104 protein-coding genes, 1 pseudogene and 1 riboswitch are annotated in these 111,626 nt (G+C 73.0%); of the genes and pseudogenes, 53 read left to right on the top strand and 52 right to left on the bottom strand.

Going from position 1 to position 111,626, the window contains the following annotated elements; genetic code table 11:
* Nucleotides 1–164: 164 nt before the first annotated feature.
* Nucleotides 165–806 (bottom strand): response regulator transcription factor, encoded by a 642-nt coding sequence (locus ACIBCJ_RS17885; protein WP_362103708.1) that lies wholly within the window; start codon nucleotides 804–806, stop codon nucleotides 165–167.
* Nucleotides 799–1,977 (bottom strand): GAF domain-containing sensor histidine kinase, encoded by a 1,179-nt coding sequence (locus tag ACIBCJ_RS17880; RefSeq protein ID WP_362103707.1) that lies wholly within the window; start codon nucleotides 1,975–1,977, stop codon nucleotides 799–801. The genes ACIBCJ_RS17885 and ACIBCJ_RS17880 overlap by 8 nt, the downstream gene beginning before the upstream one ends.
* A 217-nt stretch (nucleotides 1,978–2,194) precedes the next feature.
* On the opposite strand from ACIBCJ_RS17880, the gene ACIBCJ_RS17875 reads away from it, so the two are divergent.
* The 3 genes from ACIBCJ_RS17875 (at nucleotide 2,195) to ACIBCJ_RS17865 (ending at nucleotide 5,050) form a co-directional block, all read left to right on the top strand.
* Nucleotides 2,195–2,890, top strand: coding sequence for an SDR family oxidoreductase (locus tag ACIBCJ_RS17875; protein WP_365980301.1), 696 nt, complete (start codon nucleotides 2,195–2,197; stop codon nucleotides 2,888–2,890).
* On the top strand, nucleotides 2,890–3,981 hold the full coding sequence (locus ACIBCJ_RS17870; protein WP_362510494.1) for an S-adenosylmethionine:tRNA ribosyltransferase-isomerase: 1,092 nt from the start codon (nucleotides 2,890–2,892) through the stop codon (nucleotides 3,979–3,981). The genes ACIBCJ_RS17875 and ACIBCJ_RS17870 overlap by 1 nt, the downstream gene beginning before the upstream one ends.
* Before the next feature lie 352 nt (nucleotides 3,982–4,333).
* Entirely contained in the window at nucleotides 4,334–5,050 is a 717-nt protein-coding gene (locus ACIBCJ_RS17865; protein WP_362103704.1) for a transglycosylase SLT domain-containing protein, read from the top strand.
* Between the two features lie 125 nt (nucleotides 5,051–5,175).
* Here ACIBCJ_RS17865 and ACIBCJ_RS17860 read toward each other — a convergent pair whose 3' ends face one another.
* Nucleotides 5,176–7,785 (bottom strand): FHA domain-containing protein, encoded by a 2,610-nt coding sequence (locus ACIBCJ_RS17860; protein WP_362103703.1) that lies wholly within the window; start codon nucleotides 7,783–7,785, stop codon nucleotides 5,176–5,178.
* A 283-nt stretch (nucleotides 7,786–8,068) separates the two neighbouring features.
* On the opposite strand from ACIBCJ_RS17860, the gene serB reads away from it, so the two are divergent.
* Nucleotides 8,069–9,313 carry a phosphoserine phosphatase SerB gene (serB, locus tag ACIBCJ_RS17855; protein ID WP_362510488.1) on the top strand — a complete coding sequence of 415 codons (1,245 nt, stop codon included), beginning with the start codon at nucleotides 8,069–8,071 and terminating at the stop codon, nucleotides 9,311–9,313.
* A gap of 89 nt (nucleotides 9,314–9,402) precedes the next feature.
* Here the strand turns inward: serB and ACIBCJ_RS17850 are convergent, their stop codons facing one another.
* From ACIBCJ_RS17850 to ACIBCJ_RS17835, 4 genes are all read right to left on the bottom strand, one after another.
* Nucleotides 9,403–9,921: a histidine phosphatase family protein gene (locus ACIBCJ_RS17850; RefSeq protein WP_362103701.1), complete on the bottom strand. Its 519-nt coding sequence runs from the start codon at nucleotides 9,919–9,921 to the stop codon at nucleotides 9,403–9,405.
* Between the two features lie 101 nt (nucleotides 9,922–10,022).
* Complete coding sequence (locus ACIBCJ_RS17845; RefSeq protein WP_365980300.1) at nucleotides 10,023–10,229, bottom strand: hypothetical protein; 207 nt, start codon at nucleotides 10,227–10,229, stop codon at nucleotides 10,023–10,025.
* A 196-nt stretch (nucleotides 10,230–10,425) separates the two neighbouring features.
* Complete coding sequence (locus ACIBCJ_RS17840) at nucleotides 10,426–10,542, bottom strand: SGM_5486 family transporter-associated protein (RefSeq protein ID WP_037836969.1); 117 nt, start codon at nucleotides 10,540–10,542, stop codon at nucleotides 10,426–10,428.
* 115 nt (nucleotides 10,543–10,657) lie between these two features.
* On the bottom strand, nucleotides 10,658–12,040 hold the full coding sequence (locus ACIBCJ_RS17835; protein ID WP_365980299.1) for a CynX/NimT family MFS transporter: 1,383 nt from the start codon (nucleotides 12,038–12,040) through the stop codon (nucleotides 10,658–10,660).
* Nucleotides 12,041–12,086: 46 nt separating this feature from the next.
* Between ACIBCJ_RS17835 and ACIBCJ_RS17830 the strand changes: the two genes are divergently transcribed.
* A complete protein-coding gene (locus ACIBCJ_RS17830; RefSeq protein WP_365980298.1) occupies nucleotides 12,087–12,779 on the top strand; it encodes an FCD domain-containing protein in 693 nt (230 codons plus the stop codon).
* A 110-nt stretch (nucleotides 12,780–12,889) separates the two neighbouring features.
* Here the strand turns inward: ACIBCJ_RS17830 and fabI are convergent, their stop codons facing one another.
* Both fabI and fabG read right to left on the bottom strand, forming a co-directional pair.
* On the bottom strand, nucleotides 12,890–13,657 hold the full coding sequence (gene fabI, locus ACIBCJ_RS17825; RefSeq protein WP_133890402.1) for an enoyl-ACP reductase FabI: 768 nt from the start codon (nucleotides 13,655–13,657) through the stop codon (nucleotides 12,890–12,892).
* Nucleotides 13,658–13,662: 5 nt separating this feature from the next.
* Complete coding sequence (gene fabG, locus ACIBCJ_RS17820; RefSeq protein ID WP_133890403.1) at nucleotides 13,663–14,367, bottom strand: 3-oxoacyl-[acyl-carrier-protein] reductase; 705 nt, start codon at nucleotides 14,365–14,367, stop codon at nucleotides 13,663–13,665.
* Between the two features lie 292 nt (nucleotides 14,368–14,659).
* On the opposite strand from fabG, the gene ACIBCJ_RS17815 reads away from it, so the two are divergent.
* From ACIBCJ_RS17815 to tyrS, 3 genes are all read left to right on the top strand, one after another.
* A complete protein-coding gene (locus ACIBCJ_RS17815) occupies nucleotides 14,660–16,183 on the top strand; it encodes a TldD/PmbA family protein (protein ID WP_362103697.1) in 1,524 nt (507 codons plus the stop codon).
* Nucleotides 16,184–16,351: 168 nt separating this feature from the next.
* Nucleotides 16,352–17,749 carry a metallopeptidase TldD-related protein gene (locus ACIBCJ_RS17810; RefSeq protein WP_362103696.1) on the top strand — a complete coding sequence of 466 codons (1,398 nt, stop codon included), beginning with the start codon at nucleotides 16,352–16,354 and terminating at the stop codon, nucleotides 17,747–17,749.
* 69 nt (nucleotides 17,750–17,818) lie between these two features.
* Complete coding sequence (tyrS, locus tag ACIBCJ_RS17805) at nucleotides 17,819–19,087, top strand: tyrosine--tRNA ligase (protein ID WP_362103715.1); 1,269 nt, start codon at nucleotides 17,819–17,821, stop codon at nucleotides 19,085–19,087.
* 87 nt (nucleotides 19,088–19,174) lie between these two features.
* Here tyrS and ACIBCJ_RS17800 read toward each other — a convergent pair whose 3' ends face one another.
* On the bottom strand, nucleotides 19,175–19,456 hold the full coding sequence (locus tag ACIBCJ_RS17800) for a GlsB/YeaQ/YmgE family stress response membrane protein (RefSeq protein ID WP_362103695.1): 282 nt from the start codon (nucleotides 19,454–19,456) through the stop codon (nucleotides 19,175–19,177).
* 264 nt (nucleotides 19,457–19,720) lie between these two features.
* On the opposite strand from ACIBCJ_RS17800, the gene ACIBCJ_RS17795 reads away from it, so the two are divergent.
* On the top strand, nucleotides 19,721–20,119 hold the full coding sequence (locus tag ACIBCJ_RS17795; protein ID WP_362103694.1) for a DUF3099 domain-containing protein: 399 nt from the start codon (nucleotides 19,721–19,723) through the stop codon (nucleotides 20,117–20,119).
* A gap of 208 nt (nucleotides 20,120–20,327) precedes the next feature.
* Nucleotides 20,328–20,576, top strand: coding sequence for a hypothetical protein (locus tag ACIBCJ_RS17790; RefSeq protein ID WP_362103693.1), 249 nt, complete (start codon nucleotides 20,328–20,330; stop codon nucleotides 20,574–20,576).
* Here ACIBCJ_RS17790 and moaA read toward each other — a convergent pair.
* The 3 genes from moaA to ACIBCJ_RS17775 all read right to left on the bottom strand — a co-directional run bounded on the left by moaA (nucleotide 20,573) and on the right by ACIBCJ_RS17775 (nucleotide 23,733).
* Nucleotides 20,573–21,562 (bottom strand): GTP 3',8-cyclase MoaA, encoded by a 990-nt coding sequence (gene moaA / locus ACIBCJ_RS17785; RefSeq protein ID WP_362510470.1) that lies wholly within the window; start codon nucleotides 21,560–21,562, stop codon nucleotides 20,573–20,575. The genes ACIBCJ_RS17790 and moaA overlap by 4 nt on opposite strands.
* Before the next feature lie 165 nt (nucleotides 21,563–21,727).
* Nucleotides 21,728–23,362, bottom strand: a complete 1,635-nt coding sequence (locus tag ACIBCJ_RS17780; protein WP_362103691.1) for a cation acetate symporter — start codon at nucleotides 23,360–23,362, stop codon at nucleotides 21,728–21,730.
* Nucleotides 23,359–23,733: a DUF485 domain-containing protein gene (locus tag ACIBCJ_RS17775; protein ID WP_031047659.1), complete on the bottom strand. Its 375-nt coding sequence runs from the start codon at nucleotides 23,731–23,733 to the stop codon at nucleotides 23,359–23,361. The genes ACIBCJ_RS17780 and ACIBCJ_RS17775 overlap by 4 nt, the downstream gene beginning before the upstream one ends.
* 411 nt (nucleotides 23,734–24,144) lie before the next feature.
* On the opposite strand from ACIBCJ_RS17775, the gene ACIBCJ_RS17770 reads away from it, so the two are divergent.
* The 7 genes from ACIBCJ_RS17770 (at nucleotide 24,145) to ACIBCJ_RS17740 (ending at nucleotide 31,840) form a co-directional block, all read left to right on the top strand.
* On the top strand, nucleotides 24,145–25,677 hold the full coding sequence (locus tag ACIBCJ_RS17770; RefSeq protein WP_362103690.1) for a S8 family serine peptidase: 1,533 nt from the start codon (nucleotides 24,145–24,147) through the stop codon (nucleotides 25,675–25,677).
* Nucleotides 25,678–25,855: 178 nt separating this feature from the next.
* A complete protein-coding gene (locus ACIBCJ_RS17765) occupies nucleotides 25,856–26,875 on the top strand; it encodes a CopD family protein (RefSeq protein ID WP_365980296.1) in 1,020 nt (339 codons plus the stop codon).
* Nucleotides 26,876–27,037: 162 nt separating this feature from the next.
* Nucleotides 27,038–28,030, top strand: a complete 993-nt coding sequence (locus ACIBCJ_RS17760; RefSeq protein ID WP_365980295.1) for a DEDDh family exonuclease — start codon at nucleotides 27,038–27,040, stop codon at nucleotides 28,028–28,030.
* Nucleotides 28,031–28,126: 96 nt separating this feature from the next.
* Nucleotides 28,127–28,360, top strand: a complete 234-nt coding sequence (locus ACIBCJ_RS17755) for a hypothetical protein (RefSeq protein WP_003976994.1) — start codon at nucleotides 28,127–28,129, stop codon at nucleotides 28,358–28,360.
* Between the two features lie 68 nt (nucleotides 28,361–28,428).
* A complete protein-coding gene (locus tag ACIBCJ_RS17750; protein ID WP_362103687.1) occupies nucleotides 28,429–29,229 on the top strand; it encodes an SURF1 family protein in 801 nt (266 codons plus the stop codon).
* A 63-nt stretch (nucleotides 29,230–29,292) separates the two neighbouring features.
* Nucleotides 29,293–31,080, top strand: a complete 1,788-nt coding sequence (locus ACIBCJ_RS17745; protein WP_362103686.1) for a glycoside hydrolase family 15 protein — start codon at nucleotides 29,293–29,295, stop codon at nucleotides 31,078–31,080.
* A gap of 4 nt (nucleotides 31,081–31,084) precedes the next feature.
* Nucleotides 31,085–31,840 carry an SDR family oxidoreductase gene (locus ACIBCJ_RS17740; protein ID WP_362103685.1) on the top strand — a complete coding sequence of 252 codons (756 nt, stop codon included), beginning with the start codon at nucleotides 31,085–31,087 and terminating at the stop codon, nucleotides 31,838–31,840.
* A 38-nt stretch (nucleotides 31,841–31,878) separates the two neighbouring features.
* On the opposite strand, the gene amaP is transcribed toward ACIBCJ_RS17740, so the two are convergent.
* The 5 genes from amaP to ACIBCJ_RS17715 are packed head-to-tail and all read right to left on the bottom strand — an operon-like array spanning nucleotide 31,879 to nucleotide 34,241.
* Complete coding sequence (gene amaP / locus ACIBCJ_RS17735; RefSeq protein ID WP_362103684.1) at nucleotides 31,879–32,466, bottom strand: alkaline shock response membrane anchor protein AmaP; 588 nt, start codon at nucleotides 32,464–32,466, stop codon at nucleotides 31,879–31,881.
* On the bottom strand, nucleotides 32,463–33,131 hold the full coding sequence (locus tag ACIBCJ_RS17730; protein ID WP_362103683.1) for a DUF6286 domain-containing protein: 669 nt from the start codon (nucleotides 33,129–33,131) through the stop codon (nucleotides 32,463–32,465). The genes amaP and ACIBCJ_RS17730 overlap by 4 nt, the downstream gene beginning before the upstream one ends.
* The gene (locus tag ACIBCJ_RS17725) at nucleotides 33,128–33,520 is read right to left on the bottom strand and encodes a hypothetical protein (RefSeq protein ID WP_399282707.1); all 393 of its coding nucleotides are present in this window, start codon (nucleotides 33,518–33,520) and stop codon (nucleotides 33,128–33,130) included. The genes ACIBCJ_RS17730 and ACIBCJ_RS17725 overlap by 4 nt, the downstream gene beginning before the upstream one ends.
* Before the next feature lie 5 nt (nucleotides 33,521–33,525).
* Nucleotides 33,526–33,711, bottom strand: coding sequence for a hypothetical protein (locus tag ACIBCJ_RS17720; protein ID WP_061445473.1), 186 nt, complete (start codon nucleotides 33,709–33,711; stop codon nucleotides 33,526–33,528).
* A 47-nt stretch (nucleotides 33,712–33,758) separates the two neighbouring features.
* Nucleotides 33,759–34,241, bottom strand: a complete 483-nt coding sequence (locus ACIBCJ_RS17715; protein WP_133890420.1) for an Asp23/Gls24 family envelope stress response protein — start codon at nucleotides 34,239–34,241, stop codon at nucleotides 33,759–33,761.
* Nucleotides 34,242–34,328: 87 nt separating this feature from the next.
* On the opposite strand from ACIBCJ_RS17715, the gene ACIBCJ_RS17710 reads away from it, so the two are divergent.
* A complete protein-coding gene (locus ACIBCJ_RS17710) occupies nucleotides 34,329–35,132 on the top strand; it encodes a nucleopolyhedrovirus P10 family protein (protein WP_365980293.1) in 804 nt (267 codons plus the stop codon).
* Nucleotides 35,133–35,210: 78 nt separating this feature from the next.
* On the opposite strand, the gene ACIBCJ_RS17705 is transcribed toward ACIBCJ_RS17710, so the two are convergent.
* The 3 genes from ACIBCJ_RS17705 to ACIBCJ_RS17695 all read right to left on the bottom strand — a co-directional run bounded on the left by ACIBCJ_RS17705 (nucleotide 35,211) and on the right by ACIBCJ_RS17695 (nucleotide 38,371).
* On the bottom strand, nucleotides 35,211–36,014 hold the full coding sequence (locus ACIBCJ_RS17705; RefSeq protein ID WP_362103680.1) for an enoyl-CoA hydratase/isomerase family protein: 804 nt from the start codon (nucleotides 36,012–36,014) through the stop codon (nucleotides 35,211–35,213).
* Between the two features lie 169 nt (nucleotides 36,015–36,183).
* Nucleotides 36,184–36,405, bottom strand: a complete 222-nt coding sequence (locus tag ACIBCJ_RS17700) for a helix-turn-helix domain-containing protein (RefSeq protein ID WP_003976983.1) — start codon at nucleotides 36,403–36,405, stop codon at nucleotides 36,184–36,186.
* 367 nt (nucleotides 36,406–36,772) lie between these two features.
* A complete protein-coding gene (locus tag ACIBCJ_RS17695; RefSeq protein WP_362103679.1) occupies nucleotides 36,773–38,371 on the bottom strand; it encodes an ABC-F family ATP-binding cassette domain-containing protein in 1,599 nt (532 codons plus the stop codon).
* A gap of 265 nt (nucleotides 38,372–38,636) precedes the next feature.
* Here ACIBCJ_RS17695 and ACIBCJ_RS17690 point away from each other — a divergent pair, with 265 nt between their 5' ends.
* Nucleotides 38,637–39,050 (top strand): VOC family protein, encoded by a 414-nt coding sequence (locus ACIBCJ_RS17690; protein WP_365980292.1) that lies wholly within the window; start codon nucleotides 38,637–38,639, stop codon nucleotides 39,048–39,050.
* A 34-nt stretch (nucleotides 39,051–39,084) separates the two neighbouring features.
* Here the strand turns inward: ACIBCJ_RS17690 and ACIBCJ_RS17685 are convergent, their stop codons facing one another.
* The 3 genes from ACIBCJ_RS17685 to ACIBCJ_RS17675 all read right to left on the bottom strand — a co-directional run bounded on the left by ACIBCJ_RS17685 (nucleotide 39,085) and on the right by ACIBCJ_RS17675 (nucleotide 42,650).
* Nucleotides 39,085–40,503 carry a hypothetical protein gene (locus tag ACIBCJ_RS17685; protein WP_393530248.1) on the bottom strand — a complete coding sequence of 473 codons (1,419 nt, stop codon included), beginning with the start codon at nucleotides 40,501–40,503 and terminating at the stop codon, nucleotides 39,085–39,087.
* A gap of 180 nt (nucleotides 40,504–40,683) precedes the next feature.
* A complete protein-coding gene (locus ACIBCJ_RS17680) occupies nucleotides 40,684–41,811 on the bottom strand; it encodes an alpha/beta fold hydrolase (RefSeq protein ID WP_365980291.1) in 1,128 nt (375 codons plus the stop codon).
* A gap of 116 nt (nucleotides 41,812–41,927) precedes the next feature.
* The gene (locus ACIBCJ_RS17675; RefSeq protein WP_362103675.1) at nucleotides 41,928–42,650 is read right to left on the bottom strand and encodes a class II aldolase/adducin family protein; all 723 of its coding nucleotides are present in this window, start codon (nucleotides 42,648–42,650) and stop codon (nucleotides 41,928–41,930) included.
* Between the two features lie 224 nt (nucleotides 42,651–42,874).
* On the opposite strand from ACIBCJ_RS17675, the gene pitH reads away from it, so the two are divergent.
* From pitH to ACIBCJ_RS17635, 8 genes are all read left to right on the top strand, one after another.
* On the top strand, nucleotides 42,875–44,143 hold the full coding sequence (gene pitH / locus ACIBCJ_RS17670) for a low-affinity phosphate transporter PitH (protein WP_362103674.1): 1,269 nt from the start codon (nucleotides 42,875–42,877) through the stop codon (nucleotides 44,141–44,143).
* Between the two features lie 34 nt (nucleotides 44,144–44,177).
* The gene (locus ACIBCJ_RS17665; RefSeq protein WP_133890429.1) at nucleotides 44,178–44,399 is read left to right on the top strand and encodes a hypothetical protein; all 222 of its coding nucleotides are present in this window, start codon (nucleotides 44,178–44,180) and stop codon (nucleotides 44,397–44,399) included.
* Between the two features lie 231 nt (nucleotides 44,400–44,630).
* Nucleotides 44,631–44,706, top strand: a riboswitch (cobalamin riboswitch).
* Nucleotides 44,707–44,832: 126 nt separating this feature from the next.
* Nucleotides 44,833–45,855: a cobalamin biosynthesis protein gene (locus ACIBCJ_RS17660; RefSeq protein ID WP_365980290.1), complete on the top strand. Its 1,023-nt coding sequence runs from the start codon at nucleotides 44,833–44,835 to the stop codon at nucleotides 45,853–45,855.
* Nucleotides 45,852–47,360 (top strand): cobyric acid synthase, encoded by a 1,509-nt coding sequence (locus ACIBCJ_RS17655; protein WP_365980289.1) that lies wholly within the window; start codon nucleotides 45,852–45,854, stop codon nucleotides 47,358–47,360. The genes ACIBCJ_RS17660 and ACIBCJ_RS17655 overlap by 4 nt, the downstream gene beginning before the upstream one ends.
* Nucleotides 47,357–47,821 carry a cobaltochelatase subunit CobN gene (locus ACIBCJ_RS17650; protein WP_365980288.1) on the top strand — a complete coding sequence of 155 codons (465 nt, stop codon included), beginning with the start codon at nucleotides 47,357–47,359 and terminating at the stop codon, nucleotides 47,819–47,821. The genes ACIBCJ_RS17655 and ACIBCJ_RS17650 overlap by 4 nt, the downstream gene beginning before the upstream one ends.
* Nucleotides 47,818–49,911, top strand: a complete 2,094-nt coding sequence (locus tag ACIBCJ_RS17645; RefSeq protein WP_365980287.1) for a putative cobaltochelatase — start codon at nucleotides 47,818–47,820, stop codon at nucleotides 49,909–49,911. Before ACIBCJ_RS17650 ends, ACIBCJ_RS17645 begins: the two co-directional genes overlap by 4 nt.
* Entirely contained in the window at nucleotides 49,911–50,510 is a 600-nt protein-coding gene (gene cobO, locus ACIBCJ_RS17640; RefSeq protein ID WP_362509588.1) for a cob(I)yrinic acid a,c-diamide adenosyltransferase, read from the top strand. Before ACIBCJ_RS17645 ends, cobO begins: the two co-directional genes overlap by 1 nt.
* Nucleotides 50,504–51,865: a cobyrinate a,c-diamide synthase gene (locus ACIBCJ_RS17635; protein WP_362103668.1), complete on the top strand. Its 1,362-nt coding sequence runs from the start codon at nucleotides 50,504–50,506 to the stop codon at nucleotides 51,863–51,865. The genes cobO and ACIBCJ_RS17635 overlap by 7 nt, the downstream gene beginning before the upstream one ends.
* A 98-nt stretch (nucleotides 51,866–51,963) precedes the next feature.
* Here the strand turns inward: ACIBCJ_RS17635 and ACIBCJ_RS17630 are convergent, their stop codons facing one another.
* Nucleotides 51,964–52,692, bottom strand: coding sequence for a ZIP family metal transporter (locus tag ACIBCJ_RS17630; protein ID WP_362103667.1), 729 nt, complete (start codon nucleotides 52,690–52,692; stop codon nucleotides 51,964–51,966).
* Between the two features lie 95 nt (nucleotides 52,693–52,787).
* Here ACIBCJ_RS17630 and ACIBCJ_RS17625 point away from each other — a divergent pair.
* Together ACIBCJ_RS17625 and cobC are read left to right on the top strand one after the other, a co-directional pair.
* Nucleotides 52,788–53,258 (top strand): annotated as a pseudogene (locus tag ACIBCJ_RS17625) (cobalamin biosynthesis protein); the annotation flags it as partial.
* 339 nt (nucleotides 53,259–53,597) lie between these two features.
* A complete protein-coding gene (cobC, locus tag ACIBCJ_RS17620; RefSeq protein ID WP_365980286.1) occupies nucleotides 53,598–54,698 on the top strand; it encodes an Rv2231c family pyridoxal phosphate-dependent protein CobC in 1,101 nt (366 codons plus the stop codon).
* A 315-nt stretch (nucleotides 54,699–55,013) separates the two neighbouring features.
* Here cobC and ACIBCJ_RS17615 read toward each other — a convergent pair whose 3' ends face one another.
* The gene (locus ACIBCJ_RS17615; protein ID WP_362509578.1) at nucleotides 55,014–55,958 is read right to left on the bottom strand and encodes an SCO1860 family LAETG-anchored protein; all 945 of its coding nucleotides are present in this window, start codon (nucleotides 55,956–55,958) and stop codon (nucleotides 55,014–55,016) included.
* Between the two features lie 186 nt (nucleotides 55,959–56,144).
* Entirely contained in the window at nucleotides 56,145–57,236 is a 1,092-nt protein-coding gene (locus ACIBCJ_RS17610; RefSeq protein WP_362103664.1) for an amidohydrolase family protein, read from the bottom strand.
* A 427-nt stretch (nucleotides 57,237–57,663) separates the two neighbouring features.
* Here ACIBCJ_RS17610 and ACIBCJ_RS17605 point away from each other — a divergent pair, with 427 nt between their 5' ends.
* From ACIBCJ_RS17605 to thpD, 5 genes are all read left to right on the top strand, one after another.
* Nucleotides 57,664–58,803 (top strand): aminotransferase class V-fold PLP-dependent enzyme, encoded by a 1,140-nt coding sequence (locus ACIBCJ_RS17605; protein WP_365980285.1) that lies wholly within the window; start codon nucleotides 57,664–57,666, stop codon nucleotides 58,801–58,803.
* A gap of 327 nt (nucleotides 58,804–59,130) precedes the next feature.
* On the top strand, nucleotides 59,131–59,649 hold the full coding sequence (ectA, locus tag ACIBCJ_RS17600) for a diaminobutyrate acetyltransferase (protein WP_362103662.1): 519 nt from the start codon (nucleotides 59,131–59,133) through the stop codon (nucleotides 59,647–59,649).
* 111 nt (nucleotides 59,650–59,760) lie between these two features.
* The gene (gene ectB / locus ACIBCJ_RS17595; RefSeq protein WP_133890443.1) at nucleotides 59,761–61,032 is read left to right on the top strand and encodes a diaminobutyrate--2-oxoglutarate transaminase; all 1,272 of its coding nucleotides are present in this window, start codon (nucleotides 59,761–59,763) and stop codon (nucleotides 61,030–61,032) included.
* 99 nt (nucleotides 61,033–61,131) lie between these two features.
* Nucleotides 61,132–61,530 carry an ectoine synthase gene (locus tag ACIBCJ_RS17590; protein WP_133890444.1) on the top strand — a complete coding sequence of 133 codons (399 nt, stop codon included), beginning with the start codon at nucleotides 61,132–61,134 and terminating at the stop codon, nucleotides 61,528–61,530.
* 6 nt (nucleotides 61,531–61,536) lie between these two features.
* Nucleotides 61,537–62,436: an ectoine hydroxylase gene (gene thpD, locus ACIBCJ_RS17585; protein WP_362103661.1), complete on the top strand. Its 900-nt coding sequence runs from the start codon at nucleotides 61,537–61,539 to the stop codon at nucleotides 62,434–62,436.
* 118 nt (nucleotides 62,437–62,554) lie between these two features.
* Here the strand turns inward: thpD and ACIBCJ_RS17580 are convergent, their stop codons facing one another.
* The 4 genes from ACIBCJ_RS17580 to ACIBCJ_RS17565 form a co-directional block, all read right to left on the bottom strand.
* On the bottom strand, nucleotides 62,555–63,649 hold the full coding sequence (locus tag ACIBCJ_RS17580) for an aminotransferase class V-fold PLP-dependent enzyme (protein ID WP_365980284.1): 1,095 nt from the start codon (nucleotides 63,647–63,649) through the stop codon (nucleotides 62,555–62,557).
* 71 nt (nucleotides 63,650–63,720) lie between these two features.
* Nucleotides 63,721–64,437, bottom strand: coding sequence for a DsbA family oxidoreductase (locus ACIBCJ_RS17575; RefSeq protein ID WP_362509568.1), 717 nt, complete (start codon nucleotides 64,435–64,437; stop codon nucleotides 63,721–63,723).
* A gap of 105 nt (nucleotides 64,438–64,542) precedes the next feature.
* Complete coding sequence (locus ACIBCJ_RS17570; protein WP_365980283.1) at nucleotides 64,543–65,151, bottom strand: DUF1349 domain-containing protein; 609 nt, start codon at nucleotides 65,149–65,151, stop codon at nucleotides 64,543–64,545.
* A gap of 119 nt (nucleotides 65,152–65,270) precedes the next feature.
* The gene (locus tag ACIBCJ_RS17565) at nucleotides 65,271–66,800 is read right to left on the bottom strand and encodes an aldehyde dehydrogenase (NADP(+)) (protein WP_362509562.1); all 1,530 of its coding nucleotides are present in this window, start codon (nucleotides 66,798–66,800) and stop codon (nucleotides 65,271–65,273) included.
* A gap of 115 nt (nucleotides 66,801–66,915) precedes the next feature.
* Here ACIBCJ_RS17565 and ACIBCJ_RS17560 point away from each other — a divergent pair, with 115 nt between their 5' ends.
* The 5 genes from ACIBCJ_RS17560 to ACIBCJ_RS17540 all read left to right on the top strand — a co-directional run bounded on the left by ACIBCJ_RS17560 (nucleotide 66,916) and on the right by ACIBCJ_RS17540 (nucleotide 71,045).
* Complete coding sequence (locus tag ACIBCJ_RS17560; protein WP_362103656.1) at nucleotides 66,916–67,689, top strand: IclR family transcriptional regulator; 774 nt, start codon at nucleotides 66,916–66,918, stop codon at nucleotides 67,687–67,689.
* A gap of 3 nt (nucleotides 67,690–67,692) precedes the next feature.
* A complete protein-coding gene (locus ACIBCJ_RS17555) occupies nucleotides 67,693–68,163 on the top strand; it encodes a GNAT family N-acetyltransferase (RefSeq protein WP_362103655.1) in 471 nt (156 codons plus the stop codon).
* A gap of 92 nt (nucleotides 68,164–68,255) precedes the next feature.
* Nucleotides 68,256–69,710, top strand: coding sequence for a penicillin-binding protein 2 (locus ACIBCJ_RS17550; protein WP_365980282.1), 1,455 nt, complete (start codon nucleotides 68,256–68,258; stop codon nucleotides 69,708–69,710).
* Between the two features lie 76 nt (nucleotides 69,711–69,786).
* Nucleotides 69,787–70,362, top strand: coding sequence for a SigE family RNA polymerase sigma factor (locus ACIBCJ_RS17545; protein WP_362103653.1), 576 nt, complete (start codon nucleotides 69,787–69,789; stop codon nucleotides 70,360–70,362).
* On the top strand, nucleotides 70,359–71,045 hold the full coding sequence (locus tag ACIBCJ_RS17540; protein ID WP_365980281.1) for a hypothetical protein: 687 nt from the start codon (nucleotides 70,359–70,361) through the stop codon (nucleotides 71,043–71,045). Before ACIBCJ_RS17545 ends, ACIBCJ_RS17540 begins: the two co-directional genes overlap by 4 nt.
* A gap of 13 nt (nucleotides 71,046–71,058) precedes the next feature.
* Here the strand turns inward: ACIBCJ_RS17540 and ACIBCJ_RS17535 are convergent, their stop codons facing one another.
* The 14 genes from ACIBCJ_RS17535 to ACIBCJ_RS17470 form a co-directional block, all read right to left on the bottom strand.
* Nucleotides 71,059–71,856 carry an HAD family acid phosphatase gene (locus tag ACIBCJ_RS17535; protein WP_365980280.1) on the bottom strand — a complete coding sequence of 266 codons (798 nt, stop codon included), beginning with the start codon at nucleotides 71,854–71,856 and terminating at the stop codon, nucleotides 71,059–71,061.
* Nucleotides 71,857–71,973: 117 nt separating this feature from the next.
* Nucleotides 71,974–73,122, bottom strand: a complete 1,149-nt coding sequence (locus tag ACIBCJ_RS17530; protein WP_365980279.1) for a pectinesterase family protein — start codon at nucleotides 73,120–73,122, stop codon at nucleotides 71,974–71,976.
* An 84-nt stretch (nucleotides 73,123–73,206) separates the two neighbouring features.
* The gene (locus ACIBCJ_RS17525; protein WP_365980306.1) at nucleotides 73,207–74,538 is read right to left on the bottom strand and encodes a pectate lyase; all 1,332 of its coding nucleotides are present in this window, start codon (nucleotides 74,536–74,538) and stop codon (nucleotides 73,207–73,209) included.
* Between the two features lie 63 nt (nucleotides 74,539–74,601).
* Nucleotides 74,602–75,405 (bottom strand): rhamnogalacturonan acetylesterase, encoded by an 804-nt coding sequence (locus tag ACIBCJ_RS17520; protein WP_365980278.1) that lies wholly within the window; start codon nucleotides 75,403–75,405, stop codon nucleotides 74,602–74,604.
* Nucleotides 75,406–75,624: 219 nt separating this feature from the next.
* Nucleotides 75,625–76,995 carry a sugar ABC transporter substrate-binding protein gene (locus tag ACIBCJ_RS17515; RefSeq protein WP_365980277.1) on the bottom strand — a complete coding sequence of 457 codons (1,371 nt, stop codon included), beginning with the start codon at nucleotides 76,993–76,995 and terminating at the stop codon, nucleotides 75,625–75,627.
* Nucleotides 76,996–77,063: 68 nt separating this feature from the next.
* Nucleotides 77,064–78,632: a family 43 glycosylhydrolase gene (locus tag ACIBCJ_RS17510; RefSeq protein ID WP_365980276.1), complete on the bottom strand. Its 1,569-nt coding sequence runs from the start codon at nucleotides 78,630–78,632 to the stop codon at nucleotides 77,064–77,066.
* Nucleotides 78,629–79,474 carry a PmoA family protein gene (locus tag ACIBCJ_RS17505; protein ID WP_365980275.1) on the bottom strand — a complete coding sequence of 282 codons (846 nt, stop codon included), beginning with the start codon at nucleotides 79,472–79,474 and terminating at the stop codon, nucleotides 78,629–78,631. The genes ACIBCJ_RS17510 and ACIBCJ_RS17505 overlap by 4 nt, the downstream gene beginning before the upstream one ends.
* The gene (locus tag ACIBCJ_RS17500; RefSeq protein WP_365980274.1) at nucleotides 79,471–80,628 is read right to left on the bottom strand and encodes a Gfo/Idh/MocA family oxidoreductase; all 1,158 of its coding nucleotides are present in this window, start codon (nucleotides 80,626–80,628) and stop codon (nucleotides 79,471–79,473) included. The genes ACIBCJ_RS17505 and ACIBCJ_RS17500 overlap by 4 nt, the downstream gene beginning before the upstream one ends.
* Nucleotides 80,625–81,527 (bottom strand): carbohydrate ABC transporter permease, encoded by a 903-nt coding sequence (locus ACIBCJ_RS17495; RefSeq protein ID WP_362103643.1) that lies wholly within the window; start codon nucleotides 81,525–81,527, stop codon nucleotides 80,625–80,627. Before ACIBCJ_RS17495 ends, ACIBCJ_RS17500 begins: the two co-directional genes overlap by 4 nt.
* Nucleotides 81,524–82,459, bottom strand: coding sequence for a sugar ABC transporter permease (locus tag ACIBCJ_RS17490; RefSeq protein WP_362103642.1), 936 nt, complete (start codon nucleotides 82,457–82,459; stop codon nucleotides 81,524–81,526). The genes ACIBCJ_RS17495 and ACIBCJ_RS17490 overlap by 4 nt, the downstream gene beginning before the upstream one ends.
* A gap of 112 nt (nucleotides 82,460–82,571) precedes the next feature.
* Nucleotides 82,572–84,320, bottom strand: a complete 1,749-nt coding sequence (gene araD, locus ACIBCJ_RS17485) for an L-arabinonate dehydratase (protein ID WP_362509529.1) — start codon at nucleotides 84,318–84,320, stop codon at nucleotides 82,572–82,574.
* A complete protein-coding gene (locus tag ACIBCJ_RS17480; RefSeq protein ID WP_362103640.1) occupies nucleotides 84,317–85,225 on the bottom strand; it encodes a dihydrodipicolinate synthase family protein in 909 nt (302 codons plus the stop codon). The genes araD and ACIBCJ_RS17480 overlap by 4 nt, the downstream gene beginning before the upstream one ends.
* Nucleotides 85,222–85,890 carry a GntR family transcriptional regulator gene (locus tag ACIBCJ_RS17475; protein ID WP_127893774.1) on the bottom strand — a complete coding sequence of 223 codons (669 nt, stop codon included), beginning with the start codon at nucleotides 85,888–85,890 and terminating at the stop codon, nucleotides 85,222–85,224. Before ACIBCJ_RS17475 ends, ACIBCJ_RS17480 begins: the two co-directional genes overlap by 4 nt.
* Before the next feature lie 221 nt (nucleotides 85,891–86,111).
* Nucleotides 86,112–86,723 (bottom strand): TIGR03086 family metal-binding protein, encoded by a 612-nt coding sequence (locus ACIBCJ_RS17470; protein ID WP_365980273.1) that lies wholly within the window; start codon nucleotides 86,721–86,723, stop codon nucleotides 86,112–86,114.
* A 137-nt stretch (nucleotides 86,724–86,860) separates the two neighbouring features.
* Between ACIBCJ_RS17470 and ACIBCJ_RS17465 the strand changes: the two genes are divergently transcribed.
* The 5 genes from ACIBCJ_RS17465 to ACIBCJ_RS17445 all read left to right on the top strand — a co-directional run bounded on the left by ACIBCJ_RS17465 (nucleotide 86,861) and on the right by ACIBCJ_RS17445 (nucleotide 92,378).
* Nucleotides 86,861–88,072, top strand: a complete 1,212-nt coding sequence (locus ACIBCJ_RS17465) for an MFS transporter (protein WP_365980272.1) — start codon at nucleotides 86,861–86,863, stop codon at nucleotides 88,070–88,072.
* 6 nt (nucleotides 88,073–88,078) lie between these two features.
* Nucleotides 88,079–88,444, top strand: a complete 366-nt coding sequence (locus ACIBCJ_RS17460) for an SDR family oxidoreductase (protein WP_365980271.1) — start codon at nucleotides 88,079–88,081, stop codon at nucleotides 88,442–88,444.
* Between the two features lie 243 nt (nucleotides 88,445–88,687).
* Nucleotides 88,688–89,119 carry a hypothetical protein gene (locus ACIBCJ_RS17455; RefSeq protein ID WP_365980269.1) on the top strand — a complete coding sequence of 144 codons (432 nt, stop codon included), beginning with the start codon at nucleotides 88,688–88,690 and terminating at the stop codon, nucleotides 89,117–89,119.
* 2 nt (nucleotides 89,120–89,121) lie between these two features.
* Nucleotides 89,122–91,047: a tetratricopeptide repeat protein gene (locus ACIBCJ_RS17450; RefSeq protein ID WP_365980268.1), complete on the top strand. Its 1,926-nt coding sequence runs from the start codon at nucleotides 89,122–89,124 to the stop codon at nucleotides 91,045–91,047.
* A complete protein-coding gene (locus tag ACIBCJ_RS17445) occupies nucleotides 91,044–92,378 on the top strand; it encodes a serine/threonine-protein kinase (RefSeq protein WP_365980267.1) in 1,335 nt (444 codons plus the stop codon). The genes ACIBCJ_RS17450 and ACIBCJ_RS17445 overlap by 4 nt, the downstream gene beginning before the upstream one ends.
* Nucleotides 92,379–92,415: 37 nt before the next feature.
* Here the strand turns inward: ACIBCJ_RS17445 and ACIBCJ_RS17440 are convergent, their stop codons facing one another.
* Both ACIBCJ_RS17440 and ACIBCJ_RS17435 read right to left on the bottom strand, forming a co-directional pair.
* Nucleotides 92,416–93,585: a hypothetical protein gene (locus ACIBCJ_RS17440; protein ID WP_365980266.1), complete on the bottom strand. Its 1,170-nt coding sequence runs from the start codon at nucleotides 93,583–93,585 to the stop codon at nucleotides 92,416–92,418.
* Nucleotides 93,582–94,544, bottom strand: a complete 963-nt coding sequence (locus ACIBCJ_RS17435) for a 5-dehydro-4-deoxyglucarate dehydratase (protein WP_362103636.1) — start codon at nucleotides 94,542–94,544, stop codon at nucleotides 93,582–93,584. The genes ACIBCJ_RS17440 and ACIBCJ_RS17435 overlap by 4 nt, the downstream gene beginning before the upstream one ends.
* A 241-nt stretch (nucleotides 94,545–94,785) precedes the next feature.
* Here ACIBCJ_RS17435 and ACIBCJ_RS17430 point away from each other — a divergent pair, with 241 nt between their 5' ends.
* The 8 genes from ACIBCJ_RS17430 to ACIBCJ_RS17395 all read left to right on the top strand — a co-directional run bounded on the left by ACIBCJ_RS17430 (nucleotide 94,786) and on the right by ACIBCJ_RS17395 (nucleotide 102,617).
* Nucleotides 94,786–95,595: an NAD(P)-dependent oxidoreductase gene (locus tag ACIBCJ_RS17430; RefSeq protein WP_365980265.1), complete on the top strand. Its 810-nt coding sequence runs from the start codon at nucleotides 94,786–94,788 to the stop codon at nucleotides 95,593–95,595.
* A 271-nt stretch (nucleotides 95,596–95,866) separates the two neighbouring features.
* A complete protein-coding gene (locus ACIBCJ_RS17425) occupies nucleotides 95,867–96,637 on the top strand; it encodes a DeoR/GlpR family DNA-binding transcription regulator (protein ID WP_362103634.1) in 771 nt (256 codons plus the stop codon).
* A gap of 91 nt (nucleotides 96,638–96,728) precedes the next feature.
* Complete coding sequence (locus ACIBCJ_RS17420; RefSeq protein WP_365980263.1) at nucleotides 96,729–98,099, top strand: sugar ABC transporter substrate-binding protein; 1,371 nt, start codon at nucleotides 96,729–96,731, stop codon at nucleotides 98,097–98,099.
* Entirely contained in the window at nucleotides 98,096–99,040 is a 945-nt protein-coding gene (locus tag ACIBCJ_RS17415) for a sugar ABC transporter permease (RefSeq protein WP_365980262.1), read from the top strand. The genes ACIBCJ_RS17420 and ACIBCJ_RS17415 overlap by 4 nt, the downstream gene beginning before the upstream one ends.
* The gene (locus tag ACIBCJ_RS17410; RefSeq protein WP_365980261.1) at nucleotides 99,037–99,912 is read left to right on the top strand and encodes a carbohydrate ABC transporter permease; all 876 of its coding nucleotides are present in this window, start codon (nucleotides 99,037–99,039) and stop codon (nucleotides 99,910–99,912) included. The genes ACIBCJ_RS17415 and ACIBCJ_RS17410 overlap by 4 nt, the downstream gene beginning before the upstream one ends.
* Nucleotides 99,909–100,898, top strand: a complete 990-nt coding sequence (locus ACIBCJ_RS17405; RefSeq protein WP_365980260.1) for a zinc-dependent alcohol dehydrogenase family protein — start codon at nucleotides 99,909–99,911, stop codon at nucleotides 100,896–100,898. Before ACIBCJ_RS17410 ends, ACIBCJ_RS17405 begins: the two co-directional genes overlap by 4 nt.
* 200 nt (nucleotides 100,899–101,098) lie before the next feature.
* Nucleotides 101,099–101,320 (top strand): hypothetical protein, encoded by a 222-nt coding sequence (locus ACIBCJ_RS17400; protein ID WP_365980259.1) that lies wholly within the window; start codon nucleotides 101,099–101,101, stop codon nucleotides 101,318–101,320.
* An 85-nt stretch (nucleotides 101,321–101,405) separates the two neighbouring features.
* Nucleotides 101,406–102,617 (top strand): TerD family protein, encoded by a 1,212-nt coding sequence (locus ACIBCJ_RS17395; RefSeq protein ID WP_362509603.1) that lies wholly within the window; start codon nucleotides 101,406–101,408, stop codon nucleotides 102,615–102,617.
* A gap of 50 nt (nucleotides 102,618–102,667) precedes the next feature.
* Here the strand turns inward: ACIBCJ_RS17395 and ACIBCJ_RS17390 are convergent, their stop codons facing one another.
* The 4 genes from ACIBCJ_RS17390 to ACIBCJ_RS17375 form a co-directional block, all read right to left on the bottom strand.
* The gene (locus tag ACIBCJ_RS17390; RefSeq protein ID WP_365980258.1) at nucleotides 102,668–103,228 is read right to left on the bottom strand and encodes a helix-turn-helix domain-containing protein; all 561 of its coding nucleotides are present in this window, start codon (nucleotides 103,226–103,228) and stop codon (nucleotides 102,668–102,670) included.
* A 37-nt stretch (nucleotides 103,229–103,265) separates the two neighbouring features.
* Complete coding sequence (locus ACIBCJ_RS17385) at nucleotides 103,266–104,867, bottom strand: TROVE domain-containing protein (protein ID WP_365980257.1); 1,602 nt, start codon at nucleotides 104,865–104,867, stop codon at nucleotides 103,266–103,268.
* Between the two features lie 489 nt (nucleotides 104,868–105,356).
* The gene (locus ACIBCJ_RS17380) at nucleotides 105,357–106,835 is read right to left on the bottom strand and encodes a PhoX family protein (RefSeq protein WP_365980255.1); all 1,479 of its coding nucleotides are present in this window, start codon (nucleotides 106,833–106,835) and stop codon (nucleotides 105,357–105,359) included.
* Between the two features lie 314 nt (nucleotides 106,836–107,149).
* Complete coding sequence (locus ACIBCJ_RS17375; protein WP_362103625.1) at nucleotides 107,150–108,574, bottom strand: hypothetical protein; 1,425 nt, start codon at nucleotides 108,572–108,574, stop codon at nucleotides 107,150–107,152.
* Between the two features lie 276 nt (nucleotides 108,575–108,850).
* Here ACIBCJ_RS17375 and ACIBCJ_RS17370 point away from each other — a divergent pair, with 276 nt between their 5' ends.
* The gene (locus tag ACIBCJ_RS17370; RefSeq protein ID WP_365980253.1) at nucleotides 108,851–110,692 is read left to right on the top strand and encodes an endonuclease/exonuclease/phosphatase family protein; all 1,842 of its coding nucleotides are present in this window, start codon (nucleotides 108,851–108,853) and stop codon (nucleotides 110,690–110,692) included.
* 22 nt (nucleotides 110,693–110,714) lie between these two features.
* On the opposite strand, the gene ACIBCJ_RS17365 is transcribed toward ACIBCJ_RS17370, so the two are convergent.
* Nucleotides 110,715–111,422, bottom strand: a complete 708-nt coding sequence (locus ACIBCJ_RS17365) for an antibiotic biosynthesis monooxygenase (RefSeq protein ID WP_365980252.1) — start codon at nucleotides 111,420–111,422, stop codon at nucleotides 110,715–110,717.
* Nucleotides 111,423–111,626 lie beyond the last annotated feature (204 nt).

Here is a 111,626-nt window from a genome sequence, read left to right as displayed (position 1 = left end):
GTGCCCTCCTTGCGAACGCCGCGGCAGTCGCCGCGGCACGCACTGGAGAACGGCCGGGCCCGTCGAAGGATGCGCCATTCGGGGGACATTCCCACGACGGTATGAATCTCCGACCGGAGGGGAACCCTCCGCCTCGGCCCCGCGTACAGGGCGGCCGGTCGCGGTCAGCCGCTCACTCCGTGGCGCACGGCCCACAGGGCGGCCTGGGTGCGGTCGGCAAGGTCGAGTTTCATCAGGATGTTCGAGACGTGGGTCTTCACGGTCTTCTCGGACAGCACCAGCGCGCGGGCGATCTCCCGGTTGGAGCGGCCGTCCGCGATCAGGCCCAGCACCTCGCGCTCCCGCTCCGTGAGGGACCCTGCCCTGCCCGGCCCCGTGCTGCTCGTCTCCTGGCTCAGGAGGGCGCCCGCGACCTCGGGCTGGAGCAGGATGTGGCCGGCGTGGACGGAGCGGATGGCGCCGGCCAGCGCGTCGGGGTCGACGTCCTTGTAGACGTAGCCGGCGGCGCCCGCCCGCAGGGCCGGGACGACGGTGCGCTGCTCGGTGAAGCTGGTGACGACCAGCACGCGCGCGTGGTTGTCCAGCTCGCGGAGTCTGCGCAACGCGTCGACGCCGTCCATGCCCGGCATCTTGACGTCCATGAGGATCACGTCGGGTTCCAGCTCCTGGGCGCGGTCGACGCCCTCGGCGCCGTCCGCGGCCTCGCCGACCACCTCGATGTCGTCCTGCACCTCCAGGAAGGTGCGCAGACCCCGACGGACCACTTGGTGGTCGTCGACGAGGAGCACCTTGATCGCTTCAGCCACCGGGAACCTCCATCTCGATCGTGGTGCCCTCGCCGGGCGCGGACCGCACGGTCAGCCGGCCGCCGGTGCCGCCGGCCCGGTCGCGCATGGAGACCAGGCCCAGATGTCGGCCGGCGCGGCGGACCGTGCGCGGGTCGAAGCCGCTGCCGTCGTCGCTGACCCGCAGGACGGCGCCGGTGCCCCGCCGGCGCAGGGTGACCTCGACGTGTTCCGCCCCGGAGTGGCGCAGGGCGTTGTGCAGTGCCTCCTGGGCCACGCGCAGCATCGCCTCCTCCTGGGCGGCCGGCAGCGCCTTGACGCCGTGGCCCGCGAAGGTCACGCGCGCGGCGTGGGCGCGGTCCAGGACCTGGATCTGGGTGCGCAGGGTGGCGACCAGGCCGTCCTCCTCCAGGGCGGCGGGGCGCAGCTCGACGACGGCGGCGCGCAGTTCGTCGGCGGCCTCCGCGGCGAGCACGGCGACCTGGTGCAGCTCGTCCTTGGCCCGCGCGGGATCCCGGTCGACCAGGGCGGCGGCGGCCTGGGCGGTCAGGCGCAGCGAGAACAGCTTCTGGCTCACCGCGTCGTGCAGCTCGTGGGCGAGGCGGGAGCGCTCCTCGGCGATGGTCAGCTCGCGGCTGCGCTCGTACAGGCGCGCGTTGGTGAGGGCGATCGCGGCGTGCTGGGCGAGGATGCCGAGCAGTTCCTCGTCGTCCCGCGTGAAGCCGCAGCCGCCCTCGGGCTTCGCGCACGAGGTGCTTGCGGGGTGTCCCTGCGCGGGGCGCAGCTTGTTGGCCAGGAAGAGGGCGCCGAGCACCTCGTCACCGTCGCGGATCGGCAGGCCGAGGAAGTCGGCCAGGTCGGGGTGGGCGGAGGGCCAGCCCCCGAAGCGGGGGTCCTTGCGGACGTCGCCGAGACGCTCGGGGGTGGCCTCGTGGAGCATCGCGGCGAGGATGCCGTGCTGGCGCGGCAGGGGACCGATGGCCTTCCACTGCTCGTCGCTGACGCCGTCGACCACGAACTGGGCGAAGCCGCCGTGGTCGTCGGGGACGCCGAGGGCGGCGTACTGGGCGTCGAGCAGCTCACGGGCCGAGGCGACGATCGTCTTGAGGACGTCGCGCACCTCGAGGTGCCTGCTCATGGCCAGCAGCGCGGAGCTCACCGCGGTGAGGCCGGACCGGGGGCCGTGGCTCATGTCCTCACGGTACCCGCGGGGGGTGGGGGCGGGATCGGCCCGGTGACGGGCGTCGCCTAGGGCGGTGGGACTAGGTCCGGGGTCCCGTCCGACGGGTCTAGGGCGAAGGGCCCGGCCCGGCTCGGGCCCTCGCCGGAGGTGGCCGGCGCGGCCTGATTCCTAGGTTGGGGATCACGCCGGCCGAACGGACGGCGGGGACGACGAGGGGACGTGTGTCATGCCGGTCGCGATCATCACGGGGGCGTCCAAGGGACTGGGCCGGGCGCTCGCCGAGGCCCTGGCGGCACGGGGCTGGGACCTGGTGCTGGACGCCAGGAACCCCGGGGTGCTGAAGGAGGCGGCGGGCGCGCTGGCACCGTACGGCACGCGCGTGACGGCGCTGCCCGGCGACGTCACCGACTCCTGGCACCGGACGGCGCTGGTGACGGAGGCCGAGCGGCTGGGCGGCGTGGACCTGCTGGTCAGCAATGCGAGCGCGCTGGGCGCCGAGCCGCTGGTGCGGCTGGCGGAGCTGTCCCTGGACGGGCTGCGCCGGGCCCTGGAGGTGAACGTGGTGGCCGCTCTGGGCCTGGTCAAGGAGGCGCTGCCGCAGCTGCGCGCGGCTCCCGCGGGCGCGGTGGTGACGGTCAGCTCGGACGCGGCCGCCGAGGCGTACGGGACGTGGGGCGGCTACGGCGCGTCCAAGGCGGCCCTGGACCAGCTGGCGGCGGTGCTGGGCGTGGAGGAACCGGGGCTGCGGGTGTGGGCGGTCGATCCGGGGGACATGGCCACGGACCTGTACGCCGCGGCCGTCCCGGACGACGACGACCCGCGGCCGGATCCGGGGAGTGTCGTGCCGGCGCTGCTGCGGCTGCTGGACGAGCGGCCGGCGAGCGGGCGCTACGGGGCCCCGGCGCTGCTGGAGACGCGCTGATGGCCTCGGTGGCGGTGAGGGTCCCGCAGGAGCTGTCGGCCCGGTTGCCGGTCGAGCAGCGGGAGCCGGGCCGGGACCGGGACGGCGTACGGCTGCTGGTGTCGCGCGGGACCGAGGTGTCCCACCACACGTTCGGGGAGCTGCCGGGGCTGCTGCGGGCCGGTGATCTGCTGGTGGTCAACACCTCGCCCACGCTGGCCGCCGCCGTGGACGGCCGGATCGGGCACACGCGCGTGGTGGTGCACTTCTCCACCCGGGGGGACGACGGCCGGTGGGCGGTGGAGCTGCGGGAGCCCGACGGCAGGGGCACTACGCGCGCGCGTGCGGGAGGAGGGGGAGGCGGGGCGCCCGCTCCGGCTCCCGAGGCGGCCGGTGGTCCGGCGGGGACGAAGGTACGGCTGCCGGGCGGTGCGCGGCTGGTGCTGGAGGAGCCGCTGAGCGCGCGCGGGGAGCGGTTGTGGTGGGCGCGGGTGTCGCGGGCGGAGGTGCCGGGGCTGCTGCGGGAGTACGGGCGGCCCATTCGCTACTCCTACACGGAGCGGGACCAGCCGCTGTCCGTCTACCAGACGGTGTTCGCGCTGCCGTCCGGGGACGGGACCGGCAGTGCGGAGATGCCCAGCGCGGCGCGGCCCTTCACGGCGCGGCTGGTGGCGGAGCTGGTGAGCCGCGGGGTGCAGTTCGCGCCGGTGACACTGCACACGGGGGTGGCGTCGGCGGAGTCGCACGAGCCGCCGTATCCGGAGCGGTTCGCCGTGCCGGAGGCGTCGGCGCGGCTGATCAACGCCGCGCGAGCGGGTGGCGGTCGGGTGGTGGCGGTGGGGACGACGGCCGTGCGGGCGGTGGAGTCGGCTGCCGGTGCCGACGGGGTCGTGCGGGCGCGGACCGGGTGGACCGATCTGGTGGTGACGCCGGAGCGGGGGGTGCGGGTGGTGGAGGGGCTGCTGACGGGGCTGCACGAGCCCGAGGCCTCGCATCTGCTGATGCTGGAGGCGGTGGCGGGGCGGGCGGCGATCGACCGCGGGTACGAGGCGGCGGTGCGGGGGCGCTACCTGTGGCACGAGTTCGGGGACGTCCATCTCCTCCTGCCGTAGGAGGGCGGCGCGGACTCACTCACACTTCGCATTGCTCCAGCAACTATCGGTGAGAAGGAAGGGGGGCCGGTGTGAGCCCCCGCATAGGGTCCACGTCACGTACGAAGGGGAGTAGGAGAACGACTCGTCCGTTTTGAGCGGGGCAGATGTCCAATCTGCCCCGCTTTGCCGTTCCGTGATCCACTATCTCGGATCGTACGTCACACCTTTGCCTCTCGATTTTGCGGTCGCTAAGAATTGCTCTCGTCGCTCAGCGCCGTGGGTTCTCCCCCGCGGCGTTTGTGCCGGAAGCACCCACTGTCCCCACCGGACGAGAGCGACCTCCGCGCTACTCGAAGAGGTCTATCCCGCCATGCTGAAGAACATCCTTACCCGTGGTCGCAGTCGCACCCTGAACCGCACGCAGAAGGTCGCGATCGCCGGTGTCGGCACGCTCGGCGCCGCCGCCGTCGCGCTCACCGCCGTCCCGGCCAGCGGTCAGTCGACGACCACGAGCGAGGCCGCTCCGACGGCCAAGGTGGCGTACAGCACCAAGCAGATCCAGGACGTGCACGCCGGTGTCACCGGCCAGCTCGCCGGCGCCAGCCAGAAGGTCGCCGCCATCGAGGCCAAGAAGGAGGCGGCCGCCAAGAAGGCGACCGCCGAGAAGAAGGCAGCCGCCAAGAAGGCCGCCGCCAAGCGCTCGGCCAAGGAGAGCACCAGCCGCTCCGCCCAGCGCACCGAGGTCAAGAAGGCCGCCAAGTCCTACCCGAACAACCTGGACGGCTGGATCCGCGAGGCCCGGGCCATCCTGGCCAAGCACGACATCCCCGGTACCTACGACGGCATCCACCGCAACATCATGCGGGAGTCGTCCGGCAACCCGATGGCCATCAACGACTGGGACATCAACGCCATCAACGGCATCCCGTCGAAGGGCCTGCTCCAGGTCATCCCGCCGACGTTCAAGGCGTACCACGTGCCCGGTACCTCCTGGAACATCTACGACCCGGTCGCCAACATCGCCGCCGCGTGCAACTACGCCGCGGACAAGTACGGCACCATGGACAACGTCGACAGCGCGTACTGAGGTCGGCGCGGACCTCCTCGCGACGTCGCCGACGCCGGACCGTACGCCGAAGGGCGGCACCCTCCTGACGGGGTGCCGCCCTTCGGGGCGTTCGGGCGGGCCTTCCGGGTCCGCCGGACCGCGGTCTACTTGCGCATGACCTCGGGCTCGTGCCGGCGCAGGAAGCGGGCGACGAAGAAGCCGCAGATCACGCCGAGGACGATCAGCGCCGCCATGTCCAGGCCCCAGGCGCCCACGGTGTGCTCCCACAGCGGGTCGGCCTCGGCGCCCTTCTCGGGCGGGCTGATCTTGTTGAAGTCCAGCGTGGCACCGGCGGCGGCGACCGCCCAGCGCGAGGGCATCAGGTACGAGAACTGGTTGACGCCCACCGCGTCGTTCAGGGCGAAGAGGCAGCCGGTGAAGACGACCTGGATGATCGCGAACATCACCAGCAGCGGCATGGTCTTCTCGGCGGTCTTCACCAGCGAGGAGATGACCAGGCCGAACATCATCGCGGTGAAGCCCAGGGCCATGATCGGCAGCGACAGCTCGACCAGCGTCGCACCGCCCAGGACCAGCCCCTCGTCGGGGATCTCGCGGGTGGCGAAGCCGATCACACCGACCAGCAGGCCCTGGAACACCGTGATCAGGCCGAGCACGAAGACCTTGGACATCAGGTACGCGGACCGGGACAGGCCGGTGGCGCGTTCCCGTTCGTAGATCACACGTTCCTTGATCAGCTCACGGACCGAGTTCGCGGCGCCGGCGAAGCAGGCGCCGACCGCGAGGATCAGCAGGACCGTGGTGGCGGTGCCGTTCGGGATGATCCGGCCGGTCTGCGGGTTCGCCGGGTTGGGCAGCAGACCCTTGTCGGCGTCGATGAGCAGGCTCACCGCGCCCAGTACGGCCGGCAGGATCACCATCAGGGCCAGGAAGCCCTTGTCGGAGGCGATCACCGACACGTAGCGCCGCACGAGTGTGACGAACTGCGACATCCAGCCCTGCGGCTTCGGCGGCTTCATCGCCTGCATCGGCGGTACCTGCACGGACTGCGGTGCGACGGCGTCGAGGTCCGCGGCGTACATCTGGTAGTGCTGCGAGCCCTTCCAGCGGCCCGCCCAGTCGTAGTCGCGGTAGTTCTCGAAGGCGGAGAACACGTCGGCCCAGGTGTCGTAGCCGAAGAAGTTCAGCGCCTCCTCGGGCGGGCCGAAGTAGGCCACGGAGCCGCCCGGCGCCATCACCAGCAGTTTGTCGCAGGTCGCCAGCTCGGCCACCGAGTGGGTGACGACGAGGACGGTGCGGCCGTCGTCGGCGAGGCCGCGCAGCAGCTGCATGACGTCACGGTCCATGCCCGGGTCGAGACCGGAGGTCGGCTCGTCCAGGAAGATCAGCGACGGCTTGGTGAGCAGCTCCAGGGCGACGGACACGCGCTTGCGCTGACCGCCGGACAGGGACGTGACCTTCTTGTCCTTGTGGATGTCGAGCTTGAGCTCGCGCAGCACCTCGTCTATGCGGGCGTTGCGCTCGGCGCCGGTGGTGTCGGCCGGGAAACGCAGCTTCGCCGCGTACTTCAGGGCCTTCTTGACGGTCAGCTCCTTGTGCAGGATGTCGTCCTGCGGGACCAGACCGATGCGCTGGCGCAGCTCGGCGAACTGCTTGTACAGGTTCCGGTTGTCGTAGAGGACCTCGCCCTGGTCGGCGGGCCGGTACCCGGTGAGCGCCTTGAGCAGGGTCGACTTGCCGGATCCCGACGGTCCGATGACCGCGATCAGCGACTTCTCGGGGACGCCGAAGGACACGTCCTTGAGGATCTGCTTGCCGCCGTCGACCGTGACGGTCAGGTGCCGGGCGGAGAAGGAGACCTCACCGGTGTCGACGAACTCCTCGAGGCGGTCGCCGACGATCCGGAACGTCGAGTGGCCGACACCGACGATGTCGGCCGGGCCGAGCAGCTGGGAGCCGCCCTTGGCGATCGGCTGGCCGTTGACGTACGTGCCGTTGTGCGAGCCGAGGTCGCGGATCTCCAGGCGGCCGTCGGGCGTCGCGTGGAACTCGGCGTGGTTGCGGGAGACCTGAAGGTCCGAGACGACCAGGTCGTTCTCCAGGGCACGGCCGATACGCATCACACGGCCGAGCGAGAACTGGTGGAACGTGGTCGGGCTGCGGTCCCCGTGGACCGGTGGCGCCCCCGCCGCGCCGCCGGGTCCCTGCTGCTGGGGGAAGTGCGGCGCGGCCTGCTGGGGCTGCGGCGCCTGCTGGGGCTGCCAGCCGGCCGGCTGACCCTGGTGCGGCTGCTGCGGGTGCCCGTGCTGCGGGGTCTGCTGGGGCCGGCCCTGGTGCTGGGGCTGCGCCTGCTGCTGGAACGGCTCCTGCGCGGGCGGCGCCTGCTGCGCCCAGCCCGCGTGCGCGCCCTGCGCGGCGTACGGCTGCTGCGGCTGGGCCTGCGGCGCGCCGGCCGGGGCCTGGGCGCCGGACAGGCTCACCCGCGGTCCGTCGGTCGCGTTGCCCAGGTTCAGTACCGTGCCGGCGCCGAGTTCCACCCGCTGGATCCGCTGCCCCTGCACGAACGTGCCGTTGGTGCTGCCGTGGTCCTCGACCACCCAGCCGCGTCCGTCGAAACTGATCGTGGCATGCCGCCAGGAGACCCTGGCGTCGTCAAAAACAAGCTCCCCCTGTGGATCGCGTCCCAGCGCGTATGACCGGGACGGGTCGAGCGTCCAGGTCCGTCCATTGGATTCCAGTACGAGTTCCGGCACTCCAGCCCCACTGAGTTGTCCCCCGATGTGCTCCCGTCGCGGGGAGTCTAGGGATGTCGAACATCGGGGGGAACTATTTCAGGCTCGGGGCCCTGACCGAAAGTCGGGCCTTGTGAAGAGTGCGTAGGCGACCGTCCGCCGTTCCCGTCGACGGGGTGCCGGAGCCTGTCCGGCCGGTGACACCCTCGTCCCGCTGGCACCGTCCCCCGGCCCTCCGTCCCCCTGTCCGCCAGGCGGACCTCGGGGGCGGACGGCACCGGGTGCCGGATACGGTGGGAACACCATGAGCGCTTCGCAGACCTCTGACGTTCCCACGCTTCTCGTCAAGATCTTCGGCAAGGACCGGCCCGGCATCACGGCCGGCCTGTTCGACACCCTCGCCGCCTACTCCGTCGACGTCGTCGACATCGAGCAGGTCGTCACCCGTGGCCGTATCGTGCTGTGCGCGCTGGTGACCGAGCCGCCCCGCGGGCTGGAGGGCGACCTGCGGGCCACCGTCCACAGCTGGGCCGAGTCGCTGAAGCTGCAGGCCGAGATCATCTCCGGCATCGGCGACAACCGTCCGCGCGGGCTCGGCCGCTCCCTGGTCACGGTGCTGGGGCACCCGCTCACCGCGGAGGCGACCGCCGCCATAGCGGCCCGGATCACCGAATCGGGCAGCAACATCGACCGTGTCTTCCGGCTGGCCAAGTACCCGGTGACCGCGGTCGAGTTCGCGGTGTCCGGTGTGGAGACCGAGCCGCTGCGCACCGCGCTGGCCACTGAGGCCGCCGCGCTCGGCGTGGACATCGCGGTCGTCGCCGCGGGGCTGCACCGCCGGGCGCAGCGCCTGGTCGTGATGGACGTGGACTCCACGCTCATCCAGGACGAGGTCATCGAGCTGTTCGCGGCGCACGCCGGCTGCGAGGACAAGGTCGCCGAGGTGACGGCGGCCGCGATGCGCGGGGAGCTGGACTTCGAGCAGTCGCTGCACGCGCGCGTCGCCCTGCTGGCGGGGCTGGACGCCTCCGTGGTGGACAAGGTGCGCGCCGAGGTGCGGCTGACGCCGGGTGCCCGCACCCTGATCCGCACGCTGAAGCGGCTCGGCTACCAGGTGGGGGTCGTCTCCGGCGGCTTCACCCAGGTCACCGACGCCTTGCAGGAACAGCTGGGGCTCGACTTCGCGCAGGCCAACACGCTGGAGATCGTCGACGGCAGGCTGACCGGGCGGGTCACCGGGGAGATCGTGGACCGCGCGGGCAAGGCCCGGCTGCTGCGCCGGTTCGCCGCCGAGGCGGGAGTCCCGCTGTCGCAGACCGTGGCGATCGGTGACGGCGCCAACGACCTGGACATGCTGAACGCGGCCGGGCTGGGCGTCGCCTTCAACGCCAAGCCGGTGGTCCGCGAGGCCGCGCACACCGCGGTGAACGTGCCCTTCCTCGACACGGTGCTGTATCTGCTGGGCATCACCCGCGAGGAGGTCGAGGCCGCGGACACGCTGGAGGAGGGGCCCGGCGAGGACCTCGGTCCGTCCGCCGACCGGCACTGACCCGGGCGGAGAAGGGGCGGCGCGGCCCCGGCACGACGAAGGCCCGGACACGAGGGTGCCGGGCCCTGTCGCGTAGCGGGCGGGGCGGGTCAGTCGGTCGGCGCCCAGTAGTCGACCAGGGTGGCCCGGCCGGGCTCCACGTCCTTCCAGGAACCCGTGAAGGTCAGGACGGCGAAGGCGGCGGTCGGGAAGCCCCGTCGCTTGATCCGCTGACGTACCTCGTCCTCGGCCGAGCCGGCCAGGATCTCGGTCAGCGCCTCCATGCCGGGGTTGTGGCCGATCACCAGCACGTTCCGCAGGTCGTCGGGGGTCTCGTTGAGCACGGCGATCAGCTCGCCGGGCGAGGCCTCGTAGATCCGCTCCTCGTAGACGGTTTTCGGCCGGTGCGGGAACTCCTGTACCGCGAGCTTCCAGGTCTCCCGGGTCCTGGCCGAGGTGGAGCACAGGGCCTGGTCGAAGGGCACACCGGTGTCCGCCAGCCGACGCCCGGCCTCCGCGGCGTCCATGCGCCCCCGGTCGGCGAGCGGCCGCTCGTGGTCGCTCACCTGTGGCCAGTCGGCTTTCGCATGCCGGAAGAGAACAATCCTGCGGAGTTCTGCGACGCTCATGTCTTCCAGCTTCGCATGAAACAGGCCACGGGGCTCTGGGAGTTGAGATGCGGCTTCACCGCGGGAGGCGCGCCCGGGCCGGTGGAGGCTCCGGCGGGCCCTCAGCGCCTGGTGAGCTGCTCCATCCGCTCCAGCAGCTGGGCGATCGCGGGCTGCTCCGCGGCGGCGTGGGCGTCGGCGGGATTCAGGAGCAGCAGGAGCAGCGCGACGAAGGCGAGCACGGGCAGGGCGAGGGCCCACCAGGGCAGCCGGATGTCGACGCCGCCCCGGGTCGCCTGGGAAGGCCGGGTGTACGTAGGGGCCGACATGAGTGCCTCCGCTGGTCTTCGGGCTTCCCTGGTCCGTGCTCCGTGCTCCGTGCTCCGCGGCCCGCGTGGTGCGGGCACATCTCGAAGTTACGGAGTCCACGGGGCCCAACCCATCCGGAGGTCCACCCACTTGACCCTGACCCTCACCCCCTAGGGGACGGGGGGTTAACCCCACCCTCCACCGGCGGGGGCGGGGTCACGGCGAGGCGATCGTCGCGATGACGCCGATGATCACGAAGATCGCGAGGAACGAGCCGAAGACGATCAGCATCTTCTTCTGGCCGTGCTGGGGGTTCGGGTCGAGGACTGGCATACGGCAAGTCTCGCATCCCCCGCGCGGGCCGCTTCCGGCGGGACCGGTGGCCGCGGCCGGTGCGTCGGCGGGTCGGCGCGTCGGCGCGTCCGCGAGGGCGGACGGGCCGCCGGGATCAGCGGGCCGCCTCGTCCTCCACGGTGCGGTCGCGTCCCGCCAGGACGCCCACCACGATCTGCGGCACCATCAGCGCGCTCATCAGCGCGATCGGCAGCCCCCAGCCGCCGCTGTGCTGGTAGAGCACGCCCACCAGCAGCGGTCCCGGGATGGAGATCAGGTAGCCGGTGCTCTGGGCGAAGGCGGACAGCTGGGCGACGCCCGCTCCCGTCCTGGCGCGCATCCCGACCATGGTCAGCGCGAGCGGGAAGGCGCAGTTGGAGACGCCGAGCAGCAGGGCCCAGGCCCAGGCGCCGCCGACCGGGGCGAAGTACAGACCGGCGTATCCGGCGAGTCCGCACAGGCCGAGCACCAGCACGATGGGGCCCTGGTGGGGCAGGCGGCTCGCCACGCGCGGGATCACGAAGGCGAGCGGCACGCCCATCACCATGATGACGGCGAGCAGCAGCCCGGCGGTGCCGGCGGACACACCCGAGTCGCGGAAGATCTGCGCCATCCATCCCATCGTGATGTAGGCGGCGGTGGCCTGGAGGCCGAAGAAGACGGCGAGCGCCCAGGCCGTACGGCTGCGGGTGATCCGCAGCGGGGGCTGCTGGGCGGGGCGCCCGCCGTCCTGTCCCCCGGCGGCCGCGGACGGCGCCGCGGCGGGCGTCGGCTCCCTGCGGTTCCGTACGAAGGGGATCCACGGCAGGACGGCAAGCGCCGGCAGCACGGCCCAGACCGCGAGACCCGGCTGCCAGTGGCCGCCCAGCGCGTCCGTCACGGGCACCGTCGCCGCGGCGGCCACGGAGGTGCCGAAGGCGAGGGCCATCGAGTACAGGCCGGTCATGGAGCCGACCCGGTCGGGAAAGTAGCGCTTGACGATGACCGGCATGAGGACGTTGCTGACCGCGATGCCCATCAGCGCCAGGGCGGTGGCGGCCAGGAAGCCGCCCGTGCCGCCGGCGTACGGGCGTATCACCAGGCCCGCGGTGATGGCGACCATGCCGGCGCAGACCACCGCGCCCGGCCCGAAGCGGCGGGCCAGCCGGGGGGCGGTGACCCCGAAGACGGCGAAGCAGAGCGGGGGCACGGAGGTGAGGAGTCCGGCGACGCTGCCGCTCATGCCGAGTCCGTCGCGGACCTCCTCGAGGAGCGCGCCCAGGCTCGTGATGGCCGGGCGCAGGTTGAGCGCGGCCAGGACGATGCCGAGGATGAGCAGCCGGGTCGTCCACGCGCGCGTGGTGGCCGTCCCGGCGGGTACCCCGCGCACACCGCCCTCCGCGCGCGCGTCACCGCCTGACTCGGCACGCACGCGCGCGTCGGTCTGCGCACGCGTCTCGGCACGCGTCTGCGCACGTGTCTCCGTCCGGGTTTCGTCACTAGCCATGAGACCCATCATAGAATCATGGGATGATTGGTCGTCCAGTCGTGTGCGAAGGTGAGCCATGCCACTGAGTCATCCCCGTCGTTCGGCACTGTCCGAACAGGTCATCGCGGCGCTGCGGCAGCAGATCGCCTCGGGCGAGTGGCCGGTCGGCTCCCGCATCCCCACGGAGCCCGAACTGGTCGAGCAGCTCGGCGTCGCCCGGAACACGGTCCGGGAGGCGGTCCGCGCGCTCGCGCACAACGGTCTGCTGGACATCCGCCAGGGATCGGGCACGTACGTCGTGGCGACCAGCGAGCTGGCGGGCGTCATGCAGCGCCGCTTCGCCGACGCCGAGCCCCGGCACATCGCCGAGCTGCGCTCCACCCTGGAGTCGGCCGCGGCGCGGCTGGCCGCCGAGCGGCGCACGGAGAAGGACCTCAAGCAGATCGACGGCCTGCTTCAGCGCCGCGAGGAGGCCTGGGAGTCGGGCGAGGCGGAGGCATTCGTGGCGGCGGACGCCACCTTCCACCTGGCGGTCGTGGCGGCCTCGCACAACGACGTGATGACCGCGATGTACGCCGACCTGAGCGAGGTGCTGCGGGACTGGCTGCGCGGCGACGTCGGTGAGGGCATGTCGGCGGCGACGCACATGGACCACGGCCGGCTGGTGGACGCGATCCGCGCGGGCGACGCGGCGACGGCGGCCGACGAGGCCGCCGCGTACCCGTTCATGTGCCGTCCGGCCCTCTTCGGTCCGCCCTCGGACGACTGAGCCGGCCCGTCAGCCCCAGCCCGCCGCCGCCGTGGCGCCGGGCCGACGACGCGAGGGCCCGCGTCCCGTACGACGGGATGCGGGCCCTCGGCCTTGAAGTGCCGTTCGGATCAGGCGCCGATGGCGTGCAGTCCGCCGTCGACGTGGACGATCTCGCCCGTGGTCTTCGGGAACCAGTCGCTCAGCAGCGCGACGACGCCGCGGCCGGCCGGCTCCGGGTCCTTCAGGTCCCACTCCAGCGGGGAGCGGGTGTCCCACACGGCGGCGAGGTCGCTGAAGCCCGGGATGGACTTGGCGGCCATGGACCCGAGCGGGCCCGCCGAGACCAGGTTGCAGCGGATGTTCTGCTTGCCCAGGTCACGGGCCATGTAGCGGCTGGTGGCCTCCAGGGCGGCCTTGGCCGGGCCCATCCAGTCGTACTGCGGCCAGGCGAACTGCGCGTCGAAGGTGAGACCGACGACCGAACCGCCGTTCTGCATCAGCGGCAGGCAGGCCATGGTCAGCGACTTCAGGGAGTACGCGGAGACGTGCATTGCGGTGGCGACCGACTCGAACGGCGTGTTCAGGAAGTTGCCGCCGAGCGCGTCCTGCGGGGCGAAGCCGATGGAGTGCACGACGCCGTCGAGGCCGCCCAGCTCCTCGCCCACGATGTCGGCCAGTCGCCCGAGGTGCTCGTCGTTGGTGACGTCCAGCTCGATGACCTTGGCGGGCTTCGGCAGCTTCTTGGCGATGCGCTCGGTCAGGGTGGGCCGCGGGAACGCGGTGAGGATGACCTCGGCGCCCTGCTCCTGGGCCAGCTTCGCGGCGTGGAAGGCGATGGAGGACTCCGTCAGCACGCCCGTGATCAGGACGCGCTTGCCCTCGAGAATTCCGCTCATGGTGTTCAGTGACCCATTCCCAGTCCGCCGTCAACGGGGATGACGGCTCCAGTGATGTACGAGGCGTCGTCCGAGGCGAGGAACCGCACCGTCGCGGCGATCTCCTCCGGCCGCGCGTACCGTCCCAGCGGCACCTGCGACACGATGCCCGCCCGCTGCTCGTCGGTGAGCACCTTGGTCATGTCGGTGTCGACGAAGCCGGGCGCGACGACGTTGAAGGTGATGTTGCGCGATCCCAGCTCACGGGCGAGGGAACGCGCGAAGCCGACCAGACCGGCCTTGGAGGCGGCGTAGTTCGCCTGCCCCGCGGAGCCGAGCAGCCCGACCACCGACGAGATGAGGACGACGCGGCCCTTCTTGGCGCGCAGCATGGCGCGGTTGGCCCGCTTGACGACGCGGAAGGTGCCGGTGAGGTTGGTCTCGACGACGGAGGTGAAGTCCTCCTCCGACATGCGCATCAGGAGCTGGTCCTTGGTGACGCCGGCGTTGGCGATCAGGACCTCGACGGGACCGTGCGTCTCCTCGATCTCCTTGTAGGCCTGCTCCACCTGCTCGGTGTCGGTGATGTCGCACTTGACGGCCAGGAAGCCCTCCGGCGGCTCACCCGAGCGGTACGTGATCGCGACCTTGTCGCCGGCGTCGGCGAAAGCGCGGGCGATGGCGAGGCCGATGCCCCGGTTTCCTCCGGTGACGAGAACCGAGCGGCTCAACGGTTCACCCTTTCCCTAGCGGTCGTCCCCCCGTCCGGTCACCCGTACGGCGGGCGGCGGGAGCAGGCGGCTTCCTCGAAAATCTATCGGTCCCCGGCCGCGCGCAGAGACTCGGGCACCCACAGTGGCTTACGGGGCTGTCTGTCGGGTCCCTACAGAACCGGTCCCGGCCACGGTGGGAAAGGTGTGGCCGCGGGAAAGGTGTGGCCGCGGGACCCCCGACGCGACATGATGCGGCGCAGCCCCCGGAGTCGCGGCAGACGACCGGTCACGTCGACAGAAAGAGACGCAGGTGCCTCACAGCATCGACCCAGCCTTCACGGCACTCCCCCTACGCGCCCTCGCCGACGCCGCTCTCGCCCGGGCGCGCGCCCTCGGGGCGGAGCACGCGGACTTCCGGCTGGAGCGGGTGCGCAACGCCTCCTGGCGGCTGCGGGACGCCAAGCCCGCCGGGTCCTCGGACACCACCGACCTCGGGTACGCGGTGCGGGTGGTGCACGGCGGTACGTGGGGCTTCGCGTCCGGTGTGGACCTGACCATGGATGCCGCCGCGAAGGTCGCCTCGCAGGCGGTGGCGATGGCGAAGCTGTCCGCGCAGGTGATCCGCGCGGCCGGGTCGGACGAGCACGTGGAGCTGGCGAGTGAGCCCGTGCACGCCGACAGGACGTGGATCTCTTCGTACGACATCGACCCCTTCACCGTGCCCGACGCGGAGAAGTCGGCGCTGCTGGCCGACTGGAGTGCGCGGCTGCTGGCGGCCGACGGGGTCGACCACGTGGACGCCTCGCTGCTCACGGTGCACGAGAACAAGTTCTACGCCGACACCGCCGGGACGGTGACCACGCAGCAGCGGGTACGGCTGCACCCGGTGCTCACCGCGGTGTCGGTGGACGACTCCAGCGGGGAGTTCGACTCCATGCGCACCCTGGCGCCGCCGGCCGGGCGAGGCTGGGAGTACCTGACGGGGACCGGCTGGGACTGGGAGAGCGAGCTGGCCGAGATCCCGGAGCTGCTCGCGGAGAAGATGCGGGCGCCGAGCGTCGAGGCGGGGCTGTACGACCTGGTCGTCGACCCGTCGAACCTGTGGCTGACCATCCACGAGTCCATCGGGCACGCCACCGAGCTGGACCGCGCGCTCGGCTACGAGGCCGCCTACGCCGGCACCTCCTTCGCCACCTTCGACCAGCTCGGCACACTGCGCTACGGCTCGGAGCTGATGAACGTCACCGGCGACCGCACCGCCGAGCACGGCCTGGCGACGATCGGGTACGACGACGAGGGCGTCGAGGGCCAGTCCTGGGACCTGGTGAAGGACGGCACGCTGGTGGGCTACCAGCTCGACCGGCGGATCGCGCGGCTCACCGGCTTCGAGCGCTCCAACGGGTGCGCGTACGCCGACTCCCCCGCGCACGTGCCCGTGCAGCGCATGGCCAACGTGTCGCTGCGGCCGGACCCGGGCGGGCTGTCGACCGAGGATCTGATCGGGGGCGTCGACCGCGGGATCTACGTCGTCGGGGACCGGTCCTGGTCCATCGACATGCAGCGCTACAACTTCCAGTTCACCGGCCAGCGCTTCTTCCGGATCGAGAACGGGCGGCTCGCCGGTCAGCTGCGGGACGTGGCGTACCAGGCGACGACGACCGACTTCTGGGGGTCCATGGCGGCCGTCGGCGGCCCGCAGACGTATGTGCTGGGCGGCGCCTTCAACTGCGGCAAGGCCCAGCCGGGGCAGGTCGCGGCCGTCTCGCACGGCTGCCCGTCCGCCCTGTTCAAGGGAGTCAACATCCTCAACACCACGCAGGAGGCCGGTCGATGAGCGTCAGCGCCGGGGTCGGCCGGGGGTCCGGGGGTTGTCCCCCGGGAAAGCACAGTCTCAACACCACGCAGGAGGCCGGTCGATGAGCGTCAGCGCCGGGGTCGGCCGGGGGTCCGGGGGTTGTCCCCCGGGAAAGCACAGTCTCAACACCACGCAGGAGGCCGGTCGATGAGCGTCCGCAGCAACAAGCCGCACGAGATCGTCGAGCGGGCGCTGGAGCTGTCCCGGGCGGACGGGTGTGTGGTCATCGCCGACGAGGAGTCCACCGCCAACCTGCGCTGGGCGGGCAACGCGCTCACCACCAACGGCGTCACGCGCGGGCGCACGCTGACGGTCGTCGCCACGGTCGACGGCCGGGAGGGCACGGCGTCCGGGGTCGTGTCGCGTTCGGCGGTGACCGTGGACGAGCTGGAGCCCCTGGTGCGCGCCGCCGAGGCCGCGGCGCGCGGCGCGGGCCCGGCCGAGGACGCGCAGCCGCTGGTCACCGGCGGAGCGGCGGCGCCGGACTTCACCGAGGCGCCCGCCGAGACCTCGTCCGCGGTGTTCGCCGACTTCGCGCCGGCCCTCGGTGAGGCGTTCGCCCGCGCGCGTGCGGGCGGCCGGGAGCTGTACGGGTTCGCGAACCACGAGATGACCTCCACGTACGTCGGCACGTCTACGGGGCTCAGGCTGCGGCACGACCAGCCGAACGGGACGCTGGAGCTGAACGCCAAGTCGCCGGACCGGGCCCGCTCGGCGTGGGCCGGGCAGGCCACGCGGGACTTCAAGGACGTCGACCCGGCGGCGCTCGACGCCGAGCTGGCCGTACGCCTGGGCTGGGCCGAGCGCCGGGTGGAGCTGCCCGCCGGGCGGTACGAGACGCTGCTGCCGCCCACCGCGGTCGCGGACCTGCTGATCTACCAGTACTGGTCGGCGTCCGGGCGGGACGCGGTCGAGGGGCGCACGGTGTTCTCCAAGCCGGGCGGTGGCACCCGGCTCGGCGAGCGGCTCGGCGCGCTGCCGCTGACCCTGCGCAGTGATCCGCACGAGCCGGGCCTGGAGTGCGCGCCCTTCGTGGTCGCGCACTCCTCGGGCGGTGACCAGTCGGTGTTCGACAACGGGCTGCCGGTGGCGGCGACCGACTGGATCCGCGGCGGTGAGCTGCACCGGCTGACGACCACCCGGCACAGCGCGGGCCTGACCGGGCTGCCGGTGGCACCCGCGAGCGGCAACCTGATCCTGGACGGCGGCGACCCCGACCGGTCCCTGGACGAGATGGTCGCGGGCACGGAGCGCGGGCTGCTGCTGACCTGCCTCTGGTACATCCGCGAGGTCGACCCGGCGACGCTGCTGCTGACCGGGCTGACCCGGGACGGCGTCTACCTCGTCGAGCACGGCGAGGTCGTCGGCGAGGTGAACAACTTCCGGTTCAACGAGTCGCCGGTGGATCTGCTCGGCCGGGCCACGGAGGCCGGGCGCACGGAGAAGACGCTGCCCAGGGAGTGGGGCGACTGGTTCACCCGGGCCGCGATGCCGGCGCTGCGGGTACCCGATTTCAATATGAGCTCTGTCAGCCAGGGCGTATAACCTCGTAGTCGGCCGTCACCCGACTGCCGACCGCCCGAAGATCATGAACATGTGGGAGACAAGAGAACCGTGACGGACATCGTCGACGAGCTGAAGTGGCGCGGGCTGTTCGCCCAGTCCACCGACGAGGACGCTTTGCGCAAGGCTCTCGCGGACGGTCCCGTCACGTTCTATTGCGGTTTCGACCCGACCGCGCCGTCCCTGCACGTGGGGCACCTGGTGCAGGTGCTCACCGTGCGCCGGCTCCAGCAGGCCGGTCACCGGCCGCTGGCGCTGGTCGGCGGGGCCACGGGCCAGATCGGCGACCCGCGCCCGACCGCGGAGCGCACCCTGAACTCGCCGGAGACCGTCGCGGGCTGGGTGCGGCGGCTGCGGGGCCAGATCGAGCCGTTCCTGTCCTTCGAGGGCGAGAACGCGGCGGTGATGGTCAACAACCTCGACTGGACCGAGGGCCTGTCGGCCATCGAGTTCCTGCGGGACATCGGCAAGCACTTCCGGGTCAACAAGATGCTGACCAAGGACTCCGTCGCCCGGCGGTTGGAGTCCTCCGAGGGCATCAGCTACACGGAGTTCAGCTACCAGCTGCTCCAGGCGATGGACTTCCTCCAGCTCTACCGGAGGTACGGCTGCACGATGCAGCAGGGCGGCAGCGACCAGTGGGGCAACCTCACGGCCGGGCTCGACCTGCTGCACCGGCTGGAGCCGGACGCGTCGGTGCACGCCTACGCGACGCCGCTGATGACCAAGGCGGACGGCACCAAGTTCGGCAAGACCGAGGGCGGCGCCGTCTGGCTCGACCCGGAGATGACGACGCCGTACGCGTTCTACCAGTTCTGGCTGAACGTGGACGACCGGGACATCTCGACGTACTCGCGCATCCTGTCCTTCCGCTCCCGTGAGGAGCTGGAGGAGCTGGAGCGGCAGACCGAGGAGCGTCCGCAGGCGCGGGCGGCGCAGCGCGCGCTGGCCGAGGAGCTGACGACGCTGGTGCACGGGGCCGGCCAGACGGCCGCCGTGATCGCGGCCTCCAAGGCCCTCTTCGGCCAGGGCGACCTGGCGGAGCTGGACGAGGCCACCCTGGCCGCGGCCCTCTCGGAGCTGCCGCACGTGCGCGTCGCGGAGCCGGCTCCGGTCGTCGACCTGCTCGCCGAGGTCGGCCTGGTGGCCAGCAAGTCCGCCGCGCGCCGCACGGTGAAGGAGGGCGGCGCCTACGTGAACAACGCCAAGGTCACCGGCGAGGACGCCGTCCCGGCCGCGGAGGACCTGCTGCACGGGCGCTGGCTGGTGCTGCGCCGCGGCAAGAAGAACCTGGCCGCGGTGGAGGTCACCGGCGTCTGAGCGGGCGCATGCGCGAGGGGCGCGCTCCGGTGCCGTACGGCTGCCGGAGTCCGCCCCTTCGCGCGTCCGGGTGGCCCCGGGGCGGGGTCAGGCCCGTTCGCGTCGCCTGTTGCCGCGCACCGACGTGTAGGCGGCGTCGCCGAGGCCGACCACGATGATCGCCGCCACCAGCTGGAACAGGTGCCGCCACCAGTCGATGCCGGACGTCGCCGCGACACCGGCCGCGCGGGCGATCGCGTTGCCGATGATCGCGCCGATCATGCCGCAGATGGTGGTCAGCCAGAGCGGCATGTGCTGTTTGCCCGGGATGATCGCCTTGGCGATCAAGCCGAGCACGAATCCCACGATGATCGCCCACAACCAGCCCATGGCTGCCTCCTCGTCCGGATCTGCGCGAGCAATTGCCACCAGTGTTCGGCCGTACCGCGAACGGCGCATGCCGCGTGCGGCCGAACGGGGTACGGGTGGCTCCGCCGTGCGGCGCACGGGGCGCGCTCCGACCAGGGGTGCCCCGGTCTCGTGGGCGGCACGGGTGCGGCGTAACGTGGTGAGTTGTCCGGGACCGGAGTCCCCGAGCGGCCACGGACGGCAACGGGGCGGGGAGAGTCCGATACGGGCGGATGGTGGAACCGAATGCGGAAGCAGAGTGCCGGCGGCAGTGCCGAGGTGTTCCGGATCACCGGGGCCCGTACGGGCCTCCAGGAGGACGTGCGCGGGCGGCAGCGCCGGTACATCATCTCGATGTCGATCCGCACCGCCTCGGTGATCCTCGCGGTCTGCCTGTGGAACGTGGAGCGGCACGTCGCGATCGTGGCCCTGGTCCTCGGCGCGGCCCTGCCGTACATCGCGGTCGTGATCGCCAACGCGGGGCGTGAGAACGCGCCATCCTTGCCGTCGACGTTCGTGACGGCGCCGACCCCGCCGATGATCATGCCGCCGCGGGCCGGGAACGGGGCGGCGGAATCCGTCCCGGAGGCCGCCACGGCCGATTCCGCGCCGGACGCGGCCGGGGAGTCCCGTGGCCGTCCGTGACCGCGCCGCCCCCTCGGGAGCGGCGTCGATTCCACGCCAGGACGAACAACTGCTCAGATGAATTCGCGTTGTTCCGGGCTCGACGACGGAGGGGCCGTGACATACTTCGTACGCGCTCCGCATCCCCCGTCGGAGCGACGGACCGACGCCGGGCAGCTCCCCCCGTGGCTGCTCGGCGTCGCCTTGTGCGGGGGCCTGTGAGAAAACCGTGAGTGACGAAACCACCCCGATCTGCTCCGCCAAGGGCTGCCGCGCCACCGCCGTGTGGGTGCTGGCCTGGAACAACCCGAAGATCCACACCCCGGAGCGCCGCAAGACGTGGATCGCGTGCGACGAGCACCGCGAGCACCTGTCCGAGTTCCTCGGCGTACGGGGCTTCCTGAAGGACGTGGTCCCGCTCGCCGAGTGGGAAGCCCCGGAGCACCCCGGAGGGAGCGGCGGCTCCGGCGGGGCCTAGCCGCCGATCGCGGACATCGGGCGGTCGGGCTGCACGAACGTCGGGTCGTCCAGGCCCGCGCCGGCCTTCTTGCCCCACATGGCCAGGCGCCAGATGCGGGCGATCTCCTCGTCGGGGGCGTCGGAGCGCAGGGCCGCGCGCAGGTCGGTCTCCTCGCGGGCGAACAGGCAGGTGCGCACCTGTCCGTCGGCGGTCAGGCGGGTGCGGTCGCAGGCCGAGCAGAACGGGCGGGTGACGGAGGCGATGACGCCGACCCGGTGCGGGCCGCCGTCCACCAGCCAGCGCTCGGCGGGGGCCGAGCCGCGCTCCTCGGAGCCCTCGGCGGTCAGCTCGAAGCGGGTGCGCAGGGAGGCCAGGATGTCACCGGCGGTGACCATGCCCTCGCGCTTCCAGCCGTGCTGGGCGTCCAGCGGCATCTGCTCGATGAAGCGCAGCTCGTAGTCGTGCTCGACGGCCCAGGCGAGCAGGTCGGGGGCCTCGTCGTCGTTGAGCCCCGGCATCAGGACGCTGTTGACCTTGACCGGGGTGAGACCGGCCTCGCGGGCCGCTTCCAGGCCCTGGAGGACGTCCTTGTGGCGGTCGCGCCGGGTGAGGGTCTTGAAGACGTCCGGGCGCAGGGTGTCCAGCGAGACGTTGACCCGGTCCAGGCCCGCCGCCTTCAGGGCGCTCGCGGTGCGCTTGAGGCCGATGCCGTTGGTGGTGAGGGACATCTGGGGGCGCGGGTCCAGGGCGGCGACGCGCTCGACGATGCCGACCAGGCCGGGCCGCAGCAGCGGCTCCCCGCCGGTGAAGCGGACCTCCTCGATGCCGAGGGAGGTGACCGCGATGTCGATGAGGCGGACGATCTCGTCGTCCGTGAGCAGATCGGGCTTGGCGAGCCACTGGAGGCCCTCTTCGGGCATGCAGTAGGTGCAGCGCAGGTTGCAGCGGTCGGTGAGCGAGACCCTCAGGTCGGTGGCCACTCGGCCGTAGGTGTCGATGAGCACGTGGGCCCCCTCCCTCGACGCGGTTCGGCGAAGCACTTCTCTTCTCCGACACCGTCGAGCCTACGTGACCGGTCCGACATCGACAGCCGCCCGAACCCACGACGTGGGACGCGGCCGCGTCGTAGGGATCTACGAGCGGCCGCGTCCGTACCGGTCGGGCGGGCGTCAGTGCGCGCCGGTGCCGGTCAGGGACCTGACCTCCAGCTCCGCGTACTTCGCCTTGTCGGGCTCCTCCTTCGACAGGACCGTGCCGAGCCAGCCCATCAGGAAGCCGAACGGGATCGAGATGATGCCCGGGTTCTTCAGCGGGAACCAGGCGAAGTCGACGTCCGGGAACATCGCCTTCGGGTCGCCGGAGACGACGGGTGAGAACAGCACCAGGCCGACGGCGACGATCAGGCCGCCGTAGATCGACCACAGGGCGCCCTGGGTGGTGAACCGCTTCCAGAAGAGGCTGTAGAGGATCGTCGGCAGGTTGGCGGAGGCGGCGACGGCGAACGCCAGGGCGACGAGTCCTGCCACGTTCAGGTCGCGGGCGAGGGCGCCGAGCGCGATGGAGACGATGCCGATGAAGACGGTCGCCCAGCGGGCCGCCCGCATCTCCTCCTTCTCGGTGGCCTGGCCCTTGCGGATGACGTTGGCGTAGATGTCGTGCGCGAAGGACGAGGACGAGGCGAGGGTGAGGCCCGCGACCACGGCGAGGATGGTCGCGAAGGCCACCGCCGAGATCGTCGCGAGCAGGATCGCGCCCCAGGCCGAGTCGACGCCGCCCACGTGCAGCGCGAGCAGGGGCGCGGCCGTGTTGCCGGACGGGTTGGACGCGACGATCTCGTCCTTGCCGATGAGCGCCGCCGCGCCGAAGCCGAGGGCGATGGTCATCAGGTAGAAGGCGCCGATGATGCCGATCGCCCAGTTCACGGACTTACGGGCGGCCTTGGCGTTGGGCACCGTGTAGAAGCGGATCAGGATGTGCGGCAGACCGGCGGTGCCCAGCACCAGGGCGATGCCCAGGGAGATGAAGTCGAGCTTGGTGGTGCCGTTGGCGCCGTACTGGAGGCCGGGCTCCAGGAAGGCGGAGCCCGCGCCGCTGTTCTCGGCGGCCTTGCCGAGCAGGTCGGAGATGTTGAAGTCGAACTTCAGCAGCACCAGGAAGGTGATCAGGATGGTGCCGCCGATCAGCAGCACGGCCTTGACCATCTGGACCCAGGTGGTGCCCTTCATGCCGCCGATGGTGACGTAGACGATCATCAGGACGCCGACCAGGGCGACGATGAGGATCTTGCCCGCGTCGGAGGTGATGCCGAGCAGCAGCGAGACGAGGACGCCCGCGCCCGCCATCTGGGCCAGCAGGTAGAAGATCGAGACGACGATCGTGGAGGTGCCGGCGGCGGTGCGCACGGGGCGCTGGCGCATGCGGTAGGCGAGGACGTCGCCCATCGTGTAGCGGCCGGAGTTCCGCAGCGGCTCGGCGACGAGGAGCAGGGCGACCAGCCAGGCGACCAGGAAGCCGATGGAGTACAGGAAGCCGTCGTAGCCGAAGAGGGCGATGGCGCCGGCGATGCCGAGGAAGGACGCGGCGGACATGTAGTCGCCGGAGACGGCCAGGCCGTTCTGGAAGGCGCTGAAGGACCGGCCGCCCGCGTAGAAGTCCGCGGCGTCCTTGGTCTGGCGGCCGGCCCAGACGGTGATGAAGAGCGTGGCGACGACGAAGACGGAGAAGAGGGTGATGATCAGCGGCCGGTGCTCGCTGGCCTCGTTGGCGGCGAGCTCGGCGGCGAAGACGGTCTGTGCGGGGCTCATGCGCCGCCCTCCATCCGGGACTTGATGGCCTCGGCCTTGGGGTCGAGCTTCGCGGCGGCGTGCCGCGAGTACCACCAGGCGATGAGGAACGTGGTGACGAACTGGGCGATGCCGAAGACGAACGCGACGTTGATGTTGCCGAAGAGCTTGGTGCCCATGAAGCCGCCCGCGTAGTTCGACAGCAGCACGTAGAGCAGGTACCAGGCCACGAAGGCGACGGTCAGCGGGAACGCGAAGGAGCGGAAGGAGCGGCGGAGTTCGGCGAACTCGGCGCTCTGCTGCACTTCGGAGAACTCCTCGGCGGAGGGGAGTCGGTGTTCCTCTTGCGAGGGGGGCTCCTCTTTCGAGGGGGGCGGTGCGTCGGTGGCCACGGAGTCTCCTCGTACGACGGACATGACGGCTTGGACCTCGGTGTTCTCGCAGGGGGCCGGTCGGGCTCGGGCTCCCTGTCCAACGACACGGCGCCCCATCGGGACCGGTTCAACTCCCGGGGCACTTTCCCAAGTCACTCGCGGCAGGTCATTGCTGGCCAGCGACTTCGGGGGATAGCTTCACTCCTGCACCACTACGTCATGTACCTGCCCGGTCCGTACCCGTCTCGGGCAGGTGCTGCTTGCCGGATGATGTGGAGACCCCATGGATCATCTGCGTTCCCCGAGTGCCCCGCTCCCCGGACGCGGGTTCGCGCTCGCGGTGCCGGTCCCGCGGACGTGTCTGCCTTTCCGCCTCGCTCCGGCAGCACGAGTTTCCCGAGTTTTCCCGACGGACTGGAGACATCACGCATGACCGCACCTCACCCGCGTCACCGCCGTGCCCTCGCGATCCCGGCCGGTCTGGCCGTGGCCGCGTCTCTGGCGTTCCTGCCGGGCACCCCGGCCGCCGCGGTCCCCGCGGCGGAGGCCGCCTCCCCGGCGGCCGACGCGACCTCGCTCAGCTACGTCGTCAACGTCTCCGCCGGGCACGGCCCTTCGGCCACCGTGCGGCGGGCGATAGCCAAGGCGGGCGGCACGATCGTGACGTCGTACGACCGGATCGGCGTGGTCGTCGTCCACTCGGCCAACCCCGACTTCGCCAAGACGCTCCGCAAGGTGCGCGGCGTGCAGTCGGCGGGCGCCACCCGCACCGCGCCGCTGCCCTCGGCCGCCACGACCGACACGGGTGCGCCGCAGGTGCTGGGCGCCGAGGAGCTGGCCGCCGCCAAGGCCGCCGCCAAGGCGGAGGGCCAGGACCCGCTGGAGTCGCTGCAGTGGGACCTGCCCGCCATCAAGGCGGACAAGGCGCACGAGAAGTCGCTGGGCAGCAAGAAGGTGACCGTCGCCGTCATCGACACCGGTGTCGACGACACCCACCCGGACATCGCCCCGAACTTCGACCGTCAGGCCTCCGTCAACTGCGTGGCGGGCAAGCCGGACACCGCCGACGGCGCCTGGCGCCCGAGCGCGGCCGAGAGCCCGCACGGCACCCACGTGGCCGGCGAGATCGCCGCCGCGAAGAACGGCGTCGGCATGACCGGTGTGGCTCCCGGGGTGAAGGTGGCCGGCATCAAGGTCTCCAACCCCGACGGCTTCTTCTACACCGAGGCCGTGGTCTGCGGCTTCATGTGGGCGGCCGAGCACGGCGTCGACGTGACCAACAACAGCTATTACACGGACCCGTGGTACTTCAACTGCAAGGACGACCCGGACCAGAAGGCCCTCGTGGAGGCGGTCTCGCGGGCCTCCCGGTACGCGGAGAAGAAGGGCGCGGTCAACGTCGCCGCGGCCGGCAACGAGAACTACGACCTCACCTCCGACGAGATCACCGACCCGTCCTCGCCGAACGACACCACGCCCGGTGACCGGACGGTCGACCCGTCGAAGTGCCTGGACATCCCGACCCAGTTGCCGGGTGTCGTGACGGTGGCGGCGACCGGCGCGAAGGGCCTCAAGTCGTCCTTCTCGAACTACGGCCGGGGCGTCATCGACATCGCGGCGCCCGGCGGCGACTCGACGGCCTACCAGACCCCCGAGCCGCCCGCCACGAGCGGACTGATCCTGGGCACGCTGCCCGGCGGCAAGTGGGGCTACATGGCCGGTACGTCGATGGCCTCGCCGCACGTCGCGGGCGTCGCCGCCCTCATCAAGTCGACGCACCCGTACGCCTCCCCGGCGATGGTCAAGGCCCTGCTGTACGCCGAGGCCGACGCCACGGCGTGCACCACGCCCTACGACATCGACGGCGACGGCAAGGTCGACGCGGTGTGCGAGGGTCCCAAGAACCGCAACGGCTTCTACGGCTGGGGCATGGCCGACGCGCTGGACGCGGTGACCTGGTAGTCGCTGCGCGTACCCGTGCGTGATGCGGGGGCGGTGGTCCGGGTGCCTGCCCGGCCCGCCGCCCCCGTCGTCGTGCGGCGGTACCTCCCGCCCGGAGCGCGCCGGGGCGCACGGCACGGGACTCGTGACGGCGGCGCCGCGACTTGCCCGGAACCGGTGAGTTCGTGAAGATCCCCGGGTGACCCCGCACCACCCCCCGTCCCCGTCCCCGTCCCGGGCCGCCGACGCCGGACGCCACGCGCGGCCCGCCGGCACCGGCCGGACCGTGGCCGTGCTCGTACTGGTGGCGCTCGGCGCGCTGATACCCGTGCTCGGCCCGACGCCCGCCCTGCACGGCACCGGGGAGGCCGAGGCTCCCGGCACCGGCGGCATCGCCCTGCTGCGCACCGTGCTCTTCGCCGCGCTGAGCGTGCCGCTCGGCGAGCTCTTCGTGAACCGCCTGGCCCGCTCCCTGCCCGGCGCTCCCCCGGTCCGGCCCCGCAGCTGGGCGCCGCACGCCGCCGCCTGCGGTCTCGTCGCCGCGCTGGGGCTGGCCTCGGTGGTGGCCACGGGCAACCTGGTGCCGGGCTCCGCCGCCGACGTCGACGTCGGCGGTCTCTACGCCACCCGCGACGGCAAGCTCGCCCTCCTGGAGGTCAACGGCTTCCTCGCCGCCTGGCTGTGCGCCACCTCGCGCCGGCCCGGACTCCAGGTGTGGCCGCTGGCCGCGGTGGCCGTCGCGGACGCGCTGCGCGCGCACCCCACGACCGAGTACAGCCCACTGCTCGGCTCCGGTCTCACCCTCGTCCATCTGACGTGCGCCGCCCTGTGGGCGGGCGGGCTGCTGTACGCACTGCGGGTGCTGGGGCGTTGGCGGGGCGCGGCGGCGGGACCGGCCCTGCTGGGGCTCTACGCGCGCGTGGCGGCCGTCCTGCTGGCCGCCCTCACCGCGACCGGGGTGTGCAGTTCACTGCGCCGGATGCCGGCGGGCACGGTCCTGGACCAGTTGACGGACACCGCGTACGGGCGGGTGCTGCTCGCCAAGGTGCTCCTGGTGGCCGCCGTCGCCGTGCTCGCGCTGTGGGCCAGGATCCGGCTGGGCCGTGCGGCCGACCCGCTGGCCGCCTGCTCCCCCGCGCGCGCGGAGGTCGCCGCGCTGGGCGTGGTGGTCGCGGTGTCGGGGCTCCTGACGGCCCTTCCGGTGCCGATCCGCTGGTGACCGCGGCGGTGCCCGCCGGCGTACCCGGCGGACCGGCACGCCGGCCCGGCGCGGGGCTGCGTGCGCGGGAAGTGCCGCAACGCTTCCCGGGCGGGCGGAACTTGACGGCGCGGGACCCCTGCGGGACCGGAGTGTCGGTCCCGGCCCGTATCCTCATTGACCATGCTCGAAGACCGCACGACCGCAGCGCCGTCCGCCACGGCGTGGCCGACCGCGTATCCGCAGGGGTACGCGGTCGTCGACGTGGAGACCACCGGCCTGGCCCGCGACGACCGCATCATCTCGGCGGCCGTCTACCGGCTCGACGCCCGCGGCGAGGTCGAGGACCACTGGTACACCCTGGTCAACCCGGAGCGCGATCCGGGACCGGTGTGGATACACGGCCTGACGAACGACGTGCTCCGGGACGCACCGCTCTTCCCGGACGTCGCCGAGGAGTTCGCGGCCCGGCTGGACGGGCGGGTCCTCGTCGCGCACAACGCGGTCTTCGACTGGCAGATGATCGCCCGGGAGTACGCGCGCGCACGGCGCGAGGCGCCGGTGCGGCAGCGGCTGTGCACCATCGCGCTGTCCAAGGCGCTGGACCTGCCGCTGCCCAACCACAAGCTGGAGTCGCTGGCCGCGCACTTCGGCGTCGTGCAGCAGCGGGCGCACCACGCGCTGGACGACGCGCGGGTGCTGGCGGAGGCGTTCCGGCCGAGCCTGCTGGCCGCGGCGGCGGGCGACGTACGGCTGCCGCTGCACGAGTGCCGGCCGCTGACCGAGTGGTCGGACCGGCCCGCGCCGCGGATCGGGCAGCAGGCGGGCTACGGGAACTACCGGGCGACCGGCTGGCGCCCCTCCCGCAAAAGGCCCGCGTGCCCCCATCCCAACCCGGGCCGGTACGAAGAGGGCAAAAGGCTCAAGCAGGGCATGCGGGTCGCGTTCTCGGGCGACACCTCCGTCGAGCGGGACCTGCTGGAGGACCGCGCCGTCGAGGCGGGGCTGCACGTCGCCACCAGCCTGTCCCGGCTGACCAGCCTGCTGGTCACCAACGACCCGGACTCGGGTACCTCCAAGGTGGTCAAGGCCCGGCAGTTCGGCACGCCGGTGGTGGACGAGGCGGCGTTCGGGCAGCTGCTCGCGGACGTCGAGCCGGCGGACGCCGGCTCCTGAGGCGGCGGTCCGCGGAGCCGTACGGACGGGTGATTCCGGGCGACTCGCCCGGTGCACGCCCGGCCGCGTCCGCGGCCACGGCCCACCCTGTGGCGCATGGCGACATGTGAAGTCTGCGGCAACAACTACGGAATGACCTTCGAGGTCCACGCCCAGGGAGCGGTGCACGTCTTCGACTGCTTCTCCTGCGCGATCCACCGGATGGCCCCCATCTGCGAGCACTGCCGGGTGCAGATCATCGGCCAGGGCGTCGAGGTCGACGGCCACTGGTTCTGCGGCGCCCACTGCGCCCGTGCGGAGGGGAGGGCGGGGATCGTCGACAAGGTCTGAGCCCGGCCGCCGGGCACGAGCCCGTACCCGCCGCGTCGCGCCCCACGACCGAGTTGTACCGTCGTGGGGTGTACCGCTTCCTGTTGTCCCGCCAGTGGGTGATCCTCACGCTGGTCGCCGTGCTGCTGATCCCCACGATGATCCGGCTGGGCTTCTGGCAGATGCACCGCTACGAGGAACGCACCGCCCGCAACGACCTGGTCGCGCGCGCGCTCGAAGCGTCCCCGGTGCCCGTGGAGTCGCTGACCGCACCCGGCCGGAAGATCACCACGCGGGAGCGGTACCGCACGGTCACCGCCGAGGGCCGCTTCGACACGGACCGCGAGGTCGTCGTGCGCCGCCGCACCGACTCCGACGACAACATCGGCTACCACGTGCTCACCCCGTTCGTGCTGGCCGACGGCAAGGTCATGCTGGTCAACCGGGGCTGGATCCCCGCGGACGGTCCGAGCCAGACCCGGTTCCCGAAGATCCCCGCACCGCCCCGCGGAGAGATCACCGTCACCGGGCGGCTGATGCCCGACGAGACGACCGAGGCGAGCGGCATCAAGGACCTGGAGGGCCTGCCGGACCGGCAGGTCATGCTCATCGACAGCGCGCAGCAGGCCGAGCGCCTGGACGCCCGGGTGCTCGGCGGTTACGTGGTCCTGAAGGAGCCGGAGCCCCAGGGCGACACCCCGGAGCCGATCGGCAAGCCCGGCAACGAGAACGCCGCGCTCAACTTCGCGTACGCGATCCAGTGGTGGCTGTTCGCCGCGGCCGTGCCGGTCGGCTGGTGGTTCCTGGTCCGCCGCGAACGGCGGGAACGCGAGGCCGCCGAGTCCGCCGGGGACACCGAGCCGGCCGAGGCGGAACCCGCGGCGGTGTGACGCCACCCGGAGCGCCGGGAGCGGACCCGATTGCTCCGGCTCCGGCCGGGAAGGGGTCAACCCGTGCACCCCCACATCGAGGACTACGCGCTCATCGGCGACCAGCAGACCGCGGCCCTGGTCTCCACGGACGGCTCCGTGGACTGGCTCTGCCTGCCCCGCTTCGACTCGGCCGCCTGCTTCGCCAAGCTGCTCGGCGACGAGGACAACGGCCACTGGCGCATCGCCCCCAAGGGCGCCGGACGCTGCACCCGGCGCGCCTACCGGCCGGACACCCTGGTCCTGGACACCGAGTGGGAGACCGAGGACGGGGCGGTCCGCGTCACCGACCTGATGCCCCAGCGCGACCGCGCCCCCGACCTGGTGCGCATCGTGGAGGGCCTGAGCGGCGAGGTGACCGTGCACAGCGCACTCCGGCTGCGCTTCGACTACGGCTCGATCGTCCCGTGGGTGCGCAGGTCCGACGGGCACCGGGTGGCCGTCGCCGGGCCGGACTCGGCGTGGCTGCGCAGCGAGCCCGAGGTCCGCAGCTGGGGCGAGGACTTCGGGACGCACGCGGAGTTCACGGTCGCCGCGGGCGAGAAGGTCGCGTTCGTGCTGACCTGGCACCCCTCGCACGAGCCCCGGCCCCCGCTGATAGACCCGTACATGTCGCTGGAGCACAGCGTCGAGGACTGGCGGGCGTGGGCGGCGCGCTGCCGCTACGACGGTCCGCACCGGGACACCGTCGTCCGCTCCCTGATCACGCTGAAGGCGCTCACCTACCAGCCCACCGGCGGCATCGTGGCCGCCCCCACCACCTCGCTGCCCGAGGAGCCGGGCGGAGTGCGCAACTGGGACTACCGCTTCTGCTGGCTGCGCGACTCCACACTCACCCTGGGCGCCCTGCTGTCGGCCGGATACCTGGAGGAGGCCGAGGCCTGGCGCGACTGGCTGCTGCGCGCGGTCGCGGGCGACCCGGCCGACCTGCAGATCATGTACGGCGTCGCGGGCGAGCGGCGACTGCCCGAGTCCGAACTGCCGTGGCTGTCCGGCTTCGCCGGCTCCACACCCGTGCGCATCGGCAACGACGCGGTGAACCAGCTCCAGCTGGACGTGTACGGCGAGGTCATGGACTCGCTGTCGCTGGCCCGGCTGGCGGGGATGCGTCCCCGGCCGCAGATGTGGGAGCTGCAGTGCGCCCTGATGGACTTCCTGGCCACGGCGTGGCGGGAGCCCGACGAGGGCCTGTGGGAGGTGCGCGGCGGCAGACGGCAGTTCGTGCACTCGAAGCTGATGACGTGGGTGGCCCTGGACCGGGCGGTGCGCACCCTGGAGGCCCACCCCGAGCTGGGCGGCGGGGACCTGGACGCCTGGCGTGCGCTGCGCGACGAGGTGCACCGCGAGGTGTGCGAGAAGGGCTACGACCCGGAGCGCAACACCTTCACCCAGTACTACGGCTCGCGGGAGCTGGACGCCTCGCTGCTGCTCGTCGCGCGCGTGGGCTTCCTCCCGCCCGACGACCCGCGCGTCGTCGGCACGGTCGACGCGATCGGCGCCGAGCTGACCCGGGACGGCCTGGTGCGCCGTTACAGCACCGAGGGCCCCCAGGTCGACGGACTGCCGGGCGGCGAGGGGACGTTCCTGGTGTGCTCGTTCTGGTACGCCGACGCGCTGCACGCGACCGGCCGGACGAAGGAGGCCCGGGAGCTGTTCGAGCGGCTGGTGGGGCTCGCCAACGACGTGGGGCTGCTGGCCGAGGAGTACGACCCGGTGGCCGGGCACCAGCTGGGCAACTTCCCGCAGGCTTTCAGCCACGTCGGCCTGGTGAACACGGCCCTCGCCCTGTTCGGGGGCGAGGAGGCAGGATAGGGCCATGGATCTTGGACTGAAGGACCGGGTGTACGTCGTCACCGGAGCCACCCGGGGACTGGGCAACGCCGCCGCGCGCGAACTGGTCGCCGACGGGGCGAAGGTGGTCGTCACCGGGCGGGACGAGGCGAGTGTCGCGGAGGCGGCCTCGGCGCTGGGCCCGGACGCGGTCGGGGTGGCCGCCGACAACGCCGACCCGGAGGCCGCCGGACGGCTGATCGCGACCGCCCGTGAGCGCTTCGGCCGCTTCGACGGCGTACTGATCAGTGTGGGCGGGCCGCCGCCCGGGTTCGTCGCCGACAACACGGACGAGCAGTGGCAGGCGGCGTTCGAGTCGGTGTTCCTGGGCGCGGTGCGGCTGGCCAGGACCGCGGCGGCCGAGCTGGCGGACGGCGGGGTGATCGGCTTCGTGCTGTCGGGCTCGGTGCACGAGCCGATCCCGGGCCTGACCATCTCCAACGGGCTGCGTCCGGGCCTCGCGGGCTTCGCCAAGTCGCTCGCCGACGAGCTGGGCCCGCGGGGCATCCGCGTCGTCGGACTGCTGCCGGGGCGCGTCGACACCGACCGGGTGCGCCAGCTGGACGGGCTGTCCGCCGACCCGCAGGCGACCAGGGCGGCCGCCGAGTCCCGCATCCCGCTGCGCCGCTACGGCGCCCCGGAGGAGTTCGGCCGCGTGTCCGCCTTCCTGCTCTCCCCCGCGGCGTCGTACGTCACCGGCGTCATGATCCCGGTGGACGGCGGCGTACGGCACGGGTTCTAGGCCACCGACCCGGGGGCGGCCACCGGACGTGGTCCCCGTCAGCTGACCCGCTCGGCCCCGTGTTTGACCCCTCGGAGCTGGACCTCCGCCGGCAGGGAGGTGAGGTTGGCCGAGTGACGGGCGTGGGTCAGGGCGCCGGTGGTGAGGTCCTGCAGGGCGGTGCCGGGGTCCACGTGCGGGGCGAGGAGCAGCCGGACGCGGCTCGCCGGGGCGTCACGGCGGCCGGTGAGCCGCACGCCGGCCCGTTCCACCCCGTCCACGCGTTCCGCCTCGCCGGCGAGGACCCCCTCCAGCGCCCTGCCGCGCAGCGTGGCACCCTCGCCGTCCCCGGTGTCGACGAGCACCTCGGTGAGCCTGCGTCGGCGTACCACCGCGACCAGCCACCACAGGGCGAGCAGCAGCAGGACGGCGAGGGCCGCGATGACCACCGGCCACCACCAGTCGGCGTCCCGCCACCGGGTCCGCTCGGCGTTGCTGAGCAGCACGTCGTGCGGCCCCTGGTGCACCCACCAGGAGGGCGCGGGGGCGTCGAAACCGATGGCCAGCACCGCGCCGCCGACAGCCAGCAGGACGAGGCCCGCCACTCCGGTCACCACCCGGTTCACGGTCCTGAGCACCGCGTTCACCCCTTCCGTCCGGGCCGCGTCACCCGCAGCGACACGGCGGGCGGCCGGGCCAGGCCGAGGCCGCGCACCGCGTCGTCGAGCGCACCGCCCAGGTCGGCCCGTACGTCGTCCAGTTCCCGGAAGTGCGACAGCGCTCGCACGCGCGCCCTGCGGCGGCGCATCCGCACCCGCGCCGACTGCACCCCGGCGACCTCCATGGCCCGGTCCCGCAGCACCGTGGCGGCGGCGTCCCGGTGCAGCCCTGCACGTACGTCCGGGTGCGTGCGCCGCATCGGCAGCACCCGGCGCAGTCCGGGCGTCAGGGCCAGCAGCAGCAGCCAGAGCCCGAGGGCGGCGGCGACGCCCGCGCCGACCAGCACCCACGTGTCGTCGACGGGCCGTTCGGCGAGTTCCCGGGCCAGGTCGCGGCGCCAGCCGAGCGCGGACCGGCCGGCGCGCACGGCGACGACGTCGTAGAGGAAGGCACCGGCGAGGAGCAGGAGCAGCAGCGCGACGATGCCGGCGGGGATGCGCCGTGCGGACCAGAAGCGGCCGGCCCGGCCGCCCTCGTAGGGGTCCGCGCCGCCGGGCTCGTGCTCGTGCGGTGCCGGCTCCGTGCCGTGCTCCACGACCGGCAGGCGCTGGGTGCTGCCCTCGCCGGTCCCGGCGCCCTGGGGCTCGGTCATCGCGTCCTCCCGTGCCTCGCGCCGTATTCCGCCGGCAGGTGCAGCCGCTCCACCTGGACGGCGACCTCGGGCACCGCCATCCCCACCAACGCGCGTACCCGCTGGACGACTTGATGACGCACCCGGCCGCAGCGGGCGCCGATGTCGCACGGGTAGTCGAGTTCGAGGTGGACCCGGACGTGGGCGTTGTCGTGATGGACGACGACGGTGGCGTACGGGCGTGCGGCGTCCGGGTGGAGCGGGCCGAGGGCCTCGCGCGCCGCCCGGGCGGCGACCTTGGCGACGACGCGGTCGGCGATCCGGGTGGCACCGCGCTCGCCCGGCGCCACCCGGGCCAGGGGTTCGAGCAGCTCCCCGACCCCCTCGCTGACGCCGGCCCCCTCGCTCACGCCGGTCACCGCCGCCGGTCGTCGCGGCTGCGGAAGAAGTCGCCGAGATCCATGTCCCCCTCCAGGAGACGCCCGGCGACGAACCCGACGGCCCCGAGGGCCGCCACCAGCAGGAAGGCACCGAACCCGCCGAAATACCCGGCGAAACCCAGCGCCATGCCGGCGATCATGCCGACCACGGCCATGCTCATGGTGCGCACTCCTCCATCACCGTTCGGTCCTCCCCGCCATCTCGGTGTCACTTGATCCGGGGCTCCGGTTCCTCGTCCTCCTCGTCGGGCAGCTTCACGTCGCTCACCGCGATGTTGACCTCGACGACCTCGAGGCCGGTCATCCGCTCCACCGCCGCCACCACGTTCTCCCGCACGTCCCGGGCCACGTCCGCGATCGACACGCCGTACTCGACGACGATCTCCAGGTCGAGGGCGGTCTGCTTCTCGCCGACCTCGGCCTTCACCCCGCGCGTCACCCCGGACTTGGTCCCGCCGGGCACCCGGTCGCGCACGGCGCCGAAGGTGCGCGACATACCGCTGCCCATGGCATGCACACCGGCGACGTCGCGTGCCGCCATTCCGGTGATCTTCTCCACGACGCCGTCGGCGATGGTGGTCCGTCCCCGGGTCCCCGGGTCTCCGCCTCCGCGCCGAACCGTCGGGGCCTTGACGGTCCCGGGGCTGTCGAACGTGTCCTGCCCGCTCCGGTGGCTCTCCATGTCGCTCATCGCCGTACGTCCCTTCCGGTCGTGGTCCTGTGTCCACGTTAGGCGGGGTTGCGTGGCCGCGCGCCGTGGATGGGGCAGGGTGGAGGAATGACGACGGCGGACCGGTGGACCCGGGTGGTGCGGGAGCGGGTGGGACTCGGCAGGCTGCTGCCGCTGGGCGGCCCGGTGGACGGCGCGTGGATCGCCGAGCGCGCGGCACGGCACGTACTGCTGGCCGCCGCCGGGGACGTGCCGGGCGTACGACCGGGGGGACTGCGGGTCGGTCCGGTGGACCCGGACGCCGGGTGGGAACCGGCCGTACCGCCTCCACCGGGGGCGCTGCCGCCCGGCGAGCTGCGGGTGACGGCCGACTTCGCGGCGTTCGCCGGGGGCGTGGCGGCGGCGCCGGAGCCGCTGCCGGCCACGGCCGCGCGGCTGCGTGCCGCGCTGACGGAGGCGGCGACCGCGCGGCTCGGTCTCGCGGTGGTGGACGTGGACCTGCGGGTGACCGACCTGCTCGCACCCGACGCCGCCACGGGTACGGCTGTCGGCCAGGAGCCGGACGCCGGGCCGGAGCAGGGGCCTGCCGACGCCCCCGACGACGGCGCGACCGGGAGCGCCGGGGACACCGACGGTGACGGCGGCGCGGACGGCGGCGGCGACGAGGGACGCGTCGCCGCGGCCGCGCTGGCGGTGCCGGGCGTGGTCCGGCTGACGGGCGTACTGGGCCGTTCGGTGCACGTGACCCGGTCGCCTCGGGACGATGCCCTGCCGCGCCGCCACGTCCGGGTGGAGCTGGCGCTGGACGCGGAGCGCCGGGCCGACGAGGTGGCCCGGCGGGTCCGTGCGGCGGTGTCCGAGGCGCTGCCGGACCGTCCGTCGGTGGCGGTGGTGGTGACCGCGGTGGGCTGAGGCGCCGTGTCCCGGAGGGACTGTGCCCCGCCAGGGACCCGCGCCCCGCGAGGCAGCCTGCCCCTGCGGAAGGGCTGGCTACTCCCCGAGTCCCGCGAGGTCGCGCAGCCGGCGTGCCTGGGCGGCCCGCTCGGCGGTGCGCTGGGCCTCGTAGTCACGCGTTCCGGCACCCTGGAGCAGCGCCTTGGTCTCGACCACCGCGTCGCGCGGTGCTGCCAGGATCGCGGACACCAGGTCGCGCACCGTGCCGTCGAGCTGGTCCGCGGGCACGGCGAGGTTGGCCAGGCCGGTGCCGACGGCCTCCTCGGCCGTGACGAAGCGCCCGGTCGCGCAGATCTCCAGCGCGCGGGCGTAGCCGACGAGCGACACCAGGGGGTGCGTGCCGGTCAGGTCCGGCACCAGGCCCAGGCTGGTCTCGCGCATGGCGAACTGCACGTCGTCCGCGACGACCCGCAGGTCACAGGCGAGGGCCAGCTGGAAGCCCGCTCCGATGGCGTGCCCCTGCACGGCCGCGACCGACACCAGGTCGCTGCGCCGCCACCAGGTGAACGCCTCCTGGTACTCGGCGATGGCCGCGTCCAGCTCGGCGTCGTCACCGCGCGCGAGGTCGATGAACGACGGCTCGCCGTCGAAGCCCTCGGGCGTGAACGCCTGCCGGTCGAGCCCGGCGGAGAAGGACTTGCCCTCGGCCCGCAGTACCACGGCCCGGACGGAGCCCGGCAGCCGCCGGCCGGCCTCGGTGAGCGCCCGCCACAGAGCGGGGCTCTGCGCGTTGCGCTTGGCCGGGTTGGTCAGCGTCACCGTGGCGATCGCGTCGTCGACGGTGAGCCGCACGCCGTCCTGGTCGAGTGCGGGACCGGGGTCGTGGGCGGGCGAAGCCATGGGGCGCCTCCGAAAGGTGCGGTCGTCGTCCCCGCCGCGCGCCGGACGGTACGCCGTACGTCGGCAGGGCTAAGTGACTGCACAGTAACCACCCGGACGGTCGGACGACCGACCGGGTGGCCACCGTCACTCTCGAAAACACCTTCGGAGTCGGGGGCCGCCCGGGACCTCAGGCCGATGTGGCCTTTTTGCCCCGGGTAGCCCCGCCACGCCCTCGGAGCGTGACGCCCGACTCACTGAGCATGCGGTGCACGAAGCCATACGAGCGGCCGGTCTCCTCGGCCAACGCCCGGATGCTCGCACCGGCGTCGTACTTCTTCTTCAGGTCTGCCGCGAGCTTGTCGCGCGCGGCGCCGGTAACCCGGCTGCCCTTCTTCAGAGTCTCGGCCACCCGTGCCTCCTCAAGGAAGTGCGCTCTGGTACTCCTCATGATCACCCCTCCAGGCGCTCATGGCCACCCATTCGGCAAGGTCGATGAGGCAAGGATGTGACGACAGGAGCGGGTCCCCACATGTGGAATCCCGAATTCCAGAGAGTCCGGTCCGCTCGGCCGAACGGGTTTTCCGGCGAAATTCCAGGTCAGAAAGGCGTCCCGGCCGGGCCCCCGGTACATGGGGACCCGGCCGCGAAATCGATGTAGGACACACCTCTTGATGAGGAGATCTCACACAGATGGTGGATCACGGATCGGCCGAATGATCCATCACCGGTGGATCATCCATTCGATCAAGCGGAGTCGACGCCGGCCGGGACGACGCTCAGGCGAGCGCGACCAGGTCCGCGTAGTCGGCGCCCCACAGGTCCTCGACACCGTCCGGGAGCAGGATGATCCGCTCCGGCTGGAGCGCCTCGACGGCGCCCTCGTCGTGGGTGACGAGAACGACGGCGCCCTTGTAGGTGCGCAGCGCGCCGAGGATCTCCTCGCGGCTGGCGGGGTCGAGGTTGTTGGTGGGCTCGTCGAGGAGCAGCACGTTCGCCGAGGAGACCACGAGGGTGGCCAGGGCGAGCCGCGTCTTCTCTCCGCCGGACAGGACTCCGGCGGGCTTGTCGACGTCGTCGCCGGAGAACAGGAACGAACCCAGCGTCTTGCGGACCTCGACCAGGTCCAGATCGGGGTTGGCCGAGCGCATGTTCTCCAGGACGGTGCGCTCGGGATCGAGGGTCTCGTGCTCCTGCGCGTAGTAGCCGAGCTTGAGTCCGTGGCCCTCGATGACCTTGCCGGTGTCGGGCTTCTCCGCCCCGCCCAGCAGGCGGAGCAGGGTCGTCTTGCCCGCGCCGTTGAGGCCGAGGATGACGACGCGGGAGCCCTTGTCGATGGCCAGGTCGACGTCGGTGAAGATCTCCAGCGAGCCGTACGACTTCGACAGTCCCTCCGCCATGAGCGGGGTCTTGCCGCACGGCGAGGGCTCGGGGAAGCGCAGCTTGGCGACCTTGTCGGACTTCCGCTCCGCCTCCAGGCCGGCCAGCAGCTTGTCCGCGCGGCGGGCCATGTTCTGCGCGGCGACGGTCTTGGTGGCCTTCGCCCGCATCTTGTCGGCCTGCGAATGCAGCGCGGACGCCTTCTTCTCGGCGTTCTGCCGCTCGCGCTTGCGGCGCTTCTCGTCGGCCTCCCGCTGCTGCTGGTAGAGCTTCCAGCCCATGTTGTAGACGTCGATCTGGGAGCGGTTGGCGTCCAGGTAGAACACCTTGTTGACGACCGTCTCGACCAGGTCGACGTCGTGGGAGATCACGATGAAGCCGCCGCGGTAGGTCTTCAGGTAGTCGCGCAGCCAGACGATCGAGTCGGCGTCGAGGTGGTTGGTCGGCTCGTCGAGCAGCAGGGTGTCCGCGTCCGAGAAGAGGATGCGGGCCAGCTCGATGCGGCGGCGCTGGCCGCCGGAGAGCGTGTGCAGGGGCTGGCCGAGCACCCGGTCGGGCAGGTTGAGCGCGGCGGCGATGGTGGCGGCCTCGGCCTCGGCGGCGTACCCGCCCTTGGTGAGGAACTCCGTCTCCTGGCGCTCGTACTGCCGCAGGGCCTTGTCGCGGGTGGCGCCCTGGCCGTTGGCGATGCGCTGCTCGTTCTCCCGCATCTTGCGGATCAGGACGTCCAGGCCGCGGGCGGAGAGGATGCGGTCGCGGGCCAGCACGTCGAGGTCGCCGGTGCGCGGGTCCTGCGGGAGGTAGCCGACCTCGCCGGAGCGGGTGACGCTGCCCGCGGCGGGCTGGCCCTCGCCGGCGAGGACCTTGGTGAGGGTGGTCTTGCCGGCGCCGTTGCGGCCGACCAGGCCGATGCGGTCGCCCTTGGCGATGCGGAAGGTGGCGTTCTCGATGAGGACACGGGCACCGGCGCGCAGCTCGATGCCGGAAGCGGAGATCACGGTCAGACTCCTGGGCGGGTGGATTGGCGGGATGGGCGGCTGTGGAGGATCCCGCCGTCTAATGCACGAGGAGAATGGCCATGGGGGCCAGTCTAACGGGGCCGTGCAACCGCTTTTCCCCGCGCGGCTCCCGAACACCGCGCGAGCGCCGACAGGGCGTTGCCGGTGGCCGGTGCGAGACTGGGGCGAACGGGTCGAAGCGGCTTCCGGGGCCGCGGGCTCGGCCCGTCAGGACGGACCACCGGCTCACAGGGAAGTGATCGGCATGGCAGGCGGCGAGGGCGGACCTCCGAGCATCTACCCGGCACTCCGGTACGCGGACGCCAGGGCCGCGATCCGGCAGCTGACCGAGGCCTTCGGCTTCACCGAGCACGCGGTGCACGAGGGCGAGGACGGCTCGGTGGCCCACGCGGAGCTGGTCCAGGGCAACGGCGCGGTCATGCTGGGCTCGAAGGGCGGGGGCGGCCGCTTCGACGAGGCCATGGGGAGCGGCGGCGTGACGGGGGTGTACGTCGTGGTGGCGGACGTCGACGCCCATCACCGGCGAGCGGTGGAGCACGGCGCGGAGATCCTGATGCCCCCGACCGACCAGGAATACGGCTCGCGCGACTACATGGCCCGCGATCTGGAGGGCAACGTCTGGAGCTTCGGGACGTACGCGCCGGAGCTGCGCGGGTAGCCTCCGGCGCGTACGACCGCCCGGGCCGGGGCGCTCAGCTGCCCCCGGTGTGGACCTGGAAGGCCGCCCGGCGCACGGCCTTGGCCAGCGCGGGATCCGGGTGCGCGGCGGCGAGGGCGACCAGGACCTGCACGGTGCGGGGGTGCCCGACGGCGCGGACCTCGTCGAGCAGGGCCGGGACGGTGGCCTGCACCGCCGACTCCAGGTGCCGCACCAGCAGCGGCGCCTCCCCGTGGTCGGCGACGGCCGCCGCGGTGTCGACCCACAGCCAGGTGGCCTCCGGGCGGGTGAGGACCTCGTGGGCGTCCTCGGGGTCGGCGCCGTCGTGCTCGGCCAGCCAGAGCAGGGCGTACGGCCTGAGCGTCGGCTCGTCGAGGACCGCGCGCACGTCCGGCTCGGCGGGGGCGCCGACGACCCGCAGCGCGTCGAAGGCGAGGCCGCGCAGCAGGGCGTCCTCACCGCGGGCGGCGCCGAGCAGCTCGGCGACGGCGCTGCCGACGGGGCGGGCGGCCAGCCAGGCGCGGTACTCGGCGCGGGCGGCGTTGGGGCGGAGCCGGCCGCAGCCGCGGAGCATGCCCTCGGCCGACTGCTCGATGTTGCCCGCGGGGCTCTGCGCGGCGACGCAGATCTGCTCCAGCTTGACCCAGACCGCCCAGTTGCCGAGCGGGGTGAGCGTGGCCTGGCCGTCGTCGCAGGTGAGGGCGCCGACGGAGGCGAGGGCGTCCAGGGCCCAGTCGAGCAGCGGGGCGAGCGGCGTGTCGGCGGCGGGGCCCGGGACGGGCTCGGTGCCCGGTGTGCCGGGCTCCAGCCGGGGGCCGTAGGGCACCTCGCAGCGTTCGGTGCGCAGTTCGGTGACGCGCTGCTCCAGCAGGTCCAGGAGCTGCGCGACGGGGACGGGCCCGGCGGACAGCTGGAGGAAGGAGAGCACCTGGGGCATCGCGGAGACGACCTCGGCCACCGCGGCGGGCTCCTGCCCGGCGGGTTCTGGGTGGGCGAGCGACCAGGCGTCGAAGAGGGCGACCCAGCCGCGCAGCACGGCGCCGTCGTCGCGGTTCCAGGCGCGCAGCCGCCAGCCGGGGCGGGCGGTGCCGCCGTGCACCTCGACCAGTCCGGCGAGGCGTGCGGTGTCCCAGTCGGCGCGGACCTCGGCCGCGGTCAGGCCGAGTGCGCGCGCCGCCTGGTCGGCGGTCGCGTCGGACAGGGTGGCCTTGCCGTCGGCGGTCGCGCTGCCGCGTCCGGGGCCGAGGGCTGAGTCGGCCCAGCGGGCGACCCGGGCCGCGTCGGCGAGACCGGAGCGCGCCATCGCGGCCAGCTCCGACCTGGCCGGTGTGCCTTCCGGGGGGCGCGGCGCGGGGCGGCGCGGACGACGCTGATTCATCGCTTGGGGGGCGGCGGCCAGGGGTCGTGGGCGGACGAGTCGAAGCCTGGAGTCGCGCGGGATACGGGACGTCACGGGTGCAGTCTTCCGGTTGACGGTCCGAAAACCCAAACGGAAGGCCCCGTCGGCCTCCTGGGAGGGCGGACGCGGAGGCCGGACACGCCGTCCGGCCACCGGACCGGGCCGGTGGTACGGCGCGGAACGGAACCGGAGCGGGTCGCGTCGCGGCGAGCGCGGGGCGGGGGTGCGGCGCGCTCAGACCAGGGGGGTCATGAAACGGCGGAAGGTCTCCTCGTAGTCCTCGGGGTCCGCGTTCCACATGGCGCCGTGCGGGGCGTCGCGGACAGTGTGGAGGGCGACGAGGCGCGAGTGGGTGTCGGCGAGACGCCGGGAGAGGCGCCAGGGGGCCACCGCGTCGCCGGGGCCGTGGTAGATCAGCGTGGGCACCGACGGGCGGTACAGCCCGGCCATGCCGGCGTCCTGGTCGCCGCGCAGCCCGGCGCGGCCCTGGGCGGCCCGGACAGCGAGCGGCAGCAGCGCGCCGGGGGTGCGGCGGGCCGCGGCCAGGGCGCGCAGGGTGGTCTCCCAGCTGAGCACCGGGGAGTCCAGGACGAGCCCCGCGATGCGCTCGCGCACGCCGGAGAGCGCGGCGGTGCGCAGGGCCATGGTGGCGCCGGTGGACCAGCCGAGCAGGACGACCTGGCGGGCGCCGTGGTCGACGGCGTAGCGGACCGCCGCGTCCACGTCGCGCCACTCGGTCTCGCCGAAGTGGTGCAGTCCGTCGGGCGAGGGCGGGGCGCCGACGTCGCCGCGGTAGGCGAGGGCGAGCACCGGCACCTCGCGGCGGTGCAGGGGGGCGATGAGGTTCAGGGCGTGCTCGCGGGTGGCGGCCAGGCCGTGCACGGCGATGACCCAGGTCGGCCGGGCCCCGGGCAGGAACCAGGCCGGGAGCGGGCCGAGTTCCCCCGGGACCTCGACGTCGGCGTACTCGAGGCCGAGGGCCGTGCCCGGGTTCCCGACGTACAGGTTGGGGGTGAACCACGCCCGGTCGCCGGCCTGGACGGTGCCGTGCGTGACGCGTTCGAGGCGGCGCACGACGGTGTCGGCGCCGTGCTCGACGGTCCCGAGGACGGGTCCGACGACCGCGTGGGAGCCGTCACCGGCGAGCCCGTACCGGCCGGGGCGCAGCGCGGCCAGGTCCCGGGTGAGGGTGATCTGCCCGGCGGCGGTGCCGTGCACGGTGAGCCGGGGCTCGGTGGGCAGCGGCCGGCCGGGGGGCGCCTTGAGCGCGGCGTCGCTGGCGAGCCGGCCGACGGCGATGCTCGCCGCCGAGGTCGCCAGAGCTGCGGTGACGGCGGCTGCCGTTGCGGTGACAGTGCGCATGGGGCCAGTCTCCTGGTGGAGTCCGCGGGCGGCCAGTGGACGGGTGACGGGGAGTGACGGCGCCCTCGTGTCCCGTAGCCGGTACCCGCGAACCCGCCGGGCACGCCCCCCGCGCGTCAACTCCGCTGCCCGTATCCCCGCAGCCGCCGGGCCGCCTCCGCCAACTCCGCCTCCGTCAGCAGGGACGGCGAGTGGCCGGGCACCGAGGAGGCGGTCAGCCAGAGGCGGCACATCCACTCGAGCTGGGCGGTGCGGTCGTAGGCCTGGTCGAGGGAGCCGCCGTAGGTGATCGTGCCGTGGTTGCGCAGCAGGCAGCCGGTGCGGTCGGTGAGGGCGTCGAGCATGCCGCGGGCGAGGGCGTCGGTGCCGTAGGCCGCGTACGGGGCGACCCGGACCGGCCCGCCGAGCGCCGCGGTCATGTAGTGCACCGGCGGGAGTTCCGGGACGAGCAGCGAGACCGCCGTCGCGTGCACGGCGTGGGTGTGGACGACGGCGCGGGCGTCGGGGGCGGCGCGGTGGACGGCCAGGTGCATGGGCAGCTCGCTGGTGGGGACCAGCGTGCCGAGCACCTGCCGTCCGTCCAGGTCGACGCCGGTCACGTCGTGCGGGGCCAGACGGTCGTAGGGCACACCCGAAGGGGTGACCAGGACCGTGTCGCCGACACGGACCGAGACGTTGCCGGAGGTGCCGACCACCAGCCCGTCCGCCACGGTCCGCCGGGCCGTCGCGACGAGCGCCTCCCAGGCCGCCGCAACGGACGCCTCCACGGCCGGGCCGGGGTCCGCCTTCCCGTCCGGCCCTCCGGCCCGGTCCGCCCCCGCGGCCCGCGAATTCGTCACAGTCACCGTCTCCTGCCGGGCCGCCCGCGGCCCCTCGTGTCCCGTCGCCGAACGGCGTCGCGGTGATCCTGCCAGGCATGTCTCCGGAGAGCATCGGAGCGGGCACGCAGGGGGAGGTCGCGACGCCGTTTCCGGTCACCGTCACGCCCTGCTCAGTTCATCTTCCGTTCACTCTGGTTACCTAGGTTCGTCGCGCCAACGACCTCGAACGATTGCCTGGGTAAATGGAAAGCTTCTCGCTGATCCTCGCGATTGTGGTGGTAACCGCACTCGCGTTCGATTTCACGAACGGTTTCCACGACACCGCGAACGCGATGGCGACGACCATTTCGACCGGTGCGCTCAAGCCCAAGGTGGCGGTGGCGATGTCCGCCGTCCTCAACCTTGTAGGCGCCTTCCTCTCGGTGGAGGTCGCCAACACGATCTCCAAGGGTCTCGTCGACGAGACCGGCATCCGTCCCGAGGTCATCTTCGCCGCACTGGTCGGCGCGATCCTCTGGAACCTGCTGACCTGGCTGGTCGGGCTCCCGTCCAGTTCCTCCCACGCCCTGATGGGCGGACTGATCGGTGCCGCCGTGGCCTCGGCCGGCCTCGGCGCGGTCAACGGCGACGTGCTCGTCACCAAGGTGCTCCTGCCCGCGGTCGCCGCGCCGATCGTGGCCGGGGTGGCGGCGCTGCTCGCGTCCCGGATGACGTACTCGCTGGGCCGCAGGGCCGACGGCAAGGCGGCCGCGAAGGGCTACCGCGCCGGCCAGATCGCCTCCGCCGGTCTGGTCTCGCTGGCCCACGGCACCAACGACGCCCAGAAGACGATGGGCATCATCACCCTCGCCCTGATCGCCGGCGGCTCGCTCGCCCCCGACTCCGACCCGCCGGTGTGGGTCATCCTGGGCGCGGGCCTGGCCATCGCACTCGGCACCTACCTGGGCGGCTGGCGCATCATCCGCACCATGGGCAAGGGCCTGACCGACCTCCAGCCGCAGCAGGGCTTCGCCGCCCAGACGAGTGCCGCGACGGTCATCCTGGCCTCCTCGCACCTCGGCTTCTCCCTGTCCACCACTCACTCGGTCTCCGGCGCGGTGATGGGCGCCGGTCTCGGCCGCAAGGGCGGCGTGGTCCGCTGGTCCACGGCCACCCGGATGTTCGTCGCCTGGGGCCTGACGCTGCCGGCCGCGGCCCTGGTCGCCGCGCTCGCCGAGTGGGTCTGCCGCCTCGGCGACTGGGGCACGGCCCTGGTCGCGGTGTTCCTGATGGCGGCCAGCTTCGCGATCTGGCGGATCTCCCGCCGCGAGGTCGTCGACCACACCAACGTCGTCGACGCCGACCCCGCCGCCGGGACGCCCGGGCAGCCCGAGCCCGCCGGTGTGGTCACCACCGCGATGGCCGCCGTGTCCCCGCCCCCGGCGGGCGTGACCGACCACCTGGCGGCCACCCTCCCGGCGCCGGTGACCACCGCCGACTCCAAGGCCCCGTCGGCCGCCACCCCCGTCTGAACCCGCGTCCCGGGTACGAAGGAAGCGAACCTCCATGAGCATCGACTGGGCAGCCCTGGGCTCCGTCTTCGGCGTCAGCCTCGTGGCCACGGTGGCCCTGGTGGGCCTGTTCACCCTCGGCATCGTCGGCCTCTCCCACCGGGAGCGGGCCGCCGCCGAGGGCGGCTCCGCGCCCCTTGCGGTCACCGGCGCGTACGCGTGCTTCGCGGCCTGCACGGCGGCGGTGGCGTACGGGATCTACCTGATCGTCGCCTGACCGCCGCCCGAAGCACGGCGCACGCCCCCGGGGCGGGGCGCGGAACGGACTCGGACCGTTCCGCGCCCCGCCCTTTCGTGCGTCCGCGCGTTCCGTGCACCGGCTCGTTTCGTGTGCCGGCGCACGCTGTTCGCGTGTGGGCCTGCGCACACTCCCCCGTCGCAGGTCAACGCCAGGTTGACGGGTGTTCGCGGGCCGTGGTGGACTTCCCGGGCCATCTACGGCGGCAGGAGAGGAAGCCCGGTGCGAATCCGGCGCGGTCCCGCCACTGTGACCGGGGATCAGGACCCCCGGGAGCCAGGAACTCTCACCGCCGGACTCTTCGAACCAGGGCGTGGACACCCTGAGTGAGGACATGACGCGATGCCCGGCTGCCGCCACCGCACGACGCCCCGTACCCGGTGCCTTTCTGCCCGTGTGACCGGCTGAGCCCGTGCGTGCCGGACGCGACTTCGCGTACGGCGCCGCCGCCGGCCTCCTCGGCGACCTGCTCCTCGGTGATCCGCGCCGCGGGCACCCGGTCGCCGCGTTCGGCCGTGCCGCGGGCGCCGTGGAGCGGGTGCTGTGGGCGGACCACCGGGGCCGCGGCGCCCTGCACACCGCCGTGTGCGCGGGCGGTGCCGCCGCCCTCGGTGCGGCAGCCGCGCACGCCGTACGCCGCTCCCCCGCCGCCTCCGTCGCGCTGACCGGCGCGGCCACCTGGGCCGTGGTCGGCGGCACCTCGCTCGCCCGCGAGGCCCGGGCGGTCGGACGGGCCCTGGACGCCGGGGACGTCGAGGCGGCGCGGGCGCGGCTGCCGCACCTGTGCGGCCGGGACCCGCAGGCGCTGGACGCCGACGGGATCGCGCGGGCCGTCGTGGAATCCGTCGCCGAGAACACCTCGGACGCGGTGGTGGGCGCCCTGGTGTGGGGCGCGGTGGCCGGAGTGCCCGGACTGCTCGGCTTCCGGGCCGTCAACACCCTGGACGCGATGGTCGGCCACAAGTCGCTCAGGTACCGCCGCTACGGGTGGGCCTCGGCCCGCCTGGACGATCTCGCGGGCTGGCCGGGCGCCCGCCTGACCGCGGTACTGGCCACCGTCGCGGGCGGTGATCCGCGGAGCGCCGCACGGGCCTGGCGGGCGGACGCCGCCCGGCACCCGAGTCCCAACGCCGGGCCCGTGGAAGCCTCGTTCGCGGGCGCCCTCGGCGTGCGGCTCGGCGGGACGCTCTCCTACGGCGGGCGGACGGAGCACCGGCCCGTCCTCAACGGGGCGGCCGGGCGCGGCGTCCGGGCCGGTTCGGGGGACATCGACCGGGCGGTCCGGCTGTCCCGGCGCGTGAGCTGGCTGGCGCTGGGCGTGTGCGCGGGCGTGCGGCTCCTCGCGCGCGGGACCGGCGGAGCCGGCGCGGTCGGCGGGGTCACCGGCGGAGGCAGCCGGATCAAGAGGGTCAGCGGGAAGGGACGTACGTCATGAACGGTGGCCTGCTCGTCGCCGGTACCACCTCCGACGCCGGGAAGAGCGTCGTCACCGCCGGCATCTGCCGCTGGCTGGTGCGCCAGGGCGTCAAGGTCGCCCCGTTCAAGGCGCAGAACATGTCGCTCAACTCCTTCGTGACCCGCGAGGGCGCCGAGATCGGCCGGGCCCAGGCGATGCAGGCCCAGGCCTGCCGGGTGGAGCCGACCGCGCACATGAACCCCGTGCTGCTCAAGCCCGGCGGGGAGCGCAGCAGTCAGGTCGTGCTGCTCGGCAGGCCCGTCGGCGAGATGAGCGCCCGCGGCTACCACGGCGAGCGCCAGGGGCGGCTGCTGGACACCGTGCTCGGCTCGCTGGCCGAGCTGCGCGCCTCCTACGACGCGGTGATCTGCGAGGGGGCGGGCAGCCCGGCCGAGATCAACCTGCGGCGCACCGACATCGTGAACATGGGGATCGCCCGGGGCGCCGGACTCCCGGTCCTGGTCGTCGGCGACATCGACCGCGGGGGCGTCTTCGCCTCGTTCTTCGGCACGGTGGCGCTGCTGGCGCCCGAGGACCAGGCGCTGGTCGCCGGGTTCCTCGTCAACAAGTTCCGCGGCGACGTGTCGCTGCTGGAGCCGGGTCTCGACATGCTGCACGGCCTCACCGGGCGGCGGACGTACGGCGTGCTGCCCTTCCGGCACGGGCTCGGCATCGACGAGGAGGACGGTCTGCGGGTGTCGATGCGAGGCACGGTGCGGGAGTCCGTCGTCGCCCCGCCGGTCGGCGAGGACGTGCTGCGCGTCGCCGTCTGCGCCGTCCCGCTGATGTCCAACTTCACGGACGTGGACGCGCTGGCCGCCGAGCCGGGCGTCGTGGTGCGGTTCGTGGACCGGCCGGAGGAACTGGCCGACGCCGACCTGGTGATCGTGCCGGGGACGCGCGGGACGGTACGCGCGCTGGAGTGGCTGCGGGAGCGGGGGCTGGCGGACGCGGTCGTCCGGAGGGCCGCCGAGGGGCGGCCGGTGCTCGGGATCTGCGGCGGTTTCCAGCTCCTCGGCGAGCACATCGAGGACGAGGTCGAGTCGCGTGCCGGACACGTGGACGGCCTCGGACTGCTGCCCGTGCGGGTGCGGTTCGCGCGGGAGAAGACCCTCACCCGGCCGGTGGGCGAGGCCCTCGGCGAGCGCGTCGAGGGGTACGAGATCCACCACGGGGTCGCCGACGTCACGGGCGGTTCCCCCTTCCTGGACGGCTGCCGGGTCGGCCAGACCTGGGGCACGCACTGGCACGGTTCGCTGGAGTCGGACGGCTTCCGGCGGGCCTTCCTGTGCGAGGTGGCCGGCGCCGCGGGCCGCCGCTTCGTGCCGGCCCCCGACACCTCGTTCGCCGCGCTCCGCGAGGAGCAGCTGGACCGGCTCGGCGACCTGATCGAACAGCACGCGGACACCGACGCGTTGTGGCGGCTCATCGAGTCCGGCGCGCCGCGGGGACTGCCCTTCGTTCCGCCGGGAGCGCCCGCATGAGCACCGTGAGGACCGTGCTGTCGCCGTCGACGGCCGGCACGGGCGTGCCGCCGGTCCGTGCCTCGGACGCCGGCCACCGGCTCGGCGGTCCCGCCCGCGTCGACGTCCGAGAGGCGCTGCCGGGCCCGGCCGAGGGCGCGGGCCTCGCCGTCGTACGGCTGCCCGGCGGCGGGGGCGCTTTCGGCGGGGCGGCCACCGCGGACCGCCTCGTCGGGTACGGCGCCACGGCGGGAGTCGTGGACGGCCGGACGTACGGGCGGCCCGGCGCCGAGTACGTCTTCGCCCCGGAGGACCGGGGCCTCATGAAGGCATCCGGCCCGTGGGCGCCGGGCGGCAGCACCGAGCGGCCGCCACAGGCCGCCGGCCTCGGCCTGTGGGCCGAACCGGACGCGCGGACGCCACAGCGGCCGCGCGCCACCGATCCGGAGTCAGAGGGCGACTTGGAGGGCGACGACAAGTGAGTATCCCGTTCCCGTTCACGGCCGTCGTGGGTCAGGACGACCTGCGACTCGCGCTGCTGCTGAACGCCGTGTCCCCGGCGGTCGGCGGTGTGCTGGTCCGCGGGGAGAAGGGCACGGCGAAGTCCACCGCGGTGCGAGCGCTGTCGGCGCTGATGCCTCAGGTGGACGTCGTCTCCGGGTGCCGCTTCTCCTGTGATCCCGACTCCCCCGACCCGGGCTGCCCGGACGGCCCGCACACGCCGGGCGCCTTCGCCTCGCGCCCGGCGCGCATGGTGGAGCTGCCCGTCGGCGCCTCCGAGGACCGGCTGGTGGGCGCCCTCGACATCGAGCGGGCGCTCGCCGAGGGCGTGAAGGCCTTCGAGCCGGGCCTGCTGGCCGACGCGCACCGCGGCATCCTCTACGTCGACGAGGTGAACCTGCTCCACGACCACCTGGTCGATCTGCTCCTCGACGCCGCCGCGATGGGCGCCTCCTACGTCGAGCGCGAGGGTGTGTCGGTGCGGCACGCCTCGAAGTTCCTGCTGGTCGGCACCATGAACCCCGAGGAGGGCGAGCTGCGTCCACAGTTGCTCGACCGGTTCGGGCTGACGGTGGAGGTCGCGGCCTCGCGCGAGCCCGACCAGCGCGTGGAGGTCGTACGGCGACGGCTCGCCCACGACGACGACCCGGCCGGTTTCGCGGCGCGCTGGGCCGACGAGGAGGCCGCCGTACGGGCGCGGATCGCGGCGGCGCGGGAGCTGCTGCCGTCGGTGCGCCTGGGCGACGGGGCGTTGCGGCAGATCGCGGCGACCTGCGCCGCCTTCGAGGTGGACGGCATGCGGGCCGACATCGTGATGGCCCGGACGGCGACCGCGCTGGCGGCGTGGGCCGGCCGGACGGACGTGCTCGCGGAGGACGTGCGGCAGGCGGCGCTGCTGGCGCTGCCCCACCGGCGGCGGCGCAACCCCTTCGACGCGCCGGGGCTGGACGAGGACAAGCTGGACGAGACGCTGGAGGAGTTCGGCGGGCAGGACGAGCCCGACGGGGGTGGAGACGGCCCCGGCGGTGACGGGCCCGACGGGAGCGGGGACGGGCCCGACGGTGACGGGGGCGACGACGATCCCGATCCCGGGCCCGGTGGCGGCCCCGGTGGGCAGCCCGAGCCCGAGGACGCCCCCCGGGGCGACGGCGACGCGGCCACGCCTCCCGAGGCCGGGGAGGCCGGTGAGGGCGGGGAGCCGCAGCCGGCCGGGGGTTGCGGTGAGCAGTCCCCCGTGCGGGCCGCGGAGCCGTTCCGGACCAGGGTGCTGAGCGTGCCGGGTCTCGGCGAGGGCGCCGCCGGGCGCCGTTCGCGGGCGCGGACCGAGCACGGCCGGACCACCGGGGCCCGCCGCCCGCAGGGGGCGCTGACCAAGCTGCACCTGGCGGCCACCGTGCAGGCGGCGGCGCCGCACCAGCGGGCGCGGGGACGGTCGGGGCGCGGTCTGGTCGTGCGCCGGGACGATCTGCGGCAGGCCACTCGCGAGGGGCGGGAGGGCAATCTCGTGCTCTTCGTCGTCGACGCCTCGGGGTCGATGGCCGCGCGGCAGCGGATGGGCGCCGTCAAGGGGGCCGTGCTGTCGCTGCTGCTGGACGCCTACCAACGGCGGGACAAGGTGGGGCTGGTGACCTTCCGGGGTACGGCCGCCGACGTGGCGCTGCCGCCGACCTCTTCGGTGGACGCGGCGGCGGTCCGGCTGGAGTCGCTGCCGACCGGGGGACGTACGCCGCTGGCCGCCGGGCTGCTGCGCGCCCACGAGGTGCTGCGGGTGGAGCGGCTCCGGGACCCGGCACGGCGGGCGCTGGTGGTGGTGGTGACGGACGGGCGGGCCACCGGTGGTCCGGAACCCGTCGCGCTGGCCTCGCGGGCGGCGCGGCTGTTCGCCGCCGACGGGGTCGCCTCCGTGGTGGTGGACTGCGAGTCGGGGCCCGTGCGGCTCGGGCTCGCGGGGCGGCTCGCGGGTGAGCTGGGCGGTACGGCGGTGACGCTCGACGAGCTGCGGGCCGACTCGATCGCCGGTCTGGTGAAGGACGTTCAGGGCAGCGGACAGCACAACGGGAGGGTCGCGTAATGCCACAGGGGAAGCCGAGTGTCGTACCGGACGACGGACTGACGACCCGGCAGCGGCGCAACCGGCCGCTGGTGTTCGTGCACACGGGGGTCGGGAAGGGCAAGTCCACCGCCGCCTTCGGGCTGGCGCTGCGGGCCTGGAACCAGGGGTGGCCGATCGGGGTGTTCCAGTTCGTCAAGTCGGCCAAGTGGAAGGTCGGTGAGGAGAACGCCCTGCGGGTGCTGGGCGCGTCCGGGGAAGGCGGCACCGTCGACTGGCACAAGATGGGCGAGGGCTGGTCCTGGGTCCAGCGCGACCAGCAGCAGGACAACGAGGAGAAGGCCAGGGAGGGCTGGGAGCAGGTCAAGCGCGACCTGGCCGCCGAGACGTACAAGCTGTACGTGCTGGACGAGTTCGCCTACCCGCTGCACTGGGGGTGGATCGACACCGACGAGGTGGTCTCCGTGCTGCGCGACCGGCCCGGCACCCAGCACGTGGTGATCACCGGGCGGAACGCGCCCGCCGCCCTGGTGGACTTCGCCGACCTCGTCACCGACATGTCCAAGGTCAAGCATCCGATGGACACCGGCCAGAAGGGGCAGAGGGGCATCGAGTGGTGACCTCCGCCGCCTCCGCCGTGCCCCGGCTGGTCGTCGCCGCTCCCTCGTCGGGCAGCGGCAAGACCACCGTCGCCACCGGCCTGATGGCCGCGCTCACGGGGCGCGGGCTCGCGGTGTCGCCGCACAAGGTCGGACCCGACTACATCGACCCCGGCTACCACGCGCTCGCCACCGGGCGGGTGGGGCGCAACCTCGACGCGTACCTGTGCGGGCCCGAACTGGTCGGGCCGCTGTTCCTGCACGGGGCGCGCGGGTGCGACATCGCCGTCGTCGAGGGCGTGATGGGGCTGTACGACGGGGCGGCGGGCGAGGGCGAGCTGGCGTCCACCGCGCAGGTCGCGAAGCTGCTCGGGGCGCCGGTGGTACTGGTGGTGGACGCCTCGGCGCAGTCGCGGTCGGTGGCGGCGCTGGTGCACGGGTTCGTGAGCTGGGACCCGGAGGTGAGGGTCGGCGGCGTCATCCTCAACAAGGTCGGGTCGGACCGGCACGAGGTGATGCTGAGGGAGGCGCTGGAATCCGTCGGGGTGCCGGTGCTGGGGGTGTTGCGGCGGGCGCCGCAGGTGGGTGTGCCGTCGCGGCACCTGGGTCTCGTGCCCGTCGCCGAGCGGCAGAGTGCGGCGGTGGACGCCGTCGCGGCGATGGCGGCGCAGGTGGCCGACGGGTGTGACCTGGAGGCGCTGGTCCGGCTGGCGCGCGGTGCGGGGCCGCTGGGTGCCACGGCCTGGGAGCCGGGTGAGGCGCCGGACGGGACCGGGACGCGGGTCGCCGTCGCCGCCGGCGCGGCCTTCACCTTCTCCTACGCCGAGCACTCCGAGCTGCTCACCGCCGCCGGAGCCGAGGTCGTCCCCTTCGATCCGCTGCGGGACGAGGAACTGCCCGAGGGGACCGCGGGGCTCGTCGTCGGGGGCGGTTTCCCGGAGGTGTACGCCTCCGAGCTGTCCGCCAACGAGCCGCTGCGCAAGGCCGTCGCCGAGCTGGCGCTGAGCGGTGCTCCCGTGGCCGCCGAGTGCGCGGGGCTGCTGTACCTGTGCCGGGAGCTGGACGGTCTGCCGATGTGCGGGGTGCTGGACGCCACCGCGCGGATGTCGCAGCGGCTGACGCTGGGCTACCGGGACGCCGTGGCCGTGTCCGACAGCGTGCTGGCCGGCGCGGGGACCCGGATGCGGGGGCACGAGTTCCACCGGACGGTCGTGGAGCCGGGGGCCGGGGCGGCGCCGGCCTGGGGGATGCGGACGCCCGAGCGGCGCGTCGAGGGATTCGTCGAGCGCGGGGTGCACGCGAGCTATCTGCACACGCACTGGGCGGCCGAGCCGGGTGTCGCCCGCCGGTTCGTGGAGAGGTGCCGCACGTCGTGAACGGCGGGCCGACGGGGGTGCCGTGCCCGTCGACGCCAGCCCCGCCCGCCCGGCGCGGGGGCGGGCGGGGCGGGGCGGCCGTGGGCGGCCCGGGGCCCTCAGTCGGCGATGCCGACCACCAGCCAGATGAACGCCGCGCCCGCGACCGTGCACAGCAGCGTCGAGCGGGCGGGGTGCTCGTGATGGGCCTCGGGGAGGATCTCGGCCGCCGCGAGGTAGAGCAGCACACCGCCGAAGAGGCCGAGGTAGGCGCCGAGCGCGCCCTCCGGGATCGTGAAGAGGAGGGTGGAGGAGGCGCCGACGACGGGGGCCAGCGCGTCGGCCACCAGCATCGCGACGGCCCGGCGGCGGGCGTTGCCGTACAGGCTGGTCAGTGTGTAGGTGTTGAAGCCGTCCGCGAAGTCGTGGGCGATCACGGCCATGGCCACCGCCGCGCCCATGCCGCCGCCGACCTGGAAGGCCGCGCCGATCGCCACGCCGTCCATGGCGCTGTGGCCGACCATCGCGGCCGCGGCCGTCAGGCCGACCTCGGGCGAGCGGTGGCCGTGCTCGTCGCCGCCGTGCGCGGCCCGGCGCGCCGCCAGCAGGCGTTCCACCAGGTGCGCGAGCAGGAACCCGGCGACGAAGAGCAGCAGGGCGGCGGGCACGCCGAAGACCTCGTCGCCGGCGGCCTTCAGCGCCTCCGGCAGCAGGTCGAGGCCGACGACACCCAGCATCAGGCCACCGGCAAGGCCCAGGACCAGGTGGCGCCGGTCGGTCACGCGCTGCGCCGTCCAGCCGCCGGCCAGCGTCATCAGGAACGCGCCGAGCGCGACGAAGACCGCCATGCGCCCTTGGTATCCGATCGCACCGGGTTCAGGCGCGTACGACAGCGGCAACCGCAGTAAATATGCGCAGGATGCACAGGAGAGGACCGCACACCATGCCTTACGGGGTTCAGGAGGCCGCCGGGACGTCCGGGGTTCCCGTGGAGTCGGTGGCTGCCGGCGCGGGGGCGCGGGCCGGCGGTCCGCCGTCCCTCGTCGTCGGGGTCGGCGCCTCCCGGGGCGCGCCGGTCGGTGAGGTGCTCGGGCTGGTGCGGGACACCCTGCGCGCGGCGGGACTGTCCGCCGCGTCGGTCGCCGAGCTGGCCACCGTGGACACCAAGGCCGGTGAACCCGGGATCGTCGGCGCCGCCGAGCTGCTGGGCGTGCCCCTGGTGACATACCCGGCCGGCGAGCTGGCGGGCGTCGAGGTGCCCCACCCCTCCGACGCCCCGCTCGCGACCGTGGGCACCCCGTCGGTCGCGGAGGCGGCGGCTCTGGTGCGCGGGGGCGAACTCGTGGTGCCCAAGCGGAAGTCGGCGACGGATCCCGCGCGGGTGACCTGCGCGGTCGCGTCCCGCGTACCCCGTGCGTCCGAGGCTGAGGCTGCGGCAGCGGCAGCGGCTGCGGCTGCGGCTGCGGCAGCGACAGCGACAGCGACAACGACAACGACAACGACAACGACAACGACAGCGACAGCGACAACGACAGCGACAACGACAGCGACGGATGCAGGCGCGGCACCCGGGGAGACCCCGTGACGGCCCCGCCCGTCGGGGGCGGCCTGCGGATGCGTCACGACGGCCGCGTCCACCGCGCCGCGCCGCTGGGCTGCGAGGACGGGGTGGGGCTGCCGCGGCGGCCGCACTCCCACCCCGACGAGGAGGGCGCACATCACCACGGGCACCATCACGGACATGGACACGCACATGCGCACGCACACTGAGACCGGCGCCGCGACCGGGACCGGCCCCGTCGGTCCGGATCTGCGGCACCACGGGGACGCCGAGGTGCGCGACGACGGTTCGGCGCTGGTGGACCTCGCGGTGAACGTCCGTACCGGCACTCCCCCGGCGTGGCTGCGGGAGCACGTCGCCGCCTCGCTGGGCTCGCTCGCCGCCTACCCGGACGGGCGGTCCGCCCGGGCGGCGGTGGCGGCGCGGCACGGTCTGCCGGTGGAGCGGGTGCTGCTGACGGCCGGCGCGGCGGAGGCGTTCGTGCTGCTGGCGCGGGCGCTGAAGGTGTGCAGGCCGGTCGTGGTGCACCCGCAGTTCACCGAGCCCGAGGCGGCGCTGCGGGACGCGGGGCACTCGGTCGGGCGGGTGGTCCTGCGGGAGGCGGACGGCTTCCGCCTCGACGCGGCGGCGGTCCCCGAGGACGCCGATCTGGTGGTGGTCGGCAACCCGACCAACCCGACCTCGGTGCTGCACCCGGCCGGTGTGCTCGCGGCGCTGTCCCGGCCCGGGCGGACGCTGGTCGTCGACGAGGCGTTCATGGACGCGGTGCCGGGCGAGCGGGAGGCGCTGGCCGGGCGGACGGACGTACCCGGGCTCGTCGTCCTGCGCAGCCTCACCAAGACGTGGGGCCTGGCGGGGCTGCGCATCGGGTACGTCCTGGCGGACCCGGAGACGGTCGGCGCCCTGGAGCGCGCCCAGCCGCTGTGGCCGGTGTCCACGCCCGCGCTCGCGGCGGCCGAGGTCTGCGTGGCGCCGCGGGCGCTGGCGGAGGCCGCCCACGCCGCCCACCGCACCGCCGCCGACCGGGGCCGCCTCCTCGCCGGGCTCGCGCGGTTCGCCGGGGCCGGGGTGCGGGCCGTGGGCCCGGCCGAGGGCCCCTTCGTCCTGCTCCACGTCCCGGACGGCGCCGCCGTGCGGCACCGGTTGCGCGGCCTGGGGTACGCGGTGCGGCGCGGGGACACGTTCCCGGGGCTGGGCGGGGACTGGCTGCGCCTTGCGGTACGGGACCGGGCGACGACCGACGGCTTCCTGCGCGCGCTGGAACACGCCCTGGCGGTACCGGACCCGGCCTGAGGGCCACGACCCCGGCGGCACGCCCGCTGAGCAGCCCCCGCTTGCGCCGGGGCCAGGACCGGGACCCCGCCCTGCGCCAGAACCAGGACCGCGCCGCCGGCCGCGACGGTGGCGGCCGGAACCGGCCCGACGGCGCACCGCCCCGGCAGACCCTGCGATCAGCCCCGCCTGCGCGGGCCAGGACGCGGGGCCCCGCCGCTCGCCAGAACCAAGACCGCGGCACCGGCCGCGACTACGGCGTCCACGGCAGCGGTGACCGTGGCGGTGGCAGCCGGGACCCGCCCGACGGGCCACCACCCCGGCCGGCCCCCGCGATCAGCCCCGCCTGCGCCGGGCCAGGGTCAGAGCTCCGCCGCCCGCCAGGACCAGGACCGCGGCGCCGGCCGCGACGTACGGCGTCGACGAGCTGCCGCCGGTCTCGGCGAGGTCCGCCTCGGCGCGGGCGCCCTGGGGCTTCACCTCCGCGGCGGGCTCGGCGTCCTGCTCGGCCGGGGGCCGGTCGGCCTTCGCCGGGGGCTGCTCGGCCTCGTCCACGGGGGCGGCCGGGGACTCGCACGTCGCCTCGGCCAGGGACACGGTGCCCTCGACCTCGGCGACGTTCAGGTCGAGGGGGTTGACGGAGACCTTGAGCCGCAGCGCGGTGGCGGCGGCCGTGCGGGAGGTGGTCTCCCGGGCCGAGAGGTCGAGGCGTACCTCGCCGACGCCGGGCACCTTCACGTCGGTCGTGCCTCCCGTGGTCAGCGTGACCTTCTTGCCGAGGACCGTCACGGGGCCCAGCAGGTTGGCGTCGGCGACCGGCTTCTTCCCGGCCTCGCAGGTCGCCCTGGCGGTGACCTCCCGCACCTCGACCACCGACAGCAGCGGCAGGCCGGGGACGTGCAGCCTGGCGCGGGCCAGGGTCGTGCTGCCCTCGCTCTTCCCGGCGGTGGCCGTCGCCCTCGCCTCGGCGACGTCGGCGCGCAGGACGCTGAAGGGCTTTCCGCCGCCGACGCCGTCCAGCCGGACGGTGAGCGCGGTCTTCTCGGCGCTCTCGGGTGCCTGCACCTCGTTGAGGGTGACCGCGAGCGGGACGTTCACGGTCTTGTCGAGCAGGGAGACGTCGAGCCCGGTGCGCAGCACGGCGGCGCTCGCGCGGCCGTGGTCACCGGTCGCGTGGGCCGGTCCCGGGCCGGCCAGGACCGCGGGACCGACGGCCAGGGCCGTGGCCGCCGCGACGGTGGTGAGACGGCGTGCGGGCATGCGGAAGGTGTTGCCGTTCAAGGTGGTGGGACCCCCAGTGAGACATGCGTGCGGGGCACGCATGAGCGACGTGCTTGGGACCCGGACAGAATGTCCCCGGGTCGGCCGAACCGTCAGCGAACCCAGGGCACTTCACCCCTTCGTGGGGTTTTGGCGAACCTTTTCGAATCCTTCGGTACAGGTGTTCCCCGGTGTCACTCCTGTCGGCTAACCGACGACCCGCCCGTTGAGCACCACCCGGCGCGGAGCGCCGAGCACGCGTACGTCCGCGCGCGGGTCCTGCTCGTACACCACCAGGTCCGCCGGTGCGCCCTCGTCCAGGCCGGGACGGCCGAGCCAGCGCCGGGCGGCCCAGGTCGTCGCGGCGAGCGCCTCGACGGGCGGGATGCCGGCGGTGACCAGTTCGGCGACCTCGGCCCCGGCCAGTCCGTGGGCGAGGGCGCCGCCCGCGTCGGTGCCGACGAAGACGGGGACACCGGCGTCGTAGGCGTTGCGCACGGTGTCGTAGCGGCGTTCGTGAAGCCGGCGCATGTGGGCCGACCAGCGCGGGAAGCGGGTCTCGCCGCCGTCGGCCAGGGCCGGGAAGGTGGCGATGTTGACGAGCGTGGGCACGATGGCGACCCCGCGCTCGGCGAAGAGGGGGATGGTGTCGTCGGTGAGCCCGGTGGCGTGCTCGACGCAGTCGATGCCGGCCTCGACCAGGTCGCGCAGGGAGTCCTCGGCGAAGCAGTGCGCGGTGACGCGGGCGCCCAGACGGTGCGCCTCGGCGATGGCCGCCTCGACGGCGCCGCGCGGCCAGCAGGCCGACAGGTCGCCGAGGTCGCGGTCGATCCAGTCGCCGACCAGCTTCACCCAGCCGTCGCCGCGCCGGGCCTCCTGGGCGACGTAGGCGACGAGGTCCTCCGGCTCGACCTCCCAGGCGTAGTTGCGGATGTAGCGGCGGGTGCGGGCGATGTGCCGGCCGGCCCGGATGATCTTCGGGAGGTCCTCGCGGTCGTCGATCCAGCGGGTGTCCGAGGGCGAGCCGGCGTCGCGGATGAGGAGGGTGCCCGCCTCGCGGTCGGTCAGCGCCTGCTTCTCGGCGACGTCCTCGGGCACGGCCCCGTGCCGGTCCAGGCCGACGTGGCAGTGCGCGTCGACGAGTCCGGGCAGCGCCCACCCCTCGACGGTGCGGACGTCGGCGACGCCCGTGGGACGGTCGTAGGTGATCCGGCCGTCGACCACCCACAACTCGTCCCGGACCTCCTCCGGTCCGACGAGCACCCGCCCCTTCACGTGCAGCACCGCGCGATCCCTCATGTCCCGCACCCTAGACGGTGCCCTCGCCCGCGTCCGGGGCCCGGTCGCCGGCGGCCGCCGCGCGGGCGCGCGGTGCGGACGCGTACCCGGCCCCGACGGCGCTCGCGACGACGGCGAGCGCGAGGACGGCCCGCTCCTCGTGCCCGGGCGTGCGACAGGGCGGCGCCGGTGCGGAACCCGCGCCGCCACCACGACGATCACGACGACCAGCACAAGTACCGGGAACACGGGCCCAGTTCATCGGACGATCACCGCCGCGGCCGTAGCGGAAGCCGCAATTCCGGGCGTGGGGGTGTCGCAACGGAAGCACTCCGGCGCGAGTGCCGACGGGTGCCATGGTTACTCTCGACTCCGTACGCGACGTACCGCGTCCGTACGCGACGCACCCCGCGTCACGTACCACCGCCGCACCGAAGAGAGCACCGCCGTGACCCACCCGTTCCTGGACCTCGCCCCGCTGACCGCCGGCCGTTTCGCCGCGATCGAGGACCGGATCGCGCGCCTGCTCGGCACCGGCCAGGACGTGGTGGTCATGCAGGGCGAGGCGCTGCTGCCGCTGGAGGGCGCCATCCGCGCCGCCGCGGGCCCGGGCACCGTCGCGCTGAACGTCGTCACGGGGCCGTACGGGCAGACCTTCGGGGACTGGCTGCGGGACTGCGGCGCGACCGTGCACGACCTCGCGGTGCCGTTCCACCGGGCCGTCTCCGCCGAGGAGGTCCGCCGCGCCCTCGCCGAGCACCCGGAGATCGATTTCGTGTCCCTGGTGCACGCCGAGGCGGCGACCGGCAACACCAATCCGGTCGCGGAGATCGGTCAGGCGGTGCGGGCGCACGGTGCGCTGTTCTACCTGGACGCGGTGGCCTCCGTGGGCGCCGAGCCGGTGCTGCCGGACGCGTGGGGCGTGGACCTGTGCGTCATCGGCGCGCAGAAGGCGATGGGCGGCCCGGCCGGGGTGTCGGCGGTGTCGGTGAGCGAGCGGGCCTGGGCGCGCATGGCGGCCAACCCGAACGCCCCGCGGCGCTCGTACCTGTCGCTCCTCGACTGGAAGGAGCGCTGGATCGACGGCGGCCGCAAGGCACTGCTGCACGCGCCGGCGCAGCTGGAGATGCTGGCGCTTGAGGCGTGCGTCGAGCGCATCGAGACGGAGGGCCCGCGGACGGTGATGGCGCGCCACGCGTCCGCCGCGGCGGCCACCCGGGCCGGCGCGCTGGCGCTGGGCGGCGGCCTGGAGCCGTACGTCCGGGAGGCGCGGGACGCGGCGCCGGTCGCGACGACGCTGCGGGTGCCCCCGGGCACCGACGCGTCACGTCTGGTGGCCCGGGCCCTGGAGTCCGACCCCGCGCTGCCGCTGGCCGCGGGCGGGGGCGCGCTGGCCCGGGAGATGGTCCGGGTCAACCACTACGGTCCGGACGCCACGCCGGGTGTCGTGCAGAGCTGCCTGGCGGCACTGGGTGCCGCACTGACCGAGGCCGGGGCGGCCGCGGACCCGGGCGCGGCCCGGCGCGCCGTCGAGGCGTCCTGGGGCGATCAGGGTGGCACGAACGGCGCGGGTCTTTCCGAAGCCTGAATTCCGGGAATTTGCCGAAGCCATCGGAATGAATTCGGCAATTCTTTTGAGTAGAGCCATCCGTGTTCTTCTGCCCGCTTTCCCGGGACCTAAACGCTAAGATTTCGATAAGTTCCAGACCGGCATTTCGGACACGCGGCGCACAGGTTACATGATTGTGACCCGATACACATGCTGACCGATTTGCGACCTTCGTCCGGGTCAAATCATCCCAAAGTGTCAACGTTTCGCGCGGTGGCACGCGCCCGCGTGATATCACAAGGACCCGCCCACACGTAACCCCGTCCGGCGATGCAATTTCGAATTTCGCTGGGTAATTTCATTTGCATGACTGCCGCGCAAGCAGACCTGCAAATCGATCGTCCAAGAGTGGCCGACGGCGCCGCCCTGTGGCGGATAGCCAAGGACTCGAAGGTCCTCGACGTGAACTCGTCCTACAGCTATCTGCTCTGGTGCCGTGACTTCGCGGCGACCTCGGCCGTCGCCCGCGACGGGCACGGCGTGCCAGTGGGTTTCGTGACCGGCTACGTACGGCCCGACCGGCCCGACACGCTGCTCGTGTGGCAGGTGGCGGTGGACGAGGCTTACCGTGGTCGAAGGCTCGCGGCTGCGATGCTCGACGGGCTCGCCGCACGGACCCTCGCGGAGTGCGGGACGACGACCTTGGAGACCACCATCTCCCCCGACAACACAGCGTCCCAGCGGCTGTTCACCTCGTTCGCCGAGCGCCACGGCGCCGGCCTGGAGCGCGAAGTCCTCTTCGACACGGACGAGTTCCCCGACGGGCCCCACGAGCCCGAGGTCCTGTACCGCATAGGCCCGCTCACCGGCCCGGCCCGCGGCTGACCGTCCGGCCCCCGCCGGCTCCCCCGGACTTCCCGGCCGGGACCGCGACCGGTCCCACCGGATCCGTACGACCTTCCTCTCCCACCCTCACCCCACGAGGAGCGATTCGTCGTGACCATCACCCAGCCCGACCTCAGTGTCTTCGAGACCGTCGAGTCCGAGGTGCGCAGCTACTGCCGCGGCTGGCCCACCATCTTCGACCGTGCGGTCGGCAGCCGCATGTACGACGAGGACGGCCACGAGTACCTCGACTTCTTCGCCGGCGCGGGCTCGCTCAACTACGGGCACAACAACGCGGTCCTCAAACGCGCGCTGATCGACTACCTGGAGCGGGACGGCGTCACGCACGGTCTCGACATGTCGACCACCGCCAAGCGCCGCTTCCTGGAGACGTTCCAGAACACCATCCTGCGCCCGCGCGACCTGCCGTACAAGGTCATGTTCCCGGGCCCGACGGGCACCAACGCCGTGGAGTCCGCGCTGAAGCTGGCGCGCAAAGTGAAGGGCCGCGAGTCGATCGTGTCCTTCACCAACGCCTTCCACGGCATGTCGCTCGGCTCGCTCGCCGTGACCGGCAACGCCTTCAAGCGGGCCGGCGCCGGAATCCCGCTGGTGCACGGCACGCCCATGCCGTTCGACAACTACTTCGACGGCACCGTCGAGGACTTCATGTGGTTCGAGCGGCTGCTGGAGGACCAGGGCTCCGGCCTGAACAAGCCGGCCGCCGTGATCGTCGAGACGGTGCAGGGCGAGGGCGGCATCAACGTCGCCCGGGCCGAGTGGCTGCGTGCCCTGGCCGACCTGTGCGAGCGCCAGGACATGCTGCTCATCGTCGACGACATCCAGATGGGCTGCGGCCGTACCGGCGCCTTCTTCTCCTTCGAGGAGGCGGGGATCACGCCGGACATCGTCACCGTCTCCAAGTCGATCAGCGGCTACGGCCTGCCGATGTCGCTGTGCCTGTTCAAGCCGGAACTGGACGTCTGGGAGCCGGGCGAGCACAACGGCACCTTCCGTGGCAACAACCCCGCCTTCGTCACGGCGACCGCCACGCTGGAGGCCTACTGGGCCGACGGCTCGGCGATGGAGAAGCAGACCCGCAAGCGCGGCGAGCAGGTCGAGCAGCACATGATCGCCATCACCGAGGAGAACCTCGCGGACGTCAAGGAGTACCGGGGCCGCGGTCTGGTCTGGGGCCTGGAGTTCCACGACAAGGCCCGCGCGGGCCGGGTCGCCAAGCGCGCCTTCGAGCTGGGGCTGCTCATCGAGACGTCCGGCCCCGAGAGCGAGGTCGTCAAGCTGCTGCCGGCCCTCACCATCACGCCCGACGAACTGGACGAGGGCATGAAGACCCTCGCCCGGGCCGTCCGCGAGACGGCCTGACCGTCCCGCGCCACCACCCCCGCTTCCGGCGCCTTCGGCCCGCGGCCGCGGGCGCCGGGGACCCCTGCACATCCCTCACCTAGGAGGCATCGCAACACCGTGATCGTCCGTTCGTTCAAGGAGTTCGAAGGCACCGACCGGCACGTGAAGAGCGCGACCGGCACCTGGGAAAGCACCCGGATCGTCCTCGCCAAGGAGAAGGTCGGCTTCTCCCTGCACGAGACGATCCTGTACGCGGGAACCGAGACGTCGATGTGGTACGCCAACCACATCGAGGCCGTCGTCTGCACCAAGGGCGACGCCGAGTTGACCGACCGCGAGACGGGGAAGACGTACCACATCACGCCGGGCACGATGTACCTCCTCGACGGCCACGAGCGGCACACGCTCAAGGTCAAGGAGGACTTTCACTGCATCTGTGTCTTCAACCCGCCCGTCACCGGACGGGAGGATCACGACGAGAACGGCGTCTACCCGCTGCTCACCGAGGAGGTGTGAGTCATCGTGACCATCACGACCACGAACATCACCGATCTGTACCCCACCCGCGGTGCCACCGAGGTGGCCACCCCCCGGCAGGACCCGGTGGTCTGGGGCAGCCCCGACGCCCCGGGCCCCGCGTCGGCCGCTGACCTCCAGTCGCTGGAACGCGACGGCTTCCTCGCCGTGGACCAGCTCATCGGGCCGGACGAGGTCGCCGAGTACCAGCGGGAGCTGCAGCGCCTCACCACGGACCCGGCCATCCGCGCGGACGAGCGCTCGATCGTCGAGCCGCAGTCCAAGGAGATCCGGTCGGTCTTCGAGGTGCACAGGATCAGCGAGGTCTTCGCGAAGCTGGTGCGCGACGAGCGCGTGGTCGGACGGGCCCGGCAGATCCTCGGCTCGGACGTCTACGTCCACCAGTCGCGGATCAACGTGAAGCCCGGCTTCGGTGCCAGCGGTTTCTACTGGCACTCGGACTTCGAGACCTGGCACGCCGAGGACGGCCTGCCCAACATGCGCACCGTCTCGGTCTCGATCGCGCTCACCGAGAACTACGACACCAACGGCGGTCTGATGATCATGCCGGGGTCGCACAAGACGTTCCTCGGGTGCGCGGGGGCCACGCCGAAGGACAACTACAAGAAGTCCCTGCAGATGCAGGACGCGGGGACGCCGTCCGACGAGGCGCTGACGAAGATGGCCTCCGAGTACGGCATCAAGCTGTTCACCGGCAAGGCCGGCTCGGCGACCTGGTTCGACTGCAACTGCATGCACGGTTCGGGCGACAACATCACGCCCTTCCCGCGCAGCAACGTGTTCATCGTGTTCAACAGCGTGGAGAACACGGCCGTGGAGCCGTTCGCGGCGCCCATCCGGCGGCCGGAGTTCATCGGCGCGCGGGACTTCACCCCGGTGCGGTGACCCGCGACTGATCTCGGGCAGGGGCCTCTTCGTGTGGGACGGGAGGCCCCTGCCCGGTGTTGTCCGCGGGTTCTTCCCGGTCGGCCAGGTGGATCCGGCCCGCCGGGTGGACCCGGTCTCAGCCCGCCAGTACGTCCAGCAACCGGTCCACGTCGGCCTCCGTGTTGTACACGTGGAAGGCGGCCCGGAGGTTGCCCGCCCGGTCGGACACCTGGACACCGGCCTCGCCGAGACCGCGTTGCCGGTGGCCGAGCCCCGGCACGGACACGATCGCGGAGCCCGGCGCGGGCACCGGCTCGTGGCCCAGTGAGCGCACCCCCGCGCGGAACCGGTCGGCGAGAGCGGTGTCGTGCGCGTGCACGGCGTCCACGCCCAGCTCCTCGACCAGGGCCAGGGACTGCCGGGCTCCGGTGTACGAGAACAGGGCGGGGCTCTCGTCGAACCGCCGGGCGCAGTGCGCGAGTTCCTCGACGGGGCCGTAGCAGGAGTCCCAGGGGCGCTCGCCGGTCGCCCACCCGGCGAACAGCGGCCTCAGCCCGGCCGCCGCGCCCAGGTCCTCCGGCACGACGAGGAAGGCGACGCCGCGCGGGCACAGCACCCACTTGTAGCCGACGGCGGTCACGTAGTCGAAGTCGTCCGCCGCCGTCGGCAGCCAGCCGCCCGCCTGGGAGGCGTCGATCAGCGTCCGCGCCCCGTGCGCCCGCGCGGCCTCCCGCAGCGCGGCGAGGTCGGCGATCCGCCCGTCGGCCGACTGCACGGAGCTGACCGCCACGAGCGCGGTGTCCGGGCCCACGGACTCGGCCAGCCGCTCCAGCGGCACACTGCGCACCTTCAGATCGCCGCGTGTGTGGAGCGGGTTCACCAGGGAGCTGAAGTCCGCCTCCGCGGTGAGCACTTCGGCACCCGGGGGCAGCGACGCGGCGACCAGCCCGCTGAAGGTGGCGACCGAGGCACCGGTCGCGACCCGGGTGGCGGGGACTCCCATGAGGCGGGCGTACGCGGCCCGGGAGGCCTCGACGTCGGCGAACATGTCGAGCGGCCTCCCCTCCGCCGCGGACACCGCCGCGTCACGCATCGCCACGAGGGTCCGGGCGGGCAGCAGACCGGTGCTGGCGGTGTTCAGGTACGTGGTCTTCGGGGCGAACTCGGTACGGACGAGGTTCTCGAAGCTCTCCATGCCACCACTGTGCGACCCCGCGACCTCCCCGTCCATCGCGTATTTCTCCGCGGGTTCTCCAAGCATCGCTTATGAAACCCGTCCCACCTGCGACGACGGCCGGCGCCTCAGCCCCGCGGCACCGCGCAGCCGTCCGGGCCGCAGGCGTCGGCGTCGCCCCCGTCGTCGATCAGCTTCAGCGGCGCGCGCTCGCCCCACGCCTGCGTCAGCGCCTGGGTGAAGACCTCGGCGGGCTGGGCGCCCGAGACGCCGTAGGCCCGGTCGAGCACGAAGAACGGCACCCCGGTCGCCCCGAGCTGGGCCGCCTCGCGCTCGTCGGCGCGCACCTCGTCGGCGTAGGCGGAGGGGTCGGCGAGCACCTTGCGGGCCTCGTCCTCGTCGAGCCCCGCGCCGGCGGCCAGCTCCACGAGGCGCTCGTCGTCGTTGAACACGGAGCGCTCGTCGGCGAAGTTGCCCCGGTAGAGGGCGTCGAGCAGGGCCTCGTGCCGGCCCCGCTCCTTGGCGAGGTGCAGCAGCCGGTGCATGTCGAAGGTGCTGCCGTGGTCGCGGCCTCGGGTGCGGTAGTCCAGGCCCTCGGCGGCGGCCTGTGCGCCGAGGTTGTCCTCACCCGCCTGTGCCTGCGTCGCGCTCATGCCGTACTTGGCGGTGAGCATCGTCAGCACCGGCTGCACGTCGTCCTTGGCCCGCCCGGGGTCCAGCTCGAACGAACGGTGCACCACCTCGACCCCGTCACGGTGCGGGAAGGCCGCGAGCGCCTTCTCGAAGCGGGCCTTGCCCACGTAGCACCAGGGGCAGGCGATGTCGCTCCAGATCTCGACGCGCATGTCTCGGCTCTTCTCCAGGTCGTACGGCTGCGGAGGCCCTCTCCGCCTCGTACGTGAACCTTCAACCAGCCGGTCCCATTCCCGCCGCCCCTCGGCTGCTGCCCCTCAGCTGCCGTCCCGCAGGTCCGCGGGCCAGGACGGCCGGAACTCCAGGCTGTCGTACGTCACGGTGCAGCCCTCCCCCGTGGGCGCCTGCGCGAGGAAGCCGACCAGGGCCGCGCCCGTCTCCTTCTCGTCACCCAGTGTGAAGAGCCGTACGAAGGTCCAGCGCTCCCCGTCGAGGGAGGCGTGGAAGGCGAAGGCCCGTCCGGTGCGGCTGACCCGGAACCAGACGGAGTCGCCCTCGACGGTGAAGGAGTTGCAGTCGTCGGAGTGGCCCCGGGTGACCACCGTGCAGACGGTGGGCACGTCCGGCGAGTACTCCAGGCACAGCTTGGCCCAGGCCCGCTCCCCCACGTGCACGTACAGCACGCCGGCGTCGAAGGCGCCGGTGAAGCCGACGGACACGCGGGCGATCAGCTGGAAGTCCCCGTCGGGCGCCCCCAGCAGTCGCGGCGCGTCGGACACGGACTCCAGCGACTCCCCGGTGGGCGGCACGAACCGGTCCTGGCGGGGCCCGGCCACGCCGGTGAGCACACCGTCGGCGTAGGACCAATGACCGTCGGGCCCGTACGGGCGGAGGGTGAAGGGCAGTTCGGTGACGTCAAGTTCCATCGACTGATCATCCCAGGTCAGGGGAACGCCTTGAAGGGGCGCGGGGAACTGCGCGAACAGCCACGACGGCGCCGCACCCGCAAGACAACCGCACCCCTCCGGCGCGCAACCGCGGAGCGCTACCGCTCAAGAACCCCGTTGAACCGCCTCGGCAGCCCCAGCGGATTGTCATCCCGCAGCTCCGCAGGAAGCAGCGCCTCAGGCGTCCCCTGATAAGCGACAGGCCGCAGCCAACGCTCGACAGCAGTCCCTCCCACCGACGTGGACGTCGAAGTGGTAGCCGGGTAGGGCCCCCCGTGCTGCTGGGCCGCGGCCACCGCAACCCCTGTCGGCCAGCCATTGACCAGCACCCGCCCCGCCAACGGCACAAGCTCCGCGAGGATGGACGCCCCGCGTCCCTCCCCCGCCGCCTCCTCGGCGGACAGCTGCACGGTCGCCGTCAGATTCCCCGGCAGCCGCGACAGCACCCCCCGCACCTCGCCCTCGTCGCGGTAGCGGGCCACCACGGTGACCGGCCCGAAGCACTCCTCCAGGAGCAGGTCGTGCTCGCCCTCGGCCGCCAGCCGCGCCGCCGGCACGGTGAGGAACCCGGCGCTGACGGTGTGCTCGCCGCCCGCACCCGGCGTCACCGGGGAGTCCACGTCGGGCAGTGCGGCGCGCTCGGCGACGCCCGCGACGAAGTTGTCCCGCATGCGGTGGTCCAGGAGCACACCGGCGTCGGTGGCGCTGACCGCGTCGGTGAGGGACTTGACCAGGCCGTCCCCGGCGTCACCGGACGGCACCAGCACCAGGCCGGGCTTCACGCAGAACTGCCCGACGCCCAGCGTCATGGAACCGGCCAGGCCCGCGCCGATGTCCTCCGCCCGCTCGGTGGCCGCCGCCTCGGTGACGACGACCGGGTTCAGCGATCCCAGCTCGCCGTGGAACGGGATCGGCACCGGCCGCGCCGCCGCCGCGTCGAAGAGCGCGCGGCCGCCGCGGACGGAGCCCGTGAAGCCGGCCGCGGCGACCAGCGGGTGCTTGATCAGCTCGACGCCCGCCTCGAAGCCGTGCACCAGGCCGAGGACGCCGTCCGGGATGCCGTGGCGGGCCGCGGCCCGGCGCAGCACCTTGGCGACCAGCTCGGACAGGGCCGGGTGGTCGGGGTGGGACTTGACGACGACCGGGCAGCCGGCCGCGAGCGCGCTCGCGGTGTCGCCGCCGGGGACGGAGAAGGCGAAGGGGAAGTTGGACGCCGAGTAGACGGCGACGACGCCGAGCGGCACCTTGTAGCGGCGCAGGTCGGGGATGGGCGGGGTGGCGGTGTCGTCGGGGTGGTTGACGACCACGCCGAGGTACTCGCCCTCGTCGACGATGTCGGCGAAGGCCCGCAGCTGGTAGCAGGTGCGGGCGAGTTCACCGGTGAGCCGGACCGGGCCGAGGGCGGTCTCCGCGTCGGCGACCTCGACGAGGGTGGCCTCGGACGCCTTCAGCTCGTCGGCGGCGCCGCGCAGGAAGGCCGCGCGTACGGTGCGGTCGGCGAGGGCCTCGCGGGCGGCGTGCGCGGCGCGGACGGCCGCGTCCACCTCCTCGGCCGTGGCTTCCACGGCGACCTGTTCGCGCTGCTTCCCGGTACGGGGGTCGACACTCCAGACTGGTGCTGCTGCCACCGCGGGTCCCTCCACGTGCTCTGCACGGAACTCGTTCGATATGCTGAACGCTGTCTCTACTGATGAATATGCTGCTCGCGAGAGTATTTCCCGTCGAACGAAGGGGTCAAGGGCGATGACGGCTGTCGAGACGGGGGGCGGAGCGCAGGTCAAGTCCGCGGTGCGGACGGTTGAGCTGCTCGAGTACTTCGCCGGACGCCCCGGTATGCACTCCCTCGCGTCGGTCCAGGAGGCCGTCGGCTATCCCAAGTCCAGCCTCTACATGCTGCTGCGCACGCTGGTGGAGCTGGGCTGGGTGGAGACCGACGCCACCGGCACGCGGTACGGCATCGGCGTGCGGGCGCTGCTGGTCGGCACCTCGTACATCGACGGCGACGAGGTGGTCGCGGCGGCCCGGCCGACGCTGGACCGGCTCTCGGACGACACGACGGAGACCATCCACCTCGCGCGGCTGGACGGCACGAACGTCGTCTACCTGGCCACCCGGCAGTCCCAGCACTATCTGCGGCCGTTCACCCGGGTCGGCCGCCGGCTGCCCGCGCACTCGACCTCGCTGGGCAAGGCGCTGCTGAGCACCTACAGCGACGAGCAGGTGCGCAAGCTGCTGCCGGAGACGCTGCCCGCGCTCACCGAGCACACCATCACCGACCGGGAGAAGCTCATCGAGGAGCTGCACCAGGTGCGGGAGCAGGGCTTCGCCGTGGATCGCGAGGAGAACACGCTGGGGCTGCGCTGCTTCGGCGTGGCGGTCCCCTACCGCACCCCCGCGCGGGACGCGATCAGCTGCTCGGTGCCGGTGGCGCGGCTGACGCCGGCGCACGAGCAGATGGTGAAGGACGCACTTTTCGACGCACGGGACCGGCTGACGCTGGCCACGCGTAGGCTCTGACCCATGCACATCGCACTGCGCGAGGTCCACGACAGCGATCTGCCCGTCTTCTTCCGGCAGATGAACGATCCCGAGGCCCTGCGCATGGCGGCCTTCACCCCCAAGGACCCGGCCGACTGGGACGCGTTCGCGACGCACTGGACGAAGATCCGGCACTCCCGCGACATCGTGCGGACCATCCTCGCCGACGGTGACGTGGTCGGCAGCACCGCGGTGTACGGGGACCCGGGCGAGCGCGAGGTGACGTACTGGGTGGACCGGGCGTACTGGGGGCGGGGCGTGGCCACGGCCGCGCTGCGCGCCCTGCTCACCGAGGTGCGCGACCGCCCGCTGTACGCGCGCGCGGCGGCCGACAACACGGGGTCGCGGCGCGTGCTGGAGAAGTGCGGGTTCGTGACCAGCGTGCAGGCGCGGGGGTTCGCGCCGGCCCGCGGCGAGGAGATCGACGAGGTCGTCCTGCACCTGGCGGAGTGACGCGCCGGCCCCGGATGAACACTCGATGAGAAAGATGAGAAACCGGGGCACAGGGGAACGATCGCCGCCCGCCCGTTCGTCCTGTCGTCGGGATGAACAAGACGATCAGGCGCGCATCGGTCTTCACGCTGCTCCTGGTGTTCGCTCTGCTGGTCAGGGCGACCTGGGTGCAGTTCTACGAGAGCCGGGCGCTCGCGGACAGCAAGGACAACCGGCGGAACGCGATCGAGACGTACGCGGAGCCGCTCGGGGACATCATCGTGGCCGGCCGGTCGGTCACCGGCTCGGCGTCGACGAAGGGCGGCGACCTCGCGTACAAACGCACGTACGAGAACGGGAGGCTCTACGCGGCGGTGACGGGCTACGCCTCGCAGGCGTACGCGCCGACCCAGCTGGAGGGCATCTACCAGGACGTGCTCAACGGCACCGATCCACGGCTGAAGACCGTGATGGACACCGTCACCGACACGCGCGCGGAGCCGGGCAACGTGGTGACCACGATCGACCCGGCCGTGCAGAAGGCCGGGTTCGAGGCGCTGGGCGACAAGAAGGGCGCCGCCGTCGCGATCGACCCGAGGACGGGCCGGATCCTGTCGGTCGTGTCGACCCCCTCCTACGACCCGACGTCGCTGACCGACGCCAACACCGCGGGTGAGGCCTGGGAGAAGCTGACCGGCGACCCCGACAAGCCGCTGACCAACCGCGCGCTGCGCCAGCCGCTGCCGCCGGGTTCGACGTTCAAACTGGTCGTGGCGGCCGCGGCCCTGGAGAACGGGCTGTACGGCTCGGTGGACGAGCGGACCGACAGCCCGGACCCCTACACCCTCCCGGGCACCTCCACGGAGCTGTCCAACGAGAACCCGAACGCCCCCTGCGAGAACGCCACGATCCGCACCGCGCTGCAGTACTCGTGCAACAACGTCTTCGCGAAGATGGCCGTCTCCCTCGGCCAGGACGACCTGCGTGCCATGGCCGAGAAGTTCGGCTTCAACGACGAGACGCAGGACGTGCCCGTCCGGGCGTACCCCAGCGTGTTCCCGAAGGACATGGACCGGTCGTCGACGGCGCTGACCGGTATCGGCCAGTTCGATGTGACCGCGACGCCGTTGCAGATGGCGATGGTCTCGGCAGCCCTCGCCAACGGTGGCGAGCTGGTCTCCCCGCACATGGTGTCGCAGGTCACCGACAGCGGCGGGGACGTCCTGGAGGACCACACGGACGCCGATTCGAAGCGGATCGTCAGCTCCGCCACCGCCGCGCAGTTGCAGTCGGCCATGCAGACCGTCGTCAAGGAGGGCACGGGCTCGGGCGCGCAGATCCCCGGAGCGACGGTGGGCGGCAAGACGGGCACGGCCCAGCACGGCGAGAACAACAGCGAGACGCCGTACGCGTGGTTCACCTCGTACGCCAAGTCCGGCACCTCGGGCAAGGAGGTCGCGGTGGCGGTCGTCGTCGAGCAGTCCGACGCAGCCCGCAGCGAGGTCAGCGGCAACGGCCTGGCGGCCCCGGTGGCCAAGGCGATGATGGAGGCGGCCCTCAAGGGCTGACTTTCCGGGGGCCGGCCGGGTTCGGTCTGCCGTACGGTGTTCGGCACCCGGGAAGCCGCTGCGAGGAGGGTCCGCCGTGGGGACAGCCGTCGACGACGCCGCCTCCGCGGAGTTCCACGCCTTCTTCGAGCGCCACTACGCCGAACTGGCCCGGCTCGCCCACCTGCTCACGGGCGAGCCGGACGCCGCCGACGACCTCGCGGCGGACGCCCTGCTGGCCCTGTGGCACCGCTGGGACCGGGTCCGCGCGGCCGACCGTCCGGTGGCGTACGCGCGCGGGGTCGTCGCCAACCTCGCCCGTACCCGCGTGCGGGCCGCCGTGCGCGAACGCAGACGCGTCGCCCTGTTCTGGTCGCAGCGCGCTGAGCCGACGGAGAACCCCGACGTCGCGGGCGTGGTGGACGTACAGGAGGCGCTGCGCCGGCTGCCGTTCCGCAAGCGGGCGTGCGTGGTGCTGCGGCACGCCTTCGACCTCTCCGAGAAGGACACGGCGCTCGCCCTGGGCGTCTCGGTGGGCACGGTCAAGAGCCAGACGTCGAAGGGGGTGGCCGAGCTCCAGCGGCTGCTCGGCACCCGGACGGCTCCCCGCGCTCCCCGGCAGGTGCGCGCGGCGGTCGCGCGAACCGGTGGCGCCGCGGGAGGGGCCCGATGACCGGACCGCGGCGGGACGGGGACGAGGCGGGCGCGGAGCTGCGCGCCCGGCTGCACGCGGCGGCCGGGACGCACCGGCCCGACCGGGCGCGGATGCTGGCCCGGGTGGAACGCGGCATGACGGCCGGGGAGGGCGGGCCGGCCCGCCCGTCACCGCCGGGCTGGGTCCGGGTGGCGGGGGCGACGGCGGCCGTGGCGGCCGTCCTGGTCGCCGGGGGCCACACCGTCGCCTCGGTGGTGCGGGACGACGCTCCCGTGCCGCGCCCGGCCACCGGCGCGCACCAAGCGCCGGCGCCCGGTCGGCTGTGGTCGAGCGGCGCCGTGGACCCGCACAGCAACGACTTCTGGGCGCAGAGCAACGTCACCGTGAGGGCGGACACCGCCCTGACCGCGCTCACCGTCGAGCTGCGGGTGGCGCAGACGGGCTCGGTGACCTCCACCGGGGCCTGGCGGTCGCTGCCGGAGGCGGACTTCGCGTTCACGGTCGCCGAGCGGGGCGGTTTCCTCGTCTACCGGTGGACGCTCCGGGAGGGCCGTACGGTACCGGCGGGCGCGTGGGTGTTCGCCGGGCAGTACAACCACGGGCGCGGCGGCCGGGACGCGGGCGGCGACCGCTGGTCGGTGACGGCCACCGCCCCGTCCGGCCCTCTCTCGACGGCGGGCGGCTTCACCGCCCGCGGCTGAGCGGGGGTGGGTGCTACTCGACGAAGTACGTCGGGTTGGGCAGCTTGTACGTGCGGTCCGCGTAGCCGCCCTGGAGGTCGGAGTACTGGTCGCCGAAGTTGGCGACGATGTCGTAGCCGAGGTCGCGCTCGATGTGCCGGCGGGTGCCCGCCTTGTACTGCACGGTGGTGCACGTCCAGGTGCCCGGGGTGGCGCAGTGGGCCAGGTAGGACGGCGGGTTCGCCTTGTCCTTGAGGAAGATGTGGGAGGCGTCGAGGTTCACGTCGGCGCCGACCCGCTTCAGGTTCTGGACGGCGGCGGTGCGCTGCGCCTCGCTCAGGCCGGAGTTGTAGAAGACCTCGACCCCCTTCTTCTCGGCGTACCGGGCCAGCTCGGGGCTGCCGGGGACGGCCGGGCGGTCGGCCCGGTCGACGTAGGCGGCCCAGGTGGCGCCGTCGTAGCCGTAGTTGTTCTTCTTCTCGTAGTCGAGGCTGAGCAGCAGCGTGTCGTCGATGTCGAAGACGACGGCCGGCCGGTCGTGCCGGTGCTGCGCCGCGCGGGCCGCCCGGTCGATCTGCTTCTTCGCGGCGGCGTCGAGGCGGGCCAGGTCGGCGGCGTACGGGCTGTCCGGGGATGCCTGGTAGACGCCGTCGGCGTCGAGCGTGGTGCCGTAGTAGGCGTCGATGTCCTTGGCCAGCACCCCGATGTTGTACGGCTCGTGGGTGGAGTTGGCCGTCGACTGGCCGGCCGTGGCGGCGCCGGTGCCGTACAGGACGGCACCGGCGACGGCACAGGCGGCGGTGACGGTCGCGATGCGCAGTGGTTTATGCATGACACAGGTTTCTACGCGCGTCACCCGGGTGAGCGCGAGACCCGTGGCCGGATTCGCACCCCCGCATCTGGCAAAGATCGCGTCAAGCGGGTCAAGTACCGCCGCGGGGAGGGCCGGTCAGTGCCGTCCGCGGTGCGGCTGCCGGTCGTCAGGCCGCCAGTCGCCGAGGTACGTCTCCCGGGTGTGCCGGGCGGCCTCCGCGCGGGTGAGCTGCGGCCGGTTCTCCGGGACGACGACCTCGGCGCCGGGCCCGGTGTTGCGGTACTCGGCGAACCGCTGCTCCTGCCAGGGGTACGCGTCCCGCATGTCGGCGTACGGCGCCGCCGCGTCGATGCCCGCGCCGAGACGGGTCCCGCGCACGGTGAGCATCGGGCGGGCGGTCGGGTCGGAGCTGGGCACCCAGGGGCGGGCCAGCTTGTAGTAGCCGGCAGGGGCCTCGCTGCTGACGCGGCCGCCGGTCACCAGGTAGCCGCGCGGGTTGGCGCCCGCCGTGGACGGCGCGAACACGAAGCCGTACGGGGCCGCGTCGAGGTCGGGGCGGACCAGGGTGCGGAAGTGGCAGTGCTCGTACACCGCGGTCGCCCGGCCGAAGACGAAGTCGACGTCGCCCTCGACGTAGCAGCGCTCGTAGTACTGGCGGGCGAAGGAGGCGAGGTCGCGGGTGTCGGCGTAGAGGGTGTCCTGGTGGCCGAGGAAGCGGCAGTCGTGGAAGGCGGACCGGTCGCCCATGACCTTGATCGCGACCGCCTGGGTGCCGGTCCAGTCGGGTTGGTCGGCGCGCAGCCAGTCGTTGGCGAAGGTGAGCGCGCGGGCGGTGAAGCCGTCGGCGCGCACGGTGGTGGTGGCGGACCCGCTGGTGCCGTAGGTGCCGGAGCCGTCCGGCTTGGGCGTGCCGGCCGCGTTGTCGTACACGATGACGGCGTCGCGCGGGTCCCCTGAGGCGCCGATCCAGGTCGCTCCGGTGCGGTCGGCGTCGACGGAGACCGTCTCGCGGTAGGTGCCCGGGGCGAGGACCAGTGTCCAGCCGTCACCTCCGGCGGCGTCCACGGCGGCCTGGACGGAGGTGAAGTCGCCGCGGCCGTGCGGGTCGACGTAGAGGGTCCTGGGGGTGCGGCGGGCGGCCGGGGAGCCGTAGCGGCCGAAGGGGTGCGGGCGGGGCCGGGTGCCGGCGGCGGCGGGCCCGGCGGTGAGGCCGAGGCCCAGGGCGGCGCCCGCGCCGGCGGTCGTCAGGAGGAAGCCTCTGCGGGAGGGGGCGGGGCGGTGCATGCGGGTGCTCCTTCGGGGCGGACGGGGGCGGGCGGGGTGGGCCGGGGCGGTGCGGGCGCCCCGGCCCGGTTCGTGGGGCGGGCGTCAGCGCAGGCGGCCCGCGCCCGCGCCGTGGTCGACGACGAAGGGGACCGCCAGGGACGGCAGGACCCCGGTGCGCAGCGTCGGCTTCCAGCCCGCGCCGGAGCGGAGGGGGGCGGCCGGGTTCTCGGCGTTGTGGGCGGCGATCAGGTCGACGGTGCGGCCGTTGACGCGGTTGTGCGCGGCGCTGAGCGGCGCGTCGTTCCAGCGCTTGAGCACCTTCGCTGGGCCGACTCCGGCCGGCAGGGTGAAGGCGTTGTGCTCGGCGACGAGGGCGGACTCCTTGCCGACGCCGAAGCTGTAGGCGTAGTCGTCCGAGGCCACGAAGTGGTTGTTGTAGACGTCGACCTGGCCGAAGCGGACACGGGGCGCGCGCTCGACGAGGTTGCGGAACAGGTTGTGGTGGAAGGTCGCCCTCAGGTGGCCGCGGTCGACGGCGGCGGTGGACTCGCTGTCGCTGTTGCCGATCAGGACGGTCTTGTCGTGGTCGGCGAAGACGTTCCAGGACGCGGTGACGTAGTCGGCGCCCTTGACGATGTCCAGCTGGCCGTCGTGCTGCTGGTAGAGCATGCCGAAGTAGGTGGGCGCCGCGCTGTCGGGGTGCTCGCCGTCGGTGAAGGTGTTGTGGTCCAGCCACACGTGGGTGGAGCCGTACACCACGGCGCTGTCGTACTCGGAGTTCCAGTTGCCCTGGTCCCCGTCGGTCGGGTCCCACTGCGGGAAGCAGTCGACGGGGCTCTCGAAGGTCAGGTTGCGGACGATGACGTTGTCCACGTCCTTGATCTGGAGGCTGGCGCCCTTGAGCGCGGCGCCCCGGCCGACGCCGATGATCGTGGTGTCGGGCGGCACGTTCGCCTTGATGGACCGGTCCTGCTGTGCGGCGGAGGCGCGGCGCAGCCCCTCGGGGCTGTCGTCGGGCTCGGCGCTCAGGTCGGTCTCCCTGCCCCAGCTCTCCGGGGAGTACTTCTCCAGGTAGGCGTCGAAGTCGTAGCCGGGAGCGGCGAAGGCCTCGCAGCCCTCCGAGACGGCGTCGACGGCGCCCTTGACCTTGATGATCCTGGGCGCGGTGCCGCCGGCGGCGAGGGCGGCCTTGAACTCGGCCCAGGTGGAGACGGTGTACACGTGCTCGGCGTCGGCGTCGGCCCCGCCGGTGGTGCCGGTGCCCTGGGAGGCCCAGCCGTCGTGGGCGGGCAGCGTCTGCCGTGCGGTGTCCCGGGGGTGGTGCCCGGGGCGGGCCTCGGCCGTGGCGGCGGTCAGGCTCAGGACGAGGGCGGTGCAGCCGACGAGGGCGGCGGTTCTGTGTGTGGCATGCCCATGCCATCTACGGGTGCTCATGGTGCGGCTCATGGTGCGGTTCTCCCTGGTTCTCGGGGTGATGTGCGGGGTGTCGTGCGGGGGTCAGGCGGTGGCCGGTGCGGGCCAGCCGATCCAGGACTCGGGGATCTCCTCGTCCAGCCGGCCCACGTCCCGGTGCGCCAGCACGCGTGTGCGCAGCAGCTCCCGGGCGACGAGCCGGGCGACCGCGATCGCGCCCGGCGGGTTGAAGTGGGTGTTGTCCTGCTCGGTGGCGGTCCAGTTGAAGTACGCCTTGGTCGCCTCGGCCCCGAGCCGCTGCCACAGCGCGAGCGACAGCGCCTGTACGTCGAGCAGCGCCACGCCCTCCCGCCGCGCGAGCGCCCGCATCGCCGCCGGGTACTCCCCGTGGCTCGGCACCGCGTCGCCCTGCGCGTCGAACCGCCGCCGCTCGACGGGCGTGGCCAGCACCGGCCGCGCCCCTCGGGCCCGCGCCCCGTCGACGTACCGCCGCAGGTGCTCCTGGTACGTCGTCCAGGGCTCGGTGTGGCGGGTGGGGTCCTCGGCCTTCTCGTCGTTGTGCGCGAACTGGACCAGCAGGAGGTCACCGGGCCGGATCGCCCCGAGGACGGCGTCCAGCCGCCCCTCGTCGACGAAGCTCTTGGAACTCCGCCCGTTCACCGCGTGGTTGGCGACCCGGAGATCCTTGCTGAGGAAGAAGGGCAACGCCATGCCCCACCCGGTCTCGGGCGCGGCGTCGGAGTACTTCTGCGCGGCGGTGGAGTCCCCGGCGATGTAGAGGGTGCGGGGGTGGTGACGCCCGCCGGCGTGGGCGGTCTGCGTGGCGGCGAACGCCAGGGGAACGGCGGAGACGGCGGCTGCAGTGACCTGTCTTCGGCTGAGTGACACGCGGGTCACCTTTCGGCGAGGGGCTGGAAAAGACATCTGGGGGGGTGTCGTTTGGATCAGGTCGGCTCCGGGCGACGGTGCCCTGGTGCCGGACCCCGCGACCCACGACAAGATCCAAACGACACCCCCTGGGGGCGCGGGGAACTGCGCGACGAGCCACGGACGGCCCGCAGCCCGCGACGAACGACGGACCGCCCACGGCGAAACCGAAACGGCCGACTAACCCCTCTGCTCCGTCCACTCGGCCTGCGCCTCGTTCAGCTTCTCGGCCAGCCCGTTCAGGAAGTCCTTCGCGCTCATGTCACCCAGCAGCACCTTCTGGAACGCCGGCTCGCTCTCCGACTTGGACACCGTGTTCCAGTCCGGCAGGTAGTAGGGCAGCTGGACGATGGTCGTGGACCCGTCGTTCAGCGCCTGCGCGGCCAGCTTCGTCGGCTCGGCCTTCTGGATCCACGCGTCGTTCGCGGCCTCGGTGTTGGACGGCACCTGCCCGGCCGACTCGTTGAACTTCGAGTTCTGCTCCTTCGACGTGGCGAACTCGATGAACTTCCAGGCGGCCTCCTTGTTCTTCGAGCTCTTGAACATGCCGAGCCCGTCGACCGGGTTGGACACCTGGACCCGCTTGCCCGAGGCGCCGGCCGGCTGCGGGATGCCGCGGAACTTGCCGACACCGAGCGCCTTCACGTGGTCCTGGTAGGAGCCGAGGTTGTGGTTGACCATGCCGATGGTGCCGGTGTCCCACTGGGCGACCATCTTGGCGAAGTCGTTGTTGACGTCGGCGGCCGGCGTGACCTTCTTGTAGAGCGCGGCGTACTTCTCCAGCGCCTCGACGTTCTTCGGGTCGTTGACGGTGGTCTTCTTCTTGTCGGCGTCCCAGAACGAGGTGATGCCGGACTGCCCGTACATGGCGTCGAACGCCTGGGCGATGGAGCCGGAACCGCCGCGGATGGTGTACCCGAACTCGTTCTTGCCCGCGTCGGTCAGCTTCTCGGCGGCGGCGTAGAACTTGTCCCACGTCGTCGGCGCGTCGAGACCGGCCTTCTCGAACAGGTCGGTGCGGTAGTAGAGGACGCCGTTGTTGGCGGAGGTCGGCATCGAGTACAGGGTGCCGTCGCCACCGCCCGCGGCCTTCAGGGACTCGACCATGTCCTTGTTGAGCTTGTCGCTCAGGGGAGACCCGGTGAGCCGGTCGTCCAGCGGCTCCAGGGCGCCCTGCGCGGAGAAGCCCGCGAGCATCGACGCCGTGACACCGCCGACGTCCGGCAGGCCGCCGCCCTGGATGGCGGTGTCGACCTTGGACTGGTACTCGGTCGCGGCGATCCCGACGTACTCCACGTCGATGTCCGGGTTCGCCTTCTCGAAGTCGGCGATGATCTCCTTCCAGACGGCCGTGCGGATGCCGCCGTTGTTGTCCCAGAAGACGATCTTGCCCTTGCCGCTGCCCTCGGCCCCCTTGTCGCCGCCCGCCCCGCTGCCGTCGTCGCCGCAGGCGGTGGCGGTCAGCGCGAGCACGGCTCCCAGGGCGACGGCGGAGGAGGTCCGGCGCCTGGCCGTGCCCTTGTCTCTGCTGCTGAGCATGCTGATCCTCATTGGTCGGCTCTCTTCTTCCGGATCGAACGAAGCGGTGGAACGAAGCGGTGGAACGACAACGTGGGGGTTCAGTGGGGCCCGACGCGGAACCGCGTGAAGGTGGCGGTGCCCGCGTCCGTGTGGCCGGCGGGTGCGAGGGCGAACAGGCCGAGCAGTGCGCCGACCCAGCGCCAGGGGGTGGCGGCGAACTCCCGGCCGACGGAGTGCGGGCCGTCGCCGGGGTCGTCGTCGCCGAGGTCGTAGGAGAAGCGGCAGCGCGCTCCGGGCAGCGTCTCGATCCGCAGCCGGGCCCGCCCGCCGGGTGCGGGGCGCGGCCGGTCGGCGTCCCGCTCGGCCTCGGCCACCGACTCGGCGAACCGGTGCACCAGGTGCACGGTCCCGTCGGTGTCCCGCTGGAGCCCGATCCAGCGGTAGGCGTCGCCGAGCACCGCGAGCCCGGCCCGCGCGCCGGGTTCCGTGCCGTCCAGCCGCAGCTCGACCTCGATCACCGCCGGGCTGCCGGGGAAGCGCTGGGTGAGCACGCTCGGCAGCAGGCGCAGGTCGTGCGCGTCGGCCGAGCGGACGCAGGCCAGCCGCAGCCCGTCCCCGGCGTGCCGGGTGGCCCAGCCCTCGCGGGGGTTGGCCGTCCAGGACCACTGGCGGCCGTACCGTCCGCCGGGGAAGTCGTCGTCGGTCGCGGGCGCGGCGGGCGGCTGCGGGGGCAGGGCGGGGCGGGCGTGCTCGGTGACCGGGGCGCCGTCGTCCCCGAGGACCGGCCAGCCGTCCGGTGACCAGGTCATCGGCTGGAGGTGGACCACCCTCCCGTACGCGCCGCGCTGCTGGAAGTGCAGGAACCAGTCCTCGCCCGCCGCCGTGCGCACCCAGCCGCCCTGATGGGGGCCGTTGACGTCGGTGTCCTTCTGTTCGAGGACGACCCTCTCGTCGTACGGTCCGAAGAACTCGCGGGAGCGGAAGGCGCCCTGCCAGCCGGTCTCCACCGATCCGGCGGGGGCGAGGATCCAGAACCAGCCGTCGTGCCGGTAGAGCTTGGGGCCCTCCAGGGTGAACCAGCCGGGGAGCCGGTCGGCGTCGACGATCACCTCCCCGTCGTCGAGGAGTCCGGTGCCGTCGGGACGCATGCGGTGACCGGTGAGCCGGTTCTTGATCCCGGAGCGGGAGCGGGCCCAGGCGTGCACGAGGTAGGCCTCGCCGGTCTCCTCGTCCCACAGGGGGCAGGGGTCGATGAGGCCCTTGCCCGCCTTGACCAGGTGGGGCGCGGTCCACGGGCCCCGGATGCCGGGGGCGTTGACCTGGAAGACGCCCTGGTCGGGGTCGCCCCAGAAGATCCAGAAGCGGTCGGCGTGGTGGCGCAGGGACGGCGCCCAGACGCCGCAGTCGTGGCGGGGCCTCGCGAACTCCCGCTCCGGCTCCAGGCGCTCCAGGGCGTGCCCGACCAGGGTCCAGTCGACCAGGTTCGTGGAGTGCAGCAGCGGCAGTCCGGGGACGCGGCCGAAGCTGGAGGCGGTCAGGTAGAAGTCGTCGCCGACGCGCACGACGTCCGGGTCGGACCAGTCGGCGTTCAGGACGGGGTTGGTGTAGGTCCCCGCGGTCCCCGTGGTCCCGGGAGCCGTGTCCGGGGTGATCCCGCCGGCACTCACGGGCTCACCGCCTTGCGGACGAGGGCGGCGGCGCCGTCGGCGTCGAGCCGGCCGTCGGCGACGACGGTGACGATCCTGCGGACCAGGGTGTCACCGGGGGCGACGGCCACCCGGTCGTCGTGGGCCAGCGAGGACCCGACCCCCGGGTACTCCTCGGTGCGCACGAACCACGGGTCGCGCCGGGTGCGTCCGGTGGCGCCGGCGAACACCAGCGACCAGGTCTCCCCGCTCAGCGCGAGCCAGTCGGCGCCGCGGCCGTGCACCTCCCGCTCGCCCTCCCGGTCGGCGGTGAAGACCCTGGGCGCCGCGCTCTCCTTGCGGGCCCGCCAGAAGAAGCCGCCGTAGGCGGCGCCGGGGCGCCCGTTGGTGGCGGGGCTGCCGAAGGTGATCGGGTCCGGGGTGACGTTGGTCAGGGAGAAGGTGAAGTCCAGTGCCCAGGCCGTGGCGGTGAGTTCGGTGGCCGCCACCGTGCGGCGCTCGCGGAGCAGTTCGGCGCCGCCGGCGACCCAGCGCAGCTCCTCGACGAAGCCGTCGGGGTCGCGCAGCTGGAAGGCGGTGTGCCGCTGGGTGCCGTGGTTGTCCAGCTCGGTCGGCCCCCGGCCCCGGACGTAGGTGCGCCCGCCCCAGAAGTTGTGCCCCTCGACGTCGGGAACGGCGACACCGACGCCGAGGTGATGGAGGTGGTCGGCGGGGCTGAACTCGGTCACGGCCGTGCCGGCCAGGGTGGTGACGGGGTGCAGGCAGGGGCGCGGCGAGAGCCGATACGGCAGCTCGGGCCGGGTGACGTACCGGGCGACGGGGCGGCCCGCCACGCGCAGTACCGGGGAGTCGTTGCCGGTCATCGGGTGCTCACCTCGTGGCGCGGGCGCTCGGTGCGCGGTGCCCAGGGCGCGCCCAGCTCGGAGTAGAGGGAGAGGGTGTCGGCGGCGGCGGCCACGAGTGCGTCGACGCCGGGGACCACGCGACGCGCCTCGTCCGGAAGGCGGCGCCAGGCGGCGGCGGGCAGCGGCTCCGGGTCGGGGGCCCGGCGGATCGCCTCGACGACCCGCATGAAGGCGCCCGTCTCGTCCGGCGGCACCAGCAGCGGGGCGCCGGTGGCGAGGTGGTCGGCCAGGTTCTCCAGCAGGTCGGTGCGGCCGAGGTGGAACTCCTCGGGGCCGTGGCCGCCGCGCTGGAGCAGGACGCGGTCCTGCTTGTACCAGAAGGTGACGCGTCCGCTGGAGCCGTGCACCAGGACGTACGGCTCGCCGGCCCGCTCCGCGCACAGGGTCGCGGCGACGGTGACGCGGTGCCCGCGCGCGGTGCCGATCCGCACGCAGGAGGTGTCGTCGGCCTCGATGTCGTTGGCGTGGCTCAGCTCGGTCTCGATGCCGGTGACGTCCTCGGCGCGGGCGGTGCCGCCGAGCGCGAGGGCGGTGGCGACGGCGTGCGCCAGCGGGTTGGTGAGCGCGCCGTCGACGACGTCGGCGCCGTTCAGCCGCCGCCTGCCCGACCACGGGGCGCGGCGGAAGTAAGCCTCGTCCCGTACCCAGGCACCGGCCCCGCCGATGCCCACGACCTCGCCGATCGCGCCCTGGGCGACCAGCTCCCGGATGGCGGGCACGGCGTGCGAGCCCAGCGACTGGAACCCGATCTGGCAGGCCACCCCGGCCTCGGCGACCCCGTCGGCCATCCGCCGGTATTCGGCGTACGACGGTGCGGGGGGCTTCTCCAGCAGCAGGTGCACGCCCCGCCGGGCGGCGGTCAGGGCGAGGTCGGTGTGGGTGGGGATCGGCGTGCAGATCACCGCGATCCGGGCGCCGGTGGAGTCGAGCAGGGCGCCGAAGTCGGCCGACTGCTCGGGGAGTTCTCCCCCTGCCTCCTCCTCGGTCAGCGGGGTCAGCTCGCAGATGCCGGCGAGCCGGACCGTTCCCGCCCGCTCCAGGCGGCGGATGTTGGCGACGTGCCAGCGGCCGTGGCCGCGGGCGCCGGCGAGGACGACGGGAACCGGGCTCATCCCTTCACCGCCCCCGCGCTGAAGCCGGTGATCAGCCACTTCTGGATGAAAGCGAAGACGATCACGACGGGGACGGCGGCGACGATGCCGCCGGCGGCGAGCGCGCCGAGGTCGACGCTGTCCGCGCTCATCAGGGAGTTGAGACCGACCGGGATGGTCTGCTTGTGCTGGTTGTTGAGGAACATCAGGGCGAACAGGAAGTGGTTCCAGGAGTGCACGAAGGCGAAGGAGCCCACCGCGATCAGGCCCGGCCGCAGCAGTGGCAGTACGACGATCCGGAAGGCCCGGAAGCGTCCGCAGCCGTCGACCCAGGCGGCCTCCTCCAGGGAGTACGGCACGTTCTTGATGAAGTTGCTGATCAGGATGATCGACAGCGGCAGCTGGAAGACCGTCTCGGCGATGATGACGCTGCCCAGCGAGTTGATCATCTGGAGCCCGGCGAAGATCTCGAACAGCGGCACGAGCAGCAGCGCGCCGGGCACGAACTGGGAGCAGAGCAGGGCGAGCATGAAGCCGCGCTTGATCCTGAAGTCGAACCGGGCGAGGGCGTAGCCGCCGGCCAGGGCGACGAGCGTGGTCATCACCAGGGTCGCGAGGCCGACGTACACGCTGTTCTGGAAGTAGGTGCCGAAGCCGCGGTCGGTCCACACCTTCTCGAAGTGCTCGGTGGTCATCGGCCAGGGCAGGAGCGAGGTCGAGCCCGCCGGGCGCACCGCGAAGAGCACGATCCAGTAGAACGGGATCAGGGTGAAGACCAGGTAGATCCCGAGCGGCAGGTAGATCTGCCAGCGGGGCACCTCGTCCCAGGCCGGGCGCTTCCTGCGCGGCCGCGGCGGCGCGGGGGCGACCGGCGCGGGAGAGGGGGCGGGGGCGGCCGCCGTGGCCTCTTTGGTGATCACTTGTTCTCGCCTCCGAACTTGCTCAGCCGCAGGTAGACGATCGAGCAGAAGAGCAGGATCACGAACGCGACCGTGGTGAGGGCCGACGCGTAGCCGAAGTCGTGGGCGTCGACGCTGGTGTTGGCGATGTACAGGGGCAACGTCGTGGTCTCGCCGGCGGGTCCGCCGCCGGTCAGGGTGTAGAGCAGGTCGACGTTGTTGAACTCCCACACCGCGCGCAGCAGCGTGGACAGGATGATGGCGTCCTTCAGGTGCGGCAGCGTGATGTGCCAGAACTGCTTGAGCCGGCTGGCGCCGTCGACCTCGGCGGCCTCGTACAGGTCCTTCGAGACGGACTGGAGGTCGGCGAGGATGAGGATCGCGAAGAAGGGCACGCCGCGCCACAGGTCCGCTACCACCGCCGCGGAGAACACGGTGGAGGTGTCGGAGAGCCAACTGGTGCCGTACGAGCCGATGCCCATGTCGGCCAGGTAGCGCGTGACGCCGGTCTGGGAGTTGTAGAGCAGCACCCAGATCGCCGAGGTCAGCACGCCGGAGACGGCCCACGGGGAGAAGACCAGGGCCCGCCCGATGCCGCGCCCCACGAAGGTCTGGTTGACGATGAGCGCCAGCGCCAGACCGAAGAGGAGTTGCAGTCCGACCTCGACGAAGACCCACTTGGCGCTGAAGACGAGGGTGTCCCAGAACACCGCGTCGTCGGTGAAGATCTTGACGAAGTTGTCGAGGCCCGCGAAACCGTCCCGCCACGGTTTGGTGGGGTTGTAGTGCTGCAGGCTGTAGTAGAAGACGCTGATGACCGGGTAGGCGATGAAGCCCAGCATCAGCAGGGCGGCCGGTCCGATCAGCAGGTACGGGAGCCTGCGCGGCGTGGCCGAGGCACGGCGCCGCCGGGGTGGCGCGGGCGGTTTCGCCACGGCTGCGGCTTGGGCCATGACAGTTCTCCGTTCTGGTACGTCGTGCGGGGGTCGGGCGTCGCGGCGGGCGGGCGCCGTACGGGAAGCGCTTTCTCAACCGGCAGGGGTGTGCGCGGATCCGCCCGGCGGTTCAGCCCGCGTAGGGGTCCTGCACCGTGCCGGGGCGGGCGAGGAACTCGAAGTCGCAGCCGGTGTCGGCCTGGGTGATCTGTTCGTTGTAGAGCGCGCCGTAGCCCCGTTCGTAGCGGGCGGGCGGCGGGGTCCAGGCGGCCCTGCGGCGTTCCAGTTCCGCGTCGTCGACGTTGAGCTGGAGGGAGCGTGCCTGGACGTCGAGGGTGATGGAGTCGCCGGTGCGCACCAGGGCGAGCGGTCCGCCGACGTACGACTCGGGGGCCACGTGCAGGACGCAGGCGCCGTAACTGGTGCCGCTCATCCGGGCGTCGGAGATCCGGACCATGTCCCGCACGCCCTGCTTGAGCAGGTGGTCGGGGATGGGCAGCATGCCGTACTCGGGCATGCCGGGACCGCCCTTGGGGCCGGAGTTGCGCAGCACCAGCACGCTGTCGGCGGTGATGTCCAGCGACGGGTCGTTGATGGTGCGCTGCATGGTCCGGTAGTCGTCGAAGACGACGGCGGGGCCGGTGTGCTTGAGCAGGTGCGGCTCGGCCGCGATGTGCTTGATGACGGCGCCGTCCGGGCAGAGGTTGCCCCGCAGGACGGCGACTCCGCCCTCGTCCGCGACCGGGTTGTCGCGGGTCCTGATGACGTCGTCGTGGTGGACGAGGGCGCCGTCCAGCTGCTCCCGCAGGGTGTCGTGGGAGACGGTGGGCCGGTCCAGGTGGAGCAGGTCGGTGATGCGGGAGAGGAAGCCGGGCAGGCCGCCGGCGAAGTGGAAGTCCTCCATCAGGTAGGTCTGTCCGCCGGGGCGGACGTTGGCCAGCACCGGGACGGTGCGGGCGATGCGGTCGAAGTCGTCGAGCGTGAGGGTGACGCCCGCGCGGCCCGCCATGGCGATCAGGTGGATCACGGCGTTGGTGGAGCCGCCGAGGCCGAGCACGGTGGTGACCGCGTCCTCGAAGGCGTCGGCGGTGAGGATGTCGCTCAGTCTCCGGTCGCGGTGGACCAGTTCGACCACGCGCAGTCCGGCGGCGGCGGCCATCCGGTCGTGCCCGGAGTCGACGGCGGGGATGCTGGAGGCGCCGGGAACGGTGACTCCGAGGGCCTCGGCGGCGGCGGTCAGCGTGGAGGCGGTGCCCATCGTCATGCAGTGGCCGGGCGAGCGGGCCAGGCCGCTCTCCAGTTCCTGCATCTCGCAGTCGCCGATGAGGCCGGCCCGCTTGTCGTCCCAGTACTTCCACATGTCGGTGCCGGAGCCGAGGGTCTCGCCGCGCCAGTGCCCGGGGAGCATGGGCCCCGCGGGCACGAAGACGGCGGGCAGGTCGACGCTTGCGGCGCCCATGAGCAGCGCGGGTGTGGACTTGTCGCAGCCGCCCATCAGCACGGCGCCGTCGACCGGGTAGGAGCGCAGCAGCTCCTCGGTCTCCATGGCGAGGAGGTTGCGGTAGAGCATCGGGGTCGGCTTCTGGAAGGTCTCGCTGAGCGTGGAGACCGGGAACTCCAGCGGGAAGCCGCCCGCCTGCCACACCCCGCGCTTGACCGCCTGGGCGCGGTCGCGCAGGTGGACGTGGCAGGGGTTGATGTCGGACCAGGTGTTGAGGACGGCGATGACGGGCTTGCCGAGGTGCTCCTCGGGCAGGTAGCCGAGCTGGCGGGTGCGGGCGCGGTGGCTGAAGGAGCGCAGTCCGTCCGTGCCGTACCACTGGTGGCTGCGCAGCTCCTCGGGGCGCCTGCGGCCGGCCGCGCCGGCGGGGCCGGTCATATCGACCATCCCGCGGCGATGGCGGCGACCTCGGCGCGCTCGCTCTCGGGCAGCGGCTTGCTCGGCGGGCGGACCTCCCGGCGGCACAGGCCGAGCGAGGCGAGGGCCTCCTTGACCACGGTGACGTTGTTGGCGGAGCCGTTGGCGGCGCGCAGTTCCTCGAAGCGGCGGATCTGCTCCCAGACCTTCATGGCGGCCGGGTAGTCGCCCGCCCGCAGCGCTTCGATCATGTTCAGCGAGACGGCCGGGGCGACGTTGACCAGTCCCGAGGTGAAGCCGGTGGCTCCGGCGGAGAAGTACGAGGGCGCGTACGGCTCGGCGAGCCCGGCGACCCAGACGAAGCGGTCGAGGCCGGCGTCGCGGGCGAACGCGGCGAACTTCGCGGCGTCCGGCACGGCGTACTTCACGCCGATGACGTTGGGGCAGGTGTCGGCGAGGTCGGCGAGGCGGGTGCCGAGGAGCTGTGCGTTGCGGATGTAGGGCACGACGCCCAGCTCGGGCACGGCCTCGGCGATGGCGCGGTGGTAGTCGACCCAGCCGCTCTGGGAGACGTAGGGGTGGACGGGCTGGTGCACCATCACCATGGAGGCGCCCAGGTCGCGGGCGTGCCGGGCGGAGGCGACGGCGGTCGGCACGTCGTGGCCGACGCCGACCAGGATCTCCGCGCGTTCGCCGGCCTCCTCGATCGTCAGCTCGGTGACCAGGCGCCGCTCGGCCGGGTCGAGGGCGTAGTACTCGCCGGTGTTGCCGCCCGGGGTGAGGGTCGTGATGCCACCGTCGAGGAGACGACGCAGCAGGGCCCGGTACGTGGCGGGGTCGACGGAGCCGTCCTCGGCGAACGGGGTCACCGGGATCGCCACCACGTCGGCCAGGGCCGCCCGCTGGGTCTCGAACGTCGCTGTCATGCCTGACCGTCCTCTTCCTGGGCCGCGGTCCCCGCTTCGGGGAAGGCCCGCTCGACGAACGACGCGATGTGCGCGTGGAGGGCGCGGGCCGCGCCGTCCGCGTCACCGGCGAGGGCGAGGCGCAGGATCTCCTGGTGCTCGCCCGCCTCCCGCTCCCAGGAGGGGTCGGCGGCCCAGGCGACGGCGGAGACGAGGGCCGCCTGGTCGCGGACCTCGTCGAGCATCCGGCCGAGCAGCGGGTTGCCGCAGGGCACGTACAGGGCGCGGTGGAACTCCCGGTTGGCCAGCGACCGTTCGGCCGTGTCCGTGGCGCGGTCGGCCTGGGTGAGCGCGTCGCGTGCGGCGTCCAGGGAGGCTCCGCGGCGCACGGCGCGCCGGAGCGCCTCGGGCTCCAGGAGGAGCCGGACGTCGTAGACCTCGCGCGCCATGTCCGCGTCCACCATGCGCACGGTGACGCCCTTGTACTGGCTCATCACGACCAGTCCGGTGCCGGCCAGCGTCTTGAGCGCCTCACGCACCGGCGTCTTGGACACCCCGAACTGTGCGGCGAGGTCGGTCTCGACCAGGGCCTGGCCGGGCGTCAGCCGGCCGGTGAGGATGCGGCGTTTGATCTCCTCCAGCACGTACTGCGTGCGGGAGGGGATCGGCGTGGGCACAGAGGTCATGCGCGCCTCTCGGAATCTCGCGTCGGATGCGCGGACCGATCTCTGATGTCTGAGATCTCGCGTATCGCGTCTCATATATGACGTACGAAGTACGACGCGTTGAAGGTAAGAGGGGCGCGCGGCCGCGTCAATGCTTCTGACAAAGGAAAGTTGAAGCCGGGTACCTCACTCGCCGGGCGGGGCGGCACCGCGGCGGCGGCCGGGACCGGCCCGGCCGGCCGTCAGGCGGTGCGGGACCAGCCCGGGTCGCGTCCGCTCAGTCCCACCGCCCGCTCCAGCAGCGGTGCGTCGGCGGGCACGGCGACGACGGGGCCGAACATGCCCTCGTCCCGCTCGGACTCCTCGGCGGCGCCCGCCAGGAGTCCGTACGCCGCCCGGAGCGCGGCCTCGTCGGGGGCGTACTCCTGGCCGGTCGCGCGGGCCAGGTCCCAGCCGTGGATCACCAGTTCGTCGGCGACGACGGCGCCGGCGACGGCGCCGGGCAGGTCGATGCCGCCGGCCCGGGTCATGCCGGTCCACGCGTCCGGCTCGCGCCAGGCGTCGGCGACTTCGCTCAGGGCCTTCGCAAGGTCCTCGCGCCAGCCGGGCCCGATGTCCGGGACGGACGACCCGGGGCTGGTGTCGGTCGTGGGGCTCAGGTCCTTGCGCGCGGCGTCGCGGAAGGCGACGGCGAGGTAGGTGAGGTGGCCGAGCAGGTTCCGCACCGCCAGGTCGGGGCAGGGCGTCGGGTCCCCCAGCCGGTCGTCGCGCACGCCGTCGGCGAGGCGGGCGAGGATCCGGGCCTGCGGTCCCAGGTCGAGGGTGGCGGGGTCGGTGGCGGGGTCGGTACTCATCGGCTGCTCCTCGGGCTGTGCGGGGCCTGCTCCGTCGGACGGTGGACCCGCCGCACCCGCGAAACTCATCGGTGCGGCCGCGACCAGGGCACCTGCCCGATGCGCGCGTCCGGGCCTTAGGCCCACGCTGACCGGGTATGACGACCGCACGAACGGAAGACTCGGCGCAACCGGACGGACGCCCGCCCGTCGTCCGGGTCCTGCGCGACCGCACCGCGGGCTGGTGTCTCGCCTCGGTGGTGGTGTCCGGCTTCGGCACCTCCGCGCTGTGGCTGGCGGCGGGCGTGTGGGTGAAGGACCTGACCGGCTCGGACGGACTCGCGGCGCTGTGCGTGCTCGCGATGTGGGCGCCGACGCTCGTGGGCCCGGCCCTCGGCACCCTGGCCGACCGCGTCCGCCGCAGGCCGCTGCTGATCGCCACGAGCCTGCTGACGGCCTGCCTGCTGCTCACGCTCTTCGCCGTCGACTCACGGGACGAACTGTGGCTGGTCTACGCGGTGCTCCTCGTGTACGGCGCGTCGGGCGTCGTCCACGACGCGGCCGAGTCGGCGCTGGTGGCCACCGCCGTCGCCCCCGGGCTGCTCGGGGACTTCAACGGCCTGCGCATGAGCTGCAACGAGGGCATGAAACTGGTGGCGCCGCTGGCCGGAGCGGGCCTGTACGCGGCGTACGGCGGCCCGGCCGTGGCCCTGCTGGACGCGACGACGTTCGTGCTGGCCACCGGCGTGTACGCCGCGCTGCGGGTGCGGGAGGCGCCCCCGGGCCGCCCCGCGGGGAACTGGCGGCGGCACACAGCCGAGGGCGCCCGGTACCTGTGGGGCCACCCCGGACTGCGGCCGCTCGTCCTCGCGGGCGGCGTCACGATGCTGTGCGCGGGCGTCAACGGCGCCGCGGTGTACGCCGTCGTCAACGCCCTCGGCCACTCCCCCGAGTACGCCGGTGCGCTGTACGCCGTCCAGGGGGCCGGGTCGGTGGCGGCCGGCCTGGTCGCCGGGCCGGCCATGCGGCGACTGGGCGGCCGGCGCTTCGCCACCGCCGGGATCGCCCTGCTCGCGATCGCGGTGGCCGCGCGGGCGCTCCCGTACGACGCAGTGGCCCTGGCCTGCGGCGCGGCGATCGGCGCGGGGCTGCCCGCGGTGCTGATCGCCGCCCTGACCGCCGTCCAGCGGGAGACGCCCGGCCCGCTCCTCGGGCGGGTCACGGCGACGGCCGACACCCTCGTCTTCACCCCGAACGTCCTCGGCCTGGCCGTGGGCGCGGCCCTGGTGGAACTGACCGACCTGCGACTGCTGCTCCCGGCGGTGGGCGCGGTACTGCTGGGGACGGCGGTGGCGTTGCGGTCGCCGTAGTCCTTTGTGCCGCTCACGAACCCAGGCGCAGCCACGCGCTGTCATGTCGACACCTCCCATTCCCGACCAGGAGCGGAAGGGACATGGTGGATTCATTACTGGCGGGCAAGGGCACCCGGGAAGAAGGGGCCGCGTGATCGCGCTGACCTGCGCGGCCGTCGAGTACGCCGGCAGAACATCCGCGTCAACGCCGTGTGCCCCGGGGCCGTCCGCACCGCATTGCTCGATCAGGCGATCCACGCGGGCGTGTTCACCGAGCCGGAGGCGGCCGCGCTGCACCCCACCGGCGTGCTGATCAGCCCTGAGGACGCCGCACAGGCGTTCCTGTACCTGGCCTCCGACCTGTCGAAGCACGTCACGGGGCACGCCTGACGGTCGACGCGGGAATGGCGGCCGGCTGACCGCCCGCCCGGCGCCGGAGCGGTCGGCCCGAGGACGGGGGTGTGTGCGGCGGGAACGGTCTGCGAACCGATGCGTGTCCGTTCGCTGTTACCGGATGCTCCGGCATTCCCGCCATTCTCCGATCCCGCGGTGGCACACTTTGATGACACACGGCATACGGTGGCCCGCCCACGGGTCCGATGCGATCAGGTGTACGTGGAGAGGCGGTCTGCCATGCGATCCCTGTTGGCGGTGGACGGCTCCGAAGGGCCCGACTCCCTTGCGGACCTCATCGGTTGGCTGAACGACGAAACACTCCTGCGTGGGCGGGTACGGTCCCCCGCGTCCACGCCCGGTGCCGGCGAACTGGGCGGCTGGACCGACATCGTGGTGGTAGCGGTCGGCGCGGGAGGCGCACTGACCGCACTGGCCAGGGCTCTCTCCGTGTATCTGCGACAGCCCCGCCGCAGCACGGTCCGCGTCGAGGTGGTCGCCCCCGACGGAAGGCGTACGGAGGTGACGGTCGAGCACGCCAAGAACCTCACCGCGGTCGAGGACCTGCTGCGGACGGCCCTGCACCCGGATCCCGATCCGGCCCCGGGCATCGTCTCTGCCGACGCCGCCCCCACCCCCGCCCTCGACGAAGCGTCCTCACCGGCAGACTGACCATGCTGCGTCCACCCGACCCGAGCCGCTCACGCGCCGTGCTGCTGGGTACAGCGACGTACACGGAGGACCCTCTCCTGCCGAACGTCCCCGCGGTGTGCAACAACGTCCGCGACCTCCAGCGCCTGCTCACTGAAGGGCGGCCCGGCGCCTTTTCAGCGGAGACCGCCCGTCTCGTGCTCGATCCGGCCACCCCGAGGGACCTCGGACTGCCCCTGCTGGAAGCCGCACGACAGGCCGAGGACGTCTTCCTCGTCTACTACGCGGGGCACGGGATGGTCGGCTCCGAACGGCGTGAGCTCTACCTCGGGCTCGCCAAGTCCGTAGCCGACGCCCCCTCCTTCACAGCCTTCCCCTTCCAGGGCATCCGCGAGGCGTTCCTGGCCAGCCCGGCACGCAACAGGGTGTTGATCCTCGACTGCTGTTTCTCGGGGCGTGCCATCACGGGCGGTCTCTCTCCCACGCACACGCTCGAACCGCTCATCGACCAGATGGAAATCACCGGGACCTACACCCTGACGTCTGCCGCCGCGAACGAACCCGCCCGCTTCCGGGACGGTGAACGGCACACCGCGTTCACCGGCGAGCTGCTGCTCGCCCTGCGCGACGGCATCCCCGCCACCTCGGCGGCCGAGGTCACGCTCGGTGCCCTGTTCCGACACCTCAAGCGTGTCCTGCCTGCGAAGGGCCTGCCCGAGCCTCAACAGTGCGGCACCGACACCGCCGAGTTCCTGATCCTCACCCGCCCCAGGCGACGCGGCAGGCGCGGCGCCGTCGTCGAGGCCGGCGCGACCGGGCCGCCGGGCGGCCGGGACGGGCTGCTGGCGCGCCGGGACCTCGGCCGCCGACGCGGTGAGGAGGGCCAGCCGGCCGAGGCCATCCGGCTGCTCAGCGAGGTCGTGCCCGATCTCACCCGAGCCTTTGGCCCGGACAACCCCGAAACGCTGATCGGACGTATCAACCTCGCCTATTGGACGGGCCGGGAGGGCGACGCCGCGGAGGCACTACGGCTGTCCACCGAAACCGTCAAGGACATGACGCGGGTACTGGGCCCACACCATCGGGCGACCCTTGTCGGTCAGAGCCAACTCGCCCACTGGATCGGCGAATCGGGCCAGTACCACGAGGCGCTGCGGCTCACGGCGTCCGTCGTCCCCGATCTTGAGCGCATCCTCGGCCCCGACAACCGCGAGACTCTCATCGGCCGGGGACGACTGGCCCGTTGGACCGGAGAGGCGGGCGCCCCCGACGCGGCGGCACGCCTGACCGGCGAACTCGTGCCCGACATGTCGCGCGCTCTGGGGGCGCAGGATCGCGAAACCTTCACCGGGCGGCTCAACCAGGCACACTGGACAGGGCGGGCCGGTGGCGCGAAGCCCGCCGTGCGGCTGCTCACCGCTCTGGTACCGGACCTTTCCTGGGCCCTCGGGGCGGACGACCGGCACACCCTCGTCAGCCGCTCGCGACTGGGCCAGTGGTCAGGAGCAGCGGGCCGTCGGCACCGGGCCCGGGAGCTGTTCGAGGCCGTGGTGCCGGACCTGAGCCGTGTCGTCGGCCCCGACGACCGCGAGACCCTACTCGCCCGCAGCCAGCTCGCCCACTGGACCGGTGAGACAGGCGGACCGGAGTCAGCGGTGGCGCTGTTCACCCTGCTGGTGAGCGACCTCGCCTGGGTGCTCGGCCCAGACGACCGGGTCACGGTCGTCAGCCGGGCTCGGCTGGCCCACTGGATGGCGGTGCAGGGCGCGGTGGATGACGCAATCCGCCAGTTCCACGCCGTCCTGCCGGATCTCGACCGCGTGCTGGGCCCCGACGCGTCCGAAACCACCGAGAATCGCTTGCTGTTGGCGCACTGGCGCAGGAAGGCGGACCGCAGGTTCAAGAGGCAGATCTTCTACGGGGCCGGGGCTTCCGGAGGCTCACAGTGACCGCTGCCCCCGGGCCCGACCACACGCTGCGGGCCTCGGACCCGGTCCAGATCGGTCCCTACCGACTCCTCGGGCGGCTCGGCTCCGGCGGGATGGGCCGGGTGTATCTGGGCCGCTCGACGACCGGGCAGTTGGCTGCGGTCAAGGTGCTGCACGATCAGCTCGCCGAGGACCATCTCTTCCGGAGCCGGTTCGTGCGCGAGCTGGAGGTGGCTTCGCGGATCAGCGGAAGGTTCAGCGCCGCTGTCCTGGGATCCAGCGGACTTCGGGACGAGCATCTGTGGCTGGCGACCGAGTATGTCCCTGGGCCCTCGGTACTCGAGGCGGTGGAGGCGGCTGGGCCGCTCGACACGGACACGGTGTTGGCGCTGTGTCTCGGGCTGCTCGGTGCGCTGGAGACGATCCATTCGGCGGGCGTCATTCACCGTGACCTGAAACCTTCGAACGTCCTGCTCGCCTCGGACGGTCCCCGCGTGATCGACTTCGGCATCTCGGCCGCCGTCGACACGACCCGGCTCACCGCGACCAACGTGGCTGTGGGAACGCCGGGCTACATGTCACCGGAACTGATCCGGGGGGGCATCGAGGTGGGGCCCGCCAGTGATGTGTTCGCGCTGGGGTGCACACTCGCCTTCGCCGCCACCGGCGTCAGTCCCTTCGTGGGGGCCAACGCGGTCGAGACTGCCTTCCGCGTGATCCGCGAAGACCCCGACCTGCCGGGGCTCCCGGAGCAGCTCGTTCCCCTGATCGAACCCTGCATGCAGAAGGAACCGGAGCACCGGCCCTCGATCGACGCGTTGATCAAGACGCTGCCCGCTGCGGAGACGGACCGGATCTCCCGGCTCCTGGCCCATGGGCGATGGCTGCCCGCGCATGTCCGCCATCTGACGGTGGAGCACGAGGGCAGGGCTCTCGCGTGGGACGGTGCACGTCAGTCGTCGCCGCAGCCCGCTCCGCAGGATTGGCAGCGGATCGACGCCGTCACCAGATCCCTGTCCGCCCGCCGCGCCGCGCCGCCCGACGAGACACAACCGACGGACCCGGGCACCGTGGTACTCGACGGCAGCGCCTCGGTACCCGAACCGCTCGCCTCGTCCGGGACACCGTCCCCCGGCACCTTCGGCCCGCCTCCGGGCAGCAGTCCGCCGTACACCCCCGAGGCCGGCAAACTCGACGAGCCCGAGCCCGAGCCCGAGCCCGGCCCTGTGGACGAGATGTCCATACGCACCCACACGGCTCTCCTGCCCGCCGACACGCCACCGCTGCCGCGCGTTACGCGTCGCAACTGGCGCCGCTGGGTTCCGGCCTTCCGCGGGAGGCCGGGGAGGTGATCTCCTCGGCCGTCCGCACCACCGGTCCTACGGGACCTCACCCCACCCGCAGCCCCGCCCGCACCGCCTCCAGGTCCGCGTCCGAGGCCAGCCCCGCGTGGTACAGCCGCAGTTCCGTCGCGCCCAGCCGCCGGGCGCGGGCGGCGTCCGCGGCGAGGGTGTGCGGGGCGCCGCCCATGCCGGAGACCACGGTGAGGTTGGCGGCGAGGACGGTTCCGTCACCGGCTCGTTCGGCGAAGGGCGTCAGCAGGCCCGCGCCGCCCGTGCAGGGCACCACCACGCCGTCCGCGACGGACAGGATGTGCGCGGGGTCGACGCCGGCGTTGGCGCCGCAGTGGTACGACACCGGGTCGGCGTGCAGCAGGACCTGGAAGCCGTCGGGTGCGGCGGCGCGGACCGCCGAGACCGCCGCTTCCTGGAGCGTGCGGGCCCGGTCGTCGCGCCACGCGCGCGTGGCGTTCGCCGGCGTCTCGCCGATGAGCTTCCCGACGCCCGCCCAGCCCCCGTCCGAGGGCACCGTCCCCCGCCACACCGGTTCCAGCGCGGTGCGCACGGCGGCGGCGAGCGCGTCGGCGTCGAGGCCGTGAGCGCCGTACCCTGCCCGGCAGTCGGGGCAGAAGCACAGCGACATCAGGTACTGCCCGGCGTCCCCGAGGGGCACCCCGCCGGTCTTGTCGTGGGCGTGCAGGTGGGCGAGCCCGTACCAGCCGAGCGACTCCAGTTCGGTGCCGCGGGCCCCGGGCCGCACCGCCGCCTCGGCGGCCAGGTCGGTGAGGTACGCGCGCGTGGCGGGCTGCGCGATGCAGGGCGCCCAGGGGTAGCGGTCGCCGTAGGCGTTGACGACGGAGGTGTGCGGCTGTTCGGCGCCCAGGCGGGAGTTGTGGGCGAGGACGACCCAGGTGTGCACCTCCAGGCCCGCGTCCGCGAGGGCGGCGGCGGCCTCGCCGTACGCGTCGCCGGGCGCCCAGTCGCCGGACGCGTACGGGCGGGGCGTGCGGCCCTCCCAGCGGGTGGCGTCCGGCGGGTAGAGGACGGCCGCGTGCTCGGCGGTGACGACGCGGTGGCCCGGGTGGCGCGGGGTGAGGGCGCGGGTGGAGTGGTAGGCGGCGGCGAGCGTCACCTGCGCCACGCCGAGGTCCGCGACGCGCGCGGGGGCCTGTGGGTCGCCGTTGACGTCCCAGGGGTAGACGAACGCCGAGGTCTTCACCGGTCCCCCTCCGCACCCACCGGCGCGGCGAGCAGTGCCCGGCCCCGCTCGACGATCCGGGCGAGCTGCTTCACGTGGTCCTCGGTCGGCTCCTGCAACGGCGGCCGGACCTCCCCGACGTCCAGGCCCTCCAGCCGTACGCCCGCCTTGACCAGGGCGACGGCGTACCCGCGGCCCTGGGCGCGCAGTTCGACGAACGGCCGGTAGAAGCCGTCCAGCAGCCGGTGGGCCGTGGTGTCGTCCCCGTCGCGCAGCGCCCGGTGGAAGGCGAGGGCGAGTTCGGGGGCGAAGCAGAACACGGCGGACGAGTAGAGGTCGACGCCGATCGCGCGGTAGGCGAGCTGGGTCTGCTCGGCGGTCGGCAGCCCGTTGAAGTACAGGAACTCCTCGCCGGGCAGCTCCGTGCGCACGGCGCTGACGATCCGCTGCATGAGGTCGAGGTCGCCGAGCCCGTCCTTGAGGCCGACGATGCCGTGCGTGCGGGCCAGTTCGACGACGCTCGCGGGCGTGAACACGGCGTTGTCGCGCTGGTAGACGATCACGGGCAGCGTGGTCGCGGCGGCCACCTCCCGGTAGTGCCGCACCAGTCCCTCCTGCCCGGCGTGCACCAGGTAGGGCGGCATGGCGAGCAGCCCGTCGGCCCCGGCCTCCTCGGCGAGGCGGGCGTAGCGCACGGCGAGGGCGGTGCCGTATCCCGCGCCCGCCAGCACGGGCACCCGGCCTCCGCTCTCCTCCACGGCCGCGTGGACGCAGACCGCGAACTCCTCGGGCGTCAGGGCGTGGAACTCGCCGGTGCCGCAGCAGGCGAACACGGCGGCGGCGCCGGCCTCGATGCCGCGGCGCACATGGGCGCGGTAGACGCCGAGGTCGAGACCGCCGTCCGGTCCGTACGCGGTGACGGGGAAGAACAGCGGCCCGCTGGGCACGGTGAGCCGGGCGGCGAGAGGGGCTGAGGTCACGGGCGCTCCCCATTCCGTGTGCGTGGTGGATTCACGAGGTCATCATATTCATGACTGGCGTCCATATTTCTGAACGCGACCACGCTAAGCCGCCCCGCGAACACCGTCAAGCAGGCTGCCTCTTGACGGGTGACCACCCGTTCCTTAGCGTGTCCACGCATATGAACACCGGGCACGCACTCGTACGACTGGCGTCGTGCGACTGCCGCCGCTTCCGCAGACCGACCTAGGAGTCCCGAGGATGCCCGCTCCCCGCACCGTCCTGCTCACCGGCGCCGCCGGCGGTCTCGGCACCCTGATGCGGGACCTGCTCCCCGAGTACGGCTACCGGCTGCGCCTGCTGGACCTGCGCCCCGTCGAGGGCGAGCCGAACGCGATCGTTGCCGACCTCGCCGACCGGGACTCCCTGCGCGAGGCGGTCCGCGGCGTCGACGCGATCATCCACCTCGCGGGCATCTCCCTGGAAGCCTCGTTCGACAAGATCCTCGCGGCGAACATCGAGGGCACCTACAACCTGTACGAGGCCGCCCGCGAGGAGGGCGTCGGCCGCGTCGTCTTCGCCTCCTCCAACCACGCCGTCGGCTACACCCCCCGCCCGCAGGGCGACGACCCCCTCATCCCCGTCGACACGCCACGCCGCCCGGACACCTTCTACGGCCTGTCCAAGTGCTTCGGCGAGGACCTCGCCCAGCTCTACTGGGACAAGCACGGCATCGAGACCGTCTCCGTCCGCATCGGCTCCTGCTTCCCCGAGCCGACCAGCGTGCGCATGCTCTCGGTGTGGATGAGCCCCGCGGACGGCGCCCGCCTCTTCCACGCGGCGCTCACCGCGCAGGACGTGGGCCACACCGTCGTCCACGGTTCCTCCGCCAACACCCGCCTGTGGTGGGACCTCACCTCCGCGCGGGCGCTCGGTTACGAGCCACGGGACGACTCCGAGCCGTACGCCGGGAAACTGATCGCCGAGCAGGGCGAGCTCGACCCCGGCAACCCCGCGCACGCGCGCCTCGGCGGCCACTTCGTGACCGACCCGCCGATCTGGCCGTACTGACCGGAAGAGGACCGAGCGGAGGCGGACGGGCACCGAACGGGCCCGTCCGCTTCCGCATGCGGGCATCCGCCCTGCCCGTTCTCACCCCTCCCGGCGCTGCGCCCCAGGTCCGAGACGGGCGCCCGGCATCGCAAACGGGCACACCCGGGCAGTATCGGGTCCGCAACAGACCTGGTCAGTGCCGCGCGGCCGCTGTAGAACTTCCCCCAAGGGCCGAGCGGGCCCGAACGGGCAACCACACGGCGACGAGGCGGTGAGGCAGGTGTTCGGCATGGGCACGAGGACGACGGAAGAGCGTCGCCACGAGATCGTGCGGGTCGCCCGCGCCACCGGCTCGGTCGACGTCACCGCGCTCGCGGCCGAGCTGGGCGTCGCCAAGGAGACCGTACGCCGGGACCTGCGCGCCCTGGAGGACCACGGCCTGGTCCGCCGCACCCACGGCGGCGCCTACCCGGTGGAGAGCGCCGGCTTCGAGACGACACTCGCCTTCCGGGCCACCAGCCACGTGCCCGAGAAGCGCCGGATCGCCTCCGCCGCCGTCGAACTGCTCGGCGACGCGGAGACGGTCTTCGTCGACGAGGGCTTCACCCCGCAGCTCATCGCCGAGGCCCTCCCCCGCGACCGGCCGCTGACCGTGGTCACCGCGTCCCTGCCGGTCGCCGGCGCGCTGGCCGAGGCCGGCGACACCTCCGTCCTGCTGCTCGGCGGCCGGGTCCGCTCGGGCACCCTGGCCACCGTCGACCACTGGACGACGAAGATGCTGGCCGGCTTCGTCGTGGACCTGGCCTACATCGGCGCCAACGGCATCTCCCGCGAACACGGCCTCACCACCCCCGACCCCGCGGTCAGCGAGGTCAAGGCGCAGGCCGTGCGGGCCGCCCGCCGCACGGTGTTCGTCGGCGCGCACACCAAGTTCGGGGCGGTGAGCTTCTGCCGGTTCGCGGAGATCGGCGCCCTGGAGGCCATCGTCACCAGCACGCTGCTGCCCTCGGCCGAGGCCCACCGCTACTCACTGCTGGGGCCTCAGGTCATCCGCGTCTGAGCACCGGCCGCCTCCCCTCCCCGCACGGCACACCCCTGTCCTCCACTGCCCTTTGTCTCCCTATACCTCCCCATACGTTCAGGAGCGATCCATGCGAACCCACAGCCGACGGAGGCCACGAGCCACGCTCGCCATGGCCGCCGCAGGGACGCTGCTCGCCCCGCTGCTCACCGGCTGCTGGGTCGGGGCGGGCGGCGCCGGATCCGGCGGCAACGCCATCAACGTCCTGATGGTCAACAACCCGCAGATGGTCGAGTTGCAGAAACTCACCGCGGACCACTTCACCAAGGACACCGGCATCAAGGTGAACTTCACCGTCCTGCCGGAGAACGACGTCCGCGACAAGATCAGCCAGGACTTCGCCAACCAGGCGGGCCAGTACGACGTGGCGACCCTCTCCAACTACGAGATACCGATCTACGCCCGCAACGACTGGCTGCACGAGATGGACTCCTACGTCGCGAAGGACCCGGCCTACGACGAGGAGGACGTCCTCGGCCCGATGCGCGAGTCCCTCGCCGGCGACGACGGCAAGCTCTACGGCCAGCCCTTCTACGGCGAGTCGTCCTTCCTGATGTACCGCAAGGACCTGTTCGCCGAGGCGGGTCTGGAGATGCCCGAGCACCCCACCTGGTCCCAGGTGGCGCGGTTCGCCGAGGAGCTCGACGGGGCCGAGCCCGGCATGAAGGGCATCTGCCTGCGCGGGCTGCCCGGCTGGGGCGAGCTGATGGCGCCCCTGACGACGGTCGTGAACACCTTCGGCGGCACCTGGTTCGACCAGGACTGGACGGCCCGCCTCGACTCCCCCGAGTGGCAGAAGGCGACGAAGTTCTACGTCGACCTGGTCCGCGAACACGGCGAGTCGGGCGCCGCCCAGTCCGGCTTCGCCGAGTGCCTGAACAACATGACGCAGGGCAAGGTCGCCATGTGGTACGACGCCACGTCCGCGGCCGGCTCCCTGGACGCGGCCGAGTCCCCGGTCAAGGGCAAGGTCGGCTACGCCCCGGCCCCGGTGGAGAAGACCGACTACTCCGGCTGGCTCTACACCTGGGCCTGGGGCATCCAGAAGGCCTCCCGCAACTCCGACAAGGCGTGGAAGTTCGTCTCCTGGGCGTCCGGCAAGGAGTACGAGCAGCTGGTCGGCGACGAGTTCGGCTGGTCCAACGTCCCGGCCGGCAAGCGCGCCTCGACGTACGAGAACCCGGCCTACGTCGAGGAGGCCGCCGCCTTCCAGGAGATGACCAGGAAGGCCATCGAGGGCGCCAGGCCCAAGGACCCCGGCGTGCAGCCGCGGCCCGCGCCCGGCATCCAGTTCGTCGGCATCCCCGAGTTCACCGACCTCGGGACCAAGGTCTCCCAGGAGATCAGCGCGGCCGTCGCCGGACGCCAGTCCGTCGAGGAGGCCCTGAAGAAGTCCCAGCAGCTCGCCGAGCAGATCTCCGAGGAGTACGAGGGACGATGACCGCCACGACCACGGCCCCCTCGGCCGCCCCCGACCACACACGCCCCGCCGTCCGCCCGCCGTCCGGCCGGCTGCGCGCCTGGGCCACCCGCGCCCCTCTCCTCCCCGCCCTGATCTTCATGATCGCGGTCACCCAGCTGCCCTTCGTGGCGACGCTGGTGATCTCCTTCTTCGACTGGAACGCCCTCTACCCGGACGCCCGCCACTTCACCGGCTTCGCCAACTACGGCGACGTCCTGAGCGACCCGGCGCTGCGCAAGTCGGTGTGGACGACGATCCTGCTGACCGTGGCGGTGGTCCTGGTCAGCCTGGTCCTGGGCCTCGCCCTGGCCCTGCTCCTCGACCGGAGGTTCAAGGGCCGCGGCGTGGTCCGCACGCTCCTCATCGCCCCGTTCCTCGTGGTCCCGGTGGCGGCGGCGCTGCTCTGGAAGCACGTCCTCTACAACCCCGAGTACGGCCTGCTCAACGGGTTGTTGCACTACGTCGGCGGGCCGCAGCCGGACTGGATCTCGGACACCCCGCTGCTGGCGGTCGAGGCCTCACTGGTGTGGCAGTGGACGCCGTTCATGATGCTCATCCTGCTGGCCGGCCTCCAGAGCCGGGACCAGCAGCAGATCGAGGCCGCCCGGGTGGACGGCGCGGGCGACTGGCAGATCTTCGTCCACCTCACCCTGCCCCACCTGCGCCGCTACCTCGAACTCGGCGCACTGCTCGGCTCGATCTACATCGTCCAGAACTTCGACGCCGTCTTCACCATCACCTCGGGCGGCCTGGGCACGGCCAACCTGCCCTACACCGTCTACCAGACCTTCTACCAGGCCCACGAGAACGGCCTCGCCTCGGCCGCGGGCGTCCTGGTCGTCATCGGCTCGATCGTCCTCGCCACCTTCGCGCTGCGCGTGGTGTCGTCCCTGTTCCGCGAGGAGGCCGGCCGCGCATGACCGCCACCGCCGTACGACCCGCCGTCACCGACGCCAAGCCCGCACCCACCCGCCGCAGGACCGGTGCCGGTCTCGGCCTGGTGGCCTGGCTGGCCGGCATCGTCTTCTTCCTGCCCATCGCCTGGATGGCGCTGACCTCCTTCCACTCGGAGACTGACGCCGCCACCAACCCGCCCTCCTTCGCGGCGTCGCTGACGCTGGACGGCTACCGGGAGTTCTTCGGCGCGGGCGGCGGCGCCAGCCCCTGGCCCGCCCTGGTCAACTCCGCGGTGGCGTCGCTCGCCTCGACCCTCTTCGTCCTGATCCTGGCCCTGCCCGCCGCCTACGCCCTGTCCATCCGCCCGGTGAAGAAGTGGACGGACGTCCTGTTCTTCTTCCTGTCCACCAAGATGCTGCCGGTGGTGGCGGGCCTGCTGCCGATCTACCTGTTCGCCAAGAACACCGGCATGCTGGACAACATCTGGCTGCTGGTCATCCTCTACACCTCGATGAACCTGCCGATCGCGGTCTGGATGATGCAGTCCTTCCTGGCCGAGGTCCCCGTCGCCATCATCGAGGCGGCCCGGGTGGACGGCGCGAAACTGCCCACGATCCTCGTCCGGGTCGTGGCCCCCATCGCCCTCCCGGGCATCGCGGCGACCTCCCTCATCTGCTTCATCTTCAGCTGGAACGAACTGCTCTTCGCCCGGGTGCTGACGGGCGTGGTCGCCGAGACCGCCCCCGTCTTCCTGACCGGCTTCATCACCAGCCAGGGCCTCTTCCTGGCCAAGGTGTGCGCCGCGTCGCTCGTCATCTCCCTGCCGGTGCTCGCCGCGGGGTTCGCCGCCCAGGACAAACTCGTCCAGGGCCTGTCGTTGGGAGCCGTGAAATGAAGGCCGCCGTCATCGAGTCCGTGGGCCGCGCCGTCGTCACCGACGTCCCCGACCCGACCCCGGGCCCGCGCGAGGTCGTCGTCGAGGTCGCCGCCTGCGGACTGTGCGGCACCGACCTGCACATCCTCCAGGGCGAGTTCGCGCCCAAGCTCCCGATCGTGCCGGGCCACGAGTTCGCCGGCGCGGTGGTCGGCGTCGGCGCCCAGGTCACGGAGGTGGCCGTCGGCGACCGGGTCGCGGTCGACCCCTCGCTCTACTGCTACGAGTGCCGCTACTGCCGCACCGGTCACAACAACCTCTGCGAACGCTGGGCCGCCATCGGCGTCACGACGGCGGGCGGCGCCGCGCAGTACGCGGTGGCGCCGGTCGCGAACTGCGTGAAGCTCCCCGAGCACGTCCGCACCCAGGACGCGGCCCTGATCGAGCCGCTCTCCTGCGCGGTCCGCGGCTACGACGTCCTCCGGTCCCGCCTCGGCGCCCACGTCCTGATCTACGGCTCCGGCACGATGGGCCTGATGATGCTGGAGCTGGCCAAGCGGACGGGCGCGGCCAGCGTCGACATGGTCGACCTCAACCCGGCCCGGCTGGAGACCGCCCGCGGCCTCGGCGTCTCGGCGTCGGCCGCGACCCCGGACGAACTGGACCGCCCCCAGGGCTGGGACCTCGTCATCGACGCCACGGGCAACGCGGCCGCGATCCAGGACGGCCTGGACCGGGTCGCCAAGGCCGGCACGTTCCTCCAGTTCGGCGTCGCCGACTACGCGACGCGCGTGCAGATCGACCCGTACCGCATCTACAACCAGGAGATCACCATCACCGGTTCGATGGCGGTCCTGCACAGCTACGAGCGCGCGGCGGAACTCTTCGCCAACGGGGTCCTGGACCCGGACGTCTTCATCAGCGACCGCATCGAGCTGGACCGCTATCCGCAGGCCTTGGAGCAGTTCGCGGCGGGCGTGGGCCGCAAGATCGTCGTCGTGCCGTGACCGCACAGCCCGTCCGGTGCCTGAGGACGAGTGCCTGAGGACGAGTGCCTGAGGACGAGTGCCTGAGGACGAGGCCGTCCAGGCCGGCAACGGGGGTCCGGGAGGCGGCAGCCCCCAAGGGCGGGGCCCCCAAGGGCGGGAAGGGGAGGCGGGGGCGAAAACCCGAGCCCGCCGCCCCCACCGCCCGTACGATCCCCCGCATGCCCGAACCCCACGGTTTCGCCTACACCGCCTCCGCATCCGGCACCGTCCACATCACCCACCACAACCACCCCGCCACCACCCTCAACGGCTCCCGAGCCGCCCGCTTCCTCCAAGAGGTCGAGGCGGGCGACCCGCAGCAGGTCATGGCCCGCTGGACCGGCAACTACAAGCACGGCAACGAACGCACGGCCCGCAACCACCCCCGAAACCGCCGCTGACCAGGCGGGACACGGCCCCGACCCGATTGGCCCCCGGGTAAGGGAACGGTAAAACGCCCCCGCTCGTTCACCCGGCATGACAGCTATGACCCCCGGCTCGAACATCCCCCTCTCCGCCGCCCGCGTCACGGTGGACGTCGCCGCGCCCGTGCGGCTCGACGTATCGGGCCTGCTGCTCACCGCCGACGGCAAGGTGCGCTCCGACGACGACTTCATCTTCTACAACCAGCCCGCCGGCCAGGGCGTGACCTACCGCTCCGGCGGCGGCAGCGCCCCGGACGCGATCACGGTCGACACCGCCGCCGTCCCGCCGGGCATCGAGAAGATCGTCGTCACCGCCAGCCCGGACGCGGCCGGGCAGACCTTCCAGGGCATCGAACCCACCGCCACCATCCGCAACGCGGACGACGGCTCCGTCCTCGCCACCTTCACGCCCCCGCAGCTCGGCTCCGAGACCGCCCTGGTGATCGTGGAGGTCTACCTGCGAGGCGGCGCCTGGAAGGCCCGCGCGGTCGGCCAGGGGTACGCCAACGGCCTGGCCGGCATCGCCACGGACTTCGGCGTCACGGTGGAGGAGCCCGCGGCGGCCGCTCCCCCGGCCCAGCCGGCGACCCCGCAGCGGTCCCACGCGGCAACGCCCCCGCCCGCCGCCGCGCCCACGATGCCGGCCGCGCCGCCGGCCCCGCCCGCCGCGCCGCCGGCCCCCGCCCCGGGCACCGGCAAGATCAACCTCGACAAGGGCCGGGTCAGCCTCCAAAAGAACCAGACGGTGTCCCTGGTCAAGGGCGGCCGGCCGGTGCTCTCCCAGGTCAAGATGGGTCTCGGCTGGGAGCCGGCGTACCGCGGCAAGGACATCGACCTGGACGCGTCGGTCATCGCCTACGGTCCGCAGCGCAACCACATCGACAGCTGCTACTTCGGCAAGCTCTCCATCGTCAACGGCGCGATCAAGCACTCCGGCGACAACCTGACCGGTGAGGGCGGCGGTGACGACGAGGTGATCGTCGTGGACCTGGGCCGGCTCCCGCAGGAGGTCAGCGGCCTGGTCTTCACGGTGAACTCCTTCTCGGGCCAGAAGTTCACCGAGGTCGCCAAGGCTTACTGCCGACTCCTGGACGCCGCCACCGGCGAGGAGCTGGTCCGCTTCGACCTCACCAGCGCCGAGCCGCAGACCGGCGTGATGATGGCGAAGCTGATCCGCCAGTACTCCGGTGAGTGGGAGATGACCGCGATGGGCGACTTCGTCAAGTCCCGCACGGTCCGCGGCATGGTGAAGCCGGCCGCGCAGGCGCTGTAGCGGACCGCGCCGCGAGCCGAGGAGCCGCCCCCGTCCTGCGGGGGCGGCCCCTACCGCCGTACCAGACCCTCCAACAGCAGCGTCAGGTACCGCCGCACGGCTGTCCCGTCCACCTCGCCGGCCGCCTCCGCCGCCGTCACCACCCCGTGCAGCAGCCGCAGCACCTCGACGGGCTCGACGTCCGGCCGCAGTTCCCCCGCCTCCTGCGCGGCGCCCACGAGCCGGACCGCCGCGCCCCGCACGCAGTCCCCGCACGCGGGTCCGCCGCCGGTGACGGCCGTACCGAGCAGCGCCTTGAGCCCGCGCACGTGGAGCATTCCGACGGCCAGTTCGTCGAGCCACGCCACGAGTGCCGCGCCCGGCGGCCGGGCGGCCGCGATCACGTCGGCGCGGGCCGCGATCGCCTCCAGGCGCTCCAGGTAGGCGGCCTCCAGCAGGGCCTGCCGCGTCGGGAAGTGCCGGTAGAGGGTGCCCACCCCCACCCCGGCCCGCCGGGCGATGTCGTCCAGGGAGGCGCCCTCACCGTGCTCGGCGAACGCCTCCGCCGCGACCGCCAGCAACCGCTCACGATTACGCCGCGCATCCGCCCGCATGGGCCTGACCTGCGCCACAGCCCCTCCCTGCACCCCGGGCAACCTTCCCGGCACCCTACCGCGCGTGCTCGGCCCCGGTGTCCCACGGCCAGTCGGCGTCCCGCCCCGCCTCGAGCAGCGGGACCATCCGGAACGCGGCGTCGGAGAGCCCGCCGAAGGTGTGCCGGTTCGCCTGGCCCGACGGGCCGTGGCCCGCCCGGTACCCGGCGAGGTTCCAGGTGTAGACGGGCACGTCCCGCGGCACCTGCTCGGTCGGGTCGCCGTGCCGGCTGTACGCGTACTGCTCGTCGGTGACGATCAGCACCCGGTCGTGCTTCCGGTAGTGGCGCCGTACCGCCTCGGTGGTGTCGGTGCCGCCGAGGTCGCCGAAACGGCCCAGGATCTTCAGCACCGACTCGCCCTTGCGGTACGTCACGCGGTTGCTCGACGAACCGAACTCGACCAGGTCCGCGTCGGCCGCCCGCAGCGCCAGCGCCGTGCCGAAGACCGCCGCCGCGTCGGCCCGGGTGAGCTCGGAGCGGTCCGACATCCGCGAGTAGAACATCGATCCCGACCGGTCCACGAGGACCAGGGTCCGGCCGCCCAGCGCGGGCACGTTGGCCAGCGAGTGGCCGAGCGCCTGCTCCAGCGGGTACGACCAGCGCAGCGACGGCGCGTGCCGGTACGCGGCCAGGTAGCGGAACGGGAACTGCCGCGAGCGCGCCACCTCGGCCGGGTCGCTGATCCGCGCCGCCACCCGGGCCGCGACCTCGTCCGAGACACCGGCCTCGTCGAGATTGCGCAGGTTGCGGGCCAACGCCATCGCTCCCATGGACGGGATCACCGCTTCCCAGGCGGCCCTGTCCATCGGGCCCTGGAGCCAGCCGGCCAGCATCTCCCAGGTGATGCCCGCCGCCGCGAGCCGCTCGGCGCCGTCGGGCGCCGTGACCACCGCGCGCCGCTGGTCGACGGGCAGCGCCATCAGCTCGCGGTGCGCGGTCAGCACGCGGTCCGAGGCGGGCGGCACCGCGGTGTCCGGGTTGTGCCGGCGGTCCAGGGCGTACCGGAACAGCTCGCCCTGCCACGGCTTGTCCGGGTCGGGCGACGGGTGCACCAGGTTGAGGACGTCGCCGAAGCGGTATCCCTTGGACGCGGTGTCGTACTTCAGCAGCGACTTGCCGTGGTAGAGCCGTCGTACGGCGTCGGCGAGGCCCCGCTTGACCGGCTTGGGCACGGCACGGCCGTAGGTCGCGGTCCAGTAGGCGAGCAGTTCACCGGGCTCGTCGGGCCGCCGCAGCACGGAGGCGACGACCTGGCGGTTCGACGGACCGTCGGTCACGCCGACGTCGAGACGGGCCTTGACGTACTCGGCGGCACCGACGATCGAGGCGGTGCGCAGGTTGCCCTCGCCGCGCAGCCAGCCGAGCAGGCCGGCCGTCCAGGACGGGTCGGTGACGGCGAGGTCGCGCACGAGCGTGGCGAAGCGGTCGTCGCGGGCGGTGCCGGACTCGTAGAAGGTCTGCTGGGACACCAGGTTGGCCACGGACAGCAGGAAGAGCTCGGAGCGCGCGTCCCGCTCGGTACCACGGCCGCCCTCGTAGGTGCGCAGCACGCGGCCGGTCGAGGTCACGCGCGAGGTGGGCCGCGCCTTCGCGGCCTTCGTGTTGAATCGCGCCATGGTGAATTCCCCCGAATTCTCGAAAGCTCGAACATTTCCGGAGGGAGACACGGCAGCGGAAGGGCGCCCGAGGTCGGAATCGGCGACGGAACAGTCGGATGCTCTGCCGGATTGAGCTGCACCGACCCGAAGTCGATGACGGGATTCGAACCCGCGACCTTCCGATCCAAGGAGTATCCGCTGCCTGCGCACCGGGCACCCTGTCAGCTGCTGCGCCTCCCGAGATCAGGTCGGCAGCGGCATGGGATTCTTTTGCGAGAAGAAGTAGCCGCGGCCCGCGCACCGGGAGGTGCGTGAAGTTGTGGATGTCCAGAGTTCAGGTCGGCGGAACCGACAAGGTGCTCTGACCCCTGAGCTACACCGGCGCGTTGTGCCGGTGACGGGACTCGAACCCGTGACCGCCCCATTATGAGTGGAAGTAGGTCCTGCCTTCGCACCTGGACGTTCATCACTCTAAAAGGGCGGCCGTCGTTCGGGCGACCGAATTAATTACCGGCGCTTCTGCCGCTTCCACGGTCCCGTGATCGCCAGCATGATGCCCGGCGTCTGGATGTTGGCGTAGAGGGTCCGGCCGTCGGGCGAGAAGGTGACGCCGGTGAACTCGCTGTACTCGGGCTCGTCCTCCGTGCCCTGGTTCAGTTCGTTGCGGGCGATGGGGTAGGTGCGGCCGCTGTCGGTGGCGCCGAACAGGTGCTGGACGCCCTCGCCGTCCTCGGCGATGACCAGGCCGCCGTACGGGGAGACGGTGATGTTGTCGGGGCCGTCGAAGGCGCCGTCGGCGGACGGGTCGGCGTTGACGCCGAGCAGGACCTTCAGCGTCAGGGTGCGGCGCTTGGGGTCGTAGAACCAGACCTGGCCGTCGTGCGGGCGGCCGGGGCTCTCGTCACGGGCGTAGGAGGAGACGATGTAGGTGCCGCCGTCGGCCCACCACATGCCCTCCAGCTTGCGGGCGCGGGTGACCTGGCCGGCGGTGAACTGCTTGCGCACGGAGGTGGTCTTCGCGTCGCGGTCGGGGACGTCGACCCAGTCGACGCCGTAGACGGTGCCGGTCTTGGTGGCGCGGGAGAGGTCGTCGACGAACTTGCCGCCGGAGTCGAAGCACTTGAACGCCTGGAGGACTCCGGCGTCGTCGGCGAGGGTGCGCAGCCGGCCGCGGCCGTGCCGGAAGTGCTCCGGCGGGGTCCAGCGGTAGAGCAGGCCGTTGGGGCCCGAGGCGTCCTCGGTGAGGTAGGCGTGGCCGCGCTTGGGGTCGATGACGACGGCTTCGTGGGCGTAACGGCCGAACGCCTTGACCGGCTTGGGGTCGCGGTTGGCGCGGCGGTCCTCGGGGTCGACCTCGAAGACGTAGCCGTGGTCCTTGGTCATGCCGTTCTTGCCGGCCTTGTCCTCGGTCTCCTCGCAGGTCAGCCAGGTGCCCCACGGAGTGCTGCCGCCCGCGCAGTTGGTGGCGGTCCCGGCGATGCCGACCCACTCGGCGACGTGACCGCCGCGACGGACCTCGACGACCGTGCAGCCACCGGCGGCGGCCGGGTCGTAGACGAGACCCTCGGTGAGCGGGACGGGGTGCGGCCAGTCGTCGCGGTGGCCGCCGAGCTCGTGGTTGTTGACGAGGAGGGTGGTGCCGCGCGGGCCGGCGAAGGTGGCGGTGCCGTCGTGGTTGGACGGGGTGTACTCGCCGGTCTCCAGCTTGGTGCGGCCGGAGTAGGTGATGATCTCGTACCGGAATCCGGCGGGCAGGGCGAGGATGCCGTCCGGGTCCGGGACCAGCGGTCCGTAGCCGACCCCGCCGTGCTCGTCGTGGTGGTGGCCGTGTCCGTGGCCGCGCTCCTGCTCCTCCCCCACGCTGTCGGTGTCCGTGGACGCGAGGGCGTTCGGGGCGGTCGCGAGGGCGCCGACGCTGCCCGCCAGCACGACCCCGGCGCCGGTGAGCGCGGATCGGCTGGCGAAGTCCCTGCGGGTGAGCGACATGGTGTCTCCTGTGACGGTGGGCGGGCCGTGGAGGGTGGCGGACCTCGGTCCGGCGTCACGGTTCCGCCCGTGCCTGAACGGGAGTCCCACCGGTTGCTGAACGGGACCTGAACGGGCGGAGACCTCTCCGACCGGCCGAGGGCCCCGCCCTCGGGTCCCCGGTCCCGTCACGAGCCCCGCCCTCGGGCCCCCGGTCCCGCCATGAGCCCCGCCCTCGGGGCCCCCGTCCCGCCATGAGCCCCGCCCTCGGGCCCCCGGTCCCGCCGCGGGCCCCGCCCCGCCGACCGTCCGTTCACCGCCCGCGGGTCGGCCGGTCAGCCGCCCTGCTGGGAGCGTGCCTTGAAGGCCGCCTTGCGGGCCTCCTTGGCGATCTTCTTGTCGGGATGCAGCCGCCCCATCGCCTCCAGGACGTCCGGCGTCGCGGGGTGCCCGACCCGCCAGGCCGTGTCGAAGAAACCGCTGTGCTGGCGGGCGAGCCCCTCCACCAGGGCGCGCAGCTCCTCGGAGTTGCCCTCGGCGGCGAGCTGGGCGGCGACGGTGTCGATGGTCAGCCAGAAGACCATCTCCTGCGGCGGGGCCGGCACGTCCCGGGCACCGTGCTCGGTGAGCCATACCCGGGCCAGGCCGCCCAGTTCGGCGTCGTCGAGGACCTCCCGCAGCGCGGGCTCGGCCTCCGCACCGACGAGGGAGAGCGCCTGCTGGCAGCGGAGCCTGCGCAGCGGCGCGCCGGGGTCGGACCCGCGGGCCGCCGCCAGCAGTTCGCGGGCGGCGTCGAGGGCGCTCCGTCCGGCCAGCCACAGCTGGGTCTCGGCGTGGGCGGCACCCGGCGGGTAGGGGGCGGTGCCGTCGAGCAGCGCGTCGGCGCCCTTGTCGGCGAGGTCGCCGACGGCGGGGGCCTCGAAGCCGGCGTCCAGGAGCCGGGCGCGCAGCCCGTACAGGCCGAGCGGGGTGAGCCGCACCATGCCGTAGCGCGTGACGTCGGCCTCGTCGAGGGGCGCGGCGGGCTCCTCGTCGGCGTCGGCCATGAGCGCCTCGTCGACCGGCTGGTACGCGACGAGACCGATGGGCTCGAGCAGCCGGAACTGGTCGTCCAGGCGCATCATCGCGTCCGAGACCTGCTCCAGCACCTCGTTGCTGGGCTCACCCATGTCGCTGGGCACGATCACCGAGGCGGCCAGCGCGGGCAGCGGCACCGGGGCGTCGCCGGGGCCGTCCTCGCCGACGGTGAGCAGGTAGAGGTTGCCGAGCACGCCGTCGAGGAACTCGGACTCGGCCTCGGGGTCCCAGTCGAGGGAGGAGAGGTCGACCTCGCCGCCCTCTGCCATCGCGTCGACGAGGTCGTCGAGGTCGGGGACGCTCGCGTCGGCGAGCACGGCCTCCAGGGCGGTGAGCCAGAGCCCGAGCACGTCCTGGGGCGAGCCGGAGAGCAGGGCGAGGTCCTCGCCCGGGGCCACGGTGCCCGTCTCCTCGTCGGTGATCTCGACGAGCCCGGTGTCCACGGCGATGCGCCAGGCCTCGCTCGCGTGGGCGGCGGCGTCGTCCCCGCTCAGCCCGAGCTGCCCGGCCGCCGCCGGCAGCTGTTCCTCGACTAGTCCGCCGCCCGCGTCGACACGGGTGTCGGGGCCTGCCCAGCGGGCGAGTCGCGCGGCCCGGGCGAGGACCGGCGCGGACAGCGCTTCGCGGGCCAGCTCCGCTTCGGGGCGCAGCCGTGCGGGCGGCAGGGTGGAGCTGTCTGACATGGGAAGTTTCTCCTCGCGCGCCTCTTGACCGCCGTACGACTGCTCAGCCTAGACGGGTTTCCACCCATGCCGCCCGGTTCATCTCCCCGTCGGGTGGAGTACATGGCCGAAACCTTGACAACTGGCGTGGCCAGGCAGGAGATTGACGCGCGTAGAAAGCGGGGGGCGGGCCGGGGGGCACGTGTTCACTCAGGTCCCAGGTGTCCCACGTGCGGCCTGCTGCCCCTCGCCTCCCACCCTCGCCCCGGCGCCACGTCACATCCCCGGAGGGATCCGTTGGCCAGCAAGTCCTCCGCGCGCCTCGCCGCGCTCACCGTCGCCGCCGTCTGCTCGGCGGCGTCCACCGTCGTCCTCACCGTGCCCGCGCACGCCGGCCCGGCAGCGGCCGGTTCCGTGCGCGTCCACGACATCCAGGGCAGCACCAGGCTGTCCCCGTACGCAGGCGAGCAGGTCACGGACGTGGCCGGAATCGTCACCGGCGTCCGCGGCTACGGCTCCTCCAAGGGCTTCTGGATGCAGGACCCGCGGCCGGACGCCGACCCGGCCACCAGTGAGGGCGTCTTCGTCTTCACGAGCAAGGCTCCCGAGGTCGCCGTCGGTGACGCGGTCACCGTCTCCGGCACGGTCTCGGAGTTCGTCCCCGGCGGCACGTCCTCGGGGAACCAGTCGCTGACCGAGATCACCCGCCCGACGGTCACCGTCGTCTCGAGCGGCAACGCCGTCCCGGCCGCGACCACCGTCTCCGCCCGCTCCGTCCCGGGCGCGTACGCTCCGCGGGGCGACGAGGCCGCGAACGGGTCGGTCAACGCCCTGGCGCTGCGCCCCGCCCGCTACGCCCTGGACTACTACGAGTCCCTGGAGGGCATGAACGTCCGGGTCTCCGACGCCCGGGTGGTCGGCGCCTCGGACCCGTACACCGAGCTGTGGGTCACGGTGAAGCCCCGGGAGAACGCCAACCGCCGCGGCGGCACGGTGTACGGCTCCTACGACGACGAGAACACCGGCCGGCTGCAGATCCAGTCGCTGGGCAAGCCGGCCGACTTCCCCGCCGCCGACGTGGGCGACACGCTTGCGGGCACCACCTCCGGGCCGCTGGACTACAACCAGTTCGGCGGTTACACGCTGGTCGCGGGCGAGATCGGCGCTCTGGAGAAGGGCGGCACGCAGCGCGAGTCGACGCGCCGGCAGAGCGGGCGCGAGCTGGCGGTGGCGACGTACAACGTCGAGAACCTCGACCCGTCGGACGGCACGTTCGCCGCCCACGCCGACGCGATCGTGCACCACCTCAAGTCGCCCGACATCGTGTCGCTGGAGGAGATCCAGGACGACAACGGCGCCACGGACGACGGCACCGTCGCCGCCGACGCGACGGTCGGCAAGCTGATCGACGCGATCGTCGCGGCCGGCGGCCCCCGCTACGACTGGCGGGGCATCGACCCGGTGGACAAGGCGGACGGCGGTGAACCCGGCGGCAACATCCGCCAGGCGTTCCTGTTCAACCCCGAGCGGGTCTCGTTCACCGACCGCGCGGGCGGCGACGCGACCACCGCGACGGGGGTGCGCAAGGTGCGCGGCAAGGCGGCGCTGACGCTCTCCCCCGGCCGGGTCGACCCGGCGAACGCGGCCTGGGAGAACAGCCGCAAGCCGCTGGCGGGCGAGTTCGTCTTCCGCGGCCGGACGGTCGTCGTGATCGCCAACCACTTCAACTCCAAGGGCGGCGACCAGGGTCTGACGGCGCAGTACCAGCCGCCGTCGCGCAGCTCGGAGACCCAGCGCCACGCCCAGGCGACGGTGGTGAACACCTTCGTCAAGGAGATCCTGGCCGCCCAGAAGAACGCGGACGTGGTCGTCCTCGGTGACATCAACGACTTCGAGTTCTCGAGGACCGCCCGCCTCCTGGAGGACGGCGGCGCCCTGTGGTCGGCGGTGAAGTCGCTGCCGCGCAGCGAGCGTTACTCGTACGTGTACCAGGGCAACAGCCAGGTTCTGGACCAGATCCTGGTCAGCCCGTCGGTCCGCCGCGACGGCCGCCTGTCGTACGACAGCGTGCACGTCAACGCGGAGTTCCACGACCAGATCAGCGACCACGACCCGCAGGTGCTGCGGTTCCGTCCCTGACGGGCCGGCGCCGGGGGCGGGTTCAGCGGGGCACGAGGCCGAGCGCGTGGTCGTAGCGGTTGACCGCGCTGCTCTTCAGGCCGGGCCAGTTCCGCACCCGCTCCCACCGCGCGGATCCCCGTCCGACGCCCTCGCCCGGGGCGGCCAGGGCGTCGATGTGGGCCTGGGCGCTCTCCCACTCGGCGTAGTTGAGGACGCGGGTGCCGTCGGTGCTGAGGTGGAAGTGGGCGGAGAGGCCGCCGGGGTGCGGCGCCGGGTCGCTCTCCAGGGCCTCGAAGACGGCGTCCACCCAGGCGCGCTGCCGGTCGGGATCGGGGCCCTCGAACACGACGTCGACGATCACGACGCAGCCGGGGACGACGGCCGCGGCCCGGTCCTCGCGGGTCCCGCTGCGGTAGCGCCGGTACCTGCGCAGTTCGAGCCGCTCGATGTCCGGCACGGCGGTGTCGATCTCGTCGACGCGCTCCTGCCGCCGCGTCTTCACGAAGGCCTCGTACGCCTGCTCGCTCGCCCACTGGGAGTGGTGCAGCAGCGTAGTGCCGTCATGGCCGGTGTAGACGTGGTAGCCGCGCAGGTCCTCGGCGGGCCAGGGGCGGCTCTCCCAGGTGTGGGCGACGGCCTCGACGGTCTGCCGTTGCCGTTCGGGGGTGCCCACCCGCCAGGTGCTGAAGAAGGGCGCCAGGGCGTCGGTGCGGTCGAGCTGGGGGTGGGCGTCGGTGCGGCGGGTCATGCCGGCCTCCGGTGGTCGATCGTCGTCGGGCGCACGGTGCGTGCGAGCACCACCCTCCGACCTCGACCAAAGGTGAGGTCAAGCCCTTCCTCCACGGCGGGGGGGGGGGGGGGGGGGGGGGGGGGGGGGGGGGGGGGGGGGGGGGGGGGGGGGGGGGGGGGCGCGGGGGGGGGCGGCGCCGCGCGGGGGGGGGGGGGGGGGGCG

Origin of the sequence: Streptomyces sp. NPDC051136 (assembly GCF_044455745.1) — a bacterium.
Lineage (GTDB): Bacteria > Actinomycetota > Actinomycetes > Streptomycetales > Streptomycetaceae > Streptomyces.
This window is presented reverse-complemented; position numbering and strand designations above follow the sequence as displayed.

Coding starts and splice junctions, on each gene's coding strand:
- ACIBCJ_RS17880 (WP_362103707.1), bottom strand. CDS start 1,977: ATGAGCCACGGCCCCCGGTCCGGCCTCACCGCGGTGAGCTCCGCGCTG.
- ACIBCJ_RS17875 (WP_365980301.1), top strand. CDS start 2,195: ATGCCGGTCGCGATCATCACGGGGGCGTCCAAGGGACTGGGCCGGGCG.
- ACIBCJ_RS17870 (WP_362510494.1), top strand. CDS start 2,890: ATGGCCTCGGTGGCGGTGAGGGTCCCGCAGGAGCTGTCGGCCCGGTTG.
- ACIBCJ_RS17865 (WP_362103704.1), top strand. CDS start 4,334: ATGCTGAAGAACATCCTTACCCGTGGTCGCAGTCGCACCCTGAACCGC.
- serB (WP_362510488.1), top strand. CDS start 8,069: ATGAGCGCTTCGCAGACCTCTGACGTTCCCACGCTTCTCGTCAAGATC.
- ACIBCJ_RS17850 (WP_362103701.1), bottom strand. CDS start 9,921: ATGAGCGTCGCAGAACTCCGCAGGATTGTTCTCTTCCGGCATGCGAAA.
- ACIBCJ_RS17845 (WP_365980300.1), bottom strand. CDS start 10,229: ATGTCGGCCCCTACGTACACCCGGCCTTCCCAGGCGACCCGGGGCGGC.
- ACIBCJ_RS17840 (WP_037836969.1), bottom strand. CDS start 10,542: ATGCCAGTCCTCGACCCGAACCCCCAGCACGGCCAGAAGAAGATGCTG.
- ACIBCJ_RS17835 (WP_365980299.1), bottom strand. CDS start 12,040: ATGATGGGTCTCATGGCTAGTGACGAAACCCGGACGGAGACACGTGCG.
- ACIBCJ_RS17830 (WP_365980298.1), top strand. CDS start 12,087: ATGCCACTGAGTCATCCCCGTCGTTCGGCACTGTCCGAACAGGTCATC.
- fabI (WP_133890402.1), bottom strand. CDS start 13,657: ATGAGCGGAATTCTCGAGGGCAAGCGCGTCCTGATCACGGGCGTGCTG.
- ACIBCJ_RS17810 (WP_362103696.1), top strand. CDS start 16,352: ATGAGCGTCCGCAGCAACAAGCCGCACGAGATCGTCGAGCGGGCGCTG.
- ACIBCJ_RS17800 (WP_362103695.1), bottom strand. CDS start 19,456: ATGGGCTGGTTGTGGGCGATCATCGTGGGATTCGTGCTCGGCTTGATC.
- ACIBCJ_RS17795 (WP_362103694.1), top strand. CDS start 19,721: ATGCGGAAGCAGAGTGCCGGCGGCAGTGCCGAGGTGTTCCGGATCACC.
- ACIBCJ_RS17780 (WP_362103691.1), bottom strand. CDS start 23,362: ATGAGCCCCGCACAGACCGTCTTCGCCGCCGAGCTCGCCGCCAACGAG.
- ACIBCJ_RS17770 (WP_362103690.1), top strand. CDS start 24,145: ATGACCGCACCTCACCCGCGTCACCGCCGTGCCCTCGCGATCCCGGCC.
- ACIBCJ_RS17760 (WP_365980295.1), top strand. CDS start 27,038: ATGCTCGAAGACCGCACGACCGCAGCGCCGTCCGCCACGGCGTGGCCG.
- ACIBCJ_RS17755 (WP_003976994.1), top strand. CDS start 28,127: ATGGCGACATGTGAAGTCTGCGGCAACAACTACGGAATGACCTTCGAG.
- ACIBCJ_RS17740 (WP_362103685.1), top strand. CDS start 31,085: ATGGATCTTGGACTGAAGGACCGGGTGTACGTCGTCACCGGAGCCACC.
- ACIBCJ_RS17730 (WP_362103683.1), bottom strand. CDS start 33,131: ATGACCGAGCCCCAGGGCGCCGGGACCGGCGAGGGCAGCACCCAGCGC.
- ACIBCJ_RS17720 (WP_061445473.1), bottom strand. CDS start 33,711: ATGAGCATGGCCGTGGTCGGCATGATCGCCGGCATGGCGCTGGGTTTC.
- ACIBCJ_RS17715 (WP_133890420.1), bottom strand. CDS start 34,241: ATGAGCGACATGGAGAGCCACCGGAGCGGGCAGGACACGTTCGACAGC.
- ACIBCJ_RS17710 (WP_365980293.1), top strand. CDS start 34,329: ATGACGACGGCGGACCGGTGGACCCGGGTGGTGCGGGAGCGGGTGGGA.
- ACIBCJ_RS17705 (WP_362103680.1), bottom strand. CDS start 36,014: ATGGCTTCGCCCGCCCACGACCCCGGTCCCGCACTCGACCAGGACGGC.
- ACIBCJ_RS17690 (WP_365980292.1), top strand. CDS start 38,637: ATGGCAGGCGGCGAGGGCGGACCTCCGAGCATCTACCCGGCACTCCGG.
- ACIBCJ_RS17680 (WP_365980291.1), bottom strand. CDS start 41,811: ATGCGCACTGTCACCGCAACGGCAGCCGCCGTCACCGCAGCTCTGGCG.
- pitH (WP_362103674.1), top strand. CDS start 42,875: ATGGAAAGCTTCTCGCTGATCCTCGCGATTGTGGTGGTAACCGCACTC.
- ACIBCJ_RS17665 (WP_133890429.1), top strand. CDS start 44,178: ATGAGCATCGACTGGGCAGCCCTGGGCTCCGTCTTCGGCGTCAGCCTC.
- ACIBCJ_RS17655 (WP_365980289.1), top strand. CDS start 45,852: ATGAACGGTGGCCTGCTCGTCGCCGGTACCACCTCCGACGCCGGGAAG.
- ACIBCJ_RS17650 (WP_365980288.1), top strand. CDS start 47,357: ATGAGCACCGTGAGGACCGTGCTGTCGCCGTCGACGGCCGGCACGGGC.
- cobO (WP_362509588.1), top strand. CDS start 49,911: ATGCCACAGGGGAAGCCGAGTGTCGTACCGGACGACGGACTGACGACC.
- ACIBCJ_RS17630 (WP_362103667.1), bottom strand. CDS start 52,692: ATGGCGGTCTTCGTCGCGCTCGGCGCGTTCCTGATGACGCTGGCCGGC.
- cobC (WP_365980286.1), top strand. CDS start 53,598: ATGCGCACGCACACTGAGACCGGCGCCGCGACCGGGACCGGCCCCGTC.
- ACIBCJ_RS17610 (WP_362103664.1), bottom strand. CDS start 57,236: ATGAGGGATCGCGCGGTGCTGCACGTGAAGGGGCGGGTGCTCGTCGGA.
- ectA (WP_362103662.1), top strand. CDS start 59,131: ATGACTGCCGCGCAAGCAGACCTGCAAATCGATCGTCCAAGAGTGGCC.
- ACIBCJ_RS17580 (WP_365980284.1), bottom strand. CDS start 63,649: ATGGACGGGGAGGTCGCGGGGTCGCACAGTGGTGGCATGGAGAGCTTC.
- ACIBCJ_RS17575 (WP_362509568.1), bottom strand. CDS start 64,437: ATGCGCGTCGAGATCTGGAGCGACATCGCCTGCCCCTGGTGCTACGTG.
- ACIBCJ_RS17570 (WP_365980283.1), bottom strand. CDS start 65,151: ATGGAACTTGACGTCACCGAACTGCCCTTCACCCTCCGCCCGTACGGG.
- ACIBCJ_RS17560 (WP_362103656.1), top strand. CDS start 66,916: ATGACGGCTGTCGAGACGGGGGGCGGAGCGCAGGTCAAGTCCGCGGTG.
- ACIBCJ_RS17555 (WP_362103655.1), top strand. CDS start 67,693: ATGCACATCGCACTGCGCGAGGTCCACGACAGCGATCTGCCCGTCTTC.
- ACIBCJ_RS17550 (WP_365980282.1), top strand. CDS start 68,256: ATGAACAAGACGATCAGGCGCGCATCGGTCTTCACGCTGCTCCTGGTG.
- ACIBCJ_RS17540 (WP_365980281.1), top strand. CDS start 70,359: ATGACCGGACCGCGGCGGGACGGGGACGAGGCGGGCGCGGAGCTGCGC.
- ACIBCJ_RS17535 (WP_365980280.1), bottom strand. CDS start 71,856: ATGCATAAACCACTGCGCATCGCGACCGTCACCGCCGCCTGTGCCGTC.
- ACIBCJ_RS17530 (WP_365980279.1), bottom strand. CDS start 73,122: ATGCACCGCCCCGCCCCCTCCCGCAGAGGCTTCCTCCTGACGACCGCC.
- ACIBCJ_RS17525 (WP_365980306.1), bottom strand. CDS start 74,538: ATGAGCACCCGTAGATGGCATGGGCATGCCACACACAGAACCGCCGCC.
- ACIBCJ_RS17515 (WP_365980277.1), bottom strand. CDS start 76,995: ATGAGGATCAGCATGCTCAGCAGCAGAGACAAGGGCACGGCCAGGCGC.
- ACIBCJ_RS17505 (WP_365980275.1), bottom strand. CDS start 79,474: ATGACCGGCAACGACTCCCCGGTACTGCGCGTGGCGGGCCGCCCCGTC.
- ACIBCJ_RS17500 (WP_365980274.1), bottom strand. CDS start 80,628: ATGAGCCCGGTTCCCGTCGTCCTCGCCGGCGCCCGCGGCCACGGCCGC.
- ACIBCJ_RS17490 (WP_362103642.1), bottom strand. CDS start 82,459: ATGGCCCAAGCCGCAGCCGTGGCGAAACCGCCCGCGCCACCCCGGCGG.
- araD (WP_362509529.1), bottom strand. CDS start 84,320: ATGACCGGCCCCGCCGGCGCGGCCGGCCGCAGGCGCCCCGAGGAGCTG.
- ACIBCJ_RS17480 (WP_362103640.1), bottom strand. CDS start 85,225: ATGACAGCGACGTTCGAGACCCAGCGGGCGGCCCTGGCCGACGTGGTG.
- ACIBCJ_RS17475 (WP_127893774.1), bottom strand. CDS start 85,890: ATGACCTCTGTGCCCACGCCGATCCCCTCCCGCACGCAGTACGTGCTG.
- ACIBCJ_RS17470 (WP_365980273.1), bottom strand. CDS start 86,723: ATGAGTACCGACCCCGCCACCGACCCCGCCACCCTCGACCTGGGACCG.
- ACIBCJ_RS17465 (WP_365980272.1), top strand. CDS start 86,861: ATGACGACCGCACGAACGGAAGACTCGGCGCAACCGGACGGACGCCCG.
- ACIBCJ_RS17455 (WP_365980269.1), top strand. CDS start 88,688: ATGCGATCCCTGTTGGCGGTGGACGGCTCCGAAGGGCCCGACTCCCTT.
- ACIBCJ_RS17450 (WP_365980268.1), top strand. CDS start 89,122: ATGCTGCGTCCACCCGACCCGAGCCGCTCACGCGCCGTGCTGCTGGGT.
- ACIBCJ_RS17430 (WP_365980265.1), top strand. CDS start 94,786: ATGCCCGCTCCCCGCACCGTCCTGCTCACCGGCGCCGCCGGCGGTCTC.
- ACIBCJ_RS17425 (WP_362103634.1), top strand. CDS start 95,867: ATGGGCACGAGGACGACGGAAGAGCGTCGCCACGAGATCGTGCGGGTC.
- ACIBCJ_RS17420 (WP_365980263.1), top strand. CDS start 96,729: ATGCGAACCCACAGCCGACGGAGGCCACGAGCCACGCTCGCCATGGCC.
- ACIBCJ_RS17415 (WP_365980262.1), top strand. CDS start 98,096: ATGACCGCCACGACCACGGCCCCCTCGGCCGCCCCCGACCACACACGC.
- ACIBCJ_RS17410 (WP_365980261.1), top strand. CDS start 99,037: ATGACCGCCACCGCCGTACGACCCGCCGTCACCGACGCCAAGCCCGCA.
- ACIBCJ_RS17405 (WP_365980260.1), top strand. CDS start 99,909: ATGAAGGCCGCCGTCATCGAGTCCGTGGGCCGCGCCGTCGTCACCGAC.
- ACIBCJ_RS17400 (WP_365980259.1), top strand. CDS start 101,099: ATGCCCGAACCCCACGGTTTCGCCTACACCGCCTCCGCATCCGGCACC.
- ACIBCJ_RS17395 (WP_362509603.1), top strand. CDS start 101,406: ATGACCCCCGGCTCGAACATCCCCCTCTCCGCCGCCCGCGTCACGGTG.
- ACIBCJ_RS17385 (WP_365980257.1), bottom strand. CDS start 104,867: ATGGCGCGATTCAACACGAAGGCCGCGAAGGCGCGGCCCACCTCGCGC.
- ACIBCJ_RS17380 (WP_365980255.1), bottom strand. CDS start 106,835: ATGTCGCTCACCCGCAGGGACTTCGCCAGCCGATCCGCGCTCACCGGC.
- ACIBCJ_RS17375 (WP_362103625.1), bottom strand. CDS start 108,574: ATGTCAGACAGCTCCACCCTGCCGCCCGCACGGCTGCGCCCCGAAGCG.
- ACIBCJ_RS17365 (WP_365980252.1), bottom strand. CDS start 111,422: ATGACCCGCCGCACCGACGCCCACCCCCAGCTCGACCGCACCGACGCC.